Genomic DNA, 86,784 nt, shown 5'->3' with positions numbered 1-86,784 from the left:
CGCAGCTCCTGGGTGCTGACGGTGCCATCAGCCAGGGCCTCGACTGCCTCACCATCGATGCGTTTTTTGATAATGGGCGGCGGTGGCAGGGGAATTTTACGCAGCTCCTGGGTGCTGACGGTACCGTCAGCCAGGCTGGCGGTATCCAGGCTTTCCAAGCGCTTTTTGATGATGGGCGGCGGAGGCAGGGGAATTTTACGCAGCTCCCTGGTGCTGATACCGCCTTCCAGGCTCAGCTCTTCGCGGACGGCCGGGGGCAGGGCGGTGCTGTGGTAATGGCTGACGGCGTCGCTGGGGGCCAGGGTGCCCGGGCCGGCCAGGGTGTCGGTGGCTTCGAAGCGGCGGGGGGCGTCGTTCATCTGGCCCCTGGGGTTGCCGCTTTGGGGCGCCATCAGGAAGCTGCTGCGCAGTTTGCCGAAATACCAGTTACCGTCTTTTTGTACCAGCAGATGGCCTTCCTCGTCTTCGAACCAGTTGAGGAAGGGGCCGCCCTTGAGTTGGGCGTGGATCTCGGTGCCGTCGGCCTGGCGCAGCACGTGGGTTACCGGCGCCGGCGATATGGCCATCGCTGCCGTTGGGGCCAGCCAGAGGCTGGTGATAAGGGTCCTGATTTTCATCTTCCGCTGTCCTTGTTTTGGGTAAGAGGTTGCAGCGGCAAGAGAGGGGGAGTGCTTTACCTTAACCTGTAATGACGCAAAAACAAAAACCCCGGCAGGGCCGGGGTTTGCTGGGGTGACGCTAGTGTCACTTGTCGCCGTGCTGGTACAGGTGCACGTCCCGCTGGGGGAAGGGGATCTCGATACCCTTGGTGTCGAAGGTTTTCTTGACCGTCTCCATGGTGTCGAAGAATACCGGCCAATAGTTGGCCGCATCCACCCAGGCCCGCACCGTGAAGTTCACCGAGCTGTCGGCCAGCTCAGACAGCACCACCATGGGCGCCGGGTCCTTGTGGATGCGGGTATCCGCGTCCAGCAGTTCCTTGAGGGTGGCTTTAACCTGGTCGATATTGGCCCCGTAGCTAACCCCGAACACGAAGTCGACCCGGCGGGTGGCTTCGGCGCTGAAGTTGATCAGGCTGTCGTTGGACACCTTGCCGTTGGGGATGATCACCCTTTTGTTGTCTGGGGTGGTCATGATGGTGTTGAAGATCTGAATTTCTTTGACGGTACCGGAGTAGCCGTTGGTCTGGATAAAGTCGCCCACCTTGAAGGGGCGGAAGAACAGGATCAGCACACCCCCGGCGAAGTTGGCCAGGCTCCCCTGCAGGGCCAGGCCAATGGCCAGGCCGGCGGCACCGACGACGGCAACGAAGGACGTGGTCTCGATACCTACCAAAGAAGCCACGGAGATCAGCAGCAGGATCTTGAAGATGATGCTGACCATGTTCCTCAGGAAGTGCCGCAAGGTCGCCTCAACCTTGCGCGACTCCATGCCCTTGTCCACTACCTTGGCAAAACCCTTGATAAGCCACAGGCCCACCAGCAGCACTATGATGGCCAGCACCAGCTTGGGCGCGTAGGCCATAACCAGCTCGATGCCTTGGTCTACGTACTTATCAGCATCTTCAATCTTGAGCATTTTCAATCCCTTTAATCATTTATCCGGCGATATCAGCATGGGTCAGCGCTTGGCAATCGTCAATGTCGCAGCCCGGTGGCCACGGCAGTGGATGCAGCACTGGCCACCCCAGTATAATGAGCCACCATGAACGACATCTTGCTTGAAGACGACATCCGTTGGATGCGCCACGCCATGACCCTGGCCGATAAGGCCGCCGCTGCCGGTGAAGTGCCGGTGGGAGCGGTGCTGGTGCGCGACGGCCAAATACTGGGGGAAGGCTACAACCTGTCCATCAGCTGCCACGACCCCAGCGCCCACGCCGAAATGCAGGCCATACGCCAGGCAGGCCCGGCGGCCCAGAACTACCGGTTGTTGGATACCACCCTCTACGTCACCCTGGAGCCCTGCGCCATGTGCGCCGGGGCCATGGTACACGGCCGGGTCAAACGCTTGGTGTTTGGCGCCCGTGACGCCAAGACCGGCGCTGCCGGCTCGGTGATGGACATCTGCCGCCACCCGGCCCTTAATCACCAACTGGAGGTGACATCAGGGGTACTGGAGGCGGACTGTGCGGAGCAGTTAAGCGGGTTTTTCAGGATGCGCCGGGCCCAGAAGAAGGCCGACAAGGCGGCTCAGGCAGCGGCCTCGGCCGACCGCTGCAATTGCGTCAAGGAGTGAATGCGGTTTCGGTGCAGGTTACGTTTGTGCAAGCGTTTCATCTTGAGGTGGCGGCGCCAGTCGTGGCCCCGGATGTTGCGTTTTTTCTTCAGTAGGGATGTACGGCGTTTGAGCATAGAACCTCCTGGGCGCTTCCATGGCCGTTATTTCCGCCTGAGGCGGTTATTCTTCCCTTCATAGATAAGGCCTTTCCCAGGATTTTTCAATCCTGGGGCGCTACTTGTTCCAGGCTCGGCTCCCCTTCGGCGGCGGTTTGCTGGGCCTGGGCTTCCTGCTGGGCCTGCAACTTGGCCAGTTGCTGGTCATGGAGCCACACCAGGGTTTCGTAGTAACGGCGGATGTTGTCCACGTACTTGACCGGCTCGTCGCCCCGGGCGTAGCCGTGGCGAGTTTGGCTGTACCAGGCCTTTTTGCGCAGCAGCGGCAGGCTGTCTTTGACGTCGGCCCAGGCGTTGGGGTCACCACCGCGTTTTTCGGTGATGCGCCGGGCGTCCAGCACGTGCCCTTCGCCGACGTTGTAGGCGGCCATGGCAAACCAGACCCTCTCATGGGCCGGGATCGACTCGGGCATGCGCTCAAACAGCTGGTGCAGGTAGTTGGCACCGCCGCGAATGGACTGCTCAGGGTCCAGGCGGTTGTTGATACCGAGAAAATCGGCGGTGGCCAGGGTCAGCATCATCAGGCCCCGCACCCCGGTTACCGACACCGCGTTGGGGTTCCAGTGGGACTCCTGATAGCTCATGGCGGCCAGCAATCGCCAGTCAAAATCCCCGGCGTACTTTTCAAAGCTCTGCTGGTAGCGGGGTAGCTTGCGGTCTACGGCGCGGATAAAGGAGCGGGTGTCCACGTAGTCGAAGGTGCGCACGTGGCCGTAGTACTTTTCTTCCAGGCGGGCGATGACACCGGTCTGGGTCATCTCGCCAAAAAACTCAATCAGCGCCGCATAGAGGCTGTCGTCGTTGTTTTTGGGGAAGGCCCAGGCCACCGGCTGTTCGTCGGCCACCGTAAAGCCCACCATCAAATCCGGGTAGAAGCGGCGGTTTAGGGCCAGGTTGGAAGAGTCCGCCACCGTGTAGTCCAGGTGCCCGGCCAGTACCTGTTGCAAGAGTTCGTCCGAGTCCATGTCGGAGGTTTCCGACCATTTCAGCTCCGGGTGGCCCTTGGCTACCTGGGCCAGGCGTTCGGCGTGGGCCGAGAAGGCCATCACCATCAGGCTGCCGCTAAGATCGTCAAAATCCCGGGGGCGGCGGTTACCGCGCTTGTACACCAGCTTCTGGCTCACCGCCTGGTAGGCGGGGGCAAAGCGAAAATGGGCGCGGCGCTCGTCGGTCACGCTAAGGCCAGCCGCCAACAGGTCGTATTCGCCCTTTTCCAGCTTGGGGAAGAGTTCGGTCAACGAATAGGTGGGCTCTATTACCAACTTCACACCCAGGTAATCGGCGAACATGGCGGCCAGTTCATAGTCCAGGCCCGCCGGGCCGTCGGCCGCTTCGTAATAGGTGGTGTCGGAAAAGCGTGTGCCCACTCTCAGCTCTCCTCGTTCGAGGATGCTTTCCAGTTGGCTGCTTTGGGAAGGAGTCTGGGGGCTGGTGTCTTGGCAGGCCGCCACAAGGAGCACCAGAGCCGGCCAAAAGCCCCGCCATTTGGTCGTGATTCTGCTCATCTGGTGGCGTTTATATCAGATGTTGGTAAAAGCGCGAAATCTAACCGATCGTCTGGATGGGAAAGCAAACGTTTTTCCTCTATAATGCGGCGCCCGAGAACTCCCTCAGTCTGCCCAGGTGACCAATGCCGATCCAAATCCTGCGAGGCGCTCCCGCCCTGTCCGAGTTTCGACTGGAAAAACTGCTGGCGGCCTGCCGCGCAGCCCAGCTTCCGGTAAGCCAGATCTCCACCCGCTTCGTGCATTTCGCCGAGCTGACCGACACCCTGACCGACGACGAACAAGTGCGTCTGGAAAAGCTGCTGACCTACGGCCCGCGCCTGGCAGCGGCCGACCTGGACGGCCTGAGCCTGGTGGTGGTACCCCGTCTGGGCACCATCTCCCCCTGGTCTTCTAAAGCGACCGACATCGCCCACAACTGCGACCTGGGTAAGATCAAGCGCCTGGAACGGGGCATCCTCTACCAGTTGGATGTAACCCTGGCTGAAGCCGATGCCAAGATCTTCAAGGCCCTGGTGCACGACCGCATGGTAGAAGCGGTGCTGGCATCTGAAGCCGACGGCGAGGCCCTGTTCAAGAAGGCCCAGCCCAGCCAGCTGGCCAGCGTCGACATCCTGGGGGAAGGCCGCGCCGCCCTGGACAGCGCCAACCAGCGCATGGGCCTGGCCCTGGCAGACGACGAAATCGACTACCTGGTAGAAAACTTCAAAGCCCTGGGCCGTAACCCCAACGACATCGAACTCTATATGTTCGCCCAGGCCAACTCCGAGCACTGCCGCCACAAGATTTTCAACGCCGATTGGACCATAGACGGCGTGGCGCAGCCCAAGTCCCTGTTCAAGATGATTAAAAACACCTTCGAGCAAACCCCGGACTATGTGCTGAGCGCCTACAAGGACAACGCGGCGGTAATGACCGGCTCCACCGCCGGCCGTTTCTTCCCCGACCCCGGCAGCAACGAATTTGCCTACCATGTGGAACCCATCCACATCCTGATGAAGGTGGAAACCCACAACCACCCCACCGCCATTTCCCCCTTCCCTGGCGCCGCTACCGGCTCCGGCGGGGAAATTCGTGACGAAGGGGCCACCGGCGTCGGCGCCCGCCCCAAGGCGGGCCTGTCTGGCTTTACCGTGTCCAACCTGCGTATCCCAGGCTTCGAGCAGCCCTGGGAGCAGGATTTTGGCAAGCCGTCACGCATCGTCACCGCCCTTGACATCATGACTGACGGCCCCCTGGGCGGCGCCGCCTTTAACAACGAATTTGGCCGCCCGGCGCTGCTGGGTTACTTCCGTACCTATGAAGAAGAAGTGAACTCCTTCAACGGCCTGGAAGTGCGCGGCTACCACAAACCCATCATGATCGCAGGGGGCCTGGGTAACATCCGCGAAGAGCACGTGCAAAAGGGCGAGATCCCGGTTGGCGCCAAGCTTATCGTGCTGGGTGGCCCGGCCATGAACATCGGCCTTGGCGGCGGCGCGGCATCCTCCATGGCCTCCGGCCAGTCTGACGAAGACCTGGACTTTGCCTCGGTGCAGCGCGACAACGCCGAAATAGAGCGCCGCTGCCAAGAGGTGATTGACCGCTGCTGGCAGCTGGGCAATGCCAACCCCATCTGCTTTATCCACGACGTGGGCGCCGGTGGCCTCTCTAACGCCTTCCCCGAGCTGGTCAACGACGGCGAGCGTGGCGGCAGCTTTGAGCTGCGCAACGTGCCCAACGACGAGCCGGGTATGAGCCCGCTGGAGATTTGGTGTAACGAATCCCAAGAACGCTACGTGCTGGCGGTGCCGGCCGACAAGCTGGCCCTGTTTGACGCCATCTGTGAGCGCGAGCGCGCCCCTTACTCTGTGGTAGGCACTGCCACCGAAGAGAAGACCTTAAAGCTCAGCGACAAGCACTTTGGCAACAACCCCATCGACCTGCCGCTCTCCGTGCTTTTGGGCAAGCCGCCCAAGATGCACCGGGATGTAGAAAGCCGCAGCGCCGCCGGTAACGAACTCAAGTTCGACATCAGCGTGCAAGAGGCGGCCGAGCGCCTGCTGCGCCTGCCCACCATCGCCGAGAAGACCTTCCTTATTACCATCGGCGACCGCTCCGTGGGCGGCCTTACCGCCCGCGACCAGATGGTTGGCCCCTGGCAAATCCCGGTGGCAGACGTGGCCGTTACCGCCGCCAGTTTTGACACCTACTACGGCGAAGCCATGGCCATGGGCGAGCGCACCCCGGTGGCGCTTTTGAACCACGCCGCCTCTGCCCGTTTGGCGGTGGCTGAGTCCATCACCAACATCGCAGCCAGCGCCATTGGTGATTTGAAACGCATCAAGCTCAGCGCCAACTGGATGGCCGCCGCCGGCCACCCCGGCGAAGACGCCGGCCTTTATGAAGCGGTGAAAGCCGTAGGCGAAGAGCTGGCCCCGGCCCTTGGCATCACCATACCGGTGGGTAAGGACTCCATGTCCATGAAGACCCAGTGGGACGGCAAAGCCGTTACCGCGCCGCTGAGCCTTATCATCACCGCCTTTGGCCGTGTTGAAGACGTGCGCAAAACCGCGACCCCGCAGCTGAAAACCGACAAAGGCGCTACCCGCCTGCTGCTGATTGACCTTGGCGCCGGCAAGCAGCGCCTGGGCGGCAGCTGCCTGGCCCAGGTCACCCGCCAGTTGGGGGTTGAAACCCCGGACTTGGACGACGTAGCGGCCTTTAAAGGCTTCTTCCACGCCGTGCAAGAGCTGCTGCTGGACGGCAAGCTGCTGGCCTACCACGACCGCTCCGACGGCGGCCTGTTCGTGACCCTGGCCGAGATGGCCTTTGCTGGCCACGTGGGTATCGACGCCGATATCAGCGCCCTGGGCGGCGACGCCATGAGCGCTCTGTATAACGAAGAGCTGGGCGCCGTTATCCAGGTGCGCGAAGAAGACCTCGACGCTATCAACAAGGTGCTGGCCGGCCACGGTATCAAGCACCTGGTGCACGACATCGGCACCTTGAATGGCGACGACACGGTGCGCTTTAGCAAAGACGGCGCCCAAGTGCTGGCCGCCAAGCGCGGCGTGCTGCGCGGTATTTGGGCCGAAACCACCCACCAGATGCAAAAGCGCCGCGACAACCCGGTCTGCGCCGACGAAGAGTTTGCGCTGAAAACCGACGACAGCGACCCCGGCATCAGCCCGGTGCTAACCTTCGACATCAAAGAAGATGTGGCCGCCCCTTACATCATCAAAGGTGTGCGCCCCACCATCGCCATCCTCCGTGAGCAGGGCGTTAACTCCCAGCAGGAAATGGCCGCTGCCTTTACCCGCGCGGGTTTTCGCGCCATCGACGTGCACATGTCCGACATCCTCTCTGGCCGTGAAGATCTCACCAAGATGCAGGGCCTAGCGGCCTGTGGCGGCTTTAGCTACGGTGACGTGCTAGGCGCCGGCGAAGGCTGGGCCAAGTCCATCCTCTTTAACGAGCGTGCCCGCGCCGCCTTCGAGGCCTTCTTCGGCCGTGGCGACACCCTGGCCCTTGGCGTCTGTAACGGCTGCCAGATGATGTCCAACCTCAAAGACATCATCCCCGGCGCCGAGCACTGGTCCCGTTTCGTGACCAACCGCTCCGAGCGCTTCGAAGCTCGGGTTGCCACCCTGCTGCTGGAAAAGACCCCGTCGCTGTTCTTTACCGGCATGGAAGGGGCCCGCCTGCCCATCGCCGTCAGCCACGGTGAAGGCCGCGCCGAGTTCGTAGATGACGCCCACTTCGCCGCCCTTAATGGTTCCGGCAAGGTGGCTGCCCGCTACGTGGACAACCATGGCCAGGTCACCGCCCAGTACCCCCTGAACCCCAACGGCTCACCGGAAGGTATTGCAGCGCTCACCACTTTGGACGGCCGCGTCACCATCATGATGCCGCACCCCGAGCGGGTACACCGCACCATCGCCCATTCCTGGCACCCCGAGGAGTGGGGCGAGAATGGTCCTTGGATGCGGATGTTCCAGAATGCACGGAAGTCTATTGGCTAACGCCACCTGACAATAAAAAACCCGCCTTGCGCGGGTTTTTTATTGGGGGAGTGGTGGAGGTTTGGGGGTTCTGTTCGGGGTTTGGTTGAGACCTGATAGTTCCTTTATACGCAGGGGGGCGCCCCTGCACGCGCCCCACTTTTGTTTCGGCAAAAGTGGGCAAAACCATTGCCCTGCGTTCCGCTTGACCCTCGCCTCCAGTCGCTTACCGAGGTCGCTGCACACGGGCATCCTGCCCTTCTTCCGCTCGCTCGGCCTCCCTGCCTCGCGTCCTCTCACGCTCCCTACGGCTCAGCGCTGCACTTAACGGGCGGAAGAGCGGGCAGCTTCGATATACTCCTGAACTACCCGCCATCAATGGCTTCGCAAGTCCTATACCTGTTGTCTGTGTCGTCCATGCCGCAAATTTCATTAAAAAGTAAGTTCAAAAGTTGACCGATGCTTTGGACTGGCTTAGACTCATTTTGTGGCTCATTTGAGACACGTCTGCCAGTTAAATGACATTTCATACAAGTGAATTAGCGTTAGGCACGCCAATTTTGATAACCAAAGCGGAGGAGACCGGGATGAAAAATGTAAAAGTGCAATCGAACTCGAGATAATTCTATCAGTGCAAGTGCATAGATGATGAGTGCAAGCAGATTAGCTTGATTTTAAAGAATTTTATTTGCCTGCAGCATTGAGGATAATTTCATGCTACGCAAGCGTAAGGCTGTGTAGGTGAATGACAATGCTAGTGGGAAGGAGAATTTTTATGTCAACTCAAGGGTCCGAAATGGTCCGCGCAAGAGTGGACGCGAAATTGAAAGCAGAGGCAGCAAATGCTCTCGATGCGATTGGTCTAACCATTTCAGATGCGATTCGGGTGTTATTAACTCGCATCGTTGAAGAAGGGGGACTACCACACGCCTTGGCCACAAGCCAGGAAAGCTATGACAGGTATCTGGATGAAAAGTTGGAAAGTTGGATGAACCGACGTTCTAAGTTGGCAGAACCAGACGCTGTTGATGCTTTGAGAAAACGCGCTGTCTCCTAACTAAGAGGAGGCTCGGCTATGCCGGCAAGTAAGATCGACTGGAGCGAGTTGGCGCTCCAGCAAGTGGTAAATAGAGAAGATGATTTGTTGTTTGAACAAGGGATAGCTAAAGCTAAAAAATGGCTGAATGAAGTATTTGAAGCTGAGGACCAGATAAGAAACCACCCTCATTCTGGAAGCAAGTCCTGCCAGCACAATGGGCTTGAAGCGCGTTGGGTTTATGTAGGAAAGCATTATCGAATGCATTACACCGTTGATGAGAATAGTGTTGTTGTTATAGAAGAGGTAAGGCATAAAAAATTATTCTATTGAATTACCATGTGAAATTGTAATTAAAAGAGCTCATGGCTCAAGGTGTTAATTGTGCTTTCATGAAAGCACTGAATTCTTATCCATTCGAAAGTACTTCAATGGCTATTTTATGGAAAATTATTAGTATTGCTTTGAGATGATCTTCAATGTGGTTATGGTCAAGTTGCAAGATAAATATTTATCCAACATTACGGCCTGGTACGATACGATTTAATTCTGATATTGAGTGTTCTACAATTGTCATGAAAATTTTATCTTAGGTTGTTTACAGTTGTAATTTTATTTTTCAGGGCGGTTCGTTAGCTGCTCGAATACATGTCATTTATTGATAATATTTTTCTATTCTCACCTCAATTTTTCCCGATGATACAAGTTATTCATTGTGCTTCTTGGCTAGTGATTTTTCTTCTATGCATGTTGACCTTGCCGAACTCTCACATCAAATCATCCCGGAGCGCATGCAGGGGCGCCCCCCTGTGAAGAAAAGAACTCAAGGGGACACCCACGTTGAGTTTTCAACAATATCAGGTGCTTGGATGGCTGCTGAGCGGAGCTACTGCTTGTTCGGGTACAAACAACCTTGCTAGTGGATGCTATTCCGCCTGTTAGGTGAAGCGCTGAGCCGCCGGGAGATACTCAGCAGGACACTATTTTTGAATCTTTTTTAGATCAACTCCTTACCAATTACAGGGCGAAGCTGCAGAGAGTTTCAAGGGGACACCCACTTTTAGTTCCTAACTAAATCAGCTAGTTGTATAGCTTCTGGGTGGAGCTACTGCTTGTTCGGGTACAAACAAGCTTGCTAGTGGATGCTCTTCCGCCCGTTAAGTGAAGCGCTGAGCCGCCGGGAGTGAAGGGGCAGCCGAGACAGGAATGGCAGGGGGCCGCCCAGGTGCAGGTTCATACGTGCCGGGAGCGCGTATGAACCGATGCACCGGGAACGACCAGGTGAAGAATAAGCGACAAACCTGTATGGAACAGGTTTGAACATCGCTTGCGATGGCCCGAAGGGCGAAGACCAGGGATGGTCTGAGTAAACGTGGGCGCTGGTTTTGCCTGGGAGGCCCCGCCTACTTTTGCCAAAACAAAAGTAGGGCGCATGCAGGGGCGCCCCCCTGCAAACAAATAGGCATGCGCTCGCAGGGTATATCCCATCTCCGGGGAGATCGCGCCAGTGGGTGCAGGAGCCGACAAATAGCGTGCGTGCCGCAGGCATACCATTCCGTACACCCTCCGTACAACATTGCCATCGTTGTTGGTGATCTTTTATACTGTTCGGGTTGTACGGAATGGCTCCGTACGGGGAGGGTGTGATGGCGACGACGCGGTTGGATATCCGGCTGGACGAGGAAATTAAGGCCAAGGCGGAGAAGGCGACGGCTTTGTTGGGGCTGAAAAGTTTGACCGATTATGTGGTCAAGCTGATGGACGAAGATGCCTCAGAAGTGATTGCCCAATACGAGAGCATGACGGTAGATAGCACCGTCTTTGACCGCTTTATGGAGGCTTGCGACAAGGCTGACGCGCCGAACAAGGCATTGCGTGAGGCGGCGGCTTTTACCAAGGACAGCGGCTTCTAAATGGCCTGGGCCAGGCACTTTGTCGAGCTGGACAAGGCCCTGCACGACAGGGCCAGCTTTGACTGCGGTGAGCCGGAGCTGAACCTCTTTTTGCGCCAGTTTGCCGCCAAACACATGCAGGCGCGGGTGAGCCGGACCATGGTGCTGCCCGCCCTTGAGCCGTTGCCCAATCAAAAACTCCCTGTTTGCGCCTTCTACGCCATAGCCCCGGGCGCCATTCGCCGCGACACCTTACCGGCCGCCCTTGCCAAAAAACTGCCCCATTACCCGGTGCCGGTGTTCCTGCTGGCGCAACTTGCCGTACACAAGGCCTTTCATGGCCAGGGGCTGGGTAAAGTCAGCCTGATCAAAGCCCTTGAGTACCTCTGGCAAATCAACGCCCATATGCCCGCTTATGCGGTGCTGGTGGATTGCCTGAACCCAGAGGCCCAGCGCTTTTATGCCAAGTACGGCTTTGAACTGCTGTGCGAGGTTGAAGGCCGCACCCGCATGTTCCTGCCCATGAAAACCCTGGCCCAGCTTTTTAGCCGCTAAGTGAAGGGGGGAATGGGAGCCTGCATCAGGCAGAGATATAAGGCGGCCATAACAAAGTAACCCGTCTGCCGGGGCGAGACCCGGCGTACAAATGAACTTTAAGATAAAGAGCAAACCCCAATGAAACTCAGCGCTCCCGAACTCAGAATGCTCCGGCTCTGCCTGCAAAGGGCGATGCGTGAGGATGAAGCAGCGCTTCACACTCTAAAGCCAGGCTCAGATGCACATGCTGAACTTGGCAACGATCTGATGCTGATGGAGGTACTGCTAAGTAAGATGAATGCAGGGCTAGAAAAGCCATAGGCAGCTTTTCGGATCAGACCTCGATAAAGTCATCGTCCCCTTCTGTTGTGCTTGTTTGGCGTTTAAATATGGTCGTGTCGTCTAACTTAGGCCAAGACAGTTCTAGGCTGTCAATCAACGTATCAGTTTCAGCCCATGCAACGACGCGTATAGAGGATGAAGTTGACCAGGAATTGCCATCCCAGAAGCTAAAGTCAAAACCGCCAAAGCCGGTGCCGTATCGCAGTGCAACCAAATAAACCCCTGATATGGGGGGAGGGCAATGCTGCCAGTTGCTTGAATATGCTGTTTTCATTCCCTTTACGTGCCCCTAAATTCCGCTATTCAGCCCGCTGGTCATCAAAGTAACGGCTCAGCTGCTCGCGGGTAGCGGTGAGCTTTTCGGTTACAGAGGGCTGGGCCTTTTCAGCAATCTTGTCATCCAGGTAAGCCATCGCCTTTGCATAGGGAAGGTAGCGGTAGTCCTAGTGCTTTTCTTCGATAACAGGGTAGGCTGCTTTCACGTCTATAAGGGAGATGCCCCGATAGACCACAACCTTCACATCGTAATCTCTTGGCCTGCTATCGCCATGGGCTTGCCATTGCCACCACTCGTTACCCAGCACCTCTGTGGCTGTTACCTGGGGGCCGAATGCCTGATAGCTAAGTACCATCATCTGCTGGTCTCGGTTTACTGCGCAGGCGGCAATGAAAAGCGCTGACAACGCCAGGGGCAGGTATCGCTTCAGCATTTTCTGTTTTCCATAGGGCTGCTCGACTGGATAGAGCCGAGCCTACAACCAGCGCCCGGCTTTACCAAGCCGAAGCTATGGGCAATGTACTCAGGGTTTATGCCTGCAACACCGAGATAGTGCCAACGCTCAGTACTCATGGTGCCAAATCTTGGAGCACTGTGGCTTTATGGCAGGGTAACTTGGGCAGCCTCCCTTCGGCTGGTACACTGCCAACTCTATGAAAACTAACCGATGTCGGTGCCGTACCTTGCCCACTGGACAGTGGGCATGGAGCAACCAGGGAGCGTAGTTGATGTCCATCCTCACGGCTTTTAAGGAAGAGTTGAGCCAGGCCATTGCGGCCTATCTTGATCGCCAGCGTGATTTTTTTGCCGACCATGAACTCCGTATCTTGGACTTTCACTTCTACCCCTGGAATGACGGGCAGCTGTTGGTGAGCTGCCTGGTGGTGGGGGAGGAGCAATGGCAGCAAAAAGCCCGGCCTGCCTACGCCCATTACATCACCGACTGGCAGTTCGGCATGTTCAGCAACGCCAATGGTCACCGCCCGGACGAAATCGACGAGGTGGTCTACAAGTATTGGGGTGCCAGCCAGGCCGGTATTCCGGGTGAGCACATCAACCTGGGGCTGAGCTTTGACGAACTCTTTCGCCTCTTTGCCAGTGCCCTGAAGTCGGCGCCGGTAACGGCAGCCATTGCGCGCTACCGGTTGTCGCCCGAGTTCGAGGTGCGCCTGGTGGACCCGGACAACGAGGAAAAGGACTACCTGCAATTGGTTGACGGGCACTGAGCCCCGTTTACGGCCGTCTGTTTTTAAAGCCCCTTATGGGGCGCCAAGGCGTAAACCGGCAGCCATCAGCCAATACCCCACCAGGGCATATCGAATACGCTAAGATCCCCCATCAAAACCACAGCAAGCCGAGCAGCGCCATGAGCATCACCCGCATCAATCCCGGCCAACGTTGGTCCGATATCACCGTTTTCAACGGCATTGCCCACTTTGTGGAGGTGCCGGAATGTATTGAGACCGACATGGAGAGCCAGACCCGGGCGGTACTGGCCCAGGCCGAGGCGAGCCTTGCCAAGGTGGGTAGCGACAAGGGCCGGCTGCTGTCGGTCACTATCTATGTCACCGACTTTGCCGAGGTGCCGGCCCTGAACGCCGTCTGGGACGCCTGGTTTGCGCCGGGCACGGCGCCGAGCCGGGCCTGCGTCAAGGTGGCACTGGCCGACCCGGCCTGGAAACTGGAAATGGCCTTTGTGGCCGCCGCCGAGGGGCGGCCTGGCTAAGGCCCGGGTGCCGTTATTGCTCGGGTCCGTATTTGCTGTGCAGTTCCTCGACGGTGAGCCTTTGGGCTTTGCCTTGCAGGACCAGGGGCTGGCCGTTCAGGCTCAGGGTGATGCTGGCGTTGAGCTCGGTGGCGTAGGCCAGTGCCACATAAGCCTGGGGCGGCGAGTAGGCGCAGCTGCCCGGGGCAATGGTGAAGGCGCTGTCGAGGTTGTCGCGAAAATAGTCGACCTGCAGCTCCCCAAGCTCAGCCTCCAGGGGCGCTTCGCCGAGGTTCAACACCACCAGCTCCGCCACAAACTCCAGGAAGCCGTCTGCCAGCAGTTCGTTCAATTGTGCCTGCTGCTCGGCACCGTTCAAGGGGCTGTCTTTGGGCACCCGCTCCGGCCCCAGGCTAATCACTAGCCTGAGCACTGCGCCCTGTTCGGCAACAAAGTGCTCAAACTCGAAATAGGGCGAGTAGATAACGGTGGTGTCGCCTGTGGTGCTTTGCATAAAGCCCTTGCGCCAAAGTTCGGCGGCCTGGGCCTCGGTGAGCCTGTCCATGGTCATTCTCCTTTTTCAACCGGGTCAGGGTAACGCCAGGGCTTTGTGCTTGGCAAATCCTGGCCCCGGCACCGGGCTAGGGCTGGCTGTTGGCCTCCACGGCAAGCTGGCCCAAGGCCTGCAACAGGGCCTGGACCTTGGCCGGTGGCTGGACCGCCTTGGAATAAAAGGCGTAGAGCACCAGGTCGGCTGGGGGTTTGTCCAGGGCCAGGGACACCAGGCGGCCCGCCTTGAGGTGGGCCTGGCAATTAAAGGCGGGCAGTATGGCCAGGCCCAGGCCTTGTAAAGCCAGGGCCAGGGCCAGGTTACCGCTGTTGACCCTGTAAGGGGAACTGACGGCCAGTGTTTGCGGGCCTGCCTCGCCCTCGAAACGCCAAGGGCGGCTGCCAAGGGCGCTGAGGGTGGTGATGCAGGGGTGATCCGCCAAGGCCTGAACGCTGGCCGGCGTACCGTGGCGGGCGATAAAGGCGGGGGAGGCCACCACCAGGCTTGGCTGGCGCAAGATGCCTTTGGCGACCCAGTCGCTGTCGGGCAAGGTGCCCCGGCCAAAAGCCAGCACCAGGTCGAAGCCGTCCAGTAGGTCGGCCTCGCCGCTCAGGCTGGTTTCGACGCTAAGGCTGATGCCGGGATGCTGCCGGCAAAAGCCGGCCAGGGCGTCGGCCAGTAGCGGCAGATCCGGCATGCAGATCCTAAGTTGCCCCGCCAGGCTGCCGGCGCCGCTGCACACCTGCTCCAAGGCCCTGTCCAGGGCGCCGGTCAAAGGCTTGGCCGCCTCATAGAGCCGAACCCCGGCCTCGGTGGGCTGCATGCGCCTGGTGGTCCTGTCCAGTAGGCGCACCGCCAGTTGCGCCTCCAGCAGGGCCAGGTGGCGACTGACATTGGAACTGGGCAGGCCTAGCTGCTGGGCGGCCTTTTTGAAACTGCCGCACTCGTAGATCTGTAAAAAGCTCAGCAGCCAGCGCTGATCGATCCGCTCTATCATCAAAAAATCCCATATTTAAGGATAATGAATCCAAATTACCCTTATTTATCTCGACTTTTGATTTTATAAGACTGTCGCCCTGTTTTCTCAATGGAAGGTTGATAGGGATGAACCCCAAGGCAATGCCCAAGTGCTGGCTGCTGTTAGGCTGTATGACGCTTTTTCTGATGGCCCTGGACGGCTTGATACTGGTGCCCTTCGGGGCCGCCATCGCCACCCAGGCCGGGGTGGGGGCCGGATCTGCCGGTTACCTGACCGGCGCCTATGCCCTGGCGGCGGCGCTCAGCTCCCTGTTACTGGCCCGCTTCCGAGTTTGGGGCGGCAACAACCAGGCCCTGGTGCTGGCCAGCCTGCTGGGGCTGGGGGTCAGCACCCTGTTGTTTACGGCGGTGCAGGCCTTCCCTGCCTTGCTGGCCCTGCGCGCCCTGGCCGGGTTCAGCGCCGGGGTGTTGGCGGTGGCCAACCTCAGGTACCAGTTGCTGGTGGGGCAGGGCGCCGAGATCAAACAGCGCAGCGCCAAGCTGCTCAGCATGTATCCCCTGGCGCTGACCCTGGGGGTGCCGGGCCTACTTTGGCTGAGCGGTACCCAAAACTGGCGTCTGGGATTGCAGCTGCTGGGCGGCCTTTGCCTGGTGCTTTGCCTGGCCTGGGCTTGGGCGCCAAGACAACAGGGGACCCAGCCGGGCCAGGCTGGTGCTCCGGCTTTGGATAGCCGGGGGCGCCGGCGCCTGGCGGTGGCGGCCTTGCTGGTGTTTGTCACTGTGCTGGCCACCTTTGTGATGTCAACCCAGTTACCGGTGATGCTGGTGCAGCGCCTGCACAGCAGCGACAGCCTGCTGCAACTGAGTTACCTGGCAGGGGGCGCCGGCACTGTATTGCTGATGCAGGCCTATGGCCGATATGCCCAGCGCCTGGCTTTCCTGCCGCTGATGCTGGCGTTGTCGCTGTTGATGGTGGCCAGCAGCGCCCTGGCTCTGTTCAGCCTGTCGAGCGCCTTGGCTGCCGCCATGTTCGTGCTGTTTATGATGGCCAGCGCCACCCGCACCCTGGTGGTGGTGTCGGAAGTGCTGGCCGGTGCCGACGGCGCCGAGCGGCCCAGGCTGGTGGCCTTGCAGAATGCCTTGCAACACGGGGCCGTGGGTGTCGGCGGGTCCTTGGGCAGCCTTGCCCTTAACCATGGGCTGCCCGGCCAACTGGCCTACCATCAGCTGTTGGCCCTGGGGGCTGTACTGACCTTGCTGGGGCCGGTTTGTGTCTGGCTTTGGCACAGGGCCAGGGGCGCCCTGGCGACCGTGGCGGGCCCCGCCTGAACAGGAAAAAGGGCTGCCGGTAGAGGGCAGCCCTTGGCTGGGCGCAGTCCTGGGAGCGGCGGCGTTGCTGGCACTGCCAAGCCCCTGATGCCCGGCCCGGCGGGGTCAGGAGCCTTTTTCTCCCTTGTTTTCCTCGAACCAGACATCGATGCGCTGGCCGTAGTCGGCGGGGGCCTTGCGTTTGACCCGGCGGGCGATGTCCAGTAGGGTCTGCTGGGCCAGGGCCTCTTCCATCCGCTGCTGGGCCGCCTGCATTACCGCATGGACAGAGCAGGTGTCCGCCACCGCCCAGTCCGGGGTGCAGTTGCCGAACAGGGCGCAGTTCTCACGGATATTGCGACACTCGAAGATGGCCTTGTCGCCGTCAATGGCCTTGACCACGTCCAGCACCGTTATCTCATCGGCGGGCCTGGCCAGCTTGAAGCCGCCCCTGGGGCCAGAGGTGGCCTCCAGCAGCTTGGCCTTGGCCAGCTTGGTAAAGACCTTGGCCAGCAGCTCGGCCGGTACCCCTTGCAGTTCTGCCAGGGTCCGGGCATTGGCTTCGCGGCTCTCGCCTTTGCTGTCATCCACCAAAAAGAGCAGGCAATGCAGGCCGTATTCCACCCCTGAACTGTAGAGCGCCATCTTCATCTCCGATTAAAGTCATCTGCGATTATTTTTGTCGCCAATGAAAGGATCGCAGTTTTGCCCGGCGATGTACAGCCCGGGAAAAATCCCCTGTGATCCCTGCTTTTGCGAGTAATTCCGGTGCTGATAACCCGGCCTGACCCATGTCCTGGTCGCTTTTTTCGCGATCTAAAAAGATCTTGATCTCAAAATTAACGACAATTATAGTCGGAAATGTTCGGGGTGACTGATGCCCTGACGGGAGTCGCCTCGGGCCACTTTGCCCCCTTGAGCTTCTCGGTTATGCAGCCCATTTCCATTTGGAGTTACACCATGAAAAAGCGCATTTTGATCATCGGCAGCGGCTTTGCCGGTATGTGGAGCGCCCTGAGTGCCACCCGTCTGCTGGACCAGCACAACCGCGACGACGTGGACGTCACCGTACTGGCCCCCCAGGCCGAACTGCGGGTCCGCCCCCGTTTCTACGAGCAGCAGGTGCACCGCATGGTGGCGCCCTTGGCCGAGCTTTTTGACGCCGTCGGGGTGACCTTCATCAAGGGCTTTGCCAAAGAGATCGACGTGGCCGCCAAGGCGGTGCGCTACCAGGACCAAGCCGGTGAGGTTACCAGCCTGGCCTACGACAAGCTGGTGCTGGCCTCTGGCTCCAAAGTGATTCGCCCGGCCCTGCCCGGCATGAACCATGTCTTTGACGTGGACGAGCTGGACCAGGCCGTGCGCCTGGAGACCCATATCCAGGCCCTGGGCGAGCAGCCCGAGTCCCTGGCCCGTAACACCGTGGTGGTGGCCGGCGGCGGCTTTACCGGTATCGAAACGGCGGCGGAAATGCCTGAGCGCCTGCGTGCCGCCCTGGGTGCCGACGCCAAGACCCGCGTTATCATCATCGACAAGGCCACCGAAATTGCCGCTGCCCTGGGCCAAGGCCCCCGTGGCGCCATCGTCGATGCCAGCGAGGAGCTGGGCCTGGAGTGGCTGCTGGGCCGCACCGTTGCCAGCGCCGACGCCGACGGCGTTACCCTGGATAACGGCGAGCGCATCGACGCCAAGACCGTGATCTGGACCGTTGGGGTGCGGGCCGACGCCCTGACCGAGCAGATCCCTGCCGAGCGCGACAACTTCGGCCGCCTGCACGTGGACGACAACCTCAAGGTACTGGGCCTGGACGACGTCTTTGCCACCGGCGACACCGCCTACGCCAAGACCGACGATGCCGGTAACCACGCGCTGATGTCCTGCCAGCACGCCATTGCCCTGGGCCGCGCCAGTGGTAACAACGCTGCTGCCAGCCTGCTGGAGGTTGCTCCCCATCCTTACCGCCAGGAAATGTACGTGACCTGCCTGGATCTCGGTGCCTGGGGCGCCATGTACAGCGAAGGCTGGGACCGGGAAGTGAAGATGGTCAAAGACGAGGCCAAGCAGCTCAAGTCCCAGATCAACAGCGTCTGGATCTACCCCCCCGCTGCCGACCGGGCCCAGGCCCTGGCCGCCGCCGACCCCAGCATCCCGGTGGTCGCCTAAATAAAAAACGCCGGCTTATGCCGGCGTTTTTTTGCCTTAACTCAGGCCCAGCCCAGTTCGGTCACCAGGCTGTGCTGCTGGCCCGGGGCCAGGGTTACGGCGTCGCCGCCGACATTGGCCGCCTCCAGGCACAGCATCTGCCGGTAGCCGTCATCCGGGAACTGGCCGAGGGCCTTGGCCTTGTCCACCCAGGGGTTCCACAGCACCAGGCTGTGGCTGCCTTCGCGCTTGACCCGGATAAGGCCCTGGCCGGTGTCTATCTGTTGCAAAGGCTGCTGGCATTGGTACTGGCGGTCCAGTTCCCGGTCGATACGTACGGTACCGGCCTGGGGCAGGGGGCCTGTGCCCGCTTCCCAGTACTGGCTGCCATCGAGCCCCAGTACCTGCACCTGGTCGATATCCGGCACCGGGAAGTAACTGTGCAAGGCCTGGGTCAGCAGCAGTGGGCTGTGGCCTGTGTTGTCGGTGGTGAGGGTCAGGCGGGCGGTTTTGCCCAGCACCATCACCAGGCTCAGTTCGCAGCTGTGGGGCCAGTGCTGCTGGGGCAGGGCGTCCATGGGCAGGCTGAACTGGATTATCACTTCCCCGTCTCTGTCTTCCACATCCACCAGGTGCCATTCGCAGGTGCGGGCGTAGCCGTGGGCCGGCGCTTCGGGGCTGGGCTTGTTATTGCCGAACCAGGGCCAGCATACCGGCACCCCGCCGCGGATGGCCCGGCCCCTGGCGAAGTCCTCACTGGGGGACAGCCACAACAGCGGCCCTTGCCCCTTGGGCTGGAAATGGGTCAGGTGCGCTCCTTGCAGGAACACCCGGGCGTCACACAGAGGCGAATGAATGTCGAGGTAGGCCAGGCCACTGGCGGTTTGGCCGGTGCTGACCGAAGGGGGTAGGCTCATGCAGGCTCCCTTGCGCAATACGAGCCCCATTGTGCAAAGGGCCGGGGCCGGGGGCAAGGGTGGTCGCGCCAAAGTGGCCGTTGGTCCTCTGACCTGACTGACGGCCTGTCGCAAATCTGTTAGCGTCCAGTGACTTGTCTGTTGTTTTGGGGGGCCGATGGCCGCCGATACTTCCCTGTCCCGCCGGGACCTCAAGGTGCTGGGGCTGTCCGCCCTGGGGGGCGCCCTGGAGTTTTACGACTTCATCATCTTCGTGTTTTTCGCCAAGGCCATAGGCCAGCTGTTCTTTCCCCCGGACATGCCCGAATGGCTGCGCCAGTTGCAGACCTTCGGCATCTTTGCCGCCGGTTACCTGGCCCGGCCCCTGGGGGGCCTGGTCATGGCCCACTTCGGGGACCTTCTGGGGCGCAAGAAGATGTTCACCCTGTCCATCTTCCTGATGTCGGTGCCCACCTTGCTGATCGGGCTCCTGCCCACCTACGCCAGCTGGGGTTACGGGGCGGCCATCGCCCTGGTGCTGATGCGCATGCTGCAAGGGGCCGCCGTCGGCGGCGAGGTGCCGGGGGCCTGGGTGTTCGTGTCCGAGCACGTCAAAAAACACCATGTGGGGCTGGCCTGCGGCAGTTTGTCGGCGGGGCTGGTGGGGGGCATTTTGCTAGGCTCCTTGATGAGCGTCTTTATCAACAGCCACTTTGCCGACCAGCTCTTGGACTGGGCCTGGCGCCTGCCGTTTCTGGTGGGGGGGCTGTTTGGGCTTTTTGCCGTTTACCTGCGCCGCTACCTCCATGAAACCCCGGTCTTTGCCGAGCTGCAGGCCCGCCAGGCCCTGGCCCGGGAGCTGCCCCTGAAACTGCTGCTGCGGGGCCACAAGAAGGGGGTGCTGCTGGCCATGGGGGTGACCTGGATCCTCACCGGCGCCGTGGTGGTGGTGGTGCTGATGACCCCCACCTTGATCCAGGCCCAGGCCGGCATCGGTGCGGTAGACGCCTTCAAGGCCAATGCCCTGGCCACCCTGACGGTGATGCTGGGGGCGGTGCTGTCCGGCCATTTGAGCGACCGGCTGGGGCGCGGCCCGGTGCTGGCCGCCTGGAGCCTGCTGCTGGTGCTCAGTTACGGGCTGATGATGGCGCTGCTGCCGGCCATGCCCGGCGCCCTATACGGCCTTTATGCCCTGGCGGGGCTGGGGGTGGGCATTACCGGGGTGATCCCGGCGGTGGCGGTCAGCGCCTTTCCCGCCGAGGTGCGCTTTACCGGCCTGTCCTTTTCCTACAACCTGGCCTACGCCATTTTCGGCGGCTTTACCCCTATCCTGGTGTCGCTGCTGGTGGCCTGGCACTCCTTGGCGCCGGTGGGCTACCTGGGGGCCCTGGCGGTACTGGGGGTGGCAATGGGCCTGGCCCTTGGGCGGGGCAGAAGCAGCTGAGCTACCCTTAGGCTGAAGTTGCTGCCGGGAGTAAGGATATGACGGTTGCCAGCATCATGGCCGCACGGCCGGTTTCGGTGTCCATGGACGCCAGCCTGGCCCAAGTGCGCACCCTGTTTGATACCCACCCCTTCTACCATCTGCCGGTGCTGGACGGTGCCGGCTGTGTCGTTGGCCTGATGAGCCGGACCGACTACCTGGCCAACCTCAGCCCCTTCCTCAATACCCCGGCCGAGCGCAGCCTGGACCGAGACATCATGCTAAGGCCGGTGCACCAGTTTATGAGCCGCCAGGTGCCGCTGCTCAGGCCAGAACAACCCCTGCTGGAGGCGGCCCAGGTGATACTGGCCCACCATTTCAGCTGCCTGCCGGTGGTGGACTCGGAGCAGCGCCTGCTGGGGGTGTTGTCGTGGAAGGATCTGTTGCGGTTTGGCCTGAACCGGCCCCGGGCGCCGGCGAAGGCAGAGGCTGGCTGACCACCCTGTTGCGCCCCTGGTGTTTGGCCTGGTAGAGGACCTTGTCGGCCCGCCTGGACAAGGCGGCCAGGTCGTCCCCGTCCTCCCCCTGCGCCACCCCGAAAGACGCCGACACGCTGATGGCCATGTTGTTGAACCAGACCGGCTCGGCGCGCAGGGCCCTGCGCAGGGTTTCTGCCAGGGCCCGGGCCTGGGCCAGGGCGGTGCCGGGCAGGAAGATCACAAACTCCTCGCCGCCGAAACGGCCGAAGATATCCCCCTGCCTGATCCGGGCCGTGACCACCTGGGCCACTTCCATCAGCACCGCATCGCCACCGGCATGGCCATAGTTGTCGTTGATCTGCTTGAAGTTATCCAGGTCCATCATGATGCAGCTCAGGGGTGTGCCCTGGCGTTGGTGCTGGGCCAGGGCCTTGTTGGCAAAGGCCAGGGCGCAGCGGCGGTTGTAGATGCCGGTCAGGGCGTCCTGGGTGGCCAGTTGCCGCAGCTTGACGGTGGTGCGCTCGGCGCAGATCAGGAAAAAGCCCACCGTCAGCAGGGGCGGGGCCAATACCAGCACGAAGGTGGTGAGGGTCAGGGCCGGTGACTGGGTGGGCAGGGTTTTGTAGCCGTAGTCGCCAGCCAACCAGCCCAGCACCAACCGGGTAATGCTGACCAGGATGATGGACAGGAACAGCAGGGTCATCACCCCCACATGGGCCGAGGGGCGCTTGCGCCAGCCTTGCAGGCAATAGCTGAAGGCCAGGGTCCACACCACCACGGTCAGGGCCATCAGGATCAGGATACGGTAGCTGGAGGTGCCCAGCACCAGTTCGGTGTAGTAGAGCAGGGCGGTGCTCAGCACTATGGAGCCCAGCATCAGCCCCAGGTGTTGGCGCTGCTTGAACAGGCTGGCCAAGGCCAGGGCATAACCGCAATAGGCGCTGGCAAACAGCAGGTTGCCAACAACCAGGGACCAGGCCAGGGGCAGTGTGCCCCGGGTGGAAAAGAGGCCGTAGGCGGCCCCCATCAGCAGGTTGGCGCCGGCCCAGATCCGCATCTCCTTGCGGTATTGCTCGTCCCTTTGCAGGCTGGCGATCAGCATCCACAATCCCTTGACGCCCAACAGGGCGCTAAGGGCGACCAGGGATGTGACGAGGTCGATATGCATAAGTGAATGTCTTGCAACCATTTTCCTCAGTGTAACTGCTATTGGCGCCAGGGAAAGCCGGCCTTGGCCAGAGGGCAAAGCGATAAGCCTAATCGCCATTCTGTTATTGATAATTATTATCATCTAAGGCTAGGCTGTGATCATCCCCTGCTGTTGGAGTTGATGATGGACAAGGCCTTGCCCCAAGGCACAATGAGCCCCGGCCAGCGAAGGCTGCGCCTGTCGCTGCTGGGCCCGGCCTTTATCGCCGCCATCGGCTACATAGATCCGGGTAATTTCGCCACCAATATCCAGTCCGGTGCCCAGTTCGGCTACAGCCTGCTGTGGGTGCTGCTATGGGCCAACCTGATGGCGATGCTGGTGCAATGGTTGTCGGCCAAATTGGGGGTGGTGACCGGCAAAAACCTGGCCGAGCACCTGCGGGACCGGCTGCCCCACAAAGCCCTGGTGTGGCTGTATTGGTTGCAAGCCGAGGTAATTGCCATGGCCACCGACCTGGCCGAGTTCGTCGGCGCCGCCATCGGCTTTAAGATCCTCTTGGGGGTCAGCCTGCTGGAAGGGGCCCTTATCACCGGTGCCCTGACCTGGGCCATGCTGATGCTCCAGGGGCGGGGCCAGCCGCTGCTGGAAAGGGTGATAGGGGCCTTGCTGCTGCTGGTGGCGGCGGCCTTTATTGTCGAGCTGTTTTTGTCCAAACCAGCCCCGGGGCCGCTGCTGGAAGGGGTGCTTATCCCGGGCCTTGCCAACAGCGACGCCCTCTACCTGGCGGCGGGGCTGCTGGGGGCCACCGTTATGCCCCATGTCATCTACCTGCACTCGGCCCTGACCCAGCACCGCTACGGTAAAAACGTGGCCCAGAGCCTTAAGGCCACCCGTTGGGACGTGGCGGTGGCCATGACGGTGGCGGGCTTTGTCAACCTGGCCATGGTGGCGGTGGCGGCGGCTACTTTCCATAGTGGCGGCCAGGCCCAGGTGGCGGAGATTGAAGAGGCCCACCAGATGCTGGTGCCACTGCTGGGTCAGGGGGCGGCCACCCTCTTTGCCCTTAGCCTGATCGCCGCCGGGCTGTCGTCCACCGTGGTGGGCACCCTGGCCGGGCAGGTGGTGATGCAGGGCTTTTTGCACATTTCCCTGCCCCTGTGGCTAAGGCGCCTGGTGACCATGCTGCCGGCCCTGGCGGTGATTGCCCTGGGCTGGGACCCAACCCGCATCCTGGTGGCAAGCCAGGTGGTGCTGAGCTTCGGTATCGCCCTGGCGCTGGTGCCGCTGCTGCGCCTGACCAACGACAAGGCCCTGATGGGGCCCTGGGTCAACAAACCTCTGACCCGGGCCCTGGGCTGGCTGAGCGTGCTGGTGGTGGTGGGGCTGAACGGTTACCTGTTGCTGCACCTTGGTCTTATTGGCGAAGGTTAGGGGCGCTCAGGCTCCGGTCCCCGTCCGCCGGCGGCGTCCATTGATAGATCCAGGTTTCACTGAGGGCCTTACTGCCCTTGGCTAGGTAAAGACGCAGATCGATAGGTGCCTGCCCTGCCGGCGGCACCAGGTCGAAGCGGGCCCGGTAGCCGTCGTGGCCGGCAATGGGCCTGACCGACACCAGCTCCACCTTGCCGGCCGAGGCGCTGACCCTGGCCTCAAGGCCCGGGTCCTGGCCCAGCATCTTGAAGACATCCCCTTTGAAATCCACCACGAAGCGGTGGCTGTAATGCTGGCGCTGCTGGCCCACCACGCCGCCCATGCCGCTGCGGGTGGCGCTGACCGTGGCCAGGGGTGGCCGCACCGGCCCCTGGTTGCCCCAGTAAAGGTTGTAGCTGTAAAGCAGTTCCTGGCCGGGCTGCACCGGTTTGGCCGGCTGCCAGAAGGCGACGATGTTGTCGAAGGTCTCATCCTGGGTGGGGATCTCGGTGAGGGCCACGGCCCCCTTGCCCCAATCCCCCAGGGGTTCGACCCAGAGGCTGGGGCGTTTGTCGTAGAAGACGCCGTCGTCCTGGTAATGGTCAAAGTTGCGGTCCCGTTGCATCAGGCCAAAGCCCTTGGGGGATTGGTCCAGGAAACTGTTGAAGCGCAGGCTGGCGGGGTTGGCCAGGGGCCGCCACAGCCACTCGCCGTTACCGCGCCACAGGGCCAGGCCGTCGGAGTCGTGGATCTCCGGGCGCCAGTCCCAACCGGCGCGCCTGTCGTTTTCTCCCACCTGGTACATGCTGGTCAAAGGCGCTATGCCCAGGCGTTCTATGGCCTTGCGGGGATAGAGGGCGGCATCCACCCGCATCAGGGTGGGCTCTCCCGGGGTGATGACGAAGTGGTAGGCGCCGCTGATGCTGGGGGAGTCGAGCAGGGCGTAGAGTTCGGCGCTGTCGTCCTGGCCCTGGGGCCTGACCAGGTAAAAGCGGGTAAAGCGGGGAAACTCTTCCGGGCGGGGCAGGGCGGTGTCTACCGCCAGGCCCCTGGCCGACAGGCCGTACTGCATGCTCGAGCCCACCGCCCGAAAATAACTGGCGCCAAGGAAGGACACCAGATCCCGCTGCCAGTCGGTCTGGCCGTGCAGGCGAAAGCCGGCAAAGCCCAGGTCGGCGGGCAGCTTTTTACCGTTCAGGCCGGACTTGCCGTAGTCAAAGAAGCGGCTGTTGTAGGAAATCTCTTTGGCGCTGCCGTCCACCACTTCAAAGAGCCGCACCGGGGTGCGGGCATACATGCCCAGGTGGAAAAACTCGGCGCGAAAGTGGCTGGGCAGGTCCTGCCACAGGGCCGCCCTGTGTTTGAAGCTGATGGCCTGGTGTTGGTCCCAGTCCAGTTTGGCCAGGGCCTTGGGCAGGGTGTTTGCAGGGGCCTGGTAGTCCTGGCCGGCCAGGGCGCGGGCCTGGCCCTTGAGCTGGGCAAAACTGAAGGGGTCGGCAAGGGCCCCGGCGCTAAGCAGGGGGGCGGCCAGTGCCAGGGCGGGCAACAAGGACTTCATAAGGGCTCCTTAACAACGACTGCGCCGGTCACTATGGCGCTGGACCCATGGCCCCAGCCTGAATGCCCCAAGAAAAAGCCCTGCGATACAGGGCTTTGTAATTTAGTGCTGTTGGTCCTGGTCCCGGGCCGCCTTGAACTCGGAACCGGGGTACCACTTGGGCCAGTCGCGGCTGTTGGCCAGCTTGTCGGCAATGCCGAAGATCAGCTGCAAGTCGGCCTCGGTGCCGCTCAGGTCCCAGCTGTCGGAATACTCGTCGCTGGGCTTGTGGTAGCGGTGGGCGATGTAATCCGGGCTGTTGGCACCCAGGCTCATAAAGAGCAGGCCGGGTACGCCCTTGTGGGCCAGGGCGAAGTGGTCGGAACGGAAGTAGTAGCCGTCCTGGGGTTTGGGATCGTCCTTGATGCCGCGCTGCTGGGCCTTGGCGCCTTCGGTCAGGTATTGCTCCAGGCTGTTTTGGCCACGGCCAAACAGCAGGGCGTAGTCCACTTTGCCGGAGACGTTCATGCCGTCCATGTTCAGCAGGGCCACCATCTGGCGGGTGGGCACAGGGGGCGCGGCGGCAAAGGCCTTGGCACCCAGCAGGCCCTGTTCCTCGCCGGTGAAGGCAACAAACAGCACCGAACGCTCGGGGCGGTGCGCCTTGAAGGCCTGGGCCAGGCTTATAAGCGCAGCGGCGCCGGTGGCGTTGTCCACGGCGCCGTTGAAGATCTGGTCGCCTTCCAGGTTGGGGTTACGGCCCAAGTGGTCCCAATGGGCGGAAACCACCAGGTACTCGTCCGGGTACTTGCTGCCCTTGATAAGGCCCACCACGTTGTGGGAGGTGGCCTTCTTGAGGGTGTTGTTGACCTTGAGGTTGGCTTTGAGACCCAGGTCCACCGCCTTGAAGCCCGGCTTGGCGGCAGCGGCCTTGAGGCGGGCGTAATCCTGGCCGGCGGCCTTGAGGATCTGCTCGGCGCTGGCCTTTTGCAGCCAGCCCATGACGTCCAGCTCATGGGCGTTGTCGGTGTCGTCCACCAGGGTGAAACGCTCACCCACGGCGCCGGACTCCACTACGCCCCAGGGGTAGGCGGCAGGCGCCGTTTCATGGACGATAAGGGCACCGGCCGCCCCTTGGCGGATGGCCTCTTCGTATTTGTAGGTCCAGCGGCCGTAGTAGGTCATGGTGTTGCCGCGAAAGACCTTGGGGTCCTGGGTGGCAAAGCCCGGGTCGTTGACCAGCACGATCACCGTTTTGCCTTTGACGTCGACCCCGGCGTAGTCGTCCCAGCCCGCCTCGGGGGCGTGGATGCCGTAACCCACAAACACCAGCTCCGAGTCTTTAAGGGCGGTCTGGGGGGCAAATTTCTGGGTGCGGGCCACAAACTCGCTGCCCGGCTTGAACGCCATGTCGCCGATGCGCAGCGTCATGTCCTGGTTGGCGGTAATGGAACCCATCTCCACCGGCTGGAAATACTGGCCGTTATAGCCGGCGCTAAGGCCCGCTTTGGCAAATTCGGCCTTGAGGTAGTTGATGGTCTTGGTTTCGCCGGCGCTGAGCGGGGCCCGGCCTTCGAAGTCGTCGCTGGCCAGGGTCTTGACCGCTTGGCGGTAAGCGTCCATGTCCAGGGTGGGTTTGGCGGCCAGGGCGCCGGCACTGAAGCCGGCCAGCAGCAGGGCGGCAAGAGTCTTGTTATGCATGATCCCTCCTTCAAATGGGGTCTTGGCATTGGAGCAGATCCGCCGCCATAAAAAAACCGCGCTTGCGCGCGGTAAATTGGCGGTTGGGCCCTTATACGGCCAGGGCCAGTGGATCGGGGCCGTCCTGGCGCCAGTTGACCAGATCCAGCTTCTGGTCGGTGGCAAAGAGGGGCTGGCCGGCCAAATGGTTGATGATGCTGGCCGAACGCCAGCACATCAGGCTCATTTGCGGCTCGGCAATGCCGTGGCTAAAGCGCCCGGCGTTGACCGCGTAGATGCGGTTGGTCTCGGGGCCGGTCCAGCGGGCTTGGAAGTGGCGGTCCAGGCTCAGCTGGCCCTGGGCGTCCAGCACCAGTTTGTGCTGCAAGGGCGCCAGGTAAGCGGGCAGGGCCTGGTTAAAGCCGGTGGCGAGGATCACCAGATCTGCCTCCAGCTCTTCGGTCTTGCCGTCCAGTTGGTTTTCCAGCACCAAGCGGTAGCCCTGGCCCTGGTGCATGGCCTGCAAGTGGCGCCCTGGGCGCAGGCTCAAGGGCGGCAACTGGCCCAGAACCTTGCCCTCGTAGAGTTTCTGGTAGAGGGCCTTGAGGCTGTCCGGGGAAATGCCGTCGGAGGCCAGCTTCTGGTCCGCCAGGGTGCGGGCCTTGGTGGCGTCCGGCAGGTCGAAAAAGGCCGCCATGTATTGCGGGGTGAACACCTCGTTGGCGAAGGGGGTTTCGTCCAGGGGCGCGAAATTGCTGCGCCGAGACACCCAGTGCAGGGCCTTGGCCTGGCCCCAGTGGCCGTCCAGCAGCGCCTCGAACACCTCGGCCCCGGACTGGCCGCCCCCCAGCACCACCACCCTTTTACCCCGCACATCCAACTGGCGCCGGGCTATGCCGATGGCGTGAAAGCAGTTGTCCCCCAAAAACGGCTGGCAGCAGGGGGGAATATGGGGAGGCTTGCCGGTGCCAAGGCAGATATGGCGGGCCGCCACCGGCGGGCCCCCCGCTTTGAAGTGCAGCTGGAAATGGCGGCCGTCAAAATCCAGGGCCGCCAGTTCCTGGCCAAAATGCAGGTTGTCCAGCTGCCCGGCCACCCAGGCCAGGTACTGGCCGTATTCGGCGCGGCTGATAGCCGGCAGCTCGGCGGCCAGGAACTGGTAGAAGCGCCCATGGCTGACCAGGAACTGCAGGAAGCTGTAGGGGCTTTGGGGCGCCACCCCGGTGACCAGATCCTTGAGGAAAGAGGTCTGCAACCTGACTCCGGGCAGCAGCATGCCGGGGTGCCAATCGAACTGGGGCTTGGCGTCGAAAAAGGCGCTGTTGATGCCGGGCTGGCGGTGGCTGGCCAGCAGGGCGGCAATGCTCAGGTTAAAGGGGCCAACACCGATGCCGGCCAGGTCCAGGGGGGCTGTCATGACTGTTCTCCATGTAAAAGGGGGTTGGCAAGGGGGTGGCCGAGGGCCGGCAAGGGCCGCTCGGCGCTGTCGTCGTAGCCGAGGCGGTAGCGCACCTTGTTCAGGCACACCCGCAGCAGCTCGGGGGTAAAGAGGTCGAAGGCGGCAAAGGCCGGTGCCAGGGCCGGTTGCCTGGCTTGGTAGCGGCGCAGGGCCTGGGCCAGCAGGGCATAGAACTGGCGCTCATCCAGGCCCAGATCCTGCTCAAAAAGGGGCGAGATAAAGCGCAAGGTGGTGACCAGGTGGCCGGTGACCAGGTCGTGAATAAGGTAATGGGCCGGCAGCTTGGTCAGCACCTGGCTTACTGCCGGGTCCAGCCCTGCCGCTTTGGCCTTGGGTTCTTCCCAGAGCCGCAGGTCGCCGTGAAAGTCCTTGATGGCGGCGGCCACCGGCCTATGGTTGTCCAGCACCAGGGCAATGTTCTGGCCATGGGCCACCAGCCCCACCCCGTAACGGCACATCAGGTGGTAAAGGGGCACCACAGTGACCTCGAACAGGGCCGTCAGCCAGTCCTGGGGGCTGAGCCCGGAGCGGCGCACATGCTCGGCCACCAGGCTTTGGCCGCTGGTGTCCTTGTGCATCAGGCTGGCCATCAACCGGCTTTGCTGGCCGGGTTTGAGGCGCGCTTCCAGGCTGTCGCGCCAGACCGCCCCCAGCATCTCCTGGTAGCGATAGGGGCTGCCCTTGACCTGGCGCTGCCAGGGGTGGGGCACATGAATACCGGCCAGCTCCCGCTGCACCAACAGGTGTTTGAGTTCGCTGTCGTGCCAGGTTATCTGTGCCAGCCAATCCGACAGGGCCGGGCCCACCCCTATGTATTGGCCCGGTATGCCCCGGTAGCAGGAGGTATTGAGCACCGTCAGGGGCAGCTTGAGGTCATAGTCCCCCGGGCCGCTCAAGGTGCGCACCGACAGCTGGGCCCGGTAGCGGGCGGCCATGGGGCCAAGGTCCACCAGGGCGCCACTGGCCAGCAACTCGGCATATTGCAGGGCAATGTGCTGTTGCCATTGCCAGGGATGCACCGGCAGCAGCCAGTACTGGCTTTGCCAATCCGCCCCCAAGCGCTGGCTAATGGTCGCCCATTCGTTGTCCCCAAGGGCCTGGCGCCAAAGGGCAGGCCAGGGCTGGCCGGCGCTGATGCCGGCCTGGGCGCAGTCCTTACTTATGGCCAGCCAACGCAGGGCAAAATCCTGGTCCCCCTCAGGGCTGTATTGGGCCAAGGCCTCCTGGCCCCAACCGACCCGGCCCTTGCTGGCGAGGATCTTGGGGTGGCCTGCCAGCAGCCCTTGAATGGCTACCCCGTCCAGCTCGGCCAGGCGGCGCACCGGCCAGTCACGTTGCCGGGCCAGGGTGTTAGCGTCGCTGTAGAGGGTGTTTTGCAGCTCGGCCAGCAGGTTGCCAAGGGTGATGTCGCTCAGCGCCAGCTCGGCCTGGGCGTCCAGCAGCCACTGTTGGGGGCTGGCGGCGCTCTTGCCGCCACGGGTGATGCTGGCCGGGTCTATCAGCAGAAAATCCCAGGGGCTTTGGCGGGCGCTAAAGCGGTAGCAGTGGCCGCTTTGCAGCCTTATCTGAAACTGGCCCTGGCCCAAAGGTTCGGCGACCAGGCTGCCTTCAAAACAGGACTCGGCCAGGGCCTTGGCCAGCAGCTGGCGGCCAGCCTCCAATAGGTGGCTCATAGCCGGGTCTCCAGGAAAAAGCTTTCCCTGTCGCAGCTCAACAGGGCGGCGCGCTTGTGGGGGAAGTCAAACTCGTGGCGCTTTTGCCAACTGGTCCATTGCAGGTATTTGAGCATGGCGGTGTTGTCGGCCCTGGGCTCGCCAAACAGGGTCTGGCAGCGCGGCTCGCGCAGGAACAGAAAATGGCTCAGGCCATTGAGCCAGGCCTGGGTGTTGTCCCGGCCCAGGAAGTCCAGTTCCCCTACCAGGCAGTGAAAACCCTGGTCGAAAAGGCCGGCGTCACAATAAGGCCCCAGCCGGTCTTCCCGCACCCAGTAGCATTCGAAGTAGCCAAAGGGGACGCCGTCAAAGCAGCCGATAAGGGGGGTGCAATGGGGATCGGCCAGGCGCTCGGCCAGGTATTGGTCCAGGGCGTCACGGCCAAAAGGGTACTCCCAGAAGGCCGCCACCCTGGGGTCGTTTTGCCAGCGGTGAAAGCGCTCACCGTCCTCATTGATATCCACCAGGCGCAGGGTCAGCTGCCGCTCCAGGCTTGGGATAAAGCGCTGGTAGAGCACCCCTGTAGGGTCCCGGGGGCGCAGGGGGTGGCGGATGCCACCGGTCTGGGTCAGCTGCTGTGGCGCCAGGGGCAGCAGCGTCTCGGCCAGCCAGGGCTCGCGCCACTGGTAAAAGGTGCTGCGGTGCAACAGGGCACCTTGGGGGTGGGGCTGCCACAGTTGGTGGGCCGGCAGGCTGGCGGTCTCTGCGGCCAGGGTCAGGGCGTCGATGTCCTGGCGGGCAAAGAGTTGGTCGAGCTCGGTGGCGCCCAGGGGGGCGCTCAGGTGTAGGGTCTTGGTCATAGGGCGATCAGGGGGTTGTCCATGGGGTGATAGAGGGCCAGGGGGTCGGCCATGGTGTTTTCATTGATGCCCTGCAAGGCGCAGCGGAAATTGCCCTTGGCCCAGAGCTCTGGGCTGGTCAGCAAGTAGTCCAGCACCTGGGGATCGCTGAGGTTGCGCAGTTTCAGGCGTTTCAAGAAGGCTTTGAGCTGCCACAGGTAGTCGTCTTCGGCGCCAAGGCCGCTGCCGGCCAGGCTGGAAATGACGTTGAAGGTGGCGTTGATGATCAGGTAGTAGCTGAACAGCTTGGTGCCCATTTGGTCGGCCAGCAGGTTCTGGCTGGCCTCGGCAAAGCCGGGCTGCAGGTGGCCATAGCGGGTCTGGGCCAAGCCGGTAAAGCCGGTGCCCTGGCAATCGCGGAACCAGGCCTTGGCCGGCAGCCCTTGATCCAGGGCCAGCACGATGTTCTGTTGGTGGGCACCGAACAGCAGGCCGTGTTCGGCCTGGGCGTAAAGCAGGGGCTCCACCGCTTTTTCCAGAAAGAGGGCGAACCACAGCAGTGCCTGGTTTTGGGGATCGACCTGCTGATAGAGGCGCTGGGCCAGGCGCGACAGGCCCTTGTCCGGGTCGTCCTGCAACAGGGTGGCCAGCACTTCCACCTGCTGGGCGCCTTGGCCGCGAAAGGGGTTGTCCCGCCACAGCACCATGGTTTGCGGCAGCAACTGGCCCTGGTCATCCAGGATGCCAAGGCCCAAAGGTTCGCGCAGCAGGGCAAAGTCCGGGTAACGGCGCTCAAGGTCGGCAAGGGGGCCGGCGGCCAGCACCTCGCAAAGGGTCGCGCCCCTGGCAAACTCGGCCGGTTGCAGGTGGCGAAGGGAATTGGTGAGGCGCACCGACAGGGAAAACTTCAGCATCCAGGGATGCTTGGGGTGCCAGATGGCCCGCACCGAAGAGGTGGCCCGCCATTGGCCGTCGTCTTCCCCCAGATAGATCAGGTCGCCCTTGGCCAGCAGCGGTGCCAGAGCAGGGTCTTGCTGCCAAAGGCGGTGTTGGAAGGGGTGGCAGGGAAGCAGGCTGTAGCCCTGCTGGGCGGTAACAGGGGGGGCCAATTCTGCCAGCAGCCGGTCCCGGTCTATACCGGCCGGGGCACTCTGGTGCAGCCGTTCTTGGCGCACCTGGTACCAGCACAGGGGGAAGGATTGGCCCCCTTCCGGGCTATAGCGGGCGTTGTCTGTTTCGCTAAAACCGTCCCTGGCCTTGGGGCAGGGGTGGATGGAGTGGCCCACCACCAGCGCCGACTCTGCGCCGATAAAATCCAGGTCCCGGGTGAAGATCCCCTTGTCTTTGGCCGCCTCCAGGCTATGGCGAAGCTGGGCCGTGCTCTGGCCGACCCGGGCAAAAAAAGCGTCCGAGCGAGGGGCATCGGTCAGGGCGCGCAGTTCGGGGTGGTCAAGGAGCCAGGCCAGGGCCTGGTCGAAGGACACCGCCTTGTCATCCAGCTGTAAGGGATAACCGATAAGGTGGCGGCCGCTTTGGGAGAAGTGCCGACAAGGCAGGCAAAGGCGGCTGGCGCCCTGGCGGATAACAAATTGGGGCTCGGGGGCCCTGATCAGGGTCCAATGTGGCCATTCCCTCAGTAGGGCATTGAAAAAGCAACTGGCGGCGGCCTGTTGGTATGCAGTCATTGCAGCTGGGCTCCCTGTGATTTTGTGATAGCCTATTGCCATTGAGAGTGATTATCAATTGCGAATGGTTATCGTTTTATGACGGGAATGCCTAGCAAGGCTAAGCAGGAACGCTGGCAGCCCGCGTCGGCCGTGCTGTTGACCGGCCTGGCGCAATCGGCGCTGCTAAGCTGCCTGCCCTGGCTGATGGACCGCAGTGGCCTGGGAGCGACGGCCTGGTCCTGGCTGCTGGGGGGGAGCCTGTGGGGCATGATGTTGATGGCCCCCCTTTGGGGAAAGTGGCTGGACCGCCGTGGCGCCGCCTTGGGACTGTGGCTGAGTTTCAGCGGTTTTACCCTGGCTTTGGCCTTATTGCTGCTGGCCCTGGGCATGGTGCCCGGCAGCCTGGCCATGGTGGGGTTATTGCTGGTGTCGCGGCTGGTGCACAGCCTCTTTATGGCGGGGGTGTTCCCCAGTGCCCAGTACCTGCAGTTGCAAGGGCTGGCGCCGGAACGTTGGCGCGGCGCCCTGGCGCGGTTGTCGGCCCTTAGCCAACTGGGCAGGTTGTTGGGGCCTGCTTTGGTGGCGGCTTTTGCCTGGTGGTGGCCGCCTTTGGCCCTGCTGCTGGTGCTGCTGGCCTCAATGCTGCTGGCCGCCGCCCTTTGGCGCCGACAGCGCCTGCAAAGTAAGGGGACGGACGCCAAGGAGAGTGCGGCGCCCTGGGCCCCGGCCTTGCCCCTTTATCTGTTGGCGCTGGTGATCACCACCGCCCTTGGCCAGGTGCAGTTCTTGCTCGGGCCCCTGTTACAACAGGGCCTGGGGTTAAGCCCAGAAGGGGCGTCCAGCCTGATGGGGGCCTACCTGGCCCTGGCCGCCCTGGTGGCGGCCCTGGTGGGGTTGGGTTTGGTGCCAAGGCTTGGCAGTAGCGGCCAGCTGGCCCTGGGGGTGCTGTGCCTGAGCCTGGGGGGCGCCTGGCTTGGCTGGAGCAGTCCACAACAAGGCTTTTGGGGACCTTTGGCGCTGCTGTCGGCCGGGCTGGCGCTGACCAGCCCCTGGTATGGGGTTAAATTGCGTGAACGCTGGCCCAGGGCTCAGGGCCGGGTGGCGGGCAGGCTGTCGAGCCTGCATACCCTGGGCTATGGCCTGGGTATGGTCAGTGGCGGTTGGTTGCTGCAAAAGACGCCGCAAACCCCCTTGCTGGGGCTGGCATTGCTGGGGCCGCTGCTGCTGGCGCTGTTGGCCTGGCAGGCCTGGTTGGATAAAAAAAGCCGCGCTTGAGCGCGGCTTTTTTGACTCCGGACCTGTTACTCGAACATGGCGGAGATGGACTCTTCGTTGGAGACCCGGCGAATGGCTTCGGCCAGCATGCCTGACAGGGTCAGCTGGGTTACCTTGCCACAGGCCTTCATCTCGGCGGACAGGGGCACGGTGTCGGTGACGATGACCTGGTCAATCACGGAGCTGGTGATGTTCTGGGGGGCGGAGCCGGAGAACACCGGGTGGGTGGCGTAGGCGAAGACGCTGCGGGCACCGTGGTTTTTCAGGGCTTCAGCGGCTTTGCACAGGGTGCCGCCGGTGTCGATCATGTCGTCGACGATGATGCAGTCGCGGCCTTGTACGTCACCGATGATGTTCATCACCTGGGCTTCGTTGGCGCGGGGACGACGCTTGTCGATGATGGCCAGATCGGTGTCGTTGAGCAGCTTGGCCACGGCGCGGGCGCGGACCACACCGCCGATGTCGGGGCTGACCACAACGGGTTTTTCGAAGTTTTGGGCCTTCATGTGCTCAAGCAGTACCGGGGTACCGAAGACGTTGTCCACCGGGACATCGAAGAAGCCCTGGATCTGCTCGGCGTGCAAATCAACGGTCAGAACACGGTCCACACCGACGTTGGACAGGAAGTCGGCCACCACTTTAGCGGTGATCGGCACCCGGGCGGAACGCACGCGGCGGTCCTGGCGGGCATAGCCGAAGTAGGGGATAACGGCGGTGATGCGGCCGGCAGAGGCGCGGCGCAGGGCGTCGACCATCACCACCAGTTCCATCAGGTTGTCGTTGGTGGGGGCGCAGGTGGATTGGATGATAAACACATCCAGGCCACGGACGTGGTCGTTGATTTGAACGCTGATCTCGCCGTCGCTAAAGCGGGCGACGTCGGCATCGCCGAGGGGGATATAGAGGCGTTCGGCGATCTTTTTCGCCAGTTCGGGGGTGGCGTTACCAGCGAAAAGCTTGATGTCAGGCACGGTAAAGACCTCAGGGGCATTGTGTGTTCAGTTTTGACCGGAAAGACCGGCCCTGCAAATCAGGCGCAGACTGCAAGCCGCTCATGGAGAGGTGAGCGGTTCACACCCTTGGCGACAAAGCCCTGCCACTGGGGCGGCAGCAGAGCTTGGGCGGCTACGGCGGCGACTTGTGAGTCGAACTGCGCAAAAACGCAGCAGCCGGTCCCCGTCATTCTTGCCGGCGCGTATTCTAGCAACCACGAAAAAACCTTTTCAATAACGGGGTAGTGCTTAAAAACCGTCGGCTCGCAATCGTTTGCCCATTCTGAGGGCTGGATCGCGGTGATCGGGCGTACCGGGGTATCCCTTTTTAAATCAGGTGACTGGAACACCAGGCCAGTGTTGACCGAGGCTGGCGGCACTACCACCAGGTACCAGGGCTGGGCCGGGTCGGCGTCAGTGAAAATTTCCCCCACCCCTTCGGCGTAGGCGGCCTTGCCCCGTACAAAAATCGGGACATCCGCCCCCAGGGTTAATCCCCACCGGGCCAGGGTGTCCAGATCCACCTCGGTGCCCCAGAGCCGGTTAAGGCCCACCAGGGTGGTGGCGGCGTTGGATGAACCGCCCCCCAGGCCGCCGCCCATGGGCAGGCGCTTGTCGATGCGGATATCGGCCCCCTGGCTGCAACCGGTCTTTTGCTGCAACAGCCTGGCGGCCTTGACGATCAGGTTGTCCTCGGGGGGCACACCTGCAAAGTCGGTAAGCAATTGGATTTGGCCGTCGCTGCGGGGGGAGAAATGCAATTCGTCACCGAAGTCGACGAATTGGAACAGGGTCTGGAGATCGTGGTAGCCATTGGGGCGGCGGCCCGTAATGAACAGGAACAGGTTCAGTTTGGCCGGGGCCGGCAGGCTTAAAGTGGTTGCCATTGGTGGATTTGCAGTTTGATCTTGATGTTGTCTTTGGTCATGTCCATGACTTCGGGGAGGTAGCGGCCCCCTTCGCGGGTCCAGCGGCTGTATTTGATGGTCCAGCCTTCGCTCTGCAGCACCTGGATGCGGCCCAAGGGGTCCCGTTCCATCACCAGGCCCCGCTCGCCGCTCTGGCCCTTGAGCCAATGGGGGAAGTCGTCTACCGGCAGGCCCCAGCCGGTCAATTGGAATAACAGATACTGGGCATCGGTATCTTCGAAGGTACCCTGGTCATTGGTCAGGCTCACCTTGCCTGGGTGCCCTTCCATGGCAAGCACCTGGGTGCCCAAAAAGCTGGTCAATTGCAACTTGAAGTCGGCTGCCTTTTGCTGCCAATAGAGGTTGGCAGAGTCCCGGCTGTCGGGGCCCAGCACCGCCACCTTGCCGCGCACGGCGTAGCGTTCCAGGGGCTGGTTGGGTGCCGGCCATTGGCCTTCGGGGTGGCTGACACAGGCGCTGAGCCAAAGGGTCGCCAGGAGCAGGAGCAATGTCTTTTTCATAGGCGGCCAGTATAGCGGGGCTTGCCCCCCGGTTTCCATGCCCGCACAATTTTCAGTAGAATTGCCTCGCCCATTGTTTGAGACCCGCCGCTCCATGACCTTGCTGGCTATTGGCCTGAACCATAAAACCGCCCCTGTGGCGCTGCGTGAGAAAGTCGCCTTCGGGCCCGACAGCCTGCCGCGTGCCTTGGCGGAATTGCCGGGGTTGCCGGGCACCAGCGAAGCCGTGGTGCTGTCCACCTGCAACCGTACCGAGATCTACTGCCAGAGCGATGACAGCGAGGTGGTCCGCAAGTGGCTGGCCAACTTCCATGCCTTGCCCGATGCCGAACTGAGCCCCCATCTCTATATCCACCAGGGCGATGACGCCATCAGCCATCTGTTGCGGGTGGCCTGCGGCCTCGACTCCATGGTGCTGGGGGAGCCGCAGATCCTTGGCCAGCTCAAGCAGGCCTACAGCCAGGCCCGCCAGGCCGGCACCGTCAGCCAGCTGCTGGACAAGCTGTTCCAGCATGGCTTCAAGGTGGCCAAAGAGGTGCGCACCAAGACCGAGATCGGCGCCAGTGCCGTGTCGGTGGCCTTTGCTGCCGTGTCCCTGGCCAAGCACATATTCCCGGCCCTGGACGACACCCAGGTGCTGCTGATCGGCGCCGGCGAGACCATAGAGTTGGTGGCCACCCACCTCAAGGAGCAGGGGGTGGACAAGCTGATGGTGGCCAACCGCACCCTGGCCCGGGCCGAAGATCTGGCCACCAAGGTCAATGCCAGGGCCATGACCCTCGAAGCCCTGCCCGATAACCTCCACGAGGCCGATATCGTGATCGGTTCCACCGCCAGCCCCTTGCCCATCATCGGCAAGGGCATGGTTGAGAGGGCCCTGAAAAAGCGCCGCCACAAACCCATGTTCTTCGTGGACCTGGCGGTGCCAAGGGATATCGAAAGCGAAGTGGGTGAGCTCAACGACGCCTTTTTGTACAGCGTCGATGACCTGCAGCAGATCATCGACGAGAACCGCGCCAAGCGCGAAGCCGCCGCCCAGGACGCCGAAGTGATGGTGCTGGAGCAGGTGGCGGCCTTTATTAACTGGATCAAGAGCCTGTCGGCGGTGGACCATATCCGCGACTACCGTAACCAGGCTGACGCCATCCGCCAGGACCTGCTGCAAAAGGCCCAGGCCCAGTTGCAGGCCGGCGGCGATCCCACCCTTATCATGGAAAGGCTGGCCAGCCAGCTGACCAACAGATTGATCCACGCGCCGACCAAGGCCCTGTCCGAGGCCGGCAGCCAAGGTGATCTGCAACGGCTGGATGCCATTGCCGGCGTGCTCGGCCTGAGCGCAAGAGAGAAAGCATGAACCCATCGATACTGGCGAAACTGGAAAGCCTGCAAGAACGTTTCCAAGAAGTGCAGGCCCTGTTGTCCGACCCCGCCGTGATTGGCGATCAAAAGCGCTTCCAGGCCCTGTCCAAGGAATTTGGCCAACTCGAAGAAGTCACCGGCTGTTTTGGCCGCTACCAAGGGGCCCAGGCCGACCTTGAGGTGGCCCAGGAAATGCTGGCCGGCGACGACGCCGAGATGCGCGAACTGGCCCAGGAAGAGGTGGCCGGTGCCAAGGCCCAGATAGAAACCCTGGCCCAAGAGCTGCAAATTCTGCTGCTGCCCAAGGATCCCAACGACGAGCGCAATATCTACCTGGAGATCCGCGCCGGGGCCGGTGGCGATGAAGCCGCCATCTTCGCCGGCGACCTGTTTCGCATGTACAGCCGTTACTGCGAGGCCCGCCGCTGGCGGGTGGAAGTGGTGTCCGCCAACGAAGGGGAGCACGGCGGCTTCAAGGAAGTCATCGCCCTGGTCAGCGGCGACGGCGTCTATGGCCGCTTCAAGTTCGAGTCCGGCGGCCACCGGGTACAAAGGGTGCCCGCCACCGAATCCCAGGGCCGTATCCATACCTCTGCCTGCACCGTGGCCATACTGCCGGAAGTGCCCGAGGCCGAAGCGGTCAACATCAGCACCGCTGACCTGCGTATCGACACCTTCCGCGCCTCCGGTGCCGGTGGCCAGCACGTTAACCGTACTGACTCGGCGGTGCGCATCACCCACCTCCCCACCGGAGTGGTGGTGGAGTGCCAGGAAGAACGTTCCCAGCATAAAAACAAGGCTAAGGCCCTGTCGGTGCTGGCCTCCCGTATCCAGGCCATGGAAGACGAAAAGCGCCGCCTGTCTGAAGAAGCCACCCGCCGCTCTCTGGTGGGCTCCGGGGATCGCTCCGAGCGTATCCGCACCTACAACTATCCCCAGGGCAGGGTGACCGACCACCGTATCAACCTTACCCTCTATCGCCTGGACGAGGTGATGGAAGGGAGCCTGGACGCCCTGATTGACCCCATAGTTCAGGAACACCAGGCCGACCAACTGGCGGCCCTGGCCCAGGGCCAGGCATGACGTTGCTGGAGGCCCTCAAGTGGGGCAGGGCGGCCCTGGCCGGGGGCGAGTCCCCGGATATCGATGCCCAACTGCTGCTGATGCAGGCCGCCAAGGTCAGCCGTACCACCTTGCTGGCCTTTGGGGAAAGGCCCTTGGCGCCCCAGGCCCAGGCCCAGTTCGAAGGCTATATCGCCCGGCGCCAAAACGGCGAGCCGGTGGCCCATATCCTGGGGGAACAGGAATTTTACGGCCTGGCCCTGGAGGTCAACCCCCATACCCTGATCCCAAGGCCCGACACCGAAACCCTGGTGGACCTGGCCCTGGCCCTGCCAGAGGCGCCCCTGCGCTTTTTGGACCTGGGCACCGGTACCGGTGCCATTGCCATTGCCATCAGTCACCACAGGCCGGCCTGGCAAGGGGTGGCGGTGGACGCCATCGCCGAAGCGGCGGCCCTGGCCGGGCGCAACGTCCAGCGCCACCAGGCCAAGGTCGAGGTGTGCCAGGGCAGCTGGTTTATGCCGGTGCGGGGCCAGCGTTTTGGCCTTATCGTCTCCAATCCCCCCTATATCGATCCGGTGGACCCCCACCTTGGCCAGGGGGACGTTCGCTTTGAGCCCCTGTCGGCGCTGATCGCCGAAGAGGCGGGCCTGGCCGACCTTCGCTACCTGGTGGAGCAAGCCCCCGCTTACCTTGAAAGCCCCGGCTGGCTGATGCTCGAGCACGGCTACGACCAGGGGGCGGCGGTGCGCCAGCTGATGAGCGAACGGGGTTTTGAGCTGGTGCGCTCCGAGCGGGATCTGGGCGGCCAGGAGCGGGTGACCCTGGGCCAGTGGCAAGACAAGTAGCGGCCATTTGAGGTACAATGTCGCCTTATTTGCAGCTGAGTTAGTCCATCCATGGCCCTTCTGTACCCTGCTTTGAAACACCTGCACCTGCTGGCCATATTCGGCAGCCTGTTCCTGCTTAGCCTGCGGTTCATCATGGACCTGCGCGGCCGCGACTGGCGCCAGAAAAAGGTGCTGCGCATCCTGCCGCGCGCCTTTGACAGCCTGCTGCTGCTCACCGCCATCGGCCTTTGCGTGCTGCTGTCGAGCTATCCCTTCCAGAGCCCCTGGGTAACCGAGAAGCTGTTCGGCCTGTTGGCCTATGTGCTGTTGGGGGTCATAGCCCTGCAGCGCCACCGCAGCAAATTGATGCGTTTTTTCGCCCTGGGCGGGGCCTACGGCTGGGTGGTCTATAACGCCAAGCTGGCCATCAGCAAGATGCCCATGGTGTTCTGATGATGCTCTCTGCCGAGTTGCGATCCCGCCTCAGTGCCAGCTCTGCCAAGCCGGTACTGACCGCCCTGCACCTGGCCGCCGAACTGGCCCAGACCGACGTGCGTGCCTTCGAAGGGCCGCTGCTGGGTTGGCGTGACCAGTTGGGCCTACGCCTGGGGGGATTGCAAGGGCAGGAACGGCTGCAGGGGCTGCTGGATTTTTTCTACCAGGATCTGGCCTTTAGCAGTGAAAACAGCCACTACAGCAGCCAGGGTTGCCTGCTCACCTCGGTGATCCTTGAGCGCCGGGGCGGGGCGGCGGCCCTTGGCCTGCTGCTGCTCTATTTTGCCGAAGATCAGGCCATTCCCCTGGACGGCATCAATTTCCCCGGCCAGTTGGTACTGACCAGCCCCCTCAAGGCTGGTGCCTTTTTTGACCCCCTGGCGGGGCTTTGGCACCCCTTGAGCGACCTGGAGCTGTGGCTCAGGGGCGCCAAAGGCAACTGGCAACGGCTCAAAGACAAACACACCGAACCCCTGGACAACCAGGGCCTGCTGCTGAAGCTGCTGGGAGCCACCAAAGGCGCTCTGACCCGGGACGGGCGGCTGATGGAAGCGGTCAAGGTGACCCAAGCCATGGTGGAGCTGAGCCCGGATAATCCGTATCTTATCCGGGACCGAGGCTACCTGTTGGCGGAGCTCGACTGTGTTGCCCCCGCCCGCAAAGATCTCACCTATTTCGTGGAACATTGCCCGGACGATCCGGCCTGCCCTTTGCTGAGACAGAAAGTGGACGGCCTGGGCGCCGCCGATGCCACCCTACATTGACATAACGATAAAGAGAAAGGAGTAGTGAATGCAGACGCCGCTCTTGCAGAATGACGCGACGGTTCTGGGGCTATTGGCCATTTTGTTGGGTTTGGTGTTTTACACCAGCCATTCCAGCCATCCCTTCTGGAAAAAGTTCTATACCTTTGTCCCCTCCCTGCTGCTTTGCTATTTCCTGCCGTCACTGTTCAACAGTTTCGGCATCATAGACGGCGACCATTCCAACCTTTACTACGTGGCATCCCGTTACCTGTTGCCCGCCTGTCTGGTGCTGCTGTGCATGTCTATCGACTTCAAGGCCATACTGGGCCTGGGGCCCAAGGCAGTGGTGATGTTCCTGGTGGGTACCCTGGGCATAGTGCTGGGCGGGCCCTTTGCTATCGGCATCATGAGCATCTTCTCCCCCGAATCGGTGGGGGGCGGTGACGGCCCGGACGCGGTCTGGCGTGGCATGACCACCATTGCCGGGTCCTGGATCGGCGGCGGCGCCAACCAGGCGGCCATGAAGGAAGTCTACGGGGTCGGGGACGGCATCTTCTCGGTGATGGTGACGGTGGACGTTATCGTCGCCAACATCTGGATGGCGGTGCTGCTGTACATGGCCTCCAAGGCCGATATCATCGATGCGCGCACCGGCGCCGACACCCGGGGTATCCAGCTGCTGCGCAAGAAGGTGGAAGCCTTCCACGCCGAGCATTCGCGCATCCCCCATATGAAGGATCTGATGATGATAGTGGCGGTGGGCTTCGGTGCCACCGGCCTGTCGCACCTGGTGGCGGATATCACCACTCCCTGGATGGTCAAGCATGCCCCCTGGGGTGAGACCTACAGCCTCCATTCCCACTTCTTCTGGATGATTGTCACCGCCACCACCATAGGTCTTGGCCTGTCCTTCAGCCGTGCCCGCAAACTGGAAGGGGCAGGGGCCTCGAAAGTGGCGTCGGCCTTCCTCTATATACTGGTGGCCACCATAGGTATGAAGATGGATGTGCTGGCCATTGCCGACACCCCCATCTACTTTGTCATTGGTGGCATCTGGATGACGTTCCACGCCGCCCTGATGCTGATTGTCGCCCGCCTGATCAAGGCGCCGCTGTTCTATATGGCGGTGGGTTCCCAGGCCAACGTCGGCGGCGCCGCTTCGGCGCCGGTGGTGGCTTCGGCCTTCCACCCGTCACTGGCCCCGGTCGGGGTGTTGCTGGCGGTACTGGGTTATGCCCTGGGTACTTACATGGCCTGGCTCTGTGGCCAGCTGATGCAGTTTATTTCGCTCTAAGGAATATCGATGCAAGAGAACATCCAACTGGGTGCTTTTGAAGTGGGCAACCACAAGCCCTTTACCCTGTTCGGCGGCATGAATGTGCTCGAATCACGGGATCTGGCCATGGCGATCTGCGAACATTACGTGGAAGTCACCGGCCGCCTGGGCATCCCCTATGTGTTCAAGGCCAGTTTCGACAAGGCCAACCGCTCTTCCATCAACTCCTACCGTGGCCCCGGCCTGGACGAAGGCCTGAAGATCTTCGAAGAGATCAAAAAGACCTTCAATGTGCCGGTGATCACCGACGTCCACGAGCCTCACCAGGCCGCCCCTGTGGCCGAGGTCTGTGACGTGATCCAGTTGCCCGCTTTCCTGGCCCGCCAGACCGATCTGGTGGTGGCCATGGCCAAGACCGGCGCCATCATCAACGTCAAGAAACCCCAGTTCCTGGCCCCCCACGAGATGCGCCACATCCTCAAGAAGTTTGCCGAAGCGGGCAACGACAGGGTGATGCTCTGCGAGCGGGGCAGTAGCTTTGGCTACAACAACCTGGTGGTGGACATGCTGGGCATGGACGAGATGAAAGAGTTCAAGGTGCCGGTGATTTTCGACGCCACCCACGCCCTGCAGCGCCCCGGTGGCCGTGCCGACAGCGCCGACGGCCGCCGTGCCCAGGCTGCCGAACTGGCCCGCTGCGGTATGGCCCTGGGTATTGCCGGCCTCTTTATCGAAGCCCACCCGGATCCGGACCAGGCCAAATGCGACGGCCCCTGCGCCCTGCCGCTGGCCAAGCTCGAACCCTACCTTCAGCAGATGAAGGCGGTGGACGATCTGGTCAAGGGCTTTGCCCCCCTGGATACCCGTAACTGACCGGCGACCTGTGCTAGGGCGCTTCGCCCTAAACCAGCAACGGACAAGGGAGGCGCAAGCCTCCTTTTTTATGGCTGCGACTGCTGGCCCAATCAGCAGCTGTGGCTATTGACATGCTTTTGATAATTGTTAGCATTTGCGCGAATTTTCCTTTCGATGCCGACAACGATGCGCAAGTCTCCTCTCGCCCTGGCCCTGCTGGCCTCCCTCAGCTCTCCCTTGTTTGCCGAGGCCCTGGATAACACCGAACACCTGGTGGTGACCGCCAGCCGTGGCGACAAGCCGGTGTCTTCCCTGCCCAACATGGTGACCATCATCAATGCCGAGGCCCTGGAACGGCAGGGGCGGGTCAATGACGACCTGTCATCGATACTGGCGCAGCTGGTGCCGGGCTTTGCTCCGCCCAGCCAGCAGCTGTCCAGCCGGGGTGAGTCGCTGCGCGGCCGCCAGCCCCTGTACCTGATTGACGGCGTACCCCAGTCCAACCCCCTGCGGGACGGCAGCCGTGACGGCCATACCATAGATATCGCCCTTATCGAACGGGTAGAGGTGATCCAGGGGGCCAATGCCCTGCACGGCATGGGCGCCAGCGGCGGCATCATCAATATCGTCACCAAAAGGCCCCAAGACGACAGCCTCAGCGTCAATGCCGGCATCGAGTCCAACGACGACTTTGACAAGGACGGCCTGGGTTACCACCTGGGGGCGAGCCTGGCCAAGAACCTGGGAGACACCCAGTTTTTGCTGGGGCTCCAGTACCGGGACAGGGGCCTGTTTTTCGACGCCAACGACCAGGCCATCGGCACCGACCCCACCCAGGGCGACCTGATGGACAGCCGCAGCAGCGATCTGTTTGCCAAGGTAGTGCACCAGTTGGATGCCCAGCAGCAGCTGAGCCTGACCGTCAACGCCTTCGAGCTGGAAAGCCGGGGCGACTATGTGCTGGTTAACGGCGACGTGGCCACCGGCCGCCCCACCTCCAGTATCAAGGGCGACAACCCAGGGGACCCGTCCCGCAACCAGGTGCGCACCTACAGCCTCGATTACCGTAACAGCCAATTCTTCGGCGGCCAGCAATTCCATGGCCAGCTGTTCTATCAGGACTTCGAGGGCCTTTTCGGCGGCGGCACCTTTGCCACCTTCCAAGATCCGGCCCTGGGCCCGGATTTTTACGACCAATCCCGCATCAACTCCCAGAAGACCGGCCTCAAGCTGACCCTGGTCAAAGATCAACTGGCCGGGCTGCCGGTCAAGGCGGTCTACGGGTTGGATCTGTTCCGTGACAAGACCGACCAGGACTTGGCCCAGTCGGGACGTACCTGGGTTCCCCAAAGCCGTTACGACAACCTGGCGCCTTACCTGCAACTGGACTGGCAGCTGCTGGACTCGGTGCTGATCAGCGCCGGCCTGCGCCACGAAAAAGTGGACATGAAGATCCCCGACTACCAGACCCTCTACAGCTATGGCGGCTACCAGGTCAAAGGGGGCACACCCAGCTTCTCCGAAACCATGAAAAACCTGGGGGCCAGTTGGCAGATCAACGGCCAATGGCGCCTCTTTGCCAATCTCAGCCAGGGCTTCTCCATGCCCGATGTGGGCCGGGTGACCCGAGGGGTTAACCAGCCGGACGTGAGCATCGCCGACTACCTGGTGCTCAAACCCATCATTACCGACAACCGTGAACTGGGCCTGGCCTACCAGGGGGATTGGGGGCGCGGCCAGCTGAGCCTGTGGGAAAACGAGTCCGACCTGGGGTCGCGGCTGGTGGCCAACGCCGACGGTATCTTCGAGGTGCGCCGTGAGGCAACCAAGGTCAACGGTTTCTCGGCAGACTTGGGCTTTTACCTGGGGGAAAGTGGCACCCTGGGCCTGGTCTACAGCCAGTTGGACGGCCGCTATGACAGCAACGATGACGGCCAGGTGGATGCCGACCTGGACGCCGCCAACGTCAGCCCCGACAGCCTGACGGTTTACCTGGACGGCCAGTACGGCGATCTGGACTGGCGACTGGCGGCCAGCCACTACTTCGACAAGGATTTTGCCGATGGCCAAGGCGGCCAGAGCGCCCATTTTGACGGCTACAGCCTGCTCAGCCTGTCCCTGGGTTACGAGCTTGGCCAGCACAAGCTGTCGTTCGGGGTCGATAACCTGCTGGACAAGCAATACATCGACTACCTGGCCCAGACCCAGGCCAGCAACAGCAGCTACCAGGCTGGGCGGGGCCGTACCCTGCGCCTGGGATACCGCTACAACTTCTAAAAAAAGCCCGGCGTCTGCCGGGCTTTTTGTTGCTTCTTATTGGGACTGGTCAGCACTTTGCTGGGTGAACTCCGGGTAGTCGGCAGGCTTGCCATTGTTGAGGTTGCTGACGAAGTTGCTGTCCTTCATGGGGATGGTTGCCGAGCCATAGTCGTAGCTGTTGAGGCGCTGACCCATGGCGGCGTTGTCCAGGCCGTCGCCCCGCAGGGTAAACCAACTGGTGATGGCTGGGGTCACGAAACGGCCATAGGGGTTCTCGGCCAGTTCGTTGATCTTGGAAAAGCGCATGGCGTGGGTCAGCAGGCCGTCTTTGTGGTAGACAAGCTTGATGTGACCCCCTTCGCTGTCCAACTCGCTGGCGGCCTTGGTGTTAAGGCTGCCGTGGGCGCTGTAGCTGCCGTGGGTAACCTGGCCGTTCTTGGTCCAGATGGCCACATGTTCCCAGTCGTGGCGGTGGCCGCTCTTGATGCCGCTCAGCACCTGATCTTTTAAGAAATACAGGGCATAGAAGTGGCCGCAGTAGCGGTCATTACCGCTGGTGACGCAGGCATAGCGGTGCAGGGTGTTGGACAGATCCAAAAAGTTGCCGGCCCGGCAGCCGCTGGTGAGGCCGCCAGTGGGGTTAAGGCCGCCGTTTTGCTGGCCGCTGCGGCTGATGCCGGCGCTGGGCAGGCAGCCGTCGCCGTCAAAATCGAACACCGGGGCTATGGCATAGGCTTCTGCCGCCAGGGGCAGGGCCTCGTCCAGGCGGGCAAAGTCGTCGGCTTTGGCAGTCAGGGCCAGCAAGGCCAACAGGGGCAGGCTTTGGGTCAGTTTCATCTTGTCCTCCTTGTGATGGTTATGGGCAGCAAAGGCTGCCAAAGCCAAGATAACAAAGGGGAATGACGTTTTTTTGTTCAGCGCAAGGGCAAAAAAAAGCCCGGCGTCCACCGGGCAAGTTCACAACCAGTTCGTCCCTAACGGGGCGTTATTCGGCAGCCTGGTGGCGCCCTTCGATTTGGGCGGTCTCCAGGGTGTTGGCCTTGAGCGGCTCGATGCTTTGCACATCGATGGCGGCTACGGCATCATTGATGCTGCTGGCCAGTTCGGCCAACTGGACGGTGGCCAGGGCCATGGGTTCAGGGCGCTCGACCGGCATCAGGGTCAGGGCGGTGGCGGCAATCAATCCCGCAAACATAATTCACCTCAAAAAAGCTGCAATCCGAGAAAGGCTGAAGCGCTTTGGTTGGCACAACGAGACGTCATCCTAACTGCTCGTTTTCAAAGCTAATGCTCCAGAAAGTGGCGCCAATATAGATTTGCGTTGGTGCTTTTTCAAACGATCAAATATAATCCCTAAGCATTAGAAAAATTTATGAATTGCCAGGACAGCACCCATGGCCCGCCAACTGCCGCCACTGAACGCCCTCAAGGCTTTTGAAGCCGCCGCCAGGCACCTGAGTTTCACCCGGGCTGCCGAGGAACTTTTCGTTACCCAGGCGGCGATCAGCCACCAAATCAAGACCCTGGAAGACCATCTGGGCCTTAAGCTTTTTCGCCGCCGCAACCGCTCCTTGCTGCTCACCGAAGAAGGCCAGAGCTACTACCTGGACATTAAAGATATTTTTTCGAACCTGGCAGAAGCCACGGCCCGGGTGCTGGCCCGTAGCGCCAAAGGTACCCTGACGGTGGCCATGCAGCCGAGCTACGCCATTCAATGGATGGTGCCGCGCCTGGCCCGCTTTGCCGAGGCCCACCCGGACATCGACGTGCGCATCAAGGCCACCGAGACCGAAGAAGGGGGCCTGACCGACGATGTGGACATCGCCATCTATTACGGCCGGGGCTACTGGCCGGGGCTGCGGGCTGACCGGTTGCAGACCGAATACCTGATCCCGGTGTGCAGCCCGGTGCTGCTGTCCGGCCCCAAGCCCCTGGAAAAGCCCGAAGACCTGGCCCAGCACACCCTGCTGCACGACGGCAGCCGCAAGGCCTGGCAGAGCTGGGTCAAGCACCTGGGGCTGTCGCACCTTATCAAGGTCAACCAGGGGCCTATCTTTTCCCACTCGGCCATGGTGCTGCAGGCGGCCATGTACGGCCAAGGGATAGCCCTGGCCCATTCGGTGCTGGCTGAACCGGACATCACCGCCGGCCGCCTGGTTAGCCCCTTTAAGGAAGTACTGCGCTCCCCCAACGCCTATTTCCTGGTCTGCCAGCAGTCCCAGGCCGAGCAGGGCAAGATAGTGGCCTTCAGGGATTGGATACTGTCCTTGGTCAAGGCCGAGGAAGAGCGGCTGTTGCCGGAGGATGTCCATGTCGCAGGTTAAGCTGGTACTGGCCCACGGCAGTGGCGCCGGCCAGCATCACCCCTTTATGCAGCAGGTAAAGGCCGGCCTGGTTGCGGCGGGCATAGAGGTACGCAGCTTCGATTTTCCCTATATGCAAAAGGCCATTGCTGCCGGCAAACCCAGGCCTCCGGACAAGATGCCGGTGCTGGTGGAAGCCATGGCCGAGCAATGCCGTGGCCTTGAAGGGCCCTTGTTCCTGGCCGGCAAGTCCCTTGGGGCGCGGGTCGCCATGAACCTGGCGGCCGAGCTTTGTGAGGCGGGACAAGAGGTTAAGGGGGTGATTGCCCTGGGTTACCCCTTCCATCCCCCCGGCAAGCCGGAGCGGCTGCGCCTGGAGCCTATTGAAAAATTGCCCACGCCCGCCTTGATCCTGCAAGGGGAGCGGGATACCTTTGGCGCCCGCGCCGAGGTGGCGGGCTATGGACTCAAGGTTCCGGTGCAGTTTTTGCCCGACGGCGACCACAGTTTTAAACCCCGTAAAACCAGCGGCCATAGCGAGGCGGGCAACCTGGCCATGGCCCTGACTGCCATGCTGACCTTTATCCAGGAGCACAGCTGATGCGCATCATCCTAATCCTCAGCGCCCTTTATGGCGCCACCGGCGTGTTGATGGGGGCCTTTGCCGCCCACGGCCTGAAAAAACTGGTCAGCCCGGCCATGGTTGAGGTGGTGGACACCGGGGTGCGCTACCAGCTTATCCATGCGGTGGCGCTGCTGGCCCTGGTGGCTTTGGCTGCCCGCCTGCCCAGCCCCTGGGTGACCGCCGGTGCCTGGCTGATGGTGGTGGGCGTGTTGTTTTTCTCCGGTAGCCTCTATCTGTTAGGGCTGACCGGTATCAAATTTTTTGGCCCCATCACCCCGTTGGGGGGCCTGTTGCTTGTCCTGGGCTGGCTGTCGTTGCTGGTGGCCGCCCTCAAGGAGAACCTGTGAAGCATCTGCTGCTCTACTGCCGCCCCGGCTTTGAAGGGGAATGTGCCCAGGAGATCGAAGCCCGCGCCGCCGAGCGTGAGGTTTTCGGTTTCGCCCGCCTCAAGGGCAACACCGGCTATGTATTGTTCGAGTGTTACCAGGAGTCCGACAGCGCCAAGTTGCTGAACCAGCTGCCGGTGAGCAAACTGATCTTTGCCCGCCAGATGCTGAGGGTGGCCCCCCAGGTGCTGGATATGTCCACCGAGGACAGGCTCAACCCCCTGTATATGGCGGCCGCCGAAGATCTGCCCGAATGTGGGCGCCTGTGGGTGGAAACCCCGGACACCAACGAAGGCAAGGAGCTGAACCGCCTGTGCCGGTCCATTGCCACCCCCATGAAGGCCTTTTTCAAAAAGGCCGGCAAGCTGACCGCCAAGGAAAATGACGACAAGCCGGTGCTGCACGTCTGCTTTACCGGTACCGACAGCGCCTTTATCGGCTATTCCCAGCCCAAGAACCACTATCCCCACCTGATGGGGATCATGCGTTTGAAGTTCCCCAAGGACGCCCCCAGCCGTTCCACCCTGAAGCTGGAAGAGGCCTTCCATTACTTCCTGTCCAAGACCCAGCGGGAAAAACGCATGGAGTCGGGGATGAACGCCGTGGATCTGGGAGCGGCCCCCGGTGGCTGGACCTATCAGCTGGTGCAAAAAGGCATGATGGTCAGCGCCATCGACAACGGCCCCATGGACCAGAAGCTGATGGACACCGGCCAGGTCAAGCATGTCCGTGACGACGGCTTCAAGTGGCTGCCGAAAAAGCGCAATGTCCACTGGCTGGTGTGCGACATGATTGAGAGCCCCAAGCGGGTAGCTAACCTGATGTGCGACTGGTTTATCGGCGACTGGTGCGTCGAGGCCATCTTCAACCTCAAGTTGCCGGTTAAGCGCCGTTTCCACACCGTAGAAGAGTGTCTGGAGATCATCTACGAGCGCCTGGACGAAGCCGGGGTACCTTACCGCCTGGCCGCCAAGCACCTCTACTATGATCGGGAAGAGATCACCGTGCATTTGAGCCGCAAATAACAAAAAGCCCGCTTTGAGCGGGCTTTTTTATTTGAGGCGAACGCCGATGCACATCAGGTAGTCGAGAAAGGGCATGTCCCCCTCGTCAAAGAGCAGTATGCCGAGCCTGACCCCGTACTCGGTATTGGCCAGGTAACAGACCTCGCCGCGAAAGTGCTCGGGGGCGTCTTCGTCGCAGACTTCAACGATACAGAGGCTGGTGAGTTCCAGTGGCTCCAGCACCACTATGCCCATGCTCTGCTCCCCCGCGTCCAGCAACATGCCTTCGACGGGAGCCTGATTTTCACCTTGTTTGTCCTGGCGGTGGATCAGTACCGGAACCGGCGTGCCTAGGGCAAAACGCTGCTGTTCACGGTACTTGTGGTTCATGGCCCATCCCTGGTGATGCTGGGAATTTTGCATGCCTTGAGTGTAGACCGGCTGGCAGCGAGCAAAACAAAAAAGCCCCAAATCGGGGCCATGGTCATTCCAGTTCGGCGCCGATATCGTCCAGGTAGCGCAGGAAGACGCCGTTGCCGTCGCCGTCCAGCAAGATGCCAAGGCGGATACCATAGTCGGTCTTGGTGGCGTAGCAGATCTCTCCCTGAAAGCGCTGGGGCTGCTCTTCGTGCAACACCTCGACGGTGCAGCGGCTGGCCAGGGCTATGGGTTCCATCACCAGTATGCCCATGCCTTGTTCGCTGGCATCCAGCAACATGCCTTCGACCACCCGGGTACCGCTGCGCAGGCTGCGGTGGTGGACCAGCACGGGAATGGGGTGGCGCAAGGCGTGGCGGAGCTGTTGGCGGCGTTTGCTGTTGTTCACGGTAAAACCTGGTTGTTAGGCAATGCCTTAGCTAAAGGCGACCCAGCTTGCCTATTTCTTTAGGCCCCTTGCCTGCCGCCGTCTTGCCCAGTAGGGTGAAGTGGTCAGTCACCAAGGATAAGGAGTTGCCATGAATCGTTTCCAAACCTGGGGAAGGGACAGCCTGGCACTGGTCCAGGATCTGGTGCTGGTGATCGTGGCCATCGCCACCTTGATCCTCATCGTCTCGGAAGTCTGGGTGATGGTGCAGGCCAGGGCTGTGACCCTGGCGGACTTGTTGCTGCTCTTTATCTACCTGGAAGTGCTGGCCATGGTGTCGCTGTACTTGGAGTCGGGCAAGCTGCCTATCCGCATGCCCCTCTATATCGCCATCGTCGCCCTGGCCCGTTACCTTATTCTGGACATGAAGGAGATGGACAACTGGCGCATCCTGGCGGTGGCCGGCGCCGGCTTCATCCTGGCGGCAACCGTGCTGGTGATCCGCTATGGCCACATCAAACTGCCTTATCCCTATAAGGATTAGGGCAGCTCGAATACCGCCTCAAATTCCCGCCCCGGCCTGTCCAGCCGATAGTGGAGCTGGCCTTGTTCCAGGCTTAGGGTCCAGACATTCTGAATGGCCTCAAGGAGGCCTTTTTCCTTGAACAGCGCCTTGGTGAAGCTGTCGGCGGGAAAGCGCTGCAGGCTGACGCTGCCCGGCTCACGGGTGCGGCCACCGTAGCGGCTCAAGGGATCTTCGCGGCCGTCAGCCAATCTATGCCTGTGCTCCAGCTGCAAACTGTCGTTGGCGCGGCGCAGGTAGAGGGTGCGGGAGCTGTCCTGGCCCACCATCAGCGGCATGGTCAACTCGCGCTTTTCGCAGTGGCTGATGGTCAGGGTCAAAGGCTGGTCGTCCCAGGCCGGATCGGCGGGGATATTGGTGACCACCTTGCCCTTGAGGGTCTGGCCGCACAGGGCGCTGATGCTGTCGAAAAATGTCTTCTGTTTAGGGGCCGCCACGGCGCTGGCACTGGCCAACAGCAGCAGGGGAATAAGCAGTCGCATGTCGCCTCCTTGGCTGGGTAACCTCTGTAGTATCAATGACTCCAGTAATCCTTACAAACCCCGATGAAGTCCAGGGCCGCCGGCCCCAGTTCCCGCCCTTTCCGAAAAAAGAGCCCCACCTGGCGCTGGATGGAGGCAAAGTCGAACTCGTCAAGGGCGCGCAGGTGCTGCATCTGGGGCAGCTCGGCGGTCACCCTGTCACTGACATAGCCCACCGCCAGGCCCCGGTCGATAAGGTTCAGGCGCAGGTTGAGGCTGGAGATCTGCCAGATCATCTGGAAACGGTCCCTGAGCTTTTCCTGGTAAGGGCGCTGATCTGGTTCGTCAAGGGACGACACCACCAGGGGCAGCTGGCGCAGTTGGGCCAGGGTCATGCGGCCCTGGTGCAGGGGGTGGGTGGGGCTTATCAGCAGGCGCCGGGTCTCTTCGTAAATGGGGATACGTTCGAACTGGGCCATGCGGGTGGCAAAGGGCCCCAGGCCCAGCTCCACTTCGCCGCTCATCACCGACTGGACTATGTCCCGGGACGGTTGCTCGATGATCCGCAAGCGGGTTTCCGGCCACTGCTTGGAGAACTGGGCAATGAGATCGGGGCCGGCAAAGCGGTTGTTGGTGCTGTCGATGGCCACACTCAGCTGCTGATTGGCGCCCCTGGCCAATTGCGCCAGCTCCCCCAGCACCAATTGCTCCTGGCGAAGCTGGTCGTCGGCGTAGTGGTAGAGGCGCCGGCCGGCGGCGGTGAGCTTGATGGGCCGCTCCCGGGTAACCAGGGGTTGGCCCAGCTTGGTTTCCAGCTGTTTGATGGACTGACTGACCGCCGACTGGGTCAAAAATAGCTCCCTTGCCGCCGCCCTGAAACCGCCTGTACGGGCCAGGGTGTGGAAGGTGCGCAGCTCGCCGCTTTCCAGTCTCATGATTAGCTGACCTTATCAAACGTTTATTTAGTTTGATTAGATTAACTACTTCAGCAGGCCTTTAATAGGGACCACTTTCCTATAACCAAGAAATTGCGAGGACCCTATGACCACAGAGATCAACATCGGCCTTGAAGGGGTACTGGTTGGTACCACTGCCATCTCCAACGTGGAAGGGGACATCGGACGCCTGAGCTATCGCGGCCAAAGCATTGAAGACTTGAGCCGCCAATCCCTGGCCGCCGTCATTGCCCTGGTCGTGGCAGACGTCAGCCTGGATGAAGAACAGGCCAAAACCCTGGACGGCTGGCTGGCCCAGGAATCTGAACTGAGCCCGGTGGAACTGCGGGTGCTGGAACAGCTGGGCCGCCAGCTGCACCCCATGGCGGTGCTCCAGGCCCTGGCCCCCATCGTCGACACCAAGGCCAAGACGCCGCTGCCGGACTTCCTGCCCGCCCAGTTGGAAAGCGCCCTGGTGCTGGCGGCCAAGCAATCGGCCCTGGTGCGGGTCTGGCACAACCTGACCCAATTTGGCGCCGTGGTGGAACTGCCCGCAGGCCTGGGTTTTGCCGAGAAGCTGCTCTATGCCTTCAACCGCAGCGAGCCCAGCGCCCATGCGGTACGCGCCTTTGAAACGGTGCAGATTTTGCAGATGGACCACAGCTTCAACGCCGGTACCTTCGCCGGCCGGGTAGTGGCGTCCACCAAGGCAGTACTGGCCGCCAGCATTGGCGGCAGCCTGGGCGCCCTGTCCGGTCCCCTGCACGGCGGTGCCGACGAAGCGGCAGTGAAGATGGCCCGGGATATCGGCGCCCCTGAACGCGCCGCCGACTGGGTAGCCAGCGCCCTGGCCAACAAGGTCAAGATCATGGGTATGGGGCACCGGGAATACCGCCGCCTCGACCCCCGCGCCGGCATTCTCAAGCCCATGGCCCGCCAGTTCTGCGAAGGCACCCAGTACCAGCAGCTGATGGAAACCCTGGTGGCGGTGGAAGAAGCCTGCCAGGCCGAATTCGGCAAGAAGGGCAAAGAGATCCACGCCAACCTGGAATTCTACAAGGGCGCCGTTTACCTGGCCCTTGGCATTCCCGAGCAGTTCTTTACCGCCCTGTTCGCCTGTTCCCGGGTGTTCGGTTGGACGGCGCACTTCTTCGAGTTCAATCAGGACCCGCGCCTCATTCGCCCCCGCGCCCAGTACAACGGCAAGTAACAAAAAACGCCCGCATCAGCGGGCGTTTTTTTGCTCAGCGGGCCAGTATGGTGCCCCCTTCGCTGCTCGACAGCACCAGGGCGCCCTGGGCCGTGAAGTCGAAGTGGCTGGCCTGCTGCAAGGTCTGCAGGAAGTGGTACTCCTGGTCCATCAAGGCCGGTACACAGGCCTTTTGGGTGCTGGCCAGGCCTCCCAGTTCCAGCTTGCCGGCGCTGAACTGGTAGCTGCCGAAGAAGTTGTTGCAAGACGCCGACCCTGTTACCCGGCCATCATCCCCGAAATTGAGGCTGACGTGGGAGCCGTCCAATATGCCCTTGCCGTTGATATCCTCAACCCGCCACTCCTTGCCGGTCAGGGCCAGCAGGTCGCTGCCCTGGCTTTGGCAGTCGGGCAGTGCCTGGCCCTTGACCGTAACCCAGTTGTCATGGCCCTTGTTCCACAGCACGGTGCCGGGCTGGTCCACCGCCTCATAGCGGGCACCGGAGGCGGCGCGGGTTTGGGCCATCACATAGCGGTTGCCGTCCAGGTACATCAGCATCTGGCTGGGGGTGAAGTTGACCCGCACTTCGGTGCTGCCGCACTGCAGGCGGCTGGCGAAGGCGCCAGGGGGCGCGGCTTTGAGTTCCACCTGGCCAAGGGCCACGGCATTGTCCATGGGCTTGATGGTATCGGGCTCCGATACCCAGGCCGGGCGGCCGTTGACGAAGATGGCCCCTTGCAGATCATAAGGGGCCTGGCTGCCGGCCGGCAGGGTCAGGCTGAAGGGCAGGGGAACCTGCTTTCCGTTCAGCTTCCAACGGCTCTCCTTGACCAGTTTGCCGGTATTGTCGCGCACTTCCACCACGGCATAGGCCTGGGGCGGCAGGGCGATACGAGCCAGGTAATTCAACTCGCCTTGCAATTCAACCGGCTGGGCGCTGTCCAAGGTGGATTGGGGGGCTTGGGGTTCGGATGCACAACCGGCCAGGGCCAGGGCGCTGGCCAGCCCCAGCAGGGGCAGGGATTTGTACAACGGCATGCGACTCTCCTTTTGCATGGGCCCCGCTTGGGGGCTGGATGGGGCTAGCCTAAGGCCAAGGTCCTGAACCCTGGCAAAATTGCTCAGCTTTCCATGTAGACCAGTTCCCAGATATGGCCGTCCAGATCTTCAAAGCCATGGCCATACATGAAGCCGTGGTCCTGGGCTGCCCTGGGGGCGGTGCCGCCGGCGGCCAGGGCTTTTTGCACCATGTCGTCCACGGCACTGCGGCTATCTTGGCTCAGACACAACAGCACCTCGGTGTGGCTGTTGGCGTCCACCAGGGCCTTGTGGGTAAAGGTCTGGAAAAAGGGCTGGGTCAGCAGCATCAGTTTGATCTGGGGGCTTATTTCCAGGCCGGCGCCCTGGTCATTGGTGAAAGCGGGGTTGGTGGTAAAGCCCAACTGGTTGTAAAAGGCGATGCTGGCGGCCAGATCGGCGACCGGCAGGTTGATAAAGAGGGAAGTGGACATCCGGGTTCCTTGTGGATTCAAGTCCCCCCAAAGGTAGCCCAACTTAAAGAAAAATAAAGAAAAAGCCCGCCGGGGCGGGCTTTGGATTCACTCGGTTTTTTCCTTGCGGCCGCTAAATACCTTGCGGCCCAGCCAGGCCAGACCGGCCAGCAGGAAGACGCCAAATTTTTTCAGCAGCAGCAGGGCGGCGGCAAAGAAACCCACCTTGGCCAGCACCTTACCGGCGATCAGGCCACCCAGGCCGTAGGCGGCAACCTTATCCAACTCAGGGTTGAAGTCCTGGTAGCGGGAGCCTTCATCGAAGTTGGCGATAGCCAGCACCGTCTCTAGGTTGGTGTTGATCTCGGCCTTCTGTTCCATGCTGGCGATGAAGTTCAGTACCAGCACCCCTTTGCGGCCCAGCACCCGGATGTTGAAGTTCAGGGTGTTGACGTCGCTATGGTCGAAGTTCATTTCCTTGGCCCAGTAGAGCTTATGGCTGGAAGCGTCGTAGTAAGGCTTTTCGGCCCAGCCCACCAGGGCTACCGAGCCATAACCGTTCTTCTCGCGGTATTTGCTCTCTTCGGCCACGTCTTTTTTCATGTCGGCCAGCATGTCGTCGTAGTCGATGTCGGCGGCGTCGTCGTCGGAGACATAGCCGTCCTCTTCGTAATCTATGGTTACGCCCCAGCTTTCGGCGTCAAAAGGGGTGACATCGGCGGGGAACAGCATGCCTTGGCCCAGCTCGCTGGACGGGGGGTTGCCCCAAACATCCACCAGCACGGTTTCGGCGTCCTTGGGGGACAGGTAATAGAAGTTCTCCGGCACATTCAGGGTGGCTACGCCGTTGGGCAGAGTGATGGTGCCGGTCTGGCGGTCAAGCTTGTCCCAGATCCCTTGGGCCCATTGGCTGTATTCCTCGTCCGTCATGTTGTCGGTGTCGACGGCCAGGGCCTTGAGGCTCAGCAGCAAACAGCCGAGGGTGAGCAACCATTTTTTCATTTTCTGTTCCATTTGTAGCAAATTGGACGCCCTTCCCGGCGTCGGTGGGGCCGGCAAGCCGGCAAATGACGGCTGGGCATCCGCTGCCCAACCTTTGAAAACAATCTCTTGCCCCATCCCGTGCCGGGCCTCTTGGGCCTGGACGGTGCGCTGCGTCCTTTGCCTAAGCAAAGCGACGGCTTTAGGGTTTTTCTTCGGTTTTCCCTTAGAGAGCTTCCCGGCGGGCCAGGCGGTGCAACAACTGGCGGCGCACCATGGGCCATTCGCTGTCGATGATCGAAAACACCACTGTGTCCCTGTAGCTGCCGTCCGCCATCACCTGGTGTTGGCGCAAGATGCCGTCCTGGCGGGCCCCGAGCCGGGCTATGGCGGTCCTGGACTGGTGGTTCATAAAGTGGGTGCGCAGCTCCACGGCAATGCACTTGAGGCGCTCGAAGGCATGGGTGAGCAACAGCAGCTTGGCTTCGGGGTTGATGCCGGTGCCCTGGGCGCTGGCGGCCAGCCAGGTGGCGCCTATCTCTACCCGGCGGTTGGTTTCGTCGATATGCAGCAAGGTGGTCATGCCGCACAGGCGGCCGTCGTCCAGGCGGCGCACCGCAAAGGGCAGCATCTCCCCCTGGGCCTGCAGGGCCAGGCGGCGGACAATCTCGGCGGCCATCTGGTCCGGGTGCGGCACGCTGGTGTACCAAAGCTCCCAGAGCTTGCCGTCGGTTACCGCCTCTTGCAGCCCGGCCAGGTGATCCTGACTTAACGGCTCGAGGCAGAGGCGCTGGCCTTCCAGGCAGACGGGGTCGACAAAGGTCATGGGCTCTCCTTCAGGGCTGGCGCTGCCGCCAGGCGCCGGCGGTCAGGCTGTAGTGGTATTCGCTGCACCATTGTCCTTTGAAGAACACGGCGTCCTTGTGGCAGGCGTCCTTGGTGAAGCCGCAGCGCTCCAGCACCCGGCTGGAGGGCTGGTTGCGACAATCCACCACCGCCAGCACCCGGCGCAGCCTGCGCTCGGTAAAGAGGTAGGCCAGCAAGGCGCCCAGGGCTTCGGTGGCATAGCCCTGGCCCTGATGGCTGGGGTCTAGGGTGAAGCCCACTTCGGCTTCCATGTTGTCCACCAGGTGCAGGGCGAGATCCCCAAGGAGTTGCCCTTGTAGGTCCAGTACCGCCAACTGGTACCAATGACCCAGGGTGCCGAAAGTCCTGGACTGCAGGTCGGCCAGCAGTTCCTCGGCGTCCGCCAGTTGGTAGTCCTGCCAGCTTTGGTAGCGGGCCACGGCCGGATCGGCCCGGTATTGGCTGAAGGCCGCCAGATCGTCCTTGGCCAGGGGGCGGATAAAGAGCCTGGGGCTTTGCAGGGAAAACGACGTCATCACAGGGGTAACCAGAGAGCGGGGCCGTACAGGGCCGCCAAGACCGACAACAACCCCAGCAAGGCCAGCAGGCTAAGCCAGCCCATGGCTTGGCGCCGCCACAGGCTTATCACCCAGCCGAGGCTGCAAAGGGCTGGGATCAACCAGCCGTAGCGGCTGACCCACAAGGTCCAGGAAGAGGTTTGGATATCAAAGGCTTGCCATAGATCCCTGAAAGCTCCCAGCAGGTTTTGCCGGGCCAGGCCATAGCAGAGGACCCCTTGCAGGGTGATCAGCACCAGGCTGAGGCAGGCCAGCTGCCAAGGCAGGGTGGGGCGGGCATCCATGACGTTCAGGTCAATCCGTTGAAAAGATTCGGCTATTCTTCAGTTTTTACGCCTTGGGTGCAACGGCGCCGGGCAAAAATCCTGGGTTAGGGACGCTTTTTATCCCGCACGCGGCCAAAGCGACTGGCCAGGACGGCGGCCAAGAGGGCGCCCAGGCTATAGGCCAGCAGATCCAAGGGATCAAAGGTCGAACCTATGACGATCCTGGCCAGACGGTTGTCCTGTAAGCCCAGCAGGGTTACCAATTGGAAGTACTGGCCCCACTCGATAAGCCAGGCAAAGGCCAGCACCCCCAGGGCCAAGAGCCAGGGGCGGCACTGCACAAAGGTGGCCGCCAGGCAGTACAGCAATACCACCACCAGCAAGTCCCCTACGAAGGGCCGGATCAGGTTGTCTTTGACGAAAAGGGCGATGGCCAGTTCTACCAGGAACAACAGCAGCGCCAGCAGGGCATAAGGCGGGGAAAATCGAAACATCATCAGCAGTCCTTGAGCAGCTTAGCCTTAAAGGGCGACCAGCAAGGTCCACCGGTCAAGGCCGATAGCGGGCAGCCTTGCCCGCCGGTCGGCTACAGTAGCGCCCCTTAGTGCCCAGGTAAAGGGGGCGGCTTTGGGGTAGAATCGCGCTTTTTTGCGGAGAGCCATATGGGACAGCATCTGGGGTTGGTTAGCCTGGTGGTGCCAGATTACGACCAGGCCATTGCCTGGTACTGCCAGCAACTGGGTTTTGAACTGGTGGACGACAGCCCCCAGGGGGACGACAAGCGTTGGGTGGTGGTGCGCCCCCAAGGTGCCCAGACCGGGTTGCTGTTGGCCAAGGCCAAGGGCGAGCGCCAGCAAGAGGCAGTGGGTAACCAATGTGGTGGCCGGGTCTTCCTGTTTTTGAATACCGACCGGTTCTGGGCCGACTACGAACGCATGAAGGCGGCCGGAGTGCACTTTGTGGAAGCGCCCAGGGACGAGCCTTATGGGCTGGTGGTGGTCTTCGAAGACGCCTTTGGTAACCGCTGGGACCTTATCCAGCACAAAGACTGAGCCGCCCCTTTGGGCGGCTCGCCGTCAGCCAATCAGGTACTGGTAGTCCTGGCCTTTTCGGGTCAGGGCCAGTTGCGTGACCAGGTTCATTGGCGGCTGGCGCCCGGCCAACACCGCCAGGGCCTGGTACAGGGCCAGGGTGGGCCAGGGAATGCGGTTTTGGGTGTCGAACAAGACGCTGCCCGCCTTGAGGGAAGGGGTTATGCCCTCTAGCAAGGCGGCATTTAAGGCCTGGGTGGCGGCCTTGATGTCCCTGTCGCTGGCGCCATCCTCCCTAAGCAGGGCTGCCAAGTGCTGCCAATGGCCGGTCATGGCCTGGTAGCCTTCGGCCAGGGCCAACACGGCCCGGCCCAGTTCCCAAAGACGTTGCACCTGGTGTTGCAAGCCAGTGGCAACCCCGTTCAGGGTTCTATCCAGTTGCCATTCTGCGCCGGCCCTGCTGTTGGGCTGCTTGGCCAGGGCCCGGTACCAGGCCTGGCGGTCCAGGCCCTTGGCCTGCTGCAGGGCCGGGCGCCGGGCCACCGCTTCTTGGTCCTGGGAGTGACTCTGGGCCAGGGACTGCTCGTAGATGTCCAGTAAGGTCTCCACCAGGGCCTCCCCTTGGTTCTCCCCTGCCAGTAAGCAGCGCCATTGGCCGGTGGTAAAGGCCAGGCTGGTGCTAAGGTCGGCCTTGTTGGCGCCCTTGTCCGAGTCGGCCCCCAGGGCTTGAAGGGCCTGGGCCCCTGCCCCTGACTGGCACAGGCCCAGCTGTTCCATGCCTTTGAAGTAGAGCGCCAGTTCCTGGGCGGTCAGGTTGTCGTCGCTGAGGCTAAATTGCAGCTTCAGCGGTGCCGGCAGCAGGGTGCCGGCCAGCATGGCCTTGAGGTCGGTATCCATCACCAGGGCGGCCGACTTACGTTCTCCCAGCAGGCCATGAACCTTGTCTACCTCGGCCTGGCTGTGGCAGGCCAGGATCTGCCCGTCCAGGCTACGCTCCACCTTGGCCAGGTTCAGCAACTGGGAAGACCAACTGGCACCAAAGCCCAGCAGGTTAAGGGTGACAGTGGTTTGGCTTTTGTGCTGGGCCAGGGCACTGTAGCTGCCGTCCACCTTGTCCACCGATTCGTTGGCCAAGGCGGCTGCCAGCAGCGCCGGCAGCCGGCTTAAATCCCGTTGCCACAGGGCCTGGTAAAGGCCCCGGCTTTGGGGGCTGTCTTTGAGGATGCGGCAGCTAAAGCGGCTTTCCCGGCTCTGGCCTTGCTCGCTGCTGGCCAGCCATTGCAGGCCGATGCGCTCTTGCAGACCGTCGGCCACCACCTTGAGGATGCGGTTGCGAAACTGGCTGTAACGGCCAAGGAAAGCCTCGATGGGGGCCAGGGCCTGGGCCAGCCCCTGCTGGATGGCGTCTTTGGTGGCTTGGATATCGGCATCCACGGCGGCCAGGGGTTTGAGCAGGGCGTCCAGATCTGCCTCCCCCTTGTCTTTCAAGCCCTGCAGTTTGTCGGCCAGGGCCTCTTTGACCTTGCCTATGCCTTTTTCTAGGGGGGAGGCCAGCAACTCGTCCAGTTGGCCCTGGCCTTTGCTGTCCAGCCCCAGGGCCTGGCCCAGCTCCAGCAGCAGCCGCTGGCCAAGTTGGGCGTCGTCTTGCTGCCACAGGGGCAGCTTTTCATCCACCAACAGGGCCAGTTGTTCTTTGATGAGGTTTTTCAGTTGCTGGGCCAGGGGCAGGCTTTGGGCCGAAGGCGCGGACAGCAGCTGCTCGATAAGGGGGGCAAAGAGGCTCTCGTCCGGCAACGCCAGCTTGTCCTGCAACAGCTTGCCGGGCCATTTGAAGTCCTTGAGCTCGGCGTCAAAGGCGCTCATGTCCGGCAGGGCGCGGTCCACCAATTGACGCAGGTTGTCGGTCAGTCCCTTGAGCTGGATATCGGCCCCCAGTTGCAGCAGGCTGCTGCGGCTCTTGTCCCGGCGCTTGTAGAGCCGGACCCAAAGGCTGCTGGGGGTATCCCTTTGTAGCTCCAGCTCGAAGCTGCCCTTGTCCTTGAGGCTAAGGCCCACAGTGGCGGCCAGTTCGGCGTCTACTTTCAGGGGGCTATCCAGGGCCTGGCCATTGAGGGTCTCAAGGCTGCGGGTCAGGCTTTTACCCACCTTGAGCTCGGCCCCCAGGGCCAGCTCGGCGTCAAAGCTCAGTTGCAGGCGGCGAAGGGGCAGTGGAGCAGCCATGGCAGCCAGCAGTTGGCCCAGATCCAGGGGGCTGGTCCAGCCCCGGCCTATCTCCACCAGGCTTTGCCCCAGGCTGGCGTCCTTGGGGGCCAGGTAGAAGCTGTCCAGTTCCACCTGGCCCTGGCCGCTGGCATTGAGGCCCAGGCTGCCAAAGGAAAGGGGCAGTTGGCCACCCAGGCTGGCGGCCAGCTTTCCGTCCAGCCCCAGGCGTTGCAGGCATTTACCCACCGGCAGCTTATCCCCCAGGGCCGTCTCGGCGGCGTCCTGGGCCAGCACTTCCACTTCCAGGGCGCTACTGAGCTCCAGGCCCAGTTTGAACTGGCCGGCCTGCCATTGGCCTTGGGGGGCAAGGCTAACCAGGGGCAGGGCCTGTTCGCCCTGGCATTGCTCCAAGGGGATAAAGAGGGCTTTTATTTCCGCAGGCAGCTGGCCGGCCAGCTTGTCCTTTAGCTGGCGCCATTGCTGTTCCACCTTGGCCTTGGTGGCGGGGTCCAGTTCCTCGATAAAGGTGGAAAAGGCCTGGCTGGCGTTGTTGCCTTCAAAGTGCTGGTTGAACGCTTGCAGCAGGGACTCGGCGCTTTGATCGTCAAAGCGCTGGGCAGCGGCCAGCAATTGGCTGAAAAAATCGGTGGGGATGGCGGCGGCCTGGGTGCCGGCCGCATTGGCGAGCCAGTCTGTCATGGTCAAATCCTTATGTGCTTGAGGTCCTGGTGTCACAAACTGGCGGCAGGCGCCGACCCAAGGCATGAGTCTAGAAGATAAGGCCTTGCTTGGCAGCTTTGATGTCGGTTCCATGAAAAAAGCCGCCTGGCGGCGGCTTTCAACTTAGATGCTGGACGGGTAGATGGGTTGGATGTCCACCGGTACCTCGCCGAGGCTGGCGTTGACCGCCCGTACCCCGTCGTCGACATGGCCGTATTTGGCCAAGAAGGCCTTGGCCTTGGCGTAGTCGCCGTCACCTTGGAGCACCACCACATCGTGGACCAGGTCGGTAATGGCCTGCTCCAGCTTGGCAAAGTCGATGCGATACAGGCCGCTCTTTTCACGGTTCAGGGCGCCTTTGTCCACAAAGTAGCTGTACTGGAAGGCGGCGCCAATGCCGTGGGCTTCATGGACCCCAAAGCGCATGGAGCGGAACAGGCCGGCGGCGTAGGTGGCCAGCAGGTTGTTCTTCTCTGCCAGGGGCAGCTCGCCTTTTTTCATCAGGAACAGGATGTTGTAGGCGCCCATTACATCGGCCTTGCCTTCTTCGGTGCCGGAATAGAGCTCTTGGAGCTCGGCGGCAACGGTGGTGGCCTTGCCGTTTTTGACGATGGAGCCCGGCCCCAGGCTGTGGGACAGCTCGTGGAACAGGGTTTCATAGCCAAAGTATTTCTGGTCCAGCAGCTTGGCCTGTTCGGGCACCAGGATGTGGGCGGCCATGGGCTTCATGATCCGTTCGAACTTGGCGGCCATGACGTTGTTGAGCAGTACCTTCTTGGCGCCCTTGGCTTCGCGGACCCGCTCGTCGTTGGGCAGGTTGAAGGCGATGGTCTGCACCCCGGGTACGTTGTCGCCGCCGCCCTGGATCTGGTCGGCCACGGCGATGGGGGACTCAAAGCCGCGCTTGAAGTTCTTGTAGCTGTCGGCCACCGGCAGGTTGGCTTCCATGTCCTTGAGGTACTTCTTGAAGCGGTCCAGCTTGGCGGAGGCCTTGGGGTCCTTGATGGTAACGAAGGCCTCGAAGGCAGTCTTGTAGCCGAACAGGCCGTCGGTGTAGGTCTCGTAGGGGCCTATGGCCACTTCGATGGGGGTGTCCTTGAGATCCATCCAGGCGATTTCGGACTGGAAGTAATCGTCGGTGCGAAACGCCTTGGCCCGCAGGGTCAAGAAGTGCTTGAGGCTGGGGTTGCTGGTGATGGCGGCCGCTTCTTCGAGAAGCTTGGCGGCCGGTTCCAGCCACTCTTGGTAGTACTGGGAATAGGGAATGGCCACCAGCTTGTCGCCGTCACGGCGAATAACGGTATAGAGGCTGGTAAAGGCGGCCTTGTCCTTGGGGTGCTTGGCCAGCCAGGCGTTGAATTCGTCCTTGGTGATGTCCTGGGGGTAGAAGCCGGAGCCTGGGGCATTGGCCTTGTCACCGAAGAAGGGGTGACCGGCGGCCAGGCTGTCCCAGGGGCCAAAGTGCTCGTCGAACATGTTGAGCAGCAGGGCCTTGTTGGCGGCGCCTGACTGGGCGATGGCGGCGCGGATCTGCGGGTTCTGTTCGTTGACCTGGCGCAGGTAGATGTCGCTCATCAGGCGGGCCGCCTTGATGAGTTTGTTGACCACCTGTTTTTCTTCGGCGGTCAGGAAGCTGGTGTTGGCGCTCATCTGCACCGGCACGATTTTGTCGCGCTGGGCCTGAAGGTCGTAATGGCTGCTGCTGTCCTGGGCCGTGGCGCTGAAGGCCGGGGCGGCCAAAAGGCTGGCAAGGGCCAGGGCGAGGGTGGATTTTCTCATGAGGTGTTTCCTCTTATTTTGCTGGGCCCGCTGGGCCGGGTCGGCCAACAACATGAACCAGAGCGGCGCCAACTGCAAGGACAGGGGCGCCATAAGGTGCGCCAGGGCCGGGCAGGGGCGCAAAAAAGCCGCCCTGGGGCGGCTTGATGGGGAGAGCCTGGCCTGTCAGCGCTCCAGGGCCGACAGGGCCAGGGCCGGCTGGGTCGGCTCTTCAAAGAGCGGCAATATCTGCTGGTAAAGGCTGGCCGAGTCAAAGGCGATACCCTGGGCCCCCTTTTCCTGTACCAGCCGCACCTTGGTGTGGGAGGGCAGTATGGTGTAGACAAACACCGGGGTTTTGTCTCCCCGCTCGCGCATGGCTTCCACCAGGCGCATGCCGGCCAGCACGTCGTCCCCACGGCCCATGTCGGTGATCACCGCGTCATGGTTGTGCATGGCCAGTATGGTCAGGGCTTCTTCGGTGCTGCGGGCTGTGTAGGTCCCGATGCCCTTGGCTTGCAGGTAACGGCGCTCGGTGGTGTTGTTTTCGGGGTGGTCGTCGACCCAGAGGATGCGCCCAAGGGCGTCGGCCGGTTCGCCTATTTGCAGCGGGGCGGAAGGGATTTTTTGCCAACCCAGCCCGGCGGCCATGGCCAATACCAGGGCCCCAAGGCTGGCCAAGGTCGGCAGCCGCCAGCGCCCCCTGGCGCTGATGGCCGGGGCAGCAGACCCTTGCTGGGCTTCCCAGACCAGGCTGTCGAGGCGGTAACCCCGGCCCTTGAGGGTTTGGATCAGGGGTTGTTGCTGGCCGTTGTCCTGGCAGAGTTTGCGAAAGTCGCTGACCAGCCGGGACAGGGACCAGTCCGACACCACGGTGTCAGGCCAGAGCCGCTCCAGCAGGAAGCTGCGGCTACAGCTTTGCGGGTAGGCGGCAAAGAGCAGGTCCAGCAGCTTTGCCATGCGGGCATCCAACCCCACCATGGCCCCTTCCCGCCCCAGTTTGAGGTGGCGGGTATCCACTGAGAAATCACCTAGGCTATATCGCATCGCTTGGTCCCTTTTTGTCCTGGGCCCGAGGGGGAGGGCCCGGGGGCATGTCCTGCCCTGGTTCAGCGTATATCAGGCAATTCTGACAAATCTATTTTCCTTGTTGCCTCTTTTCGGTGATTTTGTGATCGCTGAGACATTTGTCACCTAAGCCCAGTCTCCCCGCAGGGCCCTGACCTGGGTTTCCAAGGCCTCGGCCTTGACCTCGGCGCCAGCCAGGGCCGGCTCGGCCACCAGCTCCACCTTGGACCAGAAGCGCCCCTTGCCGGGTTTGAAGGCGCCCTTGCCCTGGTGGCTGAAGAAGCTGCCCCACAGGCCGCGCAGGGCCATGGGCACCACAGGTACCGGGGTGCTGGCCAGGATCTTCTCAACCCCGGGTCTGAAGCTGTTGATGTTACCGTCGCGGGTCAACTTGCCCTCGGGAAAGATGCACACCACTTCACCGTCCTTGAGTTCCTGTTCGATGCGCGCAAAGGCTTGCTCAAAGATGACCGGATCGGCTTTTTGCGAGCAGATGGGAATGGTCTTGGCGGTCCTGAACAACCAGTTGAGGCCGGGGGTGTTGAAGATGCCCTTGTCCATCACAAAGCGCACCGGCCGGCGGCAGGCGCCGGCAATGAGCAGGGCGTCCACGAAGCTGACATGGTTGCATACCAGCAGCGCCGCCCCTTCCCGGGGAATGTTGTCCAGACCCCGGCTGCGTACCCGGTAGAAACTGTGGCTGAGCAGCCAGATGCAAAGGCGCAGCACGAATTCGGGCAGTTGTTTATAGACGTAGAGGGCCACCACCGCATTCATCAGGGCCAGTACCGCAAAGTATTGGGGAATGGACAGGGACATCACCGACAGGAACAGGATGCCAAAGCCGGCGCTGGCCACCATAAAGAGGGCGTTCATCACGTTGTTGGCGGCAATGACCCTGGCCCTTTCCGATTCCTTGGCCCGCTGCTGCAACAGGGCGTAGAGGGGCACGATAAAGAGGCCGCCGAAGACACCGATAAGGCCAAGGTCAATCAGCACCCGCCAGCCGTAGGGCTGGGCCAGGTAGGCGCCGATGCCCAGCAGCTCGCTACCCAGTTGGGCCGGGGGCGCAAAGGCCAGATCCAGGCCAAAGAGGGTCAGGCCCAAAGAGCCGATGGGCACCAGTCCCAGCTCCACCTGGCCCCCTGACAGGCGCTCGCACAGCAAGGACCCCAGGGCTACCCCCACCGAGAAGGCCACCAGCAAGGCGGTGACCACGGTGTTGTCCCCCCCCAGGCTGTCTTTGGCAAAGGTGGGAAACTGGGTCAGGTAGCCGGCCCCTAAGAACCAGAACCAGCTGATGGCCATCAAGGACAGGAACAGGGTGCGGTTTTCATGGCCGATGCGGACCATGGCTTTGGTCTGCTGCCAGGGCTGGAAGCGAAAAGGCGCGGCGCCAGGGCTGGCCGGGGCCGGGGGGATGAGGCAGGCACTGACATAACCCAGCACCGCCAACGCCAGCAGGCCAAGGGCCAGCCACAACAGCATCTGCTCAAGCCCCACCACCAGGCCGCCGGCTATGGTGCCCAGCAAGATGGCCACGAAGGTGCCCATTTCCACCCAGGCGTTGCCGCTGATGAGCTCCTTGGGGGAGAGCAGCTGCGGCAAGATAGCGTATTTGACTGGCCCGAAGAAGGCCGACTGGGCCCCCATCAGAAAGAGCAGTCCCAGCAGCCACAGATACTGCTGCTGCCACAGGGCCAGTACCGCCACCCCCATGATGACGATCTCCGCCAGCTTGATGCGGCGAATGAGCTTGGCCTTGTCCATGCTGTCGGCCAGGTGCCCGGCGGAGGCCGAAAACAGCAGGAAGGGCAGGATAAAGAGCCCGGCGGCAATGTTGACGGTCAGGGACTTGTCGTCCCAGGGCAGCAGGCCGGTGCCAAAGGTCAGCATCAGCATCAGGGCATTTTTAAAGAGGTTGTCGTTGGCGGCCCCCAGGGCCTGGGTAAAAAACAGCGGCCCGAAGCGGCGGCGGCTGAGCAGGGCTATCATGACGGCTCCTTGTCTAACATCTGACCCAAGAGGGTGGCTACCATGGCCTGGCCGTCACCGCCCTCGAAGAAGAGTTTATCGTCGATATCCAACAGGCAGATACCGTGGACGCTGGCCCAAAGGGTACGGGCATACAGCTTGAGGTGGTCCCGGGCCAGGCCGGGCTGCAAGGCGGCCAGGGGCCCTTCGATGCGGCCGAACAAGCCTTCCAGCTGCCGGGTAAAGGAAACGGGTAGCCCCTGGCTTTGGGGCATCTTGTGTTCGAACACCAGGCGAAAGGCGTGGGGGTGCTGGCGGGCAAACTGCAGGTAGCCAAGGGCCAGGTGCAGCAGCTGTTCCCTGGGGGGCAACTGCGGGTCTGGGGCCAGGGCCTGGGCCAGCAGCTCCAAGGTGTGGCCGTTGACCCTTAGCAGCAGCAGGCTGTAGCTGCCGTAGGTGGACACCAGGGTGCTGGGGGCATAGCCGATAAGGCCGGCCAGCTTCCTCAGGCTCAGGCTGTCGGCACTGTTTTCCTGCAGGTGGCCCCAGGCGGCTTGCAGCACCATCTGGTCGAATTCTTCGCTGCTGTGGTCGTTACGGCGTCCCATGACATGCCTTAATCGAACAGTGTTTTTTTGCAGGTTAGGGCAAGCCTTAGCATAACGCAAGCCTTGATTGAAAAAAGCCCGGCGTATGCCGGGCGGGGTCAGGTATCGTCGTCCTGGCTGATAAGGCCGGTCAGGTAAGTGACGGGGCTTTGCCCCAGCACGCGGGTCAGGCCTATATCCATCAAGGCGCCGGCCCCGCCCAGGGCGCCGCCATAGAGGGTGCCGCCCAACAGTTGGGGCACGTAACCCTGGGTATCCCCTGTCCATTGCTGGTAGTAGTCGCTGACCAGGGGGATGTGCTGCAAGGGATTGGCAAGATCGGCCAGGTCGGCAAGGGAGGGCAATCCCCCCAGGCTGAAAGGCCCCTGGCTTGCAACCTGGGCCTGGGGGGTGGCCGGGGGGCTGGGGGCCGGGTTTAAAGACTGGCCAAGCTGACCCACCAGGCCAAGGCCCAGCAGGCCGAGGGCGTCGTTCCCCTGGCTGGGCGTGGCGGTGTCATTGAGGGCCTGGGCTATGGCCTGGCCCAACAGCTGCTCGAAGCCCCCCTGCTGCTGGTCTGATGTTGGCTGGGTCTCCTCCTTGGTCAAGGGGGTGAAAAGCCGACTTATCTCCATTTTGTTACTCCCAGAAGCTGTCCAGTTGCACCAGATCGCGGATCTGGATGTTCATCGGCATATCGCCGTTTTGTGGGGCCAGTTGGCTGTGGTCGGGAAAAACCTGTACCACTTCGAGTTCCCGTTGCTCCTCATCCAGGCTGCTGTAACCCTGATCGCCCCCCAGGTGGTATTGGTGGAGCAACCGAAACACGTCACCGATACGCACTCCCTGGCGGGCCCCCATGGCCACGTCCAGGCTGTCGTGGCCGACCCTGACCACCCTGGCCTTGGGGCGCACGCATTTGAGGGCCTCGCTCATGTCTTCCACCCCCTGGCGCAGCAGCCGCTGGATCTCCAGGCCATAGGCCGACTGCCACAGCTGGTCGCTGCCTGCCCCCACCCGTGCATTGAGGGCGAAAGGCCAGTAGGTGCGGCTCTGGTAGGGGCGGCTGAGGATGGGCAGGCCGGAGATACCGTCGATAAGGTAGAGCTCCATGGCGAACTGGCGTACCAGTTGGTCCTTGCTCAGCAGGCCCCCTTCGACCCGGCCAAGGGCCAGGTTGCTGATACGGCCCAGCACCAGGTATTGGGCCTGGTATTGCAGGGCCAGGGCTTGGAGGGCCTGGCGGTCGGCCAGGGCCAGTTGGTCCGGGTCCAAAGCCAGGGGGGCCGGCAACAGAGTCTTGGGCAGGAAGTCGGCACTGGCCTGGGTCAGTTCCGCCAGCAGCCGTTGGCTCAACACCTGGGGCAGCGCTTCGAGGGCGCCCCAGGCCGACTGCTGTGGTTCTTTGAGGCTAAAGGGAACCAGCACCAGGGACTTGCTGGTCAGGTGGCTGTCGCAAAGGGCGCCGTCGTTCCAGATATCGGCCCGCAGGGTCACGGTGACCCTGTCGTCCTTTATGTGTTCTTCGAGCTTTTGCACCTGGTTGATATGGCCTTGGGCCCGTACCTGAAACAGGCTGTCGGTCAGGGTGCCGTCGGCCACTTCTCCCATCAGCGACACCGAAGCGCCGGCTTGCAGCAGGGCGTCGCGCAGGGCCGCCCTGGCTGCCTGTTGGCGGGCCAGGGCCTGGTTGTCGTTGATGACAGGGGCGGTGCCGGTGCCGTTGTACCAGGCGGCCTGCAGCGGCGCGCAGCACAGCCACAGCAGCCAAAAGCGGGTCAGTACCACCATTTTTGCTCCGTTTCCACCGGCTGGCTTTCGACACTGCCAAGGTCTGCCAGTACCGCCGTATCCAGCTGCAACTTGGTGGTGTAGAACTTGCCTTCGATGTAGTTGGCCACCAGGGTGGCACCCCGCACCACTCCCTGGACCCTGGCATCCAGGGTCTTGCGGCCCAGGCTGTCGCCGCTGAGCCTGGCCTGGCCCCTGAGTTGCTGGCCGTACAGCTGTTCGGCCAGGCGCCGGTAGGCGTCAAGGCGTGAGGCGTCCATGGCCTGCATCAGTTTTTCTTCGTAGCTGGGGCCGGGTTGGGCGTCGATGGGGGCATAGCCGGTGGCCTTGAGCAGGGGCGCCTTTTCCGGCGCCTTGAGCTGATAGCGCACCAGGGTTTCGCTGCTGCAGGCCGCCAGCAGCAGGGTCAGGCAAAGCAGGAAATATCGCATCAGAAGGGCCATACGCTGGGGTTGTTGAGCTTGTCGGTGAGCCAGCCCAGGCGCTGGCTGTTGGCCAGGGCGCCGCTGCCGGAATATTCGATGCGGGCATTGGCTATCTTGGTGGACTGCACCGTGTTGTCGGGAGTGATGTCCTTGGCGCGGATAATGCCGGTAAGGCGGATGTATTCCTTGCCGTTGTTGATCAGCAGCCACTTGTCCCCCCGCACCAGCAGGTTGTCGTTGCGCATCACCCGCATCACCGTCACCGTCAGTTCCCCTTCGAAATCGTTGCTTTGGCTAGCACTGCCGTCTCCTTTGAATTCCTGGTCCTGGCTCAGATCCAGGTTCACTTCCCGGCCGGCCAGGGTCAGGTTGCCCCCCGGTACCCCTATGGGATCGAGGCTGAAGTCGCTGCTTTTCTTGAGCTGGGTGCTGCCCTTTTTGGTGGCCTTGGTGGACTCGGCCAGTTGCACCGAGATGATGTCTCCCACCCGAAAATGGGAGTGCTCCACGTAGAGGCTGCGGGCCTGGTTGGGGTTGAACAGGGAGCCGGTGGGGGCGACGGCCAGGGGTTCAGGTTCGGGTTCCAGGGCGGCGTAATAAGGATCGTCCGGGTCCGGTTCCTCCAGTTGGGTGACCGGGGTGCCGGGGGCCGGCAAGGCGCGGGCCTCGGCGCCTTTGGGCGGGGCCGCCGGGCCGTCGCTGGCACAACCGGCCAGGCACAGCGGCAGCAATAATCCCAGGGCAAGCAGGTAAGGGGCCATGGCCGGCCTCTCCATTTTTATCGATAGGAGGAGGCTAGGGGGGCATTGTGCAGAACAGGTGCAAGCATTGTGTAAAGCAACGCAAAGATTGCGGCCTTTTTTGCCATTTTCTTGCAAGGTGCCCTGGTAATGTCCTTAAGACCACCTTCAAAGGACCTGCCTACCTTGCTGAGCAGTATCAAAGGCAAGCTGCTGCTGGCCATCGCCACCATGCAAATCGCCGTGCTGATCGCGGCCATGCTGGCCACCGCCTGGGTTTTTGACCGGGGCCTGGAAACCTATCAGGCATCGGTGGAAGAGCAGCGCCTGACCCCCATAGTCCAGTCCCTGGGCGACGCCTATCAAAGCCACGGTAACAGTTGGCAATGGCTTTACGACGACCGCTGTTTTGTCTTTTCGCTGATCCAGCGCTACCTGCTGGAAGGCACCGCTCCCGGTCCCGTCTGCCAGAACACCGAGCGGGGCCTGACCATGAAATTTGACGACGGCCAGGCCCACTTCAACGGCGGCAAACCGCTGTTGGACTGGGAATTTCGGCCGGCGCCCCCACACCCCATGCCCATGCCGCCGGTGGGCGGCGAAGAGGACAGCGGTTCCCTGCTGTCCCCCATGGTTTACGTCTTTGACGCCGACGGCGACCGGGTGGCAGGACCGCCCCGGGCCAGCAGCCATATCCAGTACAAGGCCATCATGGCCGGCGAGCAACTGGTGGGCTACCTGGGCTATGTGCCGCGCACCATGCTGGGCCAGAGCATAGTGCGGGCCTTCAAACAGCAACAGCTCTGGGGCTACCTGGTGGTGTTGGTGGTGGCCATGGTGCTGACGGTGGGGGTGGCCATAGTGCTGGCCCGCTGGTTCGGCAGCCCGGTACAGCGGCTGGCGGACGGCACCCGGGCCCTGACCCAGGGGGAGAGCAACGTCCGGGTAGAGGTGGCTGGCCGCGACGAATTTGCCCGCCTGGCCCGTGATTTCAACCGCCTTTCCGACACCTTGCAGCAAAACCGTGAGGCCCGCCAGCAATGGATAGCGGACATCAGCCATGACCTGCGCACCCCCCTGTCGGTGCTCAAGGGGGAGCTTGAGGCTCACCAGGACGGCATCCGCACTTGGACACCCCAAAGCCTGTCTTCCCTTATCTGTGAGGTGAACCAACTGGTGCGGCTGGTGGACGATCTGCACGTGCTGACGGTATCGGAGATGGGCGCAGTCAACTACCAGTTCAAACCGCTGGACCTGTCGCAGATGCTGTGGCGCAACCTGGAACTTTATGCCGCCGGCCTGAGTCGCAAGGGACTGCGGCTGTCGGTCAACATCAAGAACAACCTCTGGGTGCTGGGAGACAGCGGCTACCTGTCGCGGCTGCTGGACAACCTGATGAAAAACACCCTGGCCTACACCGACAGCCCCGGCAAGCTGCACATCGAGCTGGCCGCCAGCGGCGGTGAGGTGCTGTTGCATTGGGCCGATTCCAGCCCAGGGGTCAGCGAGGCCTCCTTGAGCCGCTTGACCGAAAGGCTCTACCGGGACGAACGCTCCCGCAACAAGGGCAGTGGTGGCTCTGGCCTTGGTCTGGCCATCGCCGAAGCCATAGTCCAGGCCCATGGGGGGCTGATGCAGGCGCAGCACAGCGCCCTGGGCGGCCTGTCTTGGATCATCCGCATGCCACAGGAAGAACAAAATGGAGACGAATAAAAAGGTCCTTATCGTCGAGGACGAACTGAAGATAGCGGCGTTGCTGATGGAGTACTTCCAGGCCGCCGGTTTTGACTGCGTGCACCTGGACAGGGGCGATACCGTCATGACCTGCTTTATGGAGCAGGAGTTTGACCTGGTGCTGCTGGACCTGATGCTGCCGGGGGTCGACGGCCTGGAGGTGTGCCGGCGCATCCGTGCCTTGTCCATGGTGCCGATCATGATGCTGAGCGCCCGTACCGACGAGGTGGACCGGTTGCTGGGGCTGGAATTGCAGGCCGACGATTATGTCTGCAAACCCTTCAGCCCCCGGGAGGTGGTGGCCAGGGCCAGGGGCCTGCTGCGCCGCACCCAGGGCCAGTGGCATTGCGACCGAGTGGTGCTGGACAACCACAGCTACCAGGTGCGGCATGGCCAAAGCGCCATCGCCCTGACCAAGGTGGAGTTTGAGTTGCTGCGCATCCTCTACCAGCAGCCGGGGCGCATTTATTCCCGTGGCCAGCTGATGAACGCCATGTACCGGGATTACCGGGTGGTGGCGGAGCGTACCGTCGACAGCCACGTCAAGAAGCTGCGTAAAAAGCTCAAGGATCTGATGCCGGAACACGAGCTTATTCAGTCTGTGTATGGGGTTGGTTACAAGTACGAACAGTTGCGCTAGAGGGCGCTTTGTAAAGACTGTAAAGTTGTTAAAAGAAAGGGAATTCAACGCCTTTGTCATGGTTAACTAGGTCCAGACATAGCATTTTTCAGATCGGAAGCAACGATGAGCAAGCCTGCTTTACGCAAGTGGATCGCCCTGGGCCTGGCCCTGGTGGTGGTAGGGGGCCTGGCCTGGTGGCTGTTGGCCCCGGCCAAGCCCAAGGCCCAGTTTCTGACCGTGGCCGCCAAGAAAGCCGACATCGAAAGTGCCGTATTGGCCACCGGCGCCCTGGAGGCCTTCCAGCAGGTGGACGTGGGCGCCCAGGTGTCCGGCCAAATCAAATCCTTGAAAGTGGATCTGGGAGACAGCGTCAAAAAGGGCCAGTTGCTGGCCGAGATTGACCCCAGGCTGCAGCAGAACGACCTGAAAAAGGCCCAGGCCACCCTCAACAGCACCAAGGCGCAAAAGCGCGCCAAAGAAGCGCTGTTGGAGCAATACCGCCTGGAATACCAACGCCAGCAGACCATGAACCAGGCTGACGCCGGCTCCAGGGCCGATCTGGAAAAAGCCAGGGCCCAACTGTCCAGCACCCAGGCCGAATTGCAGGTACTGGACGCCCAAATCGCCCAGGCCGAGATTGAAGTGGACACGGCCCAAACCAACCTGGGCTACACCCAGATCACCGCCCCTATGGACGGTGTCGTTATCGCCGTGGTCACCAAGGAAGGCCAGACGGTGGTGTCTGCCCAGTCGGCCCCCACCATACTGATCCTGGCGGACCTGGACACCATGACCGTCAAGGCCGAGATCTCCGAGGCGGACGTGACCAAGGTCCAGGCCGGCCAGAAGGTCTATTTCACCACCCTGGGTGAGCCGGACCAGCGCTATTATGCCAGCCTGCGCAACGTCGAGCCGGCCCCAACCACAGTTTCCGACTCGGCCAGCAGCTCCAGCAGCAGCTCCAGCAGCAGCTCCAATACCGCCATCTATTATTACGGCCTCTTCGATGTGCCCAATCCCGGCCACAGGCTGCGCCTGTCCATGACCGCCCAGGTTCATGTGGTGCTGGCCGAAGCCAAAGACGCCCTCAGCATTCCGGTGTCCCAACTGGGCAAGGCCCTGGGGGAGAACCGCTATGAAGTGGCAGTGCTGGGCAAGGGGCGCCCGGAGCGCCGGGAGATCACCACAGGGGTAAGGGACAACGTCAATGTCCAGGTGCTTTCCGGCCTTAGCCTGGGGGACAAACTGGTGGTGGGGGACAACGCCCTGCAATACACAGGTGACGAACGTCGTCGCCGTGGCCCCTTCGGGTTCTGATCATGGCCGCCTTACTTGAACTCAAGGGCATTACCCGCAGCTTTCCCTCCGGCGACGAGGAAGTGGCGGTGCTCAAAGATGTGGACCTTTGCATCGAAGCCGGGGAAATGGTGGCCATCGTCGGCCAGTCCGGCTCCGGCAAGTCCACCCTGATGAACATCCTCGGCTGCCTGGACAAACCCAGCCGGGGCCAATACAAGGTAGCCGGCCAGGATCTGGGGCAGATGGACAACGACGCCCTGGCCACCCTGCGCCGGGAGTATTTTGGCTTTATCTTCCAGCGCTACCACCTGCTGCCGCACCTGGACGCCACCGGCAACGTGGAAATGCCGGCCATTTACGCCGGCACCCCCAAGGCCGAGCGCACCGCCAGGGCCATGACCCTGCTGGCGCGCCTGGGCCTGGGGGATCGCAGCCACCACAAGCCGGGCCAACTGTCCGGCGGCCAGCAGCAGCGGGTCAGTATTGCCCGGGCGCTGATGAACGGCGGCGAGGTGATCTTGGCGGACGAACCCACCGGCGCCCTGGATAGCCACAGCGGCGCCGAGGTGCTGGCCATCCTCAAGGAGCTGCACCAGCAGGGCCAGACCATCATCATCGTCACCCACGACATGGAAGTGGCGGCCATTGCCGAGCGCATCATCGAGATAAAGGACGGCGAGATCATTGCCGACCGCCGTAACGAAGCGGCCCCGGCCAAGGCCGCCCAGCACCAGGCCAAGGCCGAGCGCCGCTGGTTCGGCCTTTGGGGCCGCTTTAGCGAGGCCTTGAAGATGGCCGGCCTGGCCATGGCCAGTCACCGCATGCGCACCCTGCTGACCATGCTCGGCATCATCATCGGCATCACCGCCGTGGTGAGCGTGGTGGCGGTGGGGCAGGGGGCCAAGGAAAAGGTCATCCAGGACATCAACGCCATCGGCACCAACACCATCGACATCTACCCGGGCTCCGGCTGGGGGGACCGTTTTGCCAACAGCGTCCAGACCCTGGTGCCCTCGGATCTCGAAGCCCTGCAGGCCCAGGTCTTTATCGACAGTGCCACCCCCAACGTCTCTACCAACGTCAAGGCCCGCTACGGCAACGTCGACTCCAGCGCCACGGTGCGGGGGGTGTCCGAGCAGTACTTCCAGGTGGAAGGCATGACCATGGCCCAAGGCCAGGCCCTTGGCCGGGACGACATCCGCAGCCTGGCCCAGGTGGCGATCATCGACAAGAACACCCAAAAGACCCTCTTTACCCAGGGCCAGGACCCCATAGGCCAGGTGATCATCCTCGGCAAGGTGCCCTACAAGGTAATAGGGGTGGCCGAAGACAAGGACAGCGCCTTTCGCTTCGACCAGAACCTGCAGATCTACGTGCCCTACACGGCGGTGATGAGCCGCATGCTCAGCCAGCACTACTTCAGCTCCCTGACGGTGCGGGTAGCGGACGGGGTGTCCAGCAAGCTGGCCGAAGAAGGCATCACCAAGCTGCTCAGCCAGCGCCACGGCAGCAAGGACTTCTTTACCCGCAGCTCCGACAGCATCCTGCAGGCGGTGCAGAAGACCACCTCCACCATGACCCTGCTGGTGTCGTCCATCGCCGTCATCTCCCTGGTGGTGGGGGGCATAGGGGTGATGAACATCATGCTGGTGTCGGTCACCGAGCGGACCCGGGAGATCGGTATCCGCATGGCGGTGGGCGCTCGCCAGGCCGACATCCTGCAACAGTTTCTTATCGAAGCGGTGCTGGTGTGCCTGGCCGGCGGCAGCATAGGGGTGGCCCTGTCCCTGGGCCTGGGGCTGCTGGCCAACGCCAGTGGCGGCGCCCTGCCCATGAGTTTCTCGGTGGCGTCCATCGTCGGCGCCTTTGTCTGTTCGTCCCTGATCGGGGTGGTGTTCGGGTTCCTGCCGGCCCGCAACGCCGCCAAGTTGGACCCCATAGAGGCCCTGGCCCGTGAATAATGCCAAGTTTGTTTTATCGGCCCTGGCTTTGAGCCTGGCCCTGGGCGGCTGCGCCCGCAGCGACTACCAGCGGCCCCAGGTGGAACTGGCGGCCAATTGGAGCCAGCCTCTGTCCGGTAAGGCCATGGTGGCCGGCGAGCGCTGGTGGGACAGCTTCAATGACCCGGCCCTGAGCGCCCTTATCGACCAGGTGCTGCTGGCCAACAACGACCTGGCGGTGGCAGCCCTTAAAGTGCGCCAGGCCCAGTTGCAGTCGGGGATTGCCGACTTGAACCTGACCCCGGATGTCAGCGCCGGCCTTAGTGCCAGCCGCCAGAAGCCCTTGGACGGCGGCGACGCCAGCAGCAGTTATTCGGCCAATGTCAGCCTGTCTTACGAGCTGGATCTTTGGGGGCGGCTGGCCAGCGTCCGGGACGCGGCGGCCTGGGAAGCGGCGGCCACCGAGTACGACCGCCAGGCGGCGGCCTTGAGCCTGGTGGCTACCACCGCCCAGCTCTATTGGCAGTTGGGTTATCTGAATGACGCCATCAAGGTGGCCGAGGCGGCCCTGGCCAATACCCAAAAGACCCTGTCGTTGGTGGAAGTGCGCCTGGCCGCCGGCGCCGTGTCGCCCCTGGAGCGTTACCAGGCCCGTCAGTCGGTGGCCAGCCAGCAAGCCGCCCTGACCCAGCTGCGCCAGCAGCGCTTCGAGGCCCGCACCGCCTTGGCAGTGCTCTTTAACCAGGGCCCAGAGCAGCGCCAGAGCGAGCCTGCCAGCTTGCCGGCGTCTTCCTTGCCGGCGGTCCCCGCCGGGTTGCCCGCCGATCTCTTGGGGCGCAGGCCCGATCTGCAGGCGGCCGAGCTGCGCCTGAAAAGCAGCCTGGCCAATGTGGACCAGGTGGCTACCAGCTTCTACCCCACCCTGAGCCTGACCGGGGCCCTGGGGGGCAGCTCCGATGCCCTTAAAACGGTGCTGGACAACCCCATTGCCAGCCTGGGTGCCGGCCTGGCCTTGCCCTTTATCCAGTGGCAGCAGCGTGACCTCAATATCAGCGTCGCCGAAAACCAGTACCAGCAGGCGGTGGCCGGTTTTCGCCAAAGCCTCTATGGGGCCTTGAAGGAAGTGGAAGACAGCCTGTCGGCAAGGGCCCGTTACCAGGCCCAGGGCCAGGCCCTCAATGAGGCCCTGGACGCCGCCAAGGCGGCGGAGCGTATCGCCGAGGTGCGTTATCGCACCGGCGCCACCGGGGTGCAGGACTACCTGGACCAGCAGGACAGCCGGCGCAGCGCCGAACTGGCGGTGGCCCAAAACCGCTTTAACCAGCTCGGTAACCTGATGACCCTGTACCGGGCCCTGGGGGGCGGCGCCGAGAAGGCTCCGGCCCAAGGTTAAAAAAGGCTGCCATCGGCAGCCTTTTTTATGGGGGCGTCATCACCTGCTCAAGCTTTGCCAGCACCTCGGGCCCCGGCAGGCCGTGGCGCTTGGCGGCCAGATAATGGGCGGAAAAGGCCGCCAGCCAGGCGCCAAGGCGCTGGCCGTTAAGCCCTTCTCCCGCTTGTTCCAGCAGCAGCGCCGCCACTTCGGCGGTGCACAGGTGGCCGTCCTGGTGCTGGTTTCGCAGCAAAAAGCCCGACAGCAGCTCGCCGTCGATGGCGGTGACCGGATAAGGGTCCAGATAGCGGCTGGAGCGCAGCATCTTGGCGGCCTGGGGCCAGGTGGCATCGAGGATCAGGAGCTTGACCGGGCCGGCACCTGGCAGCGGCGCCAGGCGCGCCGGTGCCACATAGTGGCTGGGAAAGACGATGCGGGTGGTCTCGTCCAGCCAGTCAAGGAGCGCCGGGTCTGGCTCGGTGCGGTGCCAGGCAAAGGCGCGGGTACTGGGAAGCAGATCGCAAATAAGCTTGCCGGTGTTACTGGGCTTAAAGGGCTCGTTGCGGTGCATCAGGAGCCCGAACTCCAGGCGGCTTTTAAGCACCCGGCGATGGGGGCACAGGCAAAACTCTGGCACCAAGGCGCAGCCCTCGCAGCGCACCACCTTGTGGCCACGGGCAAGGTAAGGCCGCTGGCTTTGGGCCTTGAGGCGCTGTTTGAGTTCCAATACGGCGTTCATGGTGCTCCCATAAAAAAGGCCCCTGTCGGGGCCTCTTTTTCGCTAAGCCGGGGGCTTAGAGGCGGTCCAGGATGGACTGGGTGAAGTCGGTGGTGGAGCCGGTGCCGCCCAGATCGCGGGTGGTACGGTCGCCAGAGTCGATGACTTCGGTCAGGGCCTTGCGGATCTTCTCGGCCTTGTCCTGCATGCCCAGGTACTCGAGCATCTGGATGGAGGCCAGGATCACGGAGCTGGGGTTGGCGATGTTCTTGCCGGCGATGTCAGGGGCAGAGCCGTGCACCGCTTCGAAGATGGCCGCGCCGGCACCGATGTTGGCGCCAGGAGCCATACCCAGGCCGCCTACCAGGCCGGCGCAGAGATCAGAGACGATGTCGCCGAACAGGTTGGTGGTGACGATCACGTCGAAACGCTCGGGGTACATCACCAGGTTCATGCAGCAGGCATCAACGATCATCTCTTCGAACTGGATGTCGCTGTAGTCCTTGGCCACTTCACGGGCCACTTCCAGGAACAGGCCGGAGGTGGTCTTGAGGATGTTGGCCTTGTGAACGGCGGTGACTTTTTTGCGGTTTTCGCGGCGGGCCAGGTCAAAGGCGAATTCGACGATGCGCTTGGCGCCGTCGCGGGTAATGAGGGACTTGGCTTCGGCCTGGGTGCGCTCTTCGTTCACCACCTGGCCGGCACCGGAGTACATGCCTTCGGTGTTTTCACGGACGGTGATGATGTCGATGTTCTCGTAACGGGCCTTGGTGCCTTTGAAAGACAGTACCGGGCGCACGTTGGCGTACAGCTGGAACTGTTTACGCAAGGACACGTTGATGGAGGTGAAACCGCCGCCTACCGGGGTAGTCAGAGGGCCCTTGAGGGTGACCTTGTTCTTTTCAATCAGGTCCAGGGTGGCCTGGGGCAGCAGTTCGCCAGTTTCTTCCAGAGCGGCAAGGCCGGCCTTGGCAAAGTCGTATTCAAAGTCGCAGCCCGCCTTGTCCAGGACTTTCAGGGCTGAGTCGATAATATCGGGGCCGATACCGTCGCCAGGGATAACTGTGATGCGTTGTTTGCTCATGGTGCACTGACTCCGTGCATTTGCATGCTTGATTCTTTATAGAGAAGAGGCGACCGGAAATGCCGCCGCGTTAAACGGCCCTTGGGCCCCTGTGAAGCGCGATTTTATAGCACATTTTCCGGCACTTCTCTACCGCTGGCCGCCAGACAGACTGTCAGCTTGTCGTTGCCAAGCAGCGCTTGACAGCCCCTGAGATGGCCCAGGGGCAGCGCCGTTGATAGACTCGCTCCAAACCAAAAATGACAGGGATCCCCATGATTCTGCGCTCCTTGCTGTTAACCGCCCTGCTCTCGGGGCCGGCCCTGGCCCAGGGCCGGCCCGTCACCCTCAATGATCTGATGGACTTCAAGGCCATCGACAGCCCGGTGCTGTCCGATAACGGCCAGGTACTGGCCTTCAGCGCCCAGCCCGACCGGGGCGACGCCACCGGTGTTATCCGCCTCACCGACGGTAGCCGCAAGCTGACCGTGGAGCGGGGCAGCAAGCCGGCCCTGACCCCGGACGGCCGCTATGTGGCTTTCTGGCAGCAGGCGCCCCTGTTTGACCGCCTCAAAGCCAAGGCCAAGGACAAACCGAAAAAAGCCCTGGTGGTGGTGGACACCCAGTCCGGCGCCCAGCTGCGTTTCGACAAGGCCAGCGCCTTTGCCCTGTCCGACAAGGGCGGCCGCCTGGTGGTAGAGGTACTTAAAGCCGGCGCCGACCAAGGCGACGGCAAAAAGGCCAAGGACGAAAAAGTGCTGTTGCTGGTGGACATCAGCAGTGGCAGCCAGCAGGAGCTGGGCAAGGTAGCGGCCTTTGCCTTTAAACCTGGGACCGGCGACCTGCTCTACGCCAAGGACCCGGTCAAGGACCAGGCCGAGACCAAGGGCGAGCTGCGCCTGCTGGCCGACAAGGACCGATTGCTGGACAGTGAAGAGGGCAAGCTCTACCGGGACCTGACCTTCAGCAAGGACGGCAGCCGCTTTGCCGCGCTGCGCGGCAATCAGGGCGACGAGGAAGAGAGCCGGGCCTTTGAGGTACTGCTCTACAACGGCAAGCTCAAGACCCTGTCCACCCCGGACGACGGCTACTACATCGGCGCCGGCAATATCCTGCGCTTTACCGAAGACAACCGCCGGCTCTTTGTGGGCCGAAAGCCCCTGCCCAAGGCCGACACCCGGGTCACTCCCGAACTCAACAGCCCAAGCGACGTCACCAACATCGACAAGATTTTGGCCAGCCGCAAGCTGCGGGTTTGGCAGGGGGATGACCCGCAAATCAAGCCCCAGGAAGCCAAGACCTACAAGGCCCGTAAAGACCACCTCTACCTGGCGGTGTTCCACCTCAACAATGGCCGCTTCGTGCAACTGGCCGACCAAACGGTACCGGACGTGGCAGCCGGGGAACAAAGCGGTTACCTGCTGGGCTCCACCGACCAGCCCTACCTCAAGGCCACCACCTGGAACGGTTTTTACCGCGACTACTACGGGGTCAACCTGTCCACCGGTGAAAAACGCCTGATCGGCGGCCACCTGGGGGCGGCCCCCAGCCTGTCTCCCCAGGGCCATTACGCCGTGTTCTTCGAGGCCGGCAACGTCAAGATGGCCGACCTTCGCCAGCAAAAGGTGCTGAACCTGACCCAGGGCCTGCCGGTCGGTTTTAGCGACGAAGACCACGACTACCCCTCAGAGGCCCCCGGCTACGGCTTTGGCCCCTGGTACCAGGACGCCTCCGGGGTCTTGGTGTACGACAAATTCGATATCTGGCGTTTCGGCACCGACGGCAAGGGCCAGAAGCTCACCGCCAAGCGGGCCGACAAGCTACAGCTGCGGGTGGTTACCCCGGATCCGGACCAGCCTTATGTCAGCAAGGGCCAGGCCCTGTTGCTGACCGGCTATTCCGACAAGGACAAGTACACCGGCTTTTTCCGCCTGACCTTGGGCCAGGACGGCGTCGCGCCATTGTTGCTGTCCCCCAACAGCTACCAGTTTCTGGCCAAGGCCAAGAAGGCCGACACCTGGCTCTTTACCCGGGAAAGCTTCAGCGAGTTTCCGGATATCTGGGTGGATGACGCCAATTTTCGGGCGCCCCGTAAGCTGACCGACGCCAACCCCGTTACCCAGGAGTTGGCCTGGGGCCAGCCCGAGCTGGTGCATTGGCGCAATCTGGACGGCCAGATGCTGGACGGCGTACTGATCAAGCCTGCCGGTTACGACCCGGCCAAGCGCTACCCGGTGCTGGTGTACTACTACCGCTTTATGAGTGACCGCCTCTATCGTTTCAACGAGTTCAAGGTCAACCACAGGCCCAACTTCGCCTACTACAGCAGCAACGGCTACGCGGTGTTCCTGCCCGACGTACGCTTTGCGGTGGGGACCCCGGGCAAGAGTTCGGTGTCGGCCCTGGTGCCTGGGGTGCAAAAGCTTATCGACATGGGGGTTGCCGATCCCAAAGCCATTGGCCTGCACGGCCATAGCTGGTCCGGCTACCAGACCGCCTTTGTGGTAACCCAGACCAACATCTTTGCCGCCGCCGCCGCCGGGGCGCCGGTGTCAAACATGACCAGCGCCTACTCCGGCATGCGCTGGGGCGCCGGCATCGCCCGCCAGTTCCAGTATGAAACCGGCCAGAGCCGTATCGGCCAGAGTCTCTATGAAGCCCCCGAGCTCTATATCGAGAACTCGCCGGTGTTCTATGCCGACCGCATCAAGACGCCGCTGCTTATCGAGTTCGGTGACAAGGACGAGGCGGTACCCTGGGAGCAGGGCATCGAGCTGTACCTGGCGCTGCGTCGCCAGAACAAGCCGGTGGTGATGCTGCAATACGAGGGGGAGCCCCATCACCTCAAGCAGTACGGCAACAAGCTCGATTACACCATCAAGATGAAGGCCTTCTTCGACCATTACCTCAAAGGGGCTCCGGCCCCGGCCTGGTGGAGCCAGGGCGAGCCTTACCAGCCGCCCCCCAAGGCCAAGAAAAAGGCCGAGGCCAAACAACAAGACTGAGAGAAGCGGCCCACGGGCCGCTTTTTTTGGTTAAGGATTGAGCGTTTAAGCAGAGGGTGTTTTGGAAAAGCGCCTGTTATCCGCCCTGGGCTGGGTCCATCTTTACAGGACAACCCATGTCAAGGAGGACTTATGCTCAGTGAAGCCGATGCCGAGCAGGTGCTGATACGCTTGCGCCAAGCCATCAACGGGGTGGTCTGGGCCACCCCGAAGTTTGACCCGGACGCCCACAATATCTGCTTTATCAACCTGGAGATGCGGGACGGTAGAGAGCTTATCTACTACTCCTTTTCCAACATGAGCCGGGTGTCCAGCACTCGCCAGGCGGCTCTGACCGGATTGGGCTACGAACTGGTACCGGACGTCAGCAATCACCTCAAGTTTTGGGCCTGTGGCGGCATGGGGCAGTACCATACCGAGCCGCGCCTGGTGAACTATGTGTTCTGCCGCCCGGGGCACCTGGAAAATATCCGCCGGGCCCTGATTGTCACCGAGATTGACTGCTGTGGTAGCTGTATGAACAACACCATCTCGCCCTTTGTGGAGCAGTATCCGGATATCGATATCTACACCCAGGAACACGGCGCCGTGCCGTCACAGGGGATCAGCCCCAGCTTCCAGCATTTCACGGTATGAAAAAGGCGCCTTAGGGCGCCTTTTGTTAACGGGGCAGGGCCAGGGTCTTGACCCGGGTGCCGGTGATCACCTTTTCGAAGTCTTCCTTGGCCCTGTCCAGCCAGTACTGGTCGCAGTCGGGCAGCATGCGGTTGAGGCTGAAGTCCACCACCAACTGGTATTGGTTGCCCAGGGGGCGGCAATAGTAGAGGTTGTCTGGACGCACCCCATGGTGGCTCCAGCTGAACCTGACCCACTCCTCGCCGGCAAACTGCACCTGTTCAAACTGCTGGGGCAGGTGAACACGGTCGGCTTCGACGCAGCTGTCGATGTAGTCGCCGTATTCTTCCTCTACCTGGGCCAGGTGGCCGGGATCGGCGCTGCCGTCGAGAATGCTCTGGTAGTAGGCGTCAACCCGGGCCGGTTCCGACTGGTACTGGCGGGTGGCACAAAAGGCCAGGGCTTTTTGCCTGAGCTGCCAGTTGTGGCCCCCTTGGGCCTCAAAATACTGCTGGTAGTCGCTTTGCAGGTAGTGGCTGAGGGCCGAGGTGTCGGCGCCGGCCAGGGGAGCCTTGAGCTTTTCTACGGTCCAGATGGCGGTAACCAGGGTAAAGGGGTCGTGCTGATGCTTAAACCAACGGGGCTGGCGGTACTGCCAAAGGGCCGCCTCGACGGTGACGTGGCGGTGGCCGGTGCGCCGCTGTTGGCCGCTCTCCACGGCGTTGGCATCGAAATCGCTCAGATCCACAAAACGTGGGTAACGTTTGGGGTCGGCGTTATCGATAAGGCTGCCCGGCTGCAGTATGTCGATGTGGGCAAAGCCGCAGTCTATCTGGTGGTGTTCGCTGTGGTCGAAATCGGGACCCCCATGGGTCCCGTTTTGAACCAGTTTGTTCTTCAGTGCTGTGAGCAAAGTCAGCTTCCCTTGGGCAGGTACTTGGCGACCATCCTGGCCCTGTCGTGGTTACCTGTCATCACCAATTGGTGATAGTAGGTCTCAAGGCCCAGGTAGGGCAAGGTATGGGGGCTGGCCAGGCTGTTCTCGCCGGCGACCAGGCCGGCAAAACGCAGGGAACGCACCAGGCCTGAGGGGCTGAGATCGTTGCCACCGGCCAGGTTGGGCACCATGTCGAAGGGGTTGTTGCGGCTGGACACCACCTGGATCATGGCCTGCTGGCAGACCAGCCTTGCATCACCCATGTTACAGCCCACGCCGTGGAGGCTGACCTTGTGGCAGTTGAGGGGGGTGCCTATCTCCTTGAGGTGGACCCTGACCGCCCGGGCAAAAATGATGGCCCCCTGGCTGTGGGCTACCCAATGGGTCTGCTGGCCACGTTGCTGGGCTTCGTTGAGTACCGCCGCCAGGTGATGCACGTTGTGGCTAAAGCCGTGGATGCGGCCGGCGGCGCGTTTGTCAAAGCCGCATTCGAGCAGATCTTCCTTGGCGCTGTCGCTGGGGTTGTGGAACAGGGTGTAATCGTCGAAAGACTGGCCCTTGTAGGCGGTGTCCAGGTGGGTCCCCATCAGCCAGGTGGCCTTGGACAGCTCGTTGAGCATACCGTTGACGGCGGCGTGGCGGGTTTCAACCCTGTGCACCGGCTGGGGGGTGGCGTTGTCCCAGTTGTCCATCAGCTTGTTGACGATTTCCCGGTCGGTATTGGAATTGTCGAAGCTGGCGTGGCCATTGCGTTTGACCCGGTACAGGGCGTTACGCTCCATATGACTGGCCCCTTCCTTGACACCAAGCAGGCGCTTGTCAAAGAGGATGTCGTTAACCACTATGCCGGGGGCGGCGACTGCAAACATCACCAGGTAGTGATAGCCCTTGAAGGGGTATTGGGAGCGGCGCATCCGTTGAAAGGCGTTCTTGCGCTGAGCGGATACATCCGGGGCATTGGGATCTTTGCAGATGGCGATGATCTCTTCGATCACTTTGATGCGGTCAAAGTCATTGAGGCTGCACAGCATCTGGAAGGCCTGGTGCTTGAGCTTGAGCCTGCCGTCCAGCCAGGTGGACAGCTTGGCTGGCAGCTTCTTGACCCCAAGAGGCCTTTCCTTGTCGCTGTCGAACAGTTTTGACAGCTCCGGGTATTGTACTGCTTCACTCCAGCTGACCAGGGTATGGGCAGCCAAACTGCGCGCTTGCGTAGAGATCATCTGACGAGACATAGTGCCTTCCTTGACGGGATTCATCCTTGATGTGGCGAATTCTCAGTCAAGTTGGCTGGGTGCGCTATGGCATATCGGACTTACGCATACTTCAATACGCAAGTCGGCAAATTACGCCCTTGGGAGCCGGGTCTACTTAAGGTAGGACTTTATCACCTGCAGCATCACCGCCGCTTCCTGTTGGCGCTTGTCGCCATCCGATTCTTCCACCAAATGATCGACCAGATGCCCTTCGATGACGGCAGCCATCAGGCCGTTAACGGCGCCCCTTATCGCTGCTATCTGCTGCAACACGGCCGTGCAATCCTGGTCCTCGGCCAGCAGCTTTTCCAGGGCCCCGGCCTGGCCCTGTATGCGCCTGACCCGGGTCAGCAGTTTGGCTTTGTCCTTGATGGTATGCATGGGGTGGGCCCTCTCTATGATACTGGGGGGTAGTATTTTTATACTCGGGGGGAGTATCCTTGTGTCCAGAGTATAAAGCGTGACGGACCCCTGATGGAAACCTTCTCAACCCTGCTGGCCCAAGGCAACGCCTGGCTGTTTATTCCCAGCGCCATATTGCTTGGCGCTCTCCATGGCCTGGAACCCGGCCATTCCAAGACCCTGATGGCGGCCTTTATCGTGGCTATCCGTGGCACCCTTGGCCAAGCGGTGCTGTTGGGCCTGGCCGCCACCCTGTCCCATACCCTGGTGGTGTGGGCCGTGGCCATGACCGGCCTCTACCTGGGAGGCAACTGGAACGCCGAGCAGACTGAGCCCTATTTCCAGCTGGCCTCAGGGGCCATCATAGTGCTGGTAGCCCTGTGGATGGCCTGGCGGACCTGGCGTGACCAGCACCACCATCATCATCATCATCATGACCATGACCATGACCATGACCATGACCATGACCATGACCACAGCCATAGCCATCAACAGGGCGGTCTGGAACTGGCCCTGGCCCAAGGGGAATACCAGGATGCCCATGAAAGGGCCCATGCCTTGGATATCCAGCGCCGCTTTGCCAACCGCGAGGTGACCACAGGGCAGATAGCCCTCTTTGGCCTGACCGGCGGCCTTATCCCCTGTCCCGCTTCCATCACCGTGCTGCTGCTGTGCCTGCAGCTAAAGAAGGTGGCCCTGGGAGCCACCCTGGTGCTCAGTTTCAGTGTCGGCCTGGCCTTGACCCTGGTGGCTTCGGGGGTGTTGGCGGCCTTGGGGGTGCGCCATGCTTCAAAGCGCTTTGCCGGTTTTGGCGACTTTGCCCGCAAGGCGCCGTATTTCTCCAGCCTGCTGATCGCCTTGGTGGGGCTCTACTTGGCGCTGCTGGGTTGGCAGGCCTTGCCTTGATCACAGCCATGAAAAAAGGCGCCCTAGGGCGCCTTTTTTGTCTATCAGCGAAGCTTATTTGACTTCTTCACCGGCCGCTTGCTTGTCGGCGTGGTAGCTGGAGCGTACCAGGGGGCCACAGGCGGCGTGCTCATAGCCCATGGCCATGGCGTCGTCGTGCAGGGCGTCAAATTCGACCGGGGGCACGTAACGGGCCACCGGCAGGTGGTGGCGACTGGGTTGCAGGTACTGGCCCAGAGTCAGCATGCTGACCTTGTGGTCGCGAAGGTCCTGCATCACCTGGCGGATCTCGTCGTTGGTCTCACCCAGGCCCATCATCAGCCCGGATTTGGTGGGCACATTGGGGTTGCGCTCCTTGAAGCGCTTGAGCAGTTCCAAAGACCATTCGTAGTTGGCACCGGGGCGGACCATTTTATAAAGGCGCGGTACGTTTTCCAGGTTGTGGTTGAACACGTCCGGCGGAGTCTCGCTGAGGATATCCAAGGCGATGTCCATGCGGCCACGAAAATCCGGTACCAGGATCTCAATCTTGATGTTGGGGCTGTACTTGCGGATGGCCTTGATACAGTCGGCAAAGTGCTGGGCGCCGCCGTCGCGGAGATCGTCCCGGTCTACCGAGGTGATCACCACATATTTAAGCTTCATGTCGCGGATGGTCAGGCCCAGCTTTTCCGGCTCTTGGGCGTCGGGGATCAGGGGGCGGCCATGGGCCACGTCGCAGAAGGGGCAGCGGCGGGGACAGATGGCG

83 protein-coding genes are annotated in these 86,784 nt (G+C 62.1%); 37 read left to right on the top strand and 46 right to left on the bottom strand.

Features of this window, described 5'->3' with window-relative positions; genetic code table 11:
* Together B3C1_RS13965 and B3C1_RS13960 are read right to left on the bottom strand one after the other, a co-directional pair.
* A partial coding sequence (locus tag B3C1_RS13965) for a hypothetical protein (RefSeq protein WP_008485599.1) occupies positions 1-617 on the bottom strand: 617 nt, incomplete at its 3' end.
* 127 nt (positions 618-744) lie between these two features.
* Positions 745-1,578, bottom strand: a complete 834-nt coding sequence (locus tag B3C1_RS13960; protein WP_008485598.1) for a mechanosensitive ion channel family protein — start codon at positions 1,576-1,578, stop codon at positions 745-747.
* 126 nt (positions 1,579-1,704) lie between these two features.
* Here B3C1_RS13960 and tadA point away from each other — a divergent pair, with 126 nt between their 5' ends.
* Positions 1,705-2,238 carry a tRNA adenosine(34) deaminase TadA gene (gene tadA / locus B3C1_RS13955; RefSeq protein WP_008485597.1) on the top strand — a complete coding sequence of 178 codons (534 nt, stop codon included), beginning with the start codon at positions 1,705-1,707 and terminating at the stop codon, positions 2,236-2,238.
* Positions 2,239-2,440: 202 nt separating this feature from the next.
* On the opposite strand, the gene mltF is transcribed toward tadA, so the two are convergent.
* Positions 2,441-3,901 carry a membrane-bound lytic murein transglycosylase MltF gene (gene mltF, locus B3C1_RS13950; protein WP_008485596.1) on the bottom strand — a complete coding sequence of 487 codons (1,461 nt, stop codon included), beginning with the start codon at positions 3,899-3,901 and terminating at the stop codon, positions 2,441-2,443.
* Between the two features lie 131 nt (positions 3,902-4,032).
* Here mltF and purL point away from each other — a divergent pair, with 131 nt between their 5' ends.
* From purL to B3C1_RS13925, 5 genes are all read left to right on the top strand, one after another.
* A complete protein-coding gene (purL, locus tag B3C1_RS13945) occupies positions 4,033-7,905 on the top strand; it encodes a phosphoribosylformylglycinamidine synthase (protein ID WP_035482236.1) in 3,873 nt (1,290 codons plus the stop codon).
* A gap of 754 nt (positions 7,906-8,659) precedes the next feature.
* On the top strand, positions 8,660-8,941 hold the full coding sequence (locus B3C1_RS13940; RefSeq protein WP_008485593.1) for a type II toxin-antitoxin system RelB/DinJ family antitoxin: 282 nt from the start codon (positions 8,660-8,662) through the stop codon (positions 8,939-8,941).
* Positions 8,942-8,959: 18 nt separating this feature from the next.
* Positions 8,960-9,253, top strand: a complete 294-nt coding sequence (locus tag B3C1_RS19870; protein ID WP_083858350.1) for a type II toxin-antitoxin system RelE/ParE family toxin — start codon at positions 8,960-8,962, stop codon at positions 9,251-9,253.
* A gap of 1,313 nt (positions 9,254-10,566) precedes the next feature.
* A complete protein-coding gene (locus B3C1_RS13930) occupies positions 10,567-10,833 on the top strand; it encodes a type II toxin-antitoxin system TacA family antitoxin (protein ID WP_008485590.1) in 267 nt (88 codons plus the stop codon).
* Complete coding sequence (locus B3C1_RS13925) at positions 10,834-11,367, top strand: GNAT family N-acetyltransferase (protein WP_008485588.1); 534 nt, start codon at positions 10,834-10,836, stop codon at positions 11,365-11,367.
* A 767-nt stretch (positions 11,368-12,134) separates the two neighbouring features.
* On the opposite strand, the gene B3C1_RS13915 is transcribed toward B3C1_RS13925, so the two are convergent.
* Positions 12,135-12,401, bottom strand: coding sequence for a hypothetical protein (locus tag B3C1_RS13915; RefSeq protein WP_008485586.1), 267 nt, complete (start codon positions 12,399-12,401; stop codon positions 12,135-12,137).
* A 295-nt stretch (positions 12,402-12,696) separates the two neighbouring features.
* Here B3C1_RS13915 and B3C1_RS13910 point away from each other — a divergent pair, with 295 nt between their 5' ends.
* A complete protein-coding gene (locus B3C1_RS13910) occupies positions 12,697-13,194 on the top strand; it encodes a hypothetical protein (RefSeq protein WP_008485585.1) in 498 nt (165 codons plus the stop codon).
* A gap of 140 nt (positions 13,195-13,334) precedes the next feature.
* Positions 13,335-13,694 carry a RidA family protein gene (locus tag B3C1_RS13905; protein WP_008485584.1) on the top strand — a complete coding sequence of 120 codons (360 nt, stop codon included), beginning with the start codon at positions 13,335-13,337 and terminating at the stop codon, positions 13,692-13,694.
* Positions 13,695-13,707: 13 nt separating this feature from the next.
* On the opposite strand, the gene B3C1_RS13900 is transcribed toward B3C1_RS13905, so the two are convergent.
* Together B3C1_RS13900 and B3C1_RS13895 are read right to left on the bottom strand one after the other, a co-directional pair.
* On the bottom strand, positions 13,708-14,238 hold the full coding sequence (locus tag B3C1_RS13900) for a hypothetical protein (protein ID WP_008485583.1): 531 nt from the start codon (positions 14,236-14,238) through the stop codon (positions 13,708-13,710).
* A gap of 76 nt (positions 14,239-14,314) precedes the next feature.
* Positions 14,315-15,220 carry a LysR family transcriptional regulator gene (locus B3C1_RS13895; RefSeq protein ID WP_008485581.1) on the bottom strand — a complete coding sequence of 302 codons (906 nt, stop codon included), beginning with the start codon at positions 15,218-15,220 and terminating at the stop codon, positions 14,315-14,317.
* Positions 15,221-15,327: 107 nt separating this feature from the next.
* Between B3C1_RS13895 and B3C1_RS13890 the strand changes: the two genes are divergently transcribed.
* Complete coding sequence (locus tag B3C1_RS13890; protein WP_008485579.1) at positions 15,328-16,530, top strand: MFS transporter; 1,203 nt, start codon at positions 15,328-15,330, stop codon at positions 16,528-16,530.
* A gap of 105 nt (positions 16,531-16,635) precedes the next feature.
* Here B3C1_RS13890 and B3C1_RS13885 read toward each other — a convergent pair whose 3' ends face one another.
* Positions 16,636-17,154 carry an RrF2 family transcriptional regulator gene (locus B3C1_RS13885; RefSeq protein WP_035482231.1) on the bottom strand — a complete coding sequence of 173 codons (519 nt, stop codon included), beginning with the start codon at positions 17,152-17,154 and terminating at the stop codon, positions 16,636-16,638.
* 315 nt (positions 17,155-17,469) lie between these two features.
* Between B3C1_RS13885 and B3C1_RS13880 the strand changes: the two genes are divergently transcribed.
* Positions 17,470-18,672 (top strand): NAD(P)/FAD-dependent oxidoreductase, encoded by a 1,203-nt coding sequence (locus B3C1_RS13880; protein ID WP_008485577.1) that lies wholly within the window; start codon positions 17,470-17,472, stop codon positions 18,670-18,672.
* A 41-nt stretch (positions 18,673-18,713) separates the two neighbouring features.
* Here the strand turns inward: B3C1_RS13880 and B3C1_RS13875 are convergent, their stop codons facing one another.
* Complete coding sequence (locus tag B3C1_RS13875) at positions 18,714-19,568, bottom strand: D-hexose-6-phosphate mutarotase (protein ID WP_008485576.1); 855 nt, start codon at positions 19,566-19,568, stop codon at positions 18,714-18,716.
* Positions 19,569-19,725: 157 nt separating this feature from the next.
* Here B3C1_RS13875 and B3C1_RS13870 point away from each other — a divergent pair, with 157 nt between their 5' ends.
* The gene (locus B3C1_RS13870) at positions 19,726-20,991 is read left to right on the top strand and encodes an MFS transporter (RefSeq protein ID WP_008485575.1); all 1,266 of its coding nucleotides are present in this window, start codon (positions 19,726-19,728) and stop codon (positions 20,989-20,991) included.
* 38 nt (positions 20,992-21,029) lie between these two features.
* Complete coding sequence (locus B3C1_RS19865) at positions 21,030-21,467, top strand: CBS domain-containing protein (RefSeq protein WP_083858349.1); 438 nt, start codon at positions 21,030-21,032, stop codon at positions 21,465-21,467.
* Here B3C1_RS19865 and B3C1_RS13865 read toward each other — a convergent pair.
* Complete coding sequence (locus B3C1_RS13865; protein WP_008485573.1) at positions 21,349-22,617, bottom strand: GGDEF domain-containing protein; 1,269 nt, start codon at positions 22,615-22,617, stop codon at positions 21,349-21,351. The two genes, B3C1_RS19865 and B3C1_RS13865, sit on opposite strands and share 119 nt — an antisense overlap.
* Before the next feature lie 162 nt (positions 22,618-22,779).
* On the opposite strand from B3C1_RS13865, the gene B3C1_RS13860 reads away from it, so the two are divergent.
* The gene (locus B3C1_RS13860) at positions 22,780-24,030 is read left to right on the top strand and encodes an Nramp family divalent metal transporter (protein ID WP_419177200.1); all 1,251 of its coding nucleotides are present in this window, start codon (positions 22,780-22,782) and stop codon (positions 24,028-24,030) included.
* Here B3C1_RS13860 and B3C1_RS13855 read toward each other — a convergent pair.
* The 6 genes from B3C1_RS13855 to B3C1_RS13830 form a co-directional block, all read right to left on the bottom strand.
* A complete protein-coding gene (locus B3C1_RS13855; protein ID WP_008485571.1) occupies positions 24,014-25,567 on the bottom strand; it encodes an OpgD/OpgG family glucan biosynthesis protein in 1,554 nt (517 codons plus the stop codon). The two genes, B3C1_RS13860 and B3C1_RS13855, sit on opposite strands and share 17 nt — an antisense overlap.
* 102 nt (positions 25,568-25,669) lie before the next feature.
* Positions 25,670-27,247, bottom strand: a complete 1,578-nt coding sequence (locus B3C1_RS13850; protein WP_008485569.1) for a M28 family metallopeptidase — start codon at positions 27,245-27,247, stop codon at positions 25,670-25,672.
* Between the two features lie 91 nt (positions 27,248-27,338).
* Complete coding sequence (locus B3C1_RS13845) at positions 27,339-28,643, bottom strand: lysine N(6)-hydroxylase/L-ornithine N(5)-oxygenase family protein (RefSeq protein WP_008485568.1); 1,305 nt, start codon at positions 28,641-28,643, stop codon at positions 27,339-27,341.
* Entirely contained in the window at positions 28,640-30,358 is a 1,719-nt protein-coding gene (locus B3C1_RS13840; protein ID WP_008485567.1) for an IucA/IucC family protein, read from the bottom strand. The genes B3C1_RS13845 and B3C1_RS13840 overlap by 4 nt, the downstream gene beginning before the upstream one ends.
* Positions 30,355-31,197 carry a GNAT family N-acetyltransferase gene (locus B3C1_RS13835; protein WP_008485566.1) on the bottom strand — a complete coding sequence of 281 codons (843 nt, stop codon included), beginning with the start codon at positions 31,195-31,197 and terminating at the stop codon, positions 30,355-30,357. Before B3C1_RS13835 ends, B3C1_RS13840 begins: the two co-directional genes overlap by 4 nt.
* Positions 31,194-32,861, bottom strand: a complete 1,668-nt coding sequence (locus B3C1_RS13830; protein ID WP_008485565.1) for an IucA/IucC family protein — start codon at positions 32,859-32,861, stop codon at positions 31,194-31,196. The genes B3C1_RS13835 and B3C1_RS13830 overlap by 4 nt, the downstream gene beginning before the upstream one ends.
* Positions 32,862-32,939: 78 nt before the next feature.
* On the opposite strand from B3C1_RS13830, the gene B3C1_RS13825 reads away from it, so the two are divergent.
* Positions 32,940-34,118: an MFS transporter gene (locus tag B3C1_RS13825; RefSeq protein ID WP_083858346.1), complete on the top strand. Its 1,179-nt coding sequence runs from the start codon at positions 32,940-32,942 to the stop codon at positions 34,116-34,118.
* Between the two features lie 26 nt (positions 34,119-34,144).
* Here the strand turns inward: B3C1_RS13825 and B3C1_RS13820 are convergent, their stop codons facing one another.
* From B3C1_RS13820 to lolB, 3 genes are read right to left on the bottom strand one after another with little or no spacing between them, the layout of a single operon-like run.
* Entirely contained in the window at positions 34,145-35,089 is a 945-nt protein-coding gene (locus tag B3C1_RS13820) for a ribose-phosphate pyrophosphokinase (protein ID WP_008485562.1), read from the bottom strand.
* 59 nt (positions 35,090-35,148) lie between these two features.
* On the bottom strand, positions 35,149-35,997 hold the full coding sequence (gene ispE / locus B3C1_RS13815; protein ID WP_008485561.1) for a 4-(cytidine 5'-diphospho)-2-C-methyl-D-erythritol kinase: 849 nt from the start codon (positions 35,995-35,997) through the stop codon (positions 35,149-35,151).
* Complete coding sequence (gene lolB / locus B3C1_RS13810) at positions 35,982-36,539, bottom strand: lipoprotein insertase outer membrane protein LolB (protein WP_035482208.1); 558 nt, start codon at positions 36,537-36,539, stop codon at positions 35,982-35,984. Before lolB ends, ispE begins: the two co-directional genes overlap by 16 nt.
* A gap of 94 nt (positions 36,540-36,633) precedes the next feature.
* Here lolB and hemA point away from each other — a divergent pair, with 94 nt between their 5' ends.
* The 8 genes from hemA to B3C1_RS13770 all read left to right on the top strand — a co-directional run bounded on the left by hemA (position 36,634) and on the right by B3C1_RS13770 (position 45,439).
* Positions 36,634-37,893, top strand: a complete 1,260-nt coding sequence (gene hemA, locus B3C1_RS13805) for a glutamyl-tRNA reductase (protein WP_035482225.1) — start codon at positions 36,634-36,636, stop codon at positions 37,891-37,893.
* Positions 37,890-38,981, top strand: coding sequence for a peptide chain release factor 1 (gene prfA, locus B3C1_RS13800; RefSeq protein WP_008485558.1), 1,092 nt, complete (start codon positions 37,890-37,892; stop codon positions 38,979-38,981). Before hemA ends, prfA begins: the two co-directional genes overlap by 4 nt.
* Positions 38,978-39,808 (top strand): peptide chain release factor N(5)-glutamine methyltransferase, encoded by an 831-nt coding sequence (gene prmC / locus B3C1_RS13795; protein ID WP_008485557.1) that lies wholly within the window; start codon positions 38,978-38,980, stop codon positions 39,806-39,808. Before prfA ends, prmC begins: the two co-directional genes overlap by 4 nt.
* Before the next feature lie 51 nt (positions 39,809-39,859).
* On the top strand, positions 39,860-40,243 hold the full coding sequence (locus B3C1_RS13790) for a SirB2 family protein (RefSeq protein WP_008485556.1): 384 nt from the start codon (positions 39,860-39,862) through the stop codon (positions 40,241-40,243).
* Positions 40,243-41,049, top strand: coding sequence for a transglutaminase family protein (locus tag B3C1_RS13785; protein WP_008485555.1), 807 nt, complete (start codon positions 40,243-40,245; stop codon positions 41,047-41,049). The genes B3C1_RS13790 and B3C1_RS13785 overlap by 1 nt, the downstream gene beginning before the upstream one ends.
* 28 nt (positions 41,050-41,077) lie before the next feature.
* Complete coding sequence (locus B3C1_RS13780; RefSeq protein ID WP_008485554.1) at positions 41,078-42,325, top strand: DUF819 family protein; 1,248 nt, start codon at positions 41,078-41,080, stop codon at positions 42,323-42,325.
* Positions 42,326-42,334: 9 nt separating this feature from the next.
* Complete coding sequence (gene kdsA / locus B3C1_RS13775; protein WP_008485552.1) at positions 42,335-43,180, top strand: 3-deoxy-8-phosphooctulonate synthase; 846 nt, start codon at positions 42,335-42,337, stop codon at positions 43,178-43,180.
* 168 nt (positions 43,181-43,348) lie between these two features.
* Positions 43,349-45,439 carry a TonB-dependent receptor gene (locus tag B3C1_RS13770; RefSeq protein WP_008485550.1) on the top strand — a complete coding sequence of 697 codons (2,091 nt, stop codon included), beginning with the start codon at positions 43,349-43,351 and terminating at the stop codon, positions 45,437-45,439.
* Positions 45,440-45,475: 36 nt separating this feature from the next.
* Here B3C1_RS13770 and B3C1_RS13765 read toward each other — a convergent pair whose 3' ends face one another.
* On the bottom strand, positions 45,476-46,258 hold the full coding sequence (locus B3C1_RS13765) for an NPP1 family protein (protein WP_035482221.1): 783 nt from the start codon (positions 46,256-46,258) through the stop codon (positions 45,476-45,478).
* Between the two features lie 148 nt (positions 46,259-46,406).
* A complete protein-coding gene (locus B3C1_RS13760; protein ID WP_008485547.1) occupies positions 46,407-46,616 on the bottom strand; it encodes a hypothetical protein in 210 nt (69 codons plus the stop codon).
* 199 nt (positions 46,617-46,815) lie between these two features.
* Between B3C1_RS13760 and B3C1_RS13755 the strand changes: the two genes are divergently transcribed.
* Genes B3C1_RS13755 through rlmM form a run of 4 tightly spaced genes read left to right on the top strand, consistent with a single transcriptional unit; the run spans position 46,816 to position 49,760 of the window.
* Positions 46,816-47,745: a transcriptional regulator GcvA gene (locus B3C1_RS13755; RefSeq protein WP_008485546.1), complete on the top strand. Its 930-nt coding sequence runs from the start codon at positions 46,816-46,818 to the stop codon at positions 47,743-47,745.
* Positions 47,732-48,325, top strand: coding sequence for an alpha/beta family hydrolase (locus B3C1_RS13750; protein ID WP_008485545.1), 594 nt, complete (start codon positions 47,732-47,734; stop codon positions 48,323-48,325). The genes B3C1_RS13755 and B3C1_RS13750 overlap by 14 nt, the downstream gene beginning before the upstream one ends.
* A complete protein-coding gene (locus B3C1_RS13745) occupies positions 48,325-48,696 on the top strand; it encodes a DUF423 domain-containing protein (RefSeq protein WP_008485544.1) in 372 nt (123 codons plus the stop codon). The genes B3C1_RS13750 and B3C1_RS13745 overlap by 1 nt, the downstream gene beginning before the upstream one ends.
* Complete coding sequence (gene rlmM, locus B3C1_RS13740; protein ID WP_008485543.1) at positions 48,693-49,760, top strand: 23S rRNA (cytidine(2498)-2'-O)-methyltransferase RlmM; 1,068 nt, start codon at positions 48,693-48,695, stop codon at positions 49,758-49,760. The genes B3C1_RS13745 and rlmM overlap by 4 nt, the downstream gene beginning before the upstream one ends.
* Positions 49,761-49,787: 27 nt before the next feature.
* Here rlmM and B3C1_RS13735 read toward each other — a convergent pair whose 3' ends face one another.
* Both B3C1_RS13735 and B3C1_RS13730 read right to left on the bottom strand, forming a co-directional pair.
* On the bottom strand, positions 49,788-50,129 hold the full coding sequence (locus tag B3C1_RS13735; RefSeq protein WP_008485541.1) for a hypothetical protein: 342 nt from the start codon (positions 50,127-50,129) through the stop codon (positions 49,788-49,790).
* A 94-nt stretch (positions 50,130-50,223) separates the two neighbouring features.
* Complete coding sequence (locus B3C1_RS13730; protein WP_008485540.1) at positions 50,224-50,565, bottom strand: PilZ domain-containing protein; 342 nt, start codon at positions 50,563-50,565, stop codon at positions 50,224-50,226.
* Positions 50,566-50,695: 130 nt separating this feature from the next.
* Between B3C1_RS13730 and B3C1_RS13725 the strand changes: the two genes are divergently transcribed.
* Entirely contained in the window at positions 50,696-51,088 is a 393-nt protein-coding gene (locus tag B3C1_RS13725; RefSeq protein WP_008485539.1) for a phosphate-starvation-inducible protein PsiE, read from the top strand.
* On the opposite strand, the gene B3C1_RS13720 is transcribed toward B3C1_RS13725, so the two are convergent.
* On the bottom strand, positions 51,085-51,609 hold the full coding sequence (locus B3C1_RS13720; protein ID WP_008485538.1) for a hypothetical protein: 525 nt from the start codon (positions 51,607-51,609) through the stop codon (positions 51,085-51,087). The genes B3C1_RS13725 and B3C1_RS13720 overlap by 4 nt on opposite strands.
* A 32-nt stretch (positions 51,610-51,641) precedes the next feature.
* Positions 51,642-52,523 carry a LysR family transcriptional regulator gene (locus tag B3C1_RS13715; RefSeq protein WP_008485537.1) on the bottom strand — a complete coding sequence of 294 codons (882 nt, stop codon included), beginning with the start codon at positions 52,521-52,523 and terminating at the stop codon, positions 51,642-51,644.
* Between the two features lie 106 nt (positions 52,524-52,629).
* Here B3C1_RS13715 and B3C1_RS19475 point away from each other — a divergent pair, with 106 nt between their 5' ends.
* A complete protein-coding gene (locus B3C1_RS19475; protein WP_008485536.1) occupies positions 52,630-53,733 on the top strand; it encodes a citrate/2-methylcitrate synthase in 1,104 nt (367 codons plus the stop codon).
* A 34-nt stretch (positions 53,734-53,767) separates the two neighbouring features.
* Here the strand turns inward: B3C1_RS19475 and B3C1_RS19470 are convergent, their stop codons facing one another.
* From B3C1_RS19470 to B3C1_RS13675, 7 genes are all read right to left on the bottom strand, one after another.
* Positions 53,768-54,751: an META domain-containing protein gene (locus B3C1_RS19470; RefSeq protein ID WP_008485535.1), complete on the bottom strand. Its 984-nt coding sequence runs from the start codon at positions 54,749-54,751 to the stop codon at positions 53,768-53,770.
* 83 nt (positions 54,752-54,834) lie between these two features.
* Positions 54,835-55,224, bottom strand: coding sequence for a VOC family protein (locus B3C1_RS13700; protein ID WP_008485533.1), 390 nt, complete (start codon positions 55,222-55,224; stop codon positions 54,835-54,837).
* Between the two features lie 87 nt (positions 55,225-55,311).
* Positions 55,312-56,205, bottom strand: a complete 894-nt coding sequence (locus tag B3C1_RS13695; RefSeq protein WP_008485531.1) for a DUF2167 domain-containing protein — start codon at positions 56,203-56,205, stop codon at positions 55,312-55,314.
* Positions 56,206-56,410: 205 nt separating this feature from the next.
* Positions 56,411-57,010, bottom strand: a complete 600-nt coding sequence (locus B3C1_RS13690; protein WP_008485530.1) for a GNAT family N-acetyltransferase — start codon at positions 57,008-57,010, stop codon at positions 56,411-56,413.
* 10 nt (positions 57,011-57,020) lie between these two features.
* On the bottom strand, positions 57,021-57,566 hold the full coding sequence (locus B3C1_RS13685; protein WP_008485529.1) for a GNAT family N-acetyltransferase: 546 nt from the start codon (positions 57,564-57,566) through the stop codon (positions 57,021-57,023).
* Positions 57,566-57,892, bottom strand: coding sequence for a hypothetical protein (locus B3C1_RS13680; protein WP_008485528.1), 327 nt, complete (start codon positions 57,890-57,892; stop codon positions 57,566-57,568). Before B3C1_RS13680 ends, B3C1_RS13685 begins: the two co-directional genes overlap by 1 nt.
* 86 nt (positions 57,893-57,978) lie before the next feature.
* Positions 57,979-58,371, bottom strand: a complete 393-nt coding sequence (locus tag B3C1_RS13675) for a ribosomal maturation YjgA family protein (RefSeq protein ID WP_008485527.1) — start codon at positions 58,369-58,371, stop codon at positions 57,979-57,981.
* Positions 58,372-58,536: 165 nt separating this feature from the next.
* Between B3C1_RS13675 and B3C1_RS13670 the strand changes: the two genes are divergently transcribed.
* Positions 58,537-58,926: a VOC family protein gene (locus B3C1_RS13670; protein WP_008485526.1), complete on the top strand. Its 390-nt coding sequence runs from the start codon at positions 58,537-58,539 to the stop codon at positions 58,924-58,926.
* Positions 58,927-58,950: 24 nt separating this feature from the next.
* Here the strand turns inward: B3C1_RS13670 and B3C1_RS13665 are convergent, their stop codons facing one another.
* The 9 genes from B3C1_RS13665 to B3C1_RS13620 all read right to left on the bottom strand — a co-directional run bounded on the left by B3C1_RS13665 (position 58,951) and on the right by B3C1_RS13620 (position 70,191).
* The gene (locus B3C1_RS13665; RefSeq protein ID WP_008485525.1) at positions 58,951-61,806 is read right to left on the bottom strand and encodes a hypothetical protein; all 2,856 of its coding nucleotides are present in this window, start codon (positions 61,804-61,806) and stop codon (positions 58,951-58,953) included.
* Positions 61,807-61,950: 144 nt separating this feature from the next.
* On the bottom strand, positions 61,951-63,699 hold the full coding sequence (locus B3C1_RS13660) for a dipeptidyl-peptidase 3 family protein (RefSeq protein ID WP_237750999.1): 1,749 nt from the start codon (positions 63,697-63,699) through the stop codon (positions 61,951-61,953).
* 72 nt (positions 63,700-63,771) lie between these two features.
* Positions 63,772-64,632 carry a winged helix-turn-helix domain-containing protein gene (locus B3C1_RS19465; RefSeq protein WP_051012928.1) on the bottom strand — a complete coding sequence of 287 codons (861 nt, stop codon included), beginning with the start codon at positions 64,630-64,632 and terminating at the stop codon, positions 63,772-63,774.
* Positions 64,633-64,779: 147 nt separating this feature from the next.
* On the bottom strand, positions 64,780-66,648 hold the full coding sequence (locus B3C1_RS13645; protein ID WP_008485521.1) for an MFS transporter: 1,869 nt from the start codon (positions 66,646-66,648) through the stop codon (positions 64,780-64,782).
* Positions 66,645-67,235, bottom strand: a complete 591-nt coding sequence (locus tag B3C1_RS13640) for a TetR-like C-terminal domain-containing protein (RefSeq protein WP_008485520.1) — start codon at positions 67,233-67,235, stop codon at positions 66,645-66,647. Before B3C1_RS13640 ends, B3C1_RS13645 begins: the two co-directional genes overlap by 4 nt.
* Positions 67,236-67,333: 98 nt before the next feature.
* The gene (locus B3C1_RS20465) at positions 67,334-67,849 is read right to left on the bottom strand and encodes a hypothetical protein (protein ID WP_008485519.1); all 516 of its coding nucleotides are present in this window, start codon (positions 67,847-67,849) and stop codon (positions 67,334-67,336) included.
* A gap of 4 nt (positions 67,850-67,853) precedes the next feature.
* A complete protein-coding gene (locus B3C1_RS13630) occupies positions 67,854-69,005 on the bottom strand; it encodes a flagellar assembly protein T N-terminal domain-containing protein (RefSeq protein WP_008485518.1) in 1,152 nt (383 codons plus the stop codon).
* The gene (locus tag B3C1_RS13625; RefSeq protein WP_008485517.1) at positions 68,993-69,436 is read right to left on the bottom strand and encodes an LPP20 family lipoprotein; all 444 of its coding nucleotides are present in this window, start codon (positions 69,434-69,436) and stop codon (positions 68,993-68,995) included. The genes B3C1_RS13630 and B3C1_RS13625 overlap by 13 nt, the downstream gene beginning before the upstream one ends.
* Complete coding sequence (locus B3C1_RS13620; protein WP_008485516.1) at positions 69,436-70,191, bottom strand: flagellar basal body L-ring protein FlgH; 756 nt, start codon at positions 70,189-70,191, stop codon at positions 69,436-69,438. The genes B3C1_RS13625 and B3C1_RS13620 overlap by 1 nt, the downstream gene beginning before the upstream one ends.
* A 165-nt stretch (positions 70,192-70,356) precedes the next feature.
* On the opposite strand from B3C1_RS13620, the gene B3C1_RS13615 reads away from it, so the two are divergent.
* From B3C1_RS13615 to B3C1_RS13595, 5 genes are all read left to right on the top strand, one after another.
* On the top strand, positions 70,357-71,883 hold the full coding sequence (locus B3C1_RS13615) for an ATP-binding protein (RefSeq protein WP_008485515.1): 1,527 nt from the start codon (positions 70,357-70,359) through the stop codon (positions 71,881-71,883).
* The gene (locus tag B3C1_RS13610) at positions 71,870-72,544 is read left to right on the top strand and encodes a response regulator (RefSeq protein ID WP_008485514.1); all 675 of its coding nucleotides are present in this window, start codon (positions 71,870-71,872) and stop codon (positions 72,542-72,544) included. The genes B3C1_RS13615 and B3C1_RS13610 overlap by 14 nt, the downstream gene beginning before the upstream one ends.
* A gap of 105 nt (positions 72,545-72,649) precedes the next feature.
* On the top strand, positions 72,650-73,843 hold the full coding sequence (gene macA, locus B3C1_RS13605) for a macrolide transporter subunit MacA (protein WP_008485513.1): 1,194 nt from the start codon (positions 72,650-72,652) through the stop codon (positions 73,841-73,843).
* A gap of 2 nt (positions 73,844-73,845) precedes the next feature.
* A complete protein-coding gene (locus B3C1_RS13600; RefSeq protein WP_008485512.1) occupies positions 73,846-75,786 on the top strand; it encodes a MacB family efflux pump subunit in 1,941 nt (646 codons plus the stop codon).
* Complete coding sequence (locus B3C1_RS13595; protein WP_008485511.1) at positions 75,779-77,158, top strand: efflux transporter outer membrane subunit; 1,380 nt, start codon at positions 75,779-75,781, stop codon at positions 77,156-77,158. The genes B3C1_RS13600 and B3C1_RS13595 overlap by 8 nt, the downstream gene beginning before the upstream one ends.
* A gap of 25 nt (positions 77,159-77,183) precedes the next feature.
* On the opposite strand, the gene B3C1_RS13590 is transcribed toward B3C1_RS13595, so the two are convergent.
* Positions 77,184-77,876 (bottom strand): tRNA-uridine aminocarboxypropyltransferase, encoded by a 693-nt coding sequence (locus tag B3C1_RS13590; RefSeq protein WP_008485510.1) that lies wholly within the window; start codon positions 77,874-77,876, stop codon positions 77,184-77,186.
* A gap of 55 nt (positions 77,877-77,931) precedes the next feature.
* Entirely contained in the window at positions 77,932-78,939 is a 1,008-nt protein-coding gene (locus tag B3C1_RS13585) for an isocitrate dehydrogenase (RefSeq protein WP_008485508.1), read from the bottom strand.
* A 254-nt stretch (positions 78,940-79,193) separates the two neighbouring features.
* Between B3C1_RS13585 and B3C1_RS13580 the strand changes: the two genes are divergently transcribed.
* The gene (locus tag B3C1_RS13580) at positions 79,194-81,923 is read left to right on the top strand and encodes a S9 family peptidase (protein WP_008485507.1); all 2,730 of its coding nucleotides are present in this window, start codon (positions 79,194-79,196) and stop codon (positions 81,921-81,923) included.
* A gap of 132 nt (positions 81,924-82,055) precedes the next feature.
* Positions 82,056-82,559 (top strand): hypothetical protein, encoded by a 504-nt coding sequence (locus B3C1_RS13575; protein WP_008485506.1) that lies wholly within the window; start codon positions 82,056-82,058, stop codon positions 82,557-82,559.
* Positions 82,560-82,584: 25 nt separating this feature from the next.
* Here B3C1_RS13575 and B3C1_RS13570 read toward each other — a convergent pair whose 3' ends face one another.
* The 3 genes from B3C1_RS13570 to B3C1_RS13560 all read right to left on the bottom strand — a co-directional run bounded on the left by B3C1_RS13570 (position 82,585) and on the right by B3C1_RS13560 (position 85,109).
* Entirely contained in the window at positions 82,585-83,451 is an 867-nt protein-coding gene (locus B3C1_RS13570; protein WP_008485505.1) for a hypothetical protein, read from the bottom strand.
* 2 nt (positions 83,452-83,453) lie between these two features.
* Positions 83,454-84,707, bottom strand: coding sequence for an alpha/beta fold hydrolase (locus B3C1_RS13565; protein ID WP_156804546.1), 1,254 nt, complete (start codon positions 84,705-84,707; stop codon positions 83,454-83,456).
* A 132-nt stretch (positions 84,708-84,839) separates the two neighbouring features.
* Positions 84,840-85,109 (bottom strand): metal/formaldehyde-sensitive transcriptional repressor, encoded by a 270-nt coding sequence (locus B3C1_RS13560; protein WP_008485503.1) that lies wholly within the window; start codon positions 85,107-85,109, stop codon positions 84,840-84,842.
* Positions 85,110-85,202: 93 nt separating this feature from the next.
* On the opposite strand from B3C1_RS13560, the gene B3C1_RS13555 reads away from it, so the two are divergent.
* Positions 85,203-86,036 (top strand): nickel/cobalt efflux protein RcnA, encoded by an 834-nt coding sequence (locus tag B3C1_RS13555; protein ID WP_008485502.1) that lies wholly within the window; start codon positions 85,203-85,205, stop codon positions 86,034-86,036.
* 54 nt (positions 86,037-86,090) lie between these two features.
* Here B3C1_RS13555 and lipA read toward each other — a convergent pair.
* On the bottom strand, positions 86,091-86,784 hold a 694-nt coding region (gene lipA / locus B3C1_RS13550; protein ID WP_008485500.1), incomplete at its 5' end, for a lipoyl synthase.

This window comes from Gallaecimonas xiamenensis 3-C-1 (assembly GCF_000299915.1).
Classification (GTDB): Bacteria; Pseudomonadota; Gammaproteobacteria; order Enterobacterales; family Gallaecimonadaceae; genus Gallaecimonas; species Gallaecimonas xiamenensis.
This window is presented reverse-complemented; position numbering and strand designations above follow the sequence as displayed.

Bases quoted from the DNA above. Each gene is read 5' to 3' on its own strand.
- B3C1_RS13690 (WP_008485530.1), bottom strand. From the start codon at position 57,010: ATGACCTTTGTCGACCCCGTCTGCCTGGAAGGCCAGCGCCTCTGCCTC.
- B3C1_RS13675 (WP_008485527.1), bottom strand. From the start codon at position 58,371: ATGATGTTTCGATTTTCCCCGCCTTATGCCCTGCTGGCGCTGCTGTTG.
- B3C1_RS13575 (WP_008485506.1), top strand. From the start codon at position 82,056: ATGCTCAGTGAAGCCGATGCCGAGCAGGTGCTGATACGCTTGCGCCAA.
- B3C1_RS13900 (WP_008485583.1), bottom strand. From the start codon at position 14,238: ATGGACAGGCTCACCGAGGCCCAGGCCGCCGAACTTTGGCGCAAGGGC.
- B3C1_RS13695 (WP_008485531.1), bottom strand. From the start codon at position 56,205: ATGAAAAAATGGTTGCTCACCCTCGGCTGTTTGCTGCTGAGCCTCAAG.
- B3C1_RS13580 (WP_008485507.1), top strand. From the start codon at position 79,194: ATGATTCTGCGCTCCTTGCTGTTAACCGCCCTGCTCTCGGGGCCGGCC.
- B3C1_RS13765 (WP_035482221.1), bottom strand. From the start codon at position 46,258: ATGAAACTGACCCAAAGCCTGCCCCTGTTGGCCTTGCTGGCCCTGACT.
- B3C1_RS13925 (WP_008485588.1), top strand. From the start codon at position 10,834: ATGGCCTGGGCCAGGCACTTTGTCGAGCTGGACAAGGCCCTGCACGAC.
- B3C1_RS19470 (WP_008485535.1), bottom strand. From the start codon at position 54,751: ATGCCGTTGTACAAATCCCTGCCCCTGCTGGGGCTGGCCAGCGCCCTG.
- B3C1_RS13875 (WP_008485576.1), bottom strand. From the start codon at position 19,568: ATGAGCCTACCCCCTTCGGTCAGCACCGGCCAAACCGCCAGTGGCCTG.
- B3C1_RS13715 (WP_008485537.1), bottom strand. From the start codon at position 52,523: ATGAGACTGGAAAGCGGCGAGCTGCGCACCTTCCACACCCTGGCCCGT.
- B3C1_RS13865 (WP_008485573.1), bottom strand. From the start codon at position 22,617: ATGCATATCGACCTCGTCACATCCCTGGTCGCCCTTAGCGCCCTGTTG.
- B3C1_RS13850 (WP_008485569.1), bottom strand. From the start codon at position 27,247: ATGCATAACAAGACTCTTGCCGCCCTGCTGCTGGCCGGCTTCAGTGCC.
- B3C1_RS13750 (WP_008485545.1), top strand. From the start codon at position 47,732: ATGTCGCAGGTTAAGCTGGTACTGGCCCACGGCAGTGGCGCCGGCCAG.
- B3C1_RS13640 (WP_008485520.1), bottom strand. From the start codon at position 67,235: ATGGGACGCCGTAACGACCACAGCAGCGAAGAATTCGACCAGATGGTG.
- ispE (WP_008485561.1), bottom strand. From the start codon at position 35,997: ATGGCAACCACTTTAAGCCTGCCGGCCCCGGCCAAACTGAACCTGTTC.
- B3C1_RS13590 (WP_008485510.1), bottom strand. From the start codon at position 77,876: ATGAACGCCGTATTGGAACTCAAACAGCGCCTCAAGGCCCAAAGCCAG.
- B3C1_RS13905 (WP_008485584.1), top strand. From the start codon at position 13,335: ATGAGCATCACCCGCATCAATCCCGGCCAACGTTGGTCCGATATCACC.
- B3C1_RS13880 (WP_008485577.1), top strand. From the start codon at position 17,470: ATGAAAAAGCGCATTTTGATCATCGGCAGCGGCTTTGCCGGTATGTGG.
- B3C1_RS13885 (WP_035482231.1), bottom strand. From the start codon at position 17,154: ATGGCGCTCTACAGTTCAGGGGTGGAATACGGCCTGCATTGCCTGCTC.
- B3C1_RS13620 (WP_008485516.1), bottom strand. From the start codon at position 70,191: ATGGCCCCTTACCTGCTTGCCCTGGGATTATTGCTGCCGCTGTGCCTG.
- B3C1_RS13660 (WP_237750999.1), bottom strand. From the start codon at position 63,699: ATGGCGCCCCTGTCCTTGCAGTTGGCGCCGCTCTGGTTCATGTTGTTG.
- B3C1_RS13830 (WP_008485565.1), bottom strand. From the start codon at position 32,861: ATGACTGCATACCAACAGGCCGCCGCCAGTTGCTTTTTCAATGCCCTA.
- B3C1_RS13785 (WP_008485555.1), top strand. From the start codon at position 40,243: ATGATGCTCTCTGCCGAGTTGCGATCCCGCCTCAGTGCCAGCTCTGCC.
- B3C1_RS19870 (WP_083858350.1), top strand. From the start codon at position 8,960: ATGCCGGCAAGTAAGATCGACTGGAGCGAGTTGGCGCTCCAGCAAGTG.
- B3C1_RS13745 (WP_008485544.1), top strand. From the start codon at position 48,325: ATGCGCATCATCCTAATCCTCAGCGCCCTTTATGGCGCCACCGGCGTG.
- B3C1_RS13645 (WP_008485521.1), bottom strand. From the start codon at position 66,648: ATGATAGCCCTGCTCAGCCGCCGCCGCTTCGGGCCGCTGTTTTTTACC.
- B3C1_RS13565 (WP_156804546.1), bottom strand. From the start codon at position 84,707: ATGTCTCGTCAGATGATCTCTACGCAAGCGCGCAGTTTGGCTGCCCAT.
- B3C1_RS13685 (WP_008485529.1), bottom strand. From the start codon at position 57,566: ATGACGTCGTTTTCCCTGCAAAGCCCCAGGCTCTTTATCCGCCCCCTG.
- B3C1_RS13625 (WP_008485517.1), bottom strand. From the start codon at position 69,436: ATGCGATATTTCCTGCTTTGCCTGACCCTGCTGCTGGCGGCCTGCAGC.
- B3C1_RS13790 (WP_008485556.1), top strand. From the start codon at position 39,860: ATGGCCCTTCTGTACCCTGCTTTGAAACACCTGCACCTGCTGGCCATA.
- hemA (WP_035482225.1), top strand. From the start codon at position 36,634: ATGACCTTGCTGGCTATTGGCCTGAACCATAAAACCGCCCCTGTGGCG.
- B3C1_RS19465 (WP_051012928.1), bottom strand. From the start codon at position 64,632: ATGCGATATAGCCTAGGTGATTTCTCAGTGGATACCCGCCACCTCAAA.
- B3C1_RS13680 (WP_008485528.1), bottom strand. From the start codon at position 57,892: ATGGATGCCCGCCCCACCCTGCCTTGGCAGCTGGCCTGCCTCAGCCTG.
- B3C1_RS13840 (WP_008485567.1), bottom strand. From the start codon at position 30,358: ATGAGCCACCTATTGGAGGCTGGCCGCCAGCTGCTGGCCAAGGCCCTG.
- B3C1_RS13780 (WP_008485554.1), top strand. From the start codon at position 41,078: ATGCAGACGCCGCTCTTGCAGAATGACGCGACGGTTCTGGGGCTATTG.
- B3C1_RS13860 (WP_419177200.1), top strand. From the start codon at position 22,780: ATGATGGACAAGGCCTTGCCCCAAGGCACAATGAGCCCCGGCCAGCGA.
- B3C1_RS19475 (WP_008485536.1), top strand. From the start codon at position 52,630: ATGACCACAGAGATCAACATCGGCCTTGAAGGGGTACTGGTTGGTACC.
- B3C1_RS13835 (WP_008485566.1), bottom strand. From the start codon at position 31,197: ATGACCAAGACCCTACACCTGAGCGCCCCCCTGGGCGCCACCGAGCTC.
- B3C1_RS13555 (WP_008485502.1), top strand. From the start codon at position 85,203: ATGGAAACCTTCTCAACCCTGCTGGCCCAAGGCAACGCCTGGCTGTTT.
- B3C1_RS13630 (WP_008485518.1), bottom strand. From the start codon at position 69,005: ATGGTGGTACTGACCCGCTTTTGGCTGCTGTGGCTGTGCTGCGCGCCG.
- B3C1_RS13735 (WP_008485541.1), bottom strand. From the start codon at position 50,129: ATGAACCACAAGTACCGTGAACAGCAGCGTTTTGCCCTAGGCACGCCG.
- B3C1_RS13915 (WP_008485586.1), bottom strand. From the start codon at position 12,401: ATGCTGAAGCGATACCTGCCCCTGGCGTTGTCAGCGCTTTTCATTGCC.
- B3C1_RS13870 (WP_008485575.1), top strand. From the start codon at position 19,726: ATGGCCGCCGATACTTCCCTGTCCCGCCGGGACCTCAAGGTGCTGGGG.
- B3C1_RS13960 (WP_008485598.1), bottom strand. From the start codon at position 1,578: ATGCTCAAGATTGAAGATGCTGATAAGTACGTAGACCAAGGCATCGAG.
- mltF (WP_008485596.1), bottom strand. From the start codon at position 3,901: ATGAGCAGAATCACGACCAAATGGCGGGGCTTTTGGCCGGCTCTGGTG.
- kdsA (WP_008485552.1), top strand. From the start codon at position 42,335: ATGCAAGAGAACATCCAACTGGGTGCTTTTGAAGTGGGCAACCACAAG.
- B3C1_RS13665 (WP_008485525.1), bottom strand. From the start codon at position 61,806: ATGACAGACTGGCTCGCCAATGCGGCCGGCACCCAGGCCGCCGCCATC.
- B3C1_RS20465 (WP_008485519.1), bottom strand. From the start codon at position 67,849: ATGGAGATAAGTCGGCTTTTCACCCCCTTGACCAAGGAGGAGACCCAG.
- B3C1_RS13720 (WP_008485538.1), bottom strand. From the start codon at position 51,609: ATGCGACTGCTTATTCCCCTGCTGCTGTTGGCCAGTGCCAGCGCCGTG.
- B3C1_RS13600 (WP_008485512.1), top strand. From the start codon at position 73,846: ATGGCCGCCTTACTTGAACTCAAGGGCATTACCCGCAGCTTTCCCTCC.
- B3C1_RS13825 (WP_083858346.1), top strand. From the start codon at position 32,940: ATGACGGGAATGCCTAGCAAGGCTAAGCAGGAACGCTGGCAGCCCGCG.
- B3C1_RS13940 (WP_008485593.1), top strand. From the start codon at position 8,660: ATGTCAACTCAAGGGTCCGAAATGGTCCGCGCAAGAGTGGACGCGAAA.
- B3C1_RS13890 (WP_008485579.1), top strand. From the start codon at position 15,328: ATGAACCCCAAGGCAATGCCCAAGTGCTGGCTGCTGTTAGGCTGTATG.
- prfA (WP_008485558.1), top strand. From the start codon at position 37,890: ATGAACCCATCGATACTGGCGAAACTGGAAAGCCTGCAAGAACGTTTC.
- B3C1_RS13760 (WP_008485547.1), bottom strand. From the start codon at position 46,616: ATGTTTGCGGGATTGATTGCCGCCACCGCCCTGACCCTGATGCCGGTC.
- B3C1_RS19865 (WP_083858349.1), top strand. From the start codon at position 21,030: ATGACGGTTGCCAGCATCATGGCCGCACGGCCGGTTTCGGTGTCCATG.
- B3C1_RS13585 (WP_008485508.1), bottom strand. From the start codon at position 78,939: ATGAGCAAACAACGCATCACAGTTATCCCTGGCGACGGTATCGGCCCC.
- B3C1_RS13845 (WP_008485568.1), bottom strand. From the start codon at position 28,643: ATGACAGCCCCCCTGGACCTGGCCGGCATCGGTGTTGGCCCCTTTAAC.
- B3C1_RS13700 (WP_008485533.1), bottom strand. From the start codon at position 55,224: ATGTCCACTTCCCTCTTTATCAACCTGCCGGTCGCCGATCTGGCCGCC.
- B3C1_RS13610 (WP_008485514.1), top strand. From the start codon at position 71,870: ATGGAGACGAATAAAAAGGTCCTTATCGTCGAGGACGAACTGAAGATA.
- B3C1_RS13725 (WP_008485539.1), top strand. From the start codon at position 50,696: ATGAATCGTTTCCAAACCTGGGGAAGGGACAGCCTGGCACTGGTCCAG.
- B3C1_RS13755 (WP_008485546.1), top strand. From the start codon at position 46,816: ATGGCCCGCCAACTGCCGCCACTGAACGCCCTCAAGGCTTTTGAAGCC.
- B3C1_RS13930 (WP_008485590.1), top strand. From the start codon at position 10,567: ATGGCGACGACGCGGTTGGATATCCGGCTGGACGAGGAAATTAAGGCC.
- B3C1_RS13895 (WP_008485581.1), bottom strand. From the start codon at position 15,220: ATGATAGAGCGGATCGATCAGCGCTGGCTGCTGAGCTTTTTACAGATC.
- tadA (WP_008485597.1), top strand. From the start codon at position 1,705: ATGAACGACATCTTGCTTGAAGACGACATCCGTTGGATGCGCCACGCC.
- B3C1_RS13560 (WP_008485503.1), bottom strand. From the start codon at position 85,109: ATGCATACCATCAAGGACAAAGCCAAACTGCTGACCCGGGTCAGGCGC.
- prmC (WP_008485557.1), top strand. From the start codon at position 38,978: ATGACGTTGCTGGAGGCCCTCAAGTGGGGCAGGGCGGCCCTGGCCGGG.
- B3C1_RS13855 (WP_008485571.1), bottom strand. From the start codon at position 25,567: ATGAAGTCCTTGTTGCCCGCCCTGGCACTGGCCGCCCCCCTGCTTAGC.
- B3C1_RS13910 (WP_008485585.1), top strand. From the start codon at position 12,697: ATGTCCATCCTCACGGCTTTTAAGGAAGAGTTGAGCCAGGCCATTGCG.
- lolB (WP_035482208.1), bottom strand. From the start codon at position 36,539: ATGAAAAAGACATTGCTCCTGCTCCTGGCGACCCTTTGGCTCAGCGCC.
- macA (WP_008485513.1), top strand. From the start codon at position 72,650: ATGAGCAAGCCTGCTTTACGCAAGTGGATCGCCCTGGGCCTGGCCCTG.
- B3C1_RS13770 (WP_008485550.1), top strand. From the start codon at position 43,349: ATGCGCAAGTCTCCTCTCGCCCTGGCCCTGCTGGCCTCCCTCAGCTCT.
- B3C1_RS13670 (WP_008485526.1), top strand. From the start codon at position 58,537: ATGGGACAGCATCTGGGGTTGGTTAGCCTGGTGGTGCCAGATTACGAC.